This is a genomic window from Chryseobacterium sp. WG23, from assembly GCF_024586575.1.
Taxonomy (GTDB): Bacteria; Bacteroidota; Bacteroidia; order Flavobacteriales; family Weeksellaceae; genus Chryseobacterium.
This window is the reverse complement of sequence record NZ_JALCZE010000015.1, coordinates 1-115343: the sequence shown is the minus strand read 5'-3', so window position 1 is coordinate 115343 and position 115343 is coordinate 1. Positions and strand designations below refer to the sequence as shown.

105 protein-coding genes and 1 tRNA gene (1 of these 106 running past the window's edge) are annotated in these 115343 nt (G+C 36.8%); 35 read left to right on the top strand and 71 right to left on the bottom strand.

Features of this window, described 5'->3' with window-relative positions; all coding sequences use genetic code 11:
• The 8 genes from hisD to MP477_RS20690 form a co-directional block, all read right to left on the bottom strand.
• A protein-coding gene (gene hisD / locus MP477_RS20725) for a histidinol dehydrogenase (RefSeq protein ID WP_257191912.1) crosses the window boundary here: on the bottom strand, positions 1 to 51 show its start. Its footprint begins 1227 nt before the window's first position; only the first 51 of its 1278 coding nucleotides appear in the window; the start codon lies at positions 49 to 51; its stop codon lies off the left edge, out of view.
• A 9-nt stretch (positions 52 to 60) separates the two neighbouring features.
• Entirely contained in the window at positions 61 to 918 is an 858-nt protein-coding gene (gene hisG / locus MP477_RS20720) for an ATP phosphoribosyltransferase (protein ID WP_257191911.1), read from the bottom strand.
• 247 nt (positions 919 to 1165) lie between these two features.
• Positions 1166 to 2263, bottom strand: a complete 1098-nt coding sequence (locus MP477_RS20715; RefSeq protein ID WP_257191909.1) for a glycosyltransferase family 1 protein — start codon at positions 2261 to 2263, stop codon at positions 1166 to 1168.
• A gap of 88 nt (positions 2264 to 2351) precedes the next feature.
• Positions 2352 to 3128, bottom strand: a complete 777-nt coding sequence (locus MP477_RS20710) for a polysaccharide deacetylase family protein (RefSeq protein WP_257191908.1) — start codon at positions 3126 to 3128, stop codon at positions 2352 to 2354.
• A 1-nt stretch (position 3129) separates the two neighbouring features.
• Positions 3130 to 4059, bottom strand: a complete 930-nt coding sequence (locus tag MP477_RS20705) for a glycosyltransferase family 2 protein (protein ID WP_257191907.1) — start codon at positions 4057 to 4059, stop codon at positions 3130 to 3132.
• A 3-nt stretch (positions 4060 to 4062) separates the two neighbouring features.
• A complete protein-coding gene (locus MP477_RS20700; RefSeq protein ID WP_257191906.1) occupies positions 4063 to 5226 on the bottom strand; it encodes a glycosyltransferase family 87 protein in 1164 nt (387 codons plus the stop codon).
• A gap of 24 nt (positions 5227 to 5250) precedes the next feature.
• Entirely contained in the window at positions 5251 to 6063 is an 813-nt protein-coding gene (locus tag MP477_RS20695) for a 2,3,4,5-tetrahydropyridine-2,6-dicarboxylate N-succinyltransferase (RefSeq protein ID WP_257191905.1), read from the bottom strand.
• Positions 6064 to 6374: 311 nt separating this feature from the next.
• The gene (locus MP477_RS20690; RefSeq protein ID WP_257191903.1) at positions 6375 to 6947 is read right to left on the bottom strand and encodes a C40 family peptidase; all 573 of its coding nucleotides are present in this window, start codon (positions 6945 to 6947) and stop codon (positions 6375 to 6377) included.
• A 158-nt stretch (positions 6948 to 7105) separates the two neighbouring features.
• Here MP477_RS20690 and MP477_RS20685 point away from each other — a divergent pair, with 158 nt between their 5' ends.
• Positions 7106 to 7738 (top strand): hypothetical protein, encoded by a 633-nt coding sequence (locus MP477_RS20685; RefSeq protein WP_257191900.1) that lies wholly within the window; start codon positions 7106 to 7108, stop codon positions 7736 to 7738.
• 37 nt (positions 7739 to 7775) lie between these two features.
• On the opposite strand, the gene MP477_RS20680 is transcribed toward MP477_RS20685, so the two are convergent.
• Positions 7776 to 8144, bottom strand: a complete 369-nt coding sequence (locus MP477_RS20680; protein ID WP_257191899.1) for a hypothetical protein — start codon at positions 8142 to 8144, stop codon at positions 7776 to 7778.
• 387 nt (positions 8145 to 8531) lie between these two features.
• Here MP477_RS20680 and MP477_RS20675 point away from each other — a divergent pair, with 387 nt between their 5' ends.
• A complete protein-coding gene (locus tag MP477_RS20675) occupies positions 8532 to 9215 on the top strand; it encodes a hypothetical protein (RefSeq protein WP_257191897.1) in 684 nt (227 codons plus the stop codon).
• 261 nt (positions 9216 to 9476) lie between these two features.
• Positions 9477 to 9842 carry a helix-turn-helix domain-containing protein gene (locus MP477_RS20670; protein ID WP_257191896.1) on the top strand — a complete coding sequence of 122 codons (366 nt, stop codon included), beginning with the start codon at positions 9477 to 9479 and terminating at the stop codon, positions 9840 to 9842.
• Between the two features lie 122 nt (positions 9843 to 9964).
• On the opposite strand, the gene MP477_RS20665 is transcribed toward MP477_RS20670, so the two are convergent.
• Both MP477_RS20665 and MP477_RS20660 read right to left on the bottom strand, forming a co-directional pair.
• Entirely contained in the window at positions 9965 to 10336 is a 372-nt protein-coding gene (locus tag MP477_RS20665; protein WP_257191895.1) for a DoxX family protein, read from the bottom strand.
• Between the two features lie 224 nt (positions 10337 to 10560).
• Positions 10561 to 11244, bottom strand: coding sequence for a Crp/Fnr family transcriptional regulator (locus MP477_RS20660; protein ID WP_257191893.1), 684 nt, complete (start codon positions 11242 to 11244; stop codon positions 10561 to 10563).
• A gap of 135 nt (positions 11245 to 11379) precedes the next feature.
• On the opposite strand from MP477_RS20660, the gene gcvH reads away from it, so the two are divergent.
• From gcvH to MP477_RS20640, 4 genes are all read left to right on the top strand, one after another.
• Complete coding sequence (gene gcvH, locus MP477_RS20655; protein ID WP_230036549.1) at positions 11380 to 11760, top strand: glycine cleavage system protein GcvH; 381 nt, start codon at positions 11380 to 11382, stop codon at positions 11758 to 11760.
• A gap of 56 nt (positions 11761 to 11816) precedes the next feature.
• Positions 11817 to 12188, top strand: a complete 372-nt coding sequence (locus tag MP477_RS20650; protein WP_257191892.1) for a glycine cleavage system protein H — start codon at positions 11817 to 11819, stop codon at positions 12186 to 12188.
• Entirely contained in the window at positions 12185 to 12781 is a 597-nt protein-coding gene (locus MP477_RS20645; RefSeq protein ID WP_230036553.1) for a class I SAM-dependent methyltransferase, read from the top strand. The genes MP477_RS20650 and MP477_RS20645 overlap by 4 nt, the downstream gene beginning before the upstream one ends.
• Before the next feature lie 583 nt (positions 12782 to 13364).
• A complete protein-coding gene (locus MP477_RS20640) occupies positions 13365 to 13724 on the top strand; it encodes a hypothetical protein (protein WP_257191891.1) in 360 nt (119 codons plus the stop codon).
• Between the two features lie 70 nt (positions 13725 to 13794).
• On the opposite strand, the gene MP477_RS20635 is transcribed toward MP477_RS20640, so the two are convergent.
• The 6 genes from MP477_RS20635 to MP477_RS20610 form a co-directional block, all read right to left on the bottom strand.
• Positions 13795 to 14007, bottom strand: a complete 213-nt coding sequence (locus MP477_RS20635) for a hypothetical protein (RefSeq protein ID WP_257191890.1) — start codon at positions 14005 to 14007, stop codon at positions 13795 to 13797.
• A 293-nt stretch (positions 14008 to 14300) separates the two neighbouring features.
• On the bottom strand, positions 14301 to 15347 hold the full coding sequence (locus tag MP477_RS20630) for an alpha/beta hydrolase (RefSeq protein ID WP_257191889.1): 1047 nt from the start codon (positions 15345 to 15347) through the stop codon (positions 14301 to 14303).
• A 7-nt stretch (positions 15348 to 15354) separates the two neighbouring features.
• The gene (locus tag MP477_RS20625) at positions 15355 to 15960 is read right to left on the bottom strand and encodes a carboxymuconolactone decarboxylase family protein (RefSeq protein WP_257191888.1); all 606 of its coding nucleotides are present in this window, start codon (positions 15958 to 15960) and stop codon (positions 15355 to 15357) included.
• A gap of 53 nt (positions 15961 to 16013) precedes the next feature.
• Positions 16014 to 16445, bottom strand: coding sequence for a cupin domain-containing protein (locus MP477_RS20620; protein WP_230036563.1), 432 nt, complete (start codon positions 16443 to 16445; stop codon positions 16014 to 16016).
• Between the two features lie 76 nt (positions 16446 to 16521).
• A complete protein-coding gene (locus tag MP477_RS20615) occupies positions 16522 to 17118 on the bottom strand; it encodes a DapH/DapD/GlmU-related protein (RefSeq protein WP_257191887.1) in 597 nt (198 codons plus the stop codon).
• Positions 17119 to 17203: 85 nt separating this feature from the next.
• On the bottom strand, positions 17204 to 18082 hold the full coding sequence (locus MP477_RS20610; protein ID WP_257191886.1) for an AraC family transcriptional regulator: 879 nt from the start codon (positions 18080 to 18082) through the stop codon (positions 17204 to 17206).
• Between the two features lie 563 nt (positions 18083 to 18645).
• On the opposite strand from MP477_RS20610, the gene arr reads away from it, so the two are divergent.
• Positions 18646 to 19086: an NAD(+)--rifampin ADP-ribosyltransferase gene (gene arr / locus MP477_RS22880; protein WP_373567441.1), complete on the top strand. Its 441-nt coding sequence runs from the start codon at positions 18646 to 18648 to the stop codon at positions 19084 to 19086.
• A 75-nt stretch (positions 19087 to 19161) separates the two neighbouring features.
• On the opposite strand, the gene MP477_RS20600 is transcribed toward arr, so the two are convergent.
• Together MP477_RS20600 and MP477_RS20595 are read right to left on the bottom strand one after the other, a co-directional pair.
• A complete protein-coding gene (locus MP477_RS20600; protein ID WP_257191884.1) occupies positions 19162 to 20100 on the bottom strand; it encodes a glycosyltransferase family 2 protein in 939 nt (312 codons plus the stop codon).
• Between the two features lie 534 nt (positions 20101 to 20634).
• Positions 20635 to 21681 carry a low specificity L-threonine aldolase gene (locus MP477_RS20595; protein WP_257191883.1) on the bottom strand — a complete coding sequence of 349 codons (1047 nt, stop codon included), beginning with the start codon at positions 21679 to 21681 and terminating at the stop codon, positions 20635 to 20637.
• 498 nt (positions 21682 to 22179) lie between these two features.
• On the opposite strand from MP477_RS20595, the gene MP477_RS20590 reads away from it, so the two are divergent.
• From MP477_RS20590 to chrA, 9 genes are all read left to right on the top strand, one after another.
• Positions 22180 to 22371: a hypothetical protein gene (locus MP477_RS20590; RefSeq protein ID WP_257191882.1), complete on the top strand. Its 192-nt coding sequence runs from the start codon at positions 22180 to 22182 to the stop codon at positions 22369 to 22371.
• Between the two features lie 338 nt (positions 22372 to 22709).
• The gene (locus MP477_RS20585; RefSeq protein ID WP_257191881.1) at positions 22710 to 24257 is read left to right on the top strand and encodes a hypothetical protein; all 1548 of its coding nucleotides are present in this window, start codon (positions 22710 to 22712) and stop codon (positions 24255 to 24257) included.
• Between the two features lie 132 nt (positions 24258 to 24389).
• A complete protein-coding gene (locus tag MP477_RS20580) occupies positions 24390 to 24842 on the top strand; it encodes a helix-turn-helix domain-containing protein (protein ID WP_306552789.1) in 453 nt (150 codons plus the stop codon).
• Between the two features lie 30 nt (positions 24843 to 24872).
• Positions 24873 to 25181, top strand: a complete 309-nt coding sequence (locus MP477_RS20575) for a helix-turn-helix domain-containing protein (RefSeq protein ID WP_257191880.1) — start codon at positions 24873 to 24875, stop codon at positions 25179 to 25181.
• A 593-nt stretch (positions 25182 to 25774) separates the two neighbouring features.
• On the top strand, positions 25775 to 26893 hold the full coding sequence (locus MP477_RS20570; protein ID WP_257191879.1) for a M43 family zinc metalloprotease: 1119 nt from the start codon (positions 25775 to 25777) through the stop codon (positions 26891 to 26893).
• A gap of 34 nt (positions 26894 to 26927) precedes the next feature.
• Complete coding sequence (locus tag MP477_RS20565; protein WP_257191878.1) at positions 26928 to 27605, top strand: T9SS type A sorting domain-containing protein; 678 nt, start codon at positions 26928 to 26930, stop codon at positions 27603 to 27605.
• Positions 27606 to 27741: 136 nt separating this feature from the next.
• On the top strand, positions 27742 to 27999 hold the full coding sequence (locus MP477_RS20560) for a hypothetical protein (protein WP_257191877.1): 258 nt from the start codon (positions 27742 to 27744) through the stop codon (positions 27997 to 27999).
• Positions 28000 to 28263: 264 nt separating this feature from the next.
• The gene (locus MP477_RS20555; RefSeq protein WP_257191876.1) at positions 28264 to 29037 is read left to right on the top strand and encodes a LuxR C-terminal-related transcriptional regulator; all 774 of its coding nucleotides are present in this window, start codon (positions 28264 to 28266) and stop codon (positions 29035 to 29037) included.
• A gap of 399 nt (positions 29038 to 29436) precedes the next feature.
• Positions 29437 to 30777 (top strand): chromate efflux transporter, encoded by a 1341-nt coding sequence (chrA, locus tag MP477_RS20550; protein ID WP_257191875.1) that lies wholly within the window; start codon positions 29437 to 29439, stop codon positions 30775 to 30777.
• Positions 30778 to 30950: 173 nt separating this feature from the next.
• Here chrA and MP477_RS20545 read toward each other — a convergent pair whose 3' ends face one another.
• The 6 genes from MP477_RS20545 to MP477_RS20520 all read right to left on the bottom strand — a co-directional run bounded on the left by MP477_RS20545 (position 30951) and on the right by MP477_RS20520 (position 36526).
• Complete coding sequence (locus tag MP477_RS20545) at positions 30951 to 31559, bottom strand: DUF4142 domain-containing protein (protein ID WP_257191874.1); 609 nt, start codon at positions 31557 to 31559, stop codon at positions 30951 to 30953.
• Between the two features lie 703 nt (positions 31560 to 32262).
• Positions 32263 to 32592, bottom strand: a complete 330-nt coding sequence (locus MP477_RS20540) for a DUF4280 domain-containing protein (RefSeq protein WP_257191873.1) — start codon at positions 32590 to 32592, stop codon at positions 32263 to 32265.
• 4 nt (positions 32593 to 32596) lie between these two features.
• Positions 32597 to 33016, bottom strand: coding sequence for a hypothetical protein (locus MP477_RS20535; protein ID WP_257191872.1), 420 nt, complete (start codon positions 33014 to 33016; stop codon positions 32597 to 32599).
• Positions 33017 to 33140: 124 nt separating this feature from the next.
• Positions 33141 to 33707, bottom strand: a complete 567-nt coding sequence (locus MP477_RS20530; RefSeq protein WP_257191871.1) for a type VI secretion system amidase effector protein Tae4 — start codon at positions 33705 to 33707, stop codon at positions 33141 to 33143.
• Positions 33708 to 33715: 8 nt separating this feature from the next.
• A complete protein-coding gene (locus MP477_RS20525) occupies positions 33716 to 35953 on the bottom strand; it encodes a type VI secretion system Vgr family protein (RefSeq protein ID WP_257191870.1) in 2238 nt (745 codons plus the stop codon).
• Between the two features lie 499 nt (positions 35954 to 36452).
• A tRNA-Ala gene (locus MP477_RS20520) sits at positions 36453 to 36526 on the bottom strand.
• A 306-nt stretch (positions 36527 to 36832) separates the two neighbouring features.
• Between MP477_RS20520 and MP477_RS20515 the strand changes: the two genes are divergently transcribed.
• From MP477_RS20515 to MP477_RS20500, 4 genes are all read left to right on the top strand, one after another.
• Positions 36833 to 39844: an ATP-binding protein gene (locus tag MP477_RS20515; RefSeq protein ID WP_257191869.1), complete on the top strand. Its 3012-nt coding sequence runs from the start codon at positions 36833 to 36835 to the stop codon at positions 39842 to 39844.
• Positions 39837 to 40451: a response regulator transcription factor gene (locus tag MP477_RS20510; RefSeq protein WP_257191868.1), complete on the top strand. Its 615-nt coding sequence runs from the start codon at positions 39837 to 39839 to the stop codon at positions 40449 to 40451. Before MP477_RS20515 ends, MP477_RS20510 begins: the two co-directional genes overlap by 8 nt.
• A gap of 250 nt (positions 40452 to 40701) precedes the next feature.
• On the top strand, positions 40702 to 41832 hold the full coding sequence (locus MP477_RS20505; protein ID WP_257191867.1) for a hypothetical protein: 1131 nt from the start codon (positions 40702 to 40704) through the stop codon (positions 41830 to 41832).
• 175 nt (positions 41833 to 42007) lie between these two features.
• Positions 42008 to 42925 carry a hypothetical protein gene (locus MP477_RS20500; RefSeq protein WP_257191866.1) on the top strand — a complete coding sequence of 306 codons (918 nt, stop codon included), beginning with the start codon at positions 42008 to 42010 and terminating at the stop codon, positions 42923 to 42925.
• Between the two features lie 454 nt (positions 42926 to 43379).
• Here MP477_RS20500 and MP477_RS20495 read toward each other — a convergent pair whose 3' ends face one another.
• From MP477_RS20495 to MP477_RS20405, 19 genes are all read right to left on the bottom strand, one after another.
• Positions 43380 to 44330: a heavy metal-binding domain-containing protein gene (locus tag MP477_RS20495; protein ID WP_257191865.1), complete on the bottom strand. Its 951-nt coding sequence runs from the start codon at positions 44328 to 44330 to the stop codon at positions 43380 to 43382.
• A 5-nt stretch (positions 44331 to 44335) separates the two neighbouring features.
• Positions 44336 to 44554, bottom strand: a complete 219-nt coding sequence (locus MP477_RS20490) for a heavy-metal-associated domain-containing protein (RefSeq protein WP_230036613.1) — start codon at positions 44552 to 44554, stop codon at positions 44336 to 44338.
• A gap of 140 nt (positions 44555 to 44694) precedes the next feature.
• Positions 44695 to 45261 carry a DUF2652 domain-containing protein gene (locus MP477_RS20485; protein ID WP_257191864.1) on the bottom strand — a complete coding sequence of 189 codons (567 nt, stop codon included), beginning with the start codon at positions 45259 to 45261 and terminating at the stop codon, positions 44695 to 44697.
• 25 nt (positions 45262 to 45286) lie between these two features.
• On the bottom strand, positions 45287 to 46714 hold the full coding sequence (locus MP477_RS20480; RefSeq protein WP_257191863.1) for an MFS transporter: 1428 nt from the start codon (positions 46712 to 46714) through the stop codon (positions 45287 to 45289).
• Between the two features lie 22 nt (positions 46715 to 46736).
• Positions 46737 to 48086, bottom strand: a complete 1350-nt coding sequence (locus MP477_RS20475) for a TolC family protein (protein ID WP_230036619.1) — start codon at positions 48084 to 48086, stop codon at positions 46737 to 46739.
• Between the two features lie 26 nt (positions 48087 to 48112).
• Complete coding sequence (locus MP477_RS20470) at positions 48113 to 51217, bottom strand: efflux RND transporter permease subunit (RefSeq protein WP_257191862.1); 3105 nt, start codon at positions 51215 to 51217, stop codon at positions 48113 to 48115.
• A 21-nt stretch (positions 51218 to 51238) separates the two neighbouring features.
• Positions 51239 to 52309, bottom strand: coding sequence for an efflux RND transporter periplasmic adaptor subunit (locus MP477_RS20465; RefSeq protein ID WP_257191861.1), 1071 nt, complete (start codon positions 52307 to 52309; stop codon positions 51239 to 51241).
• Between the two features lie 315 nt (positions 52310 to 52624).
• Positions 52625 to 53179: an AraC family transcriptional regulator gene (locus MP477_RS20460; protein WP_257191860.1), complete on the bottom strand. Its 555-nt coding sequence runs from the start codon at positions 53177 to 53179 to the stop codon at positions 52625 to 52627.
• A gap of 139 nt (positions 53180 to 53318) precedes the next feature.
• Positions 53319 to 53735 carry an AraC family transcriptional regulator gene (locus MP477_RS20455; protein ID WP_257191859.1) on the bottom strand — a complete coding sequence of 139 codons (417 nt, stop codon included), beginning with the start codon at positions 53733 to 53735 and terminating at the stop codon, positions 53319 to 53321.
• Between the two features lie 108 nt (positions 53736 to 53843).
• The gene (locus tag MP477_RS20450; protein ID WP_257191858.1) at positions 53844 to 54092 is read right to left on the bottom strand and encodes a heavy-metal-associated domain-containing protein; all 249 of its coding nucleotides are present in this window, start codon (positions 54090 to 54092) and stop codon (positions 53844 to 53846) included.
• Positions 54093 to 54181: 89 nt separating this feature from the next.
• Positions 54182 to 56599, bottom strand: coding sequence for a heavy metal translocating P-type ATPase (locus MP477_RS20445; RefSeq protein WP_257191857.1), 2418 nt, complete (start codon positions 56597 to 56599; stop codon positions 54182 to 54184).
• Between the two features lie 89 nt (positions 56600 to 56688).
• The gene (locus MP477_RS20440; protein WP_230036632.1) at positions 56689 to 57252 is read right to left on the bottom strand and encodes an AraC family transcriptional regulator; all 564 of its coding nucleotides are present in this window, start codon (positions 57250 to 57252) and stop codon (positions 56689 to 56691) included.
• Between the two features lie 253 nt (positions 57253 to 57505).
• Positions 57506 to 58687 (bottom strand): alpha/beta hydrolase, encoded by a 1182-nt coding sequence (locus MP477_RS20435; protein WP_257191856.1) that lies wholly within the window; start codon positions 58685 to 58687, stop codon positions 57506 to 57508.
• Positions 58688 to 58691: 4 nt separating this feature from the next.
• Positions 58692 to 61352, bottom strand: coding sequence for a TonB-dependent receptor domain-containing protein (locus MP477_RS20430; protein WP_257191855.1), 2661 nt, complete (start codon positions 61350 to 61352; stop codon positions 58692 to 58694).
• A 12-nt stretch (positions 61353 to 61364) separates the two neighbouring features.
• The gene (locus MP477_RS20425; RefSeq protein WP_257191854.1) at positions 61365 to 62243 is read right to left on the bottom strand and encodes a prolyl oligopeptidase family serine peptidase; all 879 of its coding nucleotides are present in this window, start codon (positions 62241 to 62243) and stop codon (positions 61365 to 61367) included.
• Positions 62240 to 63784 (bottom strand): long-chain fatty acid--CoA ligase, encoded by a 1545-nt coding sequence (locus MP477_RS20420; RefSeq protein ID WP_257191853.1) that lies wholly within the window; start codon positions 63782 to 63784, stop codon positions 62240 to 62242. Before MP477_RS20420 ends, MP477_RS20425 begins: the two co-directional genes overlap by 4 nt.
• A 217-nt stretch (positions 63785 to 64001) precedes the next feature.
• Entirely contained in the window at positions 64002 to 64877 is an 876-nt protein-coding gene (locus MP477_RS20415; RefSeq protein ID WP_257191852.1) for a helix-turn-helix transcriptional regulator, read from the bottom strand.
• A gap of 62 nt (positions 64878 to 64939) precedes the next feature.
• The gene (locus tag MP477_RS20410) at positions 64940 to 66070 is read right to left on the bottom strand and encodes an alpha/beta hydrolase-fold protein (protein WP_257191851.1); all 1131 of its coding nucleotides are present in this window, start codon (positions 66068 to 66070) and stop codon (positions 64940 to 64942) included.
• A 167-nt stretch (positions 66071 to 66237) separates the two neighbouring features.
• Positions 66238 to 67233: an alpha/beta hydrolase gene (locus MP477_RS20405; protein ID WP_257191850.1), complete on the bottom strand. Its 996-nt coding sequence runs from the start codon at positions 67231 to 67233 to the stop codon at positions 66238 to 66240.
• A gap of 472 nt (positions 67234 to 67705) precedes the next feature.
• Between MP477_RS20405 and MP477_RS20400 the strand changes: the two genes are divergently transcribed.
• Positions 67706 to 70315 (top strand): TonB-dependent receptor, encoded by a 2610-nt coding sequence (locus MP477_RS20400; RefSeq protein ID WP_230036648.1) that lies wholly within the window; start codon positions 67706 to 67708, stop codon positions 70313 to 70315.
• 101 nt (positions 70316 to 70416) lie between these two features.
• Here MP477_RS20400 and MP477_RS20395 read toward each other — a convergent pair whose 3' ends face one another.
• From MP477_RS20395 to MP477_RS20320, 16 genes are all read right to left on the bottom strand, one after another.
• Positions 70417 to 71301 carry a hypothetical protein gene (locus MP477_RS20395; RefSeq protein WP_257191849.1) on the bottom strand — a complete coding sequence of 295 codons (885 nt, stop codon included), beginning with the start codon at positions 71299 to 71301 and terminating at the stop codon, positions 70417 to 70419.
• Positions 71302 to 71358: 57 nt separating this feature from the next.
• Complete coding sequence (locus MP477_RS20390; protein ID WP_257191848.1) at positions 71359 to 71838, bottom strand: DUF4259 domain-containing protein; 480 nt, start codon at positions 71836 to 71838, stop codon at positions 71359 to 71361.
• A 15-nt stretch (positions 71839 to 71853) separates the two neighbouring features.
• Positions 71854 to 72504, bottom strand: a complete 651-nt coding sequence (locus MP477_RS20385) for an Imm26 family immunity protein (RefSeq protein ID WP_257191847.1) — start codon at positions 72502 to 72504, stop codon at positions 71854 to 71856.
• Between the two features lie 2 nt (positions 72505 to 72506).
• Positions 72507 to 74513, bottom strand: a complete 2007-nt coding sequence (locus MP477_RS20380; protein WP_257191845.1) for a polymorphic toxin-type HINT domain-containing protein — start codon at positions 74511 to 74513, stop codon at positions 72507 to 72509.
• 16 nt (positions 74514 to 74529) lie between these two features.
• Positions 74530 to 76653 (bottom strand): type VI secretion system Vgr family protein, encoded by a 2124-nt coding sequence (locus tag MP477_RS20375; protein WP_257191844.1) that lies wholly within the window; start codon positions 76651 to 76653, stop codon positions 74530 to 74532.
• A 435-nt stretch (positions 76654 to 77088) separates the two neighbouring features.
• Complete coding sequence (locus tag MP477_RS20370) at positions 77089 to 77265, bottom strand: hypothetical protein (protein ID WP_257191843.1); 177 nt, start codon at positions 77263 to 77265, stop codon at positions 77089 to 77091.
• A 166-nt stretch (positions 77266 to 77431) separates the two neighbouring features.
• Positions 77432 to 77911 (bottom strand): MarR family winged helix-turn-helix transcriptional regulator, encoded by a 480-nt coding sequence (locus MP477_RS20365; RefSeq protein WP_257191842.1) that lies wholly within the window; start codon positions 77909 to 77911, stop codon positions 77432 to 77434.
• Positions 77908 to 78399, bottom strand: coding sequence for a GNAT family N-acetyltransferase (locus MP477_RS20360; protein WP_257191841.1), 492 nt, complete (start codon positions 78397 to 78399; stop codon positions 77908 to 77910). Before MP477_RS20360 ends, MP477_RS20365 begins: the two co-directional genes overlap by 4 nt.
• 189 nt (positions 78400 to 78588) lie before the next feature.
• Positions 78589 to 80004: a TolC family protein gene (locus MP477_RS20355; protein WP_257191840.1), complete on the bottom strand. Its 1416-nt coding sequence runs from the start codon at positions 80002 to 80004 to the stop codon at positions 78589 to 78591.
• Between the two features lie 92 nt (positions 80005 to 80096).
• A complete protein-coding gene (locus MP477_RS20350; RefSeq protein ID WP_230036670.1) occupies positions 80097 to 83243 on the bottom strand; it encodes an efflux RND transporter permease subunit in 3147 nt (1048 codons plus the stop codon).
• Entirely contained in the window at positions 83243 to 84427 is a 1185-nt protein-coding gene (locus MP477_RS20345; protein ID WP_257191839.1) for an efflux RND transporter periplasmic adaptor subunit, read from the bottom strand. The genes MP477_RS20350 and MP477_RS20345 overlap by 1 nt, the downstream gene beginning before the upstream one ends.
• Position 84428: 1 nt before the next feature.
• On the bottom strand, positions 84429 to 84884 hold the full coding sequence (locus tag MP477_RS20340; RefSeq protein ID WP_257191838.1) for a transcriptional regulator: 456 nt from the start codon (positions 84882 to 84884) through the stop codon (positions 84429 to 84431).
• Between the two features lie 116 nt (positions 84885 to 85000).
• Complete coding sequence (locus MP477_RS20335; protein WP_257191837.1) at positions 85001 to 85513, bottom strand: GNAT family N-acetyltransferase; 513 nt, start codon at positions 85511 to 85513, stop codon at positions 85001 to 85003.
• A gap of 256 nt (positions 85514 to 85769) precedes the next feature.
• Positions 85770 to 86000: a DUF2007 domain-containing protein gene (locus MP477_RS20330; protein WP_230036677.1), complete on the bottom strand. Its 231-nt coding sequence runs from the start codon at positions 85998 to 86000 to the stop codon at positions 85770 to 85772.
• A gap of 61 nt (positions 86001 to 86061) precedes the next feature.
• On the bottom strand, positions 86062 to 87387 hold the full coding sequence (gene lat, locus MP477_RS20325; protein WP_257191836.1) for an L-lysine 6-transaminase: 1326 nt from the start codon (positions 87385 to 87387) through the stop codon (positions 86062 to 86064).
• 114 nt (positions 87388 to 87501) lie between these two features.
• Positions 87502 to 89052, bottom strand: a complete 1551-nt coding sequence (locus MP477_RS20320) for an aldehyde dehydrogenase family protein (protein ID WP_230036681.1) — start codon at positions 89050 to 89052, stop codon at positions 87502 to 87504.
• A gap of 134 nt (positions 89053 to 89186) precedes the next feature.
• On the opposite strand from MP477_RS20320, the gene MP477_RS20315 reads away from it, so the two are divergent.
• Complete coding sequence (locus MP477_RS20315; RefSeq protein ID WP_230036683.1) at positions 89187 to 89384, top strand: hypothetical protein; 198 nt, start codon at positions 89187 to 89189, stop codon at positions 89382 to 89384.
• A 93-nt stretch (positions 89385 to 89477) separates the two neighbouring features.
• Here the strand turns inward: MP477_RS20315 and MP477_RS20310 are convergent, their stop codons facing one another.
• From MP477_RS20310 to MP477_RS20290, 5 genes are all read right to left on the bottom strand, one after another.
• The gene (locus MP477_RS20310; protein WP_230036685.1) at positions 89478 to 89666 is read right to left on the bottom strand and encodes an Arc family DNA binding domain-containing protein; all 189 of its coding nucleotides are present in this window, start codon (positions 89664 to 89666) and stop codon (positions 89478 to 89480) included.
• Positions 89667 to 89765: 99 nt separating this feature from the next.
• Positions 89766 to 90632 (bottom strand): SPFH domain-containing protein, encoded by an 867-nt coding sequence (locus MP477_RS20305; RefSeq protein ID WP_230036687.1) that lies wholly within the window; start codon positions 90630 to 90632, stop codon positions 89766 to 89768.
• 244 nt (positions 90633 to 90876) lie between these two features.
• Positions 90877 to 94152, bottom strand: a complete 3276-nt coding sequence (gene ccsA / locus MP477_RS20300; protein ID WP_230036689.1) for a cytochrome c biogenesis protein CcsA — start codon at positions 94150 to 94152, stop codon at positions 90877 to 90879.
• A gap of 289 nt (positions 94153 to 94441) precedes the next feature.
• Positions 94442 to 95023: a Crp/Fnr family transcriptional regulator gene (locus MP477_RS20295; protein WP_257191834.1), complete on the bottom strand. Its 582-nt coding sequence runs from the start codon at positions 95021 to 95023 to the stop codon at positions 94442 to 94444.
• Positions 95024 to 95093: 70 nt separating this feature from the next.
• A complete protein-coding gene (locus MP477_RS20290) occupies positions 95094 to 95654 on the bottom strand; it encodes a cysteine hydrolase family protein (RefSeq protein WP_257191833.1) in 561 nt (186 codons plus the stop codon).
• A 572-nt stretch (positions 95655 to 96226) separates the two neighbouring features.
• Here MP477_RS20290 and MP477_RS20285 point away from each other — a divergent pair.
• From MP477_RS20285 to MP477_RS20270, 4 genes are all read left to right on the top strand, one after another.
• Positions 96227 to 98794 carry a DNA translocase FtsK gene (locus MP477_RS20285; protein WP_257191832.1) on the top strand — a complete coding sequence of 856 codons (2568 nt, stop codon included), beginning with the start codon at positions 96227 to 96229 and terminating at the stop codon, positions 98792 to 98794.
• An 81-nt stretch (positions 98795 to 98875) separates the two neighbouring features.
• Entirely contained in the window at positions 98876 to 99337 is a 462-nt protein-coding gene (locus MP477_RS20280) for a hypothetical protein (protein ID WP_257191831.1), read from the top strand.
• A gap of 220 nt (positions 99338 to 99557) precedes the next feature.
• On the top strand, positions 99558 to 100205 hold the full coding sequence (locus tag MP477_RS20275; protein ID WP_257191830.1) for an outer membrane lipoprotein carrier protein LolA: 648 nt from the start codon (positions 99558 to 99560) through the stop codon (positions 100203 to 100205).
• Between the two features lie 109 nt (positions 100206 to 100314).
• Positions 100315 to 101772, top strand: coding sequence for an LptF/LptG family permease (locus tag MP477_RS20270; protein ID WP_257191829.1), 1458 nt, complete (start codon positions 100315 to 100317; stop codon positions 101770 to 101772).
• Positions 101773 to 102098: 326 nt separating this feature from the next.
• Here MP477_RS20270 and MP477_RS20265 read toward each other — a convergent pair whose 3' ends face one another.
• The 3 genes from MP477_RS20265 to pyrH form a co-directional block, all read right to left on the bottom strand.
• Positions 102099 to 103157: a ketoacyl-ACP synthase III gene (locus tag MP477_RS20265; protein ID WP_257191827.1), complete on the bottom strand. Its 1059-nt coding sequence runs from the start codon at positions 103155 to 103157 to the stop codon at positions 102099 to 102101.
• Positions 103158 to 103389: 232 nt separating this feature from the next.
• Positions 103390 to 103944, bottom strand: coding sequence for a ribosome recycling factor (gene frr, locus MP477_RS20260; protein ID WP_230036706.1), 555 nt, complete (start codon positions 103942 to 103944; stop codon positions 103390 to 103392).
• Between the two features lie 121 nt (positions 103945 to 104065).
• Positions 104066 to 104773, bottom strand: a complete 708-nt coding sequence (gene pyrH, locus MP477_RS20255) for a UMP kinase (protein ID WP_257191826.1) — start codon at positions 104771 to 104773, stop codon at positions 104066 to 104068.
• A 167-nt stretch (positions 104774 to 104940) separates the two neighbouring features.
• Here pyrH and porQ point away from each other — a divergent pair, with 167 nt between their 5' ends.
• From porQ to MP477_RS20230, 5 genes are all read left to right on the top strand, one after another.
• Entirely contained in the window at positions 104941 to 105933 is a 993-nt protein-coding gene (porQ, locus tag MP477_RS20250) for a type IX secretion system protein PorQ (protein WP_230036708.1), read from the top strand.
• Positions 105934 to 106005: 72 nt separating this feature from the next.
• The gene (cmk, locus tag MP477_RS20245) at positions 106006 to 106680 is read left to right on the top strand and encodes a (d)CMP kinase (protein WP_230036709.1); all 675 of its coding nucleotides are present in this window, start codon (positions 106006 to 106008) and stop codon (positions 106678 to 106680) included.
• 96 nt (positions 106681 to 106776) lie between these two features.
• Entirely contained in the window at positions 106777 to 107127 is a 351-nt protein-coding gene (locus MP477_RS20240; protein WP_047496001.1) for a YtxH domain-containing protein, read from the top strand.
• Positions 107128 to 107207: 80 nt separating this feature from the next.
• A complete protein-coding gene (locus MP477_RS20235) occupies positions 107208 to 107516 on the top strand; it encodes a phage holin family protein (RefSeq protein ID WP_047496002.1) in 309 nt (102 codons plus the stop codon).
• 3 nt (positions 107517 to 107519) lie between these two features.
• A complete protein-coding gene (locus MP477_RS20230; RefSeq protein WP_257191824.1) occupies positions 107520 to 108017 on the top strand; it encodes a phosphoribosyl-ATP pyrophosphatase in 498 nt (165 codons plus the stop codon).
• Positions 108018 to 108154: 137 nt separating this feature from the next.
• Here MP477_RS20230 and MP477_RS20225 read toward each other — a convergent pair whose 3' ends face one another.
• On the bottom strand, positions 108155 to 108880 hold the full coding sequence (locus MP477_RS20225) for an RNA methyltransferase (RefSeq protein ID WP_257191823.1): 726 nt from the start codon (positions 108878 to 108880) through the stop codon (positions 108155 to 108157).
• Here MP477_RS20225 and MP477_RS20220 point away from each other — a divergent pair.
• Positions 108866 to 111466, top strand: coding sequence for a BamA/TamA family outer membrane protein (locus MP477_RS20220; protein WP_230036715.1), 2601 nt, complete (start codon positions 108866 to 108868; stop codon positions 111464 to 111466). The two genes, MP477_RS20225 and MP477_RS20220, sit on opposite strands and share 15 nt — an antisense overlap.
• Here the strand turns inward: MP477_RS20220 and MP477_RS20215 are convergent.
• Together MP477_RS20215 and MP477_RS20210 are read right to left on the bottom strand one after the other, a co-directional pair.
• Positions 111463 to 112080, bottom strand: coding sequence for a vancomycin high temperature exclusion protein (locus MP477_RS20215; protein ID WP_230036716.1), 618 nt, complete (start codon positions 112078 to 112080; stop codon positions 111463 to 111465). The two genes, MP477_RS20220 and MP477_RS20215, sit on opposite strands and share 4 nt — an antisense overlap.
• Positions 112077 to 113201 carry a ferredoxin--NADP reductase gene (locus MP477_RS20210; protein ID WP_257191822.1) on the bottom strand — a complete coding sequence of 375 codons (1125 nt, stop codon included), beginning with the start codon at positions 113199 to 113201 and terminating at the stop codon, positions 112077 to 112079. The genes MP477_RS20215 and MP477_RS20210 overlap by 4 nt, the downstream gene beginning before the upstream one ends.
• 32 nt (positions 113202 to 113233) lie before the next feature.
• On the opposite strand from MP477_RS20210, the gene MP477_RS20205 reads away from it, so the two are divergent.
• Both MP477_RS20205 and MP477_RS20200 read left to right on the top strand, forming a co-directional pair.
• A complete protein-coding gene (locus MP477_RS20205; RefSeq protein ID WP_230036720.1) occupies positions 113234 to 113791 on the top strand; it encodes a TlpA disulfide reductase family protein in 558 nt (185 codons plus the stop codon).
• 27 nt (positions 113792 to 113818) lie between these two features.
• The gene (locus tag MP477_RS20200; RefSeq protein ID WP_230036722.1) at positions 113819 to 114790 is read left to right on the top strand and encodes an iron ABC transporter permease; all 972 of its coding nucleotides are present in this window, start codon (positions 113819 to 113821) and stop codon (positions 114788 to 114790) included.
• The last annotated feature ends 553 nt before the right edge of the window (positions 114791 to 115343 follow it).

The following is a 115343-nucleotide window of genomic DNA, read 5'->3' as shown; positions in this document are numbered from 1 at the left end:
CTGTACTAAATTTGCCCATATATTTTTCTTAGGATATCTGTATATTTTCATATATGTGTTTTAAATGACCATTTTATCGATTGGAATAATAAGTATGTCCTGGGCTCCGTTTTCTTTCAGCTCGTCAATAACATCCCAAAATCTTTCTTCATCAATCACAGAATGAATACTGCTCCATCCTTCTTCTGCCAGAGGGATTACCGTAGGGCTTTTAAGGACAGGAAGAACATCTGCTACCTTCGTTATTTTTTCATTAGGAACATTCATCAGGATATACTTCGATTTTTTCGCCTTTAAAACAGCCTTGATTCTGAATAAAAGCTTTTCGAGAATAGCTTCTTTATCCTGCGACAGTTGAGGGGTTTGGGCAAGCACTGCTTCCGATTTGAGAAGGCTGACGGTTTCTCTTAATCCATTCTTAAACAAAGTACTTCCAGAACTTACGATATCGCAGATCCCATCTGCCAGACCAATGTTAGGTGCAATTTCTACAGAACCCGAAATGATGTGTATATCTGAAGTAATTCCTTTTTTTTCTAAGAAAGTCTTTAGGGTATTGGGATAGGAGGTTGCTATTTTTCGTCCTTGAAAATAAGAGAGTTCATCGGTTTCCACCTCTTTGGGAACAGCAAGGGAAACCCTGCACTTGGAAAAGCCAAGCTGCTGGATGATCCGGATGTCTTTTCCTTTTTCTATCAAAAGATTTTCACCTACGATAGCGATATCCACTACCCCGTCTTCAAGATACTGAGGAATGTCTGAATTTCGCAGATACATGATTTCCATCGGAAAATTATCTACCGAAACTTTAAGCTGGTCTTTACCGTTGTTGACAAATATTCCGCAGTCTTTGAGAAGCTGTAAAGATTCTTCGTAGAGCCGGCCGCTTTTCTGGATTGCAATTTTTATTTTACTCATTTCGTCTTTTTTGAGTCCGAGTAAATAAAAACTGATTGATTGGAATTTCTGAGGTGAATTCAGGAAACAAAAAAACCGTCTATTTACTCAGACGGTTTTTATTATTTTTGATTTTAGCATACACATATATCAATCAATTCCGCCTAACAGAGATGATGATAATAATGATGTAATGCTAAAAAAATGGGTTTCATTGTATTGAATTGTGGTACAAATGTAGGGTTTATTTTTAAAATGCAAAGTTTTTTCAGATAATTTTTTGATAAAAATTCATCAGCTTCTCAGCAATAGGTTGGTCATTAAACTTCTGAACAAACTCGAAACTCCTTTCTGCACGACGTTTCCTTTCGGATTCATTTTCCCACAAAAATTTTATTTTAGCTCCAATGTCGAGAGCATTATTGGGATCAATATATACAGAATCGCTTCCTCCCGCTTCAGGCAAACAGCTCGTATTGCTGGTCACCGTCACTGTTTTGGAGAAAAGTGCTTCTATCACTGGGATTCCAAAGCCTTCAAAGAAACTTGGGTATACAAAAATATCGGCCATTTTATAGATCACTGCCAATTCATCCATAGAAATACCTTCCAGAAACAGGACTTGTTTTTCCATGTTGTTCTTTTTCAGGAAGCGTTCTATCTTTTGGTAATATTTGGTCTTTCTTCCCACTACTACCAGAGGAATATCTGTTCCGTGGATTCCTTTTACAATATTCAGAAGGTTTTTTCGCTCCTCTATTGTTCCCACATTCAGAACAAATCTTTCAGGAAGTTTAATTTTTTCTTTTACCTTCTGCATAAATTCCTCAGACTGCTGCTCTTTAAAAGCTTTATGACAGCCCTGGTAAATCACCTCGATTTTAGTCTCCGGAACTTTTAAATAGTGGATAATATCTCTTTTGGTCTGTTCTGAAATCGCAATAATCTTATCGGCTGCTTCAGCTGCTTTTTTAAATTTCCAGAAGTGAATTTTCCTGTCAAAAAAAGAATAATACTGAGGATACCTCATAAAGATCAGATCATGGATCGTAACCACTTTTGTGATCGGTGTTTTATCCCATTTCAAGGGCAATTCACCGGATAGGCCATGGAAAATATCAGCTCCCTGTTTCTGAGCATCTTTCCCCATTTTCAGCTGCCTTGAAAGACTTCCTTTTGAGGTTTCTATAAACCGCACATCCGGGCGATCCAGAATATCTTTTCCCCGCTCGGAGGTGTTTTTATTAAGCAATATATACTGATTATCAGGATAATATTGAGAAAGTATTCTTACAAGGTCTCTGGAATAATTACCCAAACCGGACGTATTGTGAAAAAAACGTTTTGCGTCAAAGGCAATTTTCATAGGGATCTGTTTATTTTTTTTATAAAACCACAGGCAATTGTTACTTTCGCCTGGGTTTGTTTATGATGAAACTTCGCTGATGCTAATATCATCTTTGTATCTGTTTTTGAAACTCCTGAAAGGTACCAAACTGATGGCCTTTTTCTTTAAGCCAGCCCACGAATGAATCAAACCTTTCTACCATATCTTTTCCTGAGTTTTTCACTGTAAATCCCGGCAGTTTGAATGCTTCCTCTTTAATTTCTGCAAATTCCCACGGATGAAAATAAACATTCAGATATTTGTCTTTTTTCAAGGTATCTGAAGCCAGCTTTTTATAAAACGGCAAAGGAAAATTATGAAAACTCAGCCAGAATAAAGGAACTCTGAAATTAGGTGATACTGAAGCTGGAATTTGGGTTACATTCCCCTCTTTGAAGTAGGTCCTTGATACCTTTAAATTATTATATCTTCCCGGAAGAAAAGTAGGATTAACAGATGAATTGTAAGAATATCCGGCTTTTTCAACGGCTTTTTCGTCTACGGGCATCATCCTTGGCATTCTTAATCCCGTTACTTCTATTGAGAATAATTCCTGTAGTTTTTCCCTTGATTCTTTCAGGTGTTTTTCTTCAAATTCAGAATGAAACCATGTGTGAGAAGCCAGCTCATGGCCCTCGTTCAATAATCTTTCAATAAGGTTTTTGCTGTTCTCAGCAAAAACCACAGTAGAAAAGAAAGTAGCTTTTGCCTGGTGTTTTTTAAGGATATCCAATATCCTTTCCAGTCCTGTCTGCGAAATTGAAATCTGCTTTTCAAAAGGAATTTCACCCTTATACTCTAATGGCATATCAAATTCTTCGATATCAAAACTCAATAATACCATTCTAAAAATTTTTGTTTTTAATAATATAATTAGGCCTGTCTTTCACCTGTTTAAATATTTTACCTAAGTAAATTCCCATAATTCCCATAATGATCAATTGCAGTCCTCCAAAAAAGACGATCGTCATAATCAAGGATGCCCAACCTGAAATTTCCGTTTTTGCCACAAATGAATGAATGACGTAAGTTCCGTATCCCACAATGGAAAGTGCTGAAAATAAAAAGCCTAAATAAGCCGCTATATACAGTGGTTTTACGCTAAAAGCTGTAATCCCTGTAAATGCAAAAGTGAGCATTTTTTTAAAATTGTAGCTGCTTTCTCCGGAGAGTCTGGTATCTGCTTTAAAATCAATGCCGGCCTGTTTGAAGCCCATCCAGCTGGTGAGACCTCTGAGGAATAAATCGTCTTCGGTAAAGGTACGCATTACTTCAACAGCATTGGCATCCATTAACCTGAAATCTGAACCGCCTCCTTTTGTTAAATTAACATCGGATAAGCCGGATAATATTTTATAGAAAAAGTCTGACGTTTTTCTTTTAAAAAAAGATATTTCTTTGGGATATGTTCTTACAGTAAATACAATATCATAGCCTTCTTCCCATTTTTTAATCAGTTCGGGAATCAGTTCGGGTGGGTGCTGAAGATCGCCATCCATTGAAATAACGGCATTTCCATTGGCATTATCCATCCCGGCCTTTACAGCGGGCTGATGGCCGAAGTTTCTCGAAAATTCAATATATTTCACTTCATCAAACTTCTGAGACAGTTCTTCCAATCGCTGCTGGGTATTGTCTCTGCTTCCGTCATTAACGAAAATAACTTCATAATGATAGTTTTCCAGCCCGGAAAAAACATCCCTGATTCTTTCATGGACTAAGGCAACATTACCTTCTTCATTATGGGCAGGAATGACAATTGAGATTTTCTTCATGAGTTAGTATGATAATTTGTCTGTATATTTTTTAGTCATCAGCTCCCATGTCAGCCTTAGCCATATGACCACACATGGAACAGCTTTAATGGCATACTTCAGAATAAAATTCTCTTTTACCGTTTTTGGAAACAAATCTGAAGTTGAAAAACACGTAAACAGGATCAGAAAAACCAACATGGCAATAACTACCGGACTTTTCTTTTCCTGAATCAAAAACCAGATGACAGCACCTGCCACAGCAATGATATAGGTAGGTGGTTCAGAACTGGAGCTGAACAACACTACAAACAATAATGATGATGCTAAAATAGACAGTTTAAAACCTAAATACTTGTACTGACTGATTCTCAGGTAAGGTAAAAAGAAAAGCGGAACCCCAATAGCCAGAAATATCGTATTGGGAATGGCAGCATCTCCCAGCACTCTTCTCACAAATCCCATCAGGGAAATATCCTGAAAGTTTCCAAGCTGCTGGTTTTCCATATTTTTATGTTTCAATTCTACAAACCAGTCTACATAAGACTGCAAACCGAAATGGAAAGATGAATACAACATCGGAATAGCCAGAAATGCTAAAGAAATAACAATAAAGGAAAGTATGAATTTCTTTTTATCTTTTATGAAAAAGAATGAGGAAAGCCCTACAATTCCATAGATTTTTACAAAGAAACCTATGCAGATTGATAAAGCAGACTGCACTTCTTCTTTTCTGTAAATATGAGCTGCCGAAAGAATAATCAATCCTGCCAATGCCACATTAAACTGCTGGTGGAGGCTGGAGGTGATAAACTCCTGTAAACAAAGCCATAAGAAAAAGGATTTATTTCTTTCTGAGAACGGTAATTTTTTTGCTGCCAGTAGGAAAACCAACACATTCGCTACATTCCACAGGATTAAACCCGCCCAATCCGGAAGCATTGCAAAGGGAGCAATAATGGCGCTAAAGAATACCCCATAATGATTAACATCCAGATATTCCGGGTAAGAAAGATAAAGGTTTCTCTCTTTAAGGGTGTTAAAAAAAACGTTCTTAAAAATAAGGTAGTTATTGTAAGCACGCTCTCCCCTGGAATATTTTGACAAGGCTGTAGCAATGGCAGTAATAATATAAACCCCAAATATATATTTAGGGTTTAGTATAAATGATGAAATTTTTTCCTTCAATGTGGCATTTTTTATGGTTGTAAACTATACAGCTACATTATTTTCCCTTAAAGCATCATTAAGTGAAGTCTTCTTATCTGTAGATTCTTTTCTCTGTCCAATAATAAGAGCACATGGAACCTGATATTCTCCGGCTGGATATTGTTTGGTGTAACTTCCAGGAATTACTACTGAACGTGCAGGCACTCTTCCTTTTATTTCAACAGGCTCATTTCCTGTTACATCAATAATTTTTGTAGATGCCGTCAATACAACATTAGCTCCCAGTACGGCTTCTTTTTCCACATGTACACCTTCTACAACGATACATCTTGAACCAATGAAACAATCATCTTCAATAATTACCGGAGCAGCTTGTAACGGTTCCAATACACCACCGATACCCACTCCACCACTCAAGTGTACGTTTTTACCGATCTGTGCACAGCTTCCTACTGTAGCCCAGGTATCTACCATAGTTCCTGAATCTACATAAGCCCCGATATTAACATAAGAAGGCATCAGAATTACTCCTGAAGCTACAAAAGATCCTTCTCTTGCAATGGCATGAGGTACAACTCTTACTCCTTTTTCTGCATAATTTTTCTTTAAAGGAATTTTGTCATGAAATTCAAATGGTCCTACTTCAATAGTTTCCATTTTCTGAATTGGGAAATACATTACTACTGCTTTTTTCACCCATTCGTTTACCTGCCATCCATTTTCTGTAGGTTCAGCTACACGAAGTTCTCCGGAATCAAGTAAAGAAATCACCTCTCTTATCGTTTTCTGGCTCTCTTCATTTTGTAATAAATCTCTGTTATCCCAAATGTTTTCAATTGTTTGTTGTAACGACATGTTTCTTATTTAAATTAGTTTGAAAAATTATACGGCCAAAGATACAAAAAAGTTCAGCAAAATACCTGTTAACTTTATGCTTTTGACTAAAGGCCCAGCATCCGTCCAACCCTCTTTTTATAAGTTAGATAGCCTGTCCGTTTTTGGAAATCTGGGTGGTTGTTGTTCAGTATAGATATTTGCCAGCTCCTGAGACTTTCAGAAAGAAGCTGATATCATTGTTTTTTTAAGGCTCCACGGGACACATCCAATGTGGTAAAACAATATATCGTATAAAGGCAGCAATTCCTAATGACATCAATGAGTACATATTACAGAACTCTTTGAGCATGGAGATAGGCTTTATTCCAATATTTTTCGTTCAGGGATGAAATAATCACTCCTTTTGAGGTAGAGGCATGGATAAACTTAACTTCCCCATCAGGTCCTATATCATGAACAATTCCTACGTGGGAAACCCTGCTTCCTCCTGCTGTTGCAAAAAACAACAAATCACCGGGCTTAACATCGGTAATGTCTATATTTTTCCCGGCATCGGCCTGATCTGATGATCTTCTTGGAAGGTTGAAAGAATTTTCTTCAAACACTTTTACCGTAAACCCGGAACAGTCGAATCCGGAAGATGTATTTCCTCCAAATTTATAGGGAGTTCCAATATATTTCTCTGCATCTTTCAGAATATCATTCGCCGATCTTGGGACTTTTCCGTCAAATTTAGAATCAAGTCTTCTAAGGTTTTCAGATTTTGCCACCATTTTAGATCCGGATTTTTTATGGGCAGAAACGCTTTTTGATGATCCACAGGAAACAACAATAGCAGAAGCTATCATGAGAACAGACAGCTGTTTTACTCTTAGTTTTTTTACAAATAATTCCGATCCCATACTCCTCTGATTTTTACTTAATTAACTATTTATATACAAATATACATTTTATAATTTAATTATAAAATAACTATACTACAACTATATGATAAATATATGTTAAAATTTAAATTCCCATTATTTATTCCTATATTTGGATTCAATTTGGCAATAATAATATGGCAACGTATGAAAGTCTCATCAAGATCAAAGGAACTGTGGGTGACCTGGTTTTTTATAATCTGAACGGCAAGAATGTGGTTCGGAAGAAAAGTGGTTTTAATAAAACGGCTTTTAAAAAGAAAGCGTCATATGAAAAAGTAAGACAGAACAGTTCGGAATTTGGGCACTGTTCTAAAGTCGGAAAAATCATACGGGCCGGTTTGACTGCCTATATTAAAGAAGCAGGAGATCCCCTCCTCTACCAGAAGTTTGCTAAGGTAATGACCGAAATTAAAGACCTAGACATCTTATCTGAAAGAGGTAAAAGGACTGTAAAAGAAGGATTAAAAACAGAAGAAGGAAAAGCTCTTCTCAGAGGATTTCCGTTTGGGAAAACAAAAAAATTATTAGTAAAAGTTCAGGATTACACTCTTTTTCCGGATGAAAGCTCAGCATCATATATGGCTGATATTCTGACGATCAGATTGGATTTTGAACATTACACGGCTGAATATGCTGAAGAGCATATTATTCTGGAGAATAAGCAAAAGATCAGTTTTAAAAAGCAGTTTTCAGAAGATGATTTTCTGATTTGTTTTGTGGCCCTGAAAAAAGAAGACCATACGATTACCCATATGGGATTTGTATAAATAAAAAAGTCTGCAACTTTCTGCAGACTTTCTATTTTTATTTTTTATCTCCTTTCCAGCTTCCTGATTTTGCAGGGGTGGGAAGTGAGTTGGACCAATTTCCATTTCCTTTTTTATCCGTATTTAAGGTTCCTCTGAAATCTCCTTTTGACGGAAGCCCTACTACTGCATTTAAATCTCCTGAAGTACTTAGATTACCGGAAATATTGTAATTTTCATCATTTACATCGGAATGCATGGTACCTGTCACTTTTCCGGCATTATCTACCACAATGTTCCAGACTCCCTTATCACTCCCCTCGTAGGTTCCTGACCATGTTCCTATATAATCATAGATAGTGTCATCATCAGAGCTACAACCGATAAATAAAAACGCCGTTAATAAAAGTAAAAAAAGTTTCTTCATAGTTTCAGTAGTTTTATAACCTAAAATCCTGTTATTCCCTGTTCCATTTTGTTCAAAAAGCATCCTGTGACAAAGAATAGTGTTTAATATTTATTATTTTTTGTTCGTGCAAATCTACTAATTTTTTCTTCAAATTGTCTGAATTTTAATCAGCAGACAATATGTTTATTAAAAAACAACATATTTCGGCTAAAATACAAATATTTTTCAAACAATATCACGGATCGGAATTTTTGAGTTAATCTTTCATTTATAAGTTTAATTTATCCTTAATTAATTATTATATAGCTATTAAGTTACTATATTATATATTTTTATAGAATTAATATCTTAAATTATATATATTTCCTATCTTAGTGAAAAATTAGACAGATTTAATTTAATAACATGAAAACAAAAACTATTTTTGTGGCAGTGCTTGCATTTTATGGCAGTGTAAGCGCTCAGGTAGGAATTAATACAACTACTCCTACTCAGACATTAGATGTAAATGGACAGGTAAGAGTACGAGGGTTGGCAAATCCTGATAAAAAAATTGTTTCAGCAGACGCACAGGGAGTTCTTACCTTATTATCCCCTGAAGAAATTTTTTCTCCAAAAGCTATACTCAACACTTCTACATCTCCTGCTGAGCAAAGATCCACTATCTATGAAGGACATTGTTTCCAGCCTTCAGATAATGCTTCTTCGTGTACTGTTATTGTTAACCATTACAGTTCGTGTGCCGGTTTTACCAATGCTGTGGACACTCAAATTGTAGTTGGACAGGGAATTAATACAGGAAACGGGCAGTTCTTAGGCACCTGGTCGGCCCGATTCATCGACAATAAGGGATTTTTCGGTACGGCACCTGTGGCCAACCAGATTCCTCCCGACTATCCAAGAATTTCCTATCCAGCCCCTAACATGGCCAATTATCTGGGAAGCGGATCATTCTCCGGACAATGTAACACCGACCTGGTTACTACCATCAATCAGACCACCGGGGATATAAAAATAGAATCTGTGAAACGAAGTATGTTTGCACATCTTGTCTATCTTATTTCAGTAGCGCGTTCGAAAAGTCTATAATACCTATATAATTGATTTCAATGAGGAGCCGCAATCTGTTGTGGCTCTTTTTTTAAAAGAAACATCTGTATTTGTTTTAAGTACTACAAAATCATTGCTATTTCTAAGTTTTTTAATCCGTTTACAACCATAAGACACTGCTTATTGTATGATTTGCAAATTTTAATAAAGCTTCAATCTTTTTGTACATTTGCTTTATCATAAACAGTTGCACTCAGCTTCACCTGACCTGATTTCAAATATAAACCAACAGCTATCCCAATGACCACCAGGAAAGAAAATTCAACAAATAATCACAACGAAATGTACTGGAAAAGCAATTGTGGGCTGTCCGGTACTTTAGCAATAATAGGAGGAAGATGGAAAATTAACATCCTCGCCTACCTGCTCAATCACCCCAGGCTACGGTATTCTGAACTTAAAGAAAAGCTTGTTGGAATTTCCGAACGGGTATTGAGTGCCAAATTAAAAGAGCTTGAAAATGATGTTCTGATAGAAAAGATTGAATATGAAGGATTTCCTCCTAAAGTAGAGTACATTCTAACAGAAAAAGGAAAGTCTTTAAAAGAAATCTTTGATTTGATGGACCGTTGGGGAGATCAGGCCATCGAAAAACCAGATGAATAAAAATAAGGAAGCTGTAACGGTTTGTTAATTTTAAACCACGAATACACGTATAAAATGTTCGCATATTCGTGGTGTAAACTAAAAGGTTACCTCAATTTTGAGACGCTCTTTTACAATGCTGCTTAGACCATAATTTTAAAGTTCTTATCGAGGACCAGTAAAACAACTGAAATCATACACATCAGTAAAGAGCTGTAATAATGATTGTACTCATTGTGAGCCATGTGAGCAGTGAAAGCTCCTATGGCAAAAGGAAATAAATACAGTGCTGCTATATTTCTAAACTGAGGTTTAAATAGGCCTACAACCAACATAACAACTCCCAATAATTCTAATACTCCTATAAGAATTGTCGAAGGAATATTAAATCCTAAAGATTTCATACTTTGCATCATAGAGGTCTTTTGAAAGACCTTATACAAAGAAGCATACCCAAAAACATACAGATAATAGGCATAGCCCGCCCAGTAAATAACGGTTTTTATAATTTCCATTTCTTTTTTTTACAAATTTCATAAAAAGAAATATTTTTCCTGTTTACTTACTAAATTGTAGGAAAAGGGAAATTTTGAAAAAAAGAACAGGTCTCTATAGCAAAACTGAAAAAATGGGGTGTTTTAACAGGACTTTTCACCTTGAATTCCCTAAGGTAATTTTAAATCAAATCAGAAAACACCCAAAGTCTGTGAGTGATAGTAACTAAGAAATTTGGATTAATTTACATGAAATTGGCTATCTGTGTCAACATTTTAAAATTGAGCAGCTGTATTTTCCGGCCTTCCATCAAGATAAGCTGATCTTTTTTAAAATCATGAAGTATACGTGCCAATGTTTCATTTGCTGTACCGGCCATATTGGCTAAGTCTGCTCGGGATAGTGTGATAAATACATCGTCTTCTGCTCCGTTTCCTTTATATTTATTATGTAAAATAAGGAGACTCAGAGCCACCCGCTCTCTGACAGTACGCTGTGACAATACCGTCATCAAATTGGCCATCACACTGAACTCATGGCTTAAGCTTCTTAAAAGCAATCTTGAAAATACCACGGACATATCCAGTAATTTGAGAAAGTCTTCTTTTGAAATAAATGAGATCATTGAATTCTCAAGAGTCTGTGTGGTATCTCCATAACATTCATTGCTTAAAATAGCTGAATATCCAAAAAACTCTCCTGAATTGTAAATATAAATGATCTGCTCCCTCCCCTCATTATCTACTTTATACTTTTTTACTTTCCCTTCTTTTAAATAAAAAATACCACTGGGTATTGTTCCATCGGTAAATATCGCTTCATTTTTGCGATAATTCCTGTTCTGCATTACGCCCTGAAGCAGCTCTTTATCACTCTCCGGCAATTCGTCAAAAAGGTATTGATTATTAAAGATAAATTTTGAAATCATAGGTTAGAACAAAATTAAGCAATTTTCAGCTATGCAATTTGATTTAAATCAAATTTTATCACGATCTAGGTCATCATAAGTCTCAGCTAAACGATCTACTTTTACACCGGCAATTAAATAAAAGAATTATAAAAAATGAAGATTCCTGAAAACCTCTTGTATACAGAGGACCATGAATGGGTAAGATTAGAAAATAATACGGCATACATTGGAATTACTGATTTTGCGCAACGTGAATTAGGTGATATAGTCTATATTGAAATCGAGACACTGGGAGAAAATTTAAAACAGCATGAAGTATTTGGAAGCGTGGAAGCCGTAAAGACTGTATCAGACCTTTTCCTGCCTGTGCCCGGTGAAATACTGGAGATCAATCCCAAACTGGAAGCCAACCCGGAACTTGTGAATACCGATCCCTATGGAGAAGGCTGGATGATCAAAATCAGAATCGAAAATATTTTTGATACAGAAGGTTTACTGAGAGCTAAATCATATGCATCTTTAATTGGCAGATAATCTCATAAAACTCTAATAACCAGGAAAACAACATTCATAAAATAAATTTGATTCCTATGCTTATTCCTAAGAATCTTTATTATACTAAATATCATTTATGGCTAAGAAAAATAGGATTGTATGATTTCTGCATAGGAATTACTGATTTTGCCCAGAAAGAAATTGGTGAAATCAATCTTATTGAAATCAATCTGGAGGAAAAAACAATAGGAGAAAAGGAACCATGGGGCTTTGTTTATGGAACTCACAAAACTTTTCCCCTTATTTTGCCCGGTGAGTTTACCATTACAGATGTCAATATCATGCTGAACGAAAAGCCTTCACATATTAATATAGCTCCTTATAGTTATTGGTTTTTGAGTATTTCAGCCGATATTTGCACCAGTGAATTTTTGACCCATAAAGAATATATTCAACTTATCAAATGATTTTTAATGATCTCAAATTAAATATTGATGTTAAAGACAGTACTTTTAATGAACTTTATCCAAGTCATATAAAAGAGCTGGCAAGCCGTCATTGGACACCCATTGCTGTTGCAAAGATAGCCGCCGAATATCTCGCCCAGAAGCCTGATACTAAAATACTGGATATTGGTGCCGGTGTCGGAAAGTTTTGCCTGGTGGGGGCAGCTTCTACCAAAGGGATGTTTTTCGGTGTTGAACAAAGAGCTTCCCTCACGAAGATCTCAAAAAAGATAGCTTCCCGTAATAAAATCGATAATGTAGAGTTTATTCATGCCAATATCAATGAAATTTCCTTTTTGGATTATGATGCCTTCTACTTTTTTAATTCTTTTTATGAAAATATAGATACCACATGTTTAATAGACAATACAGTGATGCCGGAGAAAGATTTATATTATGCTTATTCGGACTACGTAAAGGAACAGCTTGATAAAACTCCTGTAGGTACCCGTCTGGTTACGTATTGGAGTAAATGGGATGAGATTCCTAGCAGTTTTGATATCGTGGGTACCGACTGTAATGGATTACTGAACTTCTGGAAGAAAACAGTATAATCAATTCCGAAATGAATGGAGCCTGTCTAATGACAGCAGGTTACCCCAATTCAGAAAGTAGATGATCACTAAGATTCTCTATAGATTTTCTGATTACAACTGACAAATCAGCAATAAAGGTAATATTACCAATATGCGGTCTGGATATTATATATTTTTTTGGAGTATTACTACGATCTTTTTTGTAGTAATACTTTTTTTCTCAGAGAAGTATCTTACTTATCACGATGTTTCTTTACAAAATTGAAGGCTTTTATTGTATACCTATTCCTTTAACTGAGGAGTGGCTAATTAGGTTTGGCTTTGAAAATAATGACGGAGAAAAGTATAATCCGAATGATGAATAGGTAGAGCAATTTGAATATACATTAGATATCATAGAGCTTTCATATGCAAACCGTCTAAAGGCTGGATAATCAAGTTGGGAAATTATGATGATGAGATACGTACACCAGCTCCAAAACCTTTTCTTCGCACTTAAAGGAAAAGAGTTAACAGTAAGCAAATAGTTTTTCAAATAGTTTTTAAGGAATCCCATAATTATTTTGTATAATATTTTCCTTTCTTTGACCAAAATTATGAAATGAAAAAAATTGTCTTTATATTGGGACTTGCCTGTTATTCATGTGGAGATAAATATGAAGGTCAAATTATTTATAAGACAACAATTCCTCCATACATGATTAGTAATATTGCCAAGTCCGATATAGATATAGAAGCCGACACAGATAGACAAGCAAAAATTCAATTTGTTACGAGGGCTACAATTTATAATAATGTTTCCCCTTACATTCAATCGGAATTTATTACCGGATCCTTGCTAAAAAACAAGAGAGGTATAAGTTATTTACTAGATCAGAATACAATTGACAGCATAAATATATCAATTAAAAGAATTACAGCACATAGAAACGGCTATTTCAATCCGTATAAACAAAAGTAAGCCCCAATTAGACTGCCCACAAAAAGTTAAACACTTTTTAAGGGCAGTCTACAAAGAGAAGGCATAAATTTTAAATTCTTGAATGTTTAAGTGTAAATTTTTTGAACCTACTACCATACATCAATTTGAGACGATCACAACATTCATCAAATAACTCGTGATCTTCATCCCATTCATCTTCCGGGTTCAATTGTAAAAATCCATAGATTTTCCCGTCCACATCTAAAACATCTAAATAATGTTTCGTTTCCTTTCCATTTTTAATGGTTCTATAAATTATCATTTGTTAAATTTCCCACTGTTATAAGGTACTATCTCTAATATAGTGATTTAGATCAGAAAAACAAATAGTTATATAGAATATTTTTATATTTTTTTGGAGGGCAGCGGATTTTCTTTCTTAATCACCTCTTGCATCTTATCCACTTCCTTTATACATATGATATTTTAATGCTAACTTTTCATCGTCAGCCATGAGGTTGCTAAAATACTTGATGATGTAACTGGCAGTTTCTTTGTCCATACTTAGTAAATATAGTCAATGCAGAACCTTTTACAAATATTTTTGCCATTGATCTATTTTAAATTCGTTGTAAAGAAACTTTCCAATTTATCAAATGGAATCACATCCACTTTATCATACAAATCTACGTGAACTGCATTTGGAATGATCATTAATTCTTTAGGTTCATTTGCAGATTTAAATATATCTTCACTGAAATATCTGGAATGAGCCTTTTCACCGGCAATCATAAGAATAGATCTTGGCGAAATTTCTTTCACGTAAGTCAATATCGGCATATTCATAAACGACAACGGATTAGTTACCAACCATGCTCCGTTTGAGTTCACAGAATTTACATGAAAGCCTCGTAGTGTTCTGTAATAGTCAAAATATTCTTTTACAAATTGTGGTTCATCACCTTTCAGGGATTCCGGCAGATTTCTTGGTCCATTGGCAGGCTTTCCGTTTTCAGCGTCTTTCCAACGTTGCTGCCCCAAATCTTCCAATGTTTTAGTGCGTTGTTCTGATGTTACAGAGTCGCTGTATCCTTTCGACATCAGTCTTGTCATATCATACAGACTTGTTGTGGCAACGGCTTTCACTCGTTTATCAATTGCAGTGGCGTTTAATGCAAATCCTCCAAAACCACAAATCCCAATAATCCCAATTTTATTCCTGTCAATGTTTTTCTGTAACCCTAAAAAGTCAACTGCAGCACTGAAATCCTCCGTATTAATTTCCGGTGAAGCTACATTTCTGGGTTCGCCGCCACTTTCGCCAGTATAAGATGGATCAAATGCCACAACGGCAAAACCACGTTCAGCCATCTGGTTGGCATATAATCCTGATGATTGCTGCTTTACGGCGCCAAATGGTCCGCTAATAGCCAATGCTGCTAATTTTTCATTTCCTGCCCTTTTTGGCAGATATAAATCACCACTCAATGTAATGCCACAACGGTTTTTGAAAGTTATTTTTTGACGGGTTACCTTATCGCTTAATTTAAATGTATAATGTTCTTTTGATGTATTCATTTCTGAAGGTATTGATTTTTTCTGGGCCAAAATATGGGTGAACAAAAGCACGGCAGCTATCGATAATAATTTTATGGTATTCATTTATTCATTATTTGTTGATTATAGTCTCTACAACTGTTGCTAAAACAATAAGTTGATCATCAGTAATTCCGGTATTCCTGCCCATAGCGATGTGAGATTTCAATTGCGGTTCTAATCCTTTCATTGAAGATAAAGCTGCAATGGTAATGAGTTCTCTTTGCTGATGAGTAAGAACATCACTTGCAAAAATATCGGCAAATAAATGTTCTTTTAAAAATGCGTCCATTCTTGGTGCAAATTCTCCAAATCCCGGAGCAGGCTTTATTTGTGGCGTATTACTTAAAACTTCCAATACTTTTCTTCCCTGTTCATATTTATCAGGTGGATTATTTTCGGTAATAATTTTTTCACCTTCACTATCTGCTATTCCTTTGGCTTTTCGATCTTCAACAACCGTTTTAAATGCATTAATTGCATTAAGACTTCGTGGAAAACCACAGTACGCATACAATTGTACCAGTTCCTCTTTTATTTCATTAATGGTTAATCCATTATCCAGTCCTTCATTTAATTGGATTTGAAGATCTTCCAGGTTTCCTATTGCCGTTAATGCAGAGATTTTCACCAAACTCTGCTGCCGGCTATCCAGTCCTTTTTTAATTTGTGCGTTCATAATTGTTGCGCTTAAAATGATTACAAAAAAAGTGGGTATATACTTCCAATTCTTCATCCTTTTTTAATCTGCTTATTAGCCTCACTGTATTCTTCATCAGTTACAGGTTCAAGCCAGACATTTTCATTCGTTATCGGATTACATGTAACACCGAGATGGGAAAACCAGCTTTTTGCCGTTGCTCCGTGCCAATGCTCCACATCAGGTGCAATTTCTACAATATCTCCTGACTTCAGATGTATGGCACGCTTTCCTTTTTCCTGATACAATCCTTCACCGCCTACGACAATTAAAATCTGTCCTCCAGTGTGCTTATGCCAGTTGTTTCTACAGCCGGGTTCAAAGGTTACGTTTGAAAGGGGCACATTTAAATCCTTCTCTGTAGTAAGCATTGCCAGGTAAGATTTACCTGTAAAATATGGTGCATATTCAGTATTTTCTTCACCCGTAGGAAAATCGCTTATTTTGGGAATTTCTGTTTTCATATTTTTTTATTTTTATTATTGACGGTGTATAAACCGAAAATATGGGTTACCAATTGCCTGACGCTTAATTTTTGATTTAGGAGTAAATATCTTTAAGAAATTTTGCAGGTATTCCACCGACAATGCTATTGTCGGGAACATTTTTAGACACCACCGCTCCGGCTGCTACAACTGCATTCTCACCAATTGTCACACCAGGTAAAATGGTCGCGTTGGCACCGATCCATGCATTTTTTTTGATAAGGATAGGTTTGCCAATCAGTCCTTTTCTATCTTGAGGGTTTAACGGATGGTTTTCGGTAATAAGGCTGACTTTTGGACCAATTAAGACATCATCCTCAATCGTAATTCCACCTAATGCTAAAAAAGTACAGTCAAAATTAATAAAGACATTTTTTCCAATGCTGATGTGCTTGCCGTAATTGATGTAAATTGGTGTGAATACGGCAACATCCTGAATTTCTTTATCTAAAATCCTGCTTAATAGTTGCATAATTTCCTCCGGATCCGAAGAAGCATTCATCTGTATAAGTAATGCTTTCACAGCAAATGCTTCCTCTCTTAGTCTGGCTATTTGTAAATCATTGGGAAATATCGTTTCACCAGCTAAAAGCCGTTCAAAAATATCTTTCTGAACAGAAGTAGAATCGGGGATGTTATTTAAATCTGACATTGTATTTGGATTTGATTACCAAGTACAAAGTTAATACCTCCTTTGAGCAGAGTGGTAATGATTATCAAACCAAAGATTAAGAAAATCAAACTTCCGACAAACGAAAAGCAGTCGGATTAGTTCCTGTAAATTTTTTAAAGAAATTATTGAAGTAGGTTGGATAGTCGAATCCCAGGGCGTAAGCGATTTCTGAAATACTCCAGTCGGTGTGTAGCAAAAGGGTCTTGGCTTCCATAATAATTCGCTCAGTAATGTGCGATGTTGTAGATTTTCCTGTGACTTCTTTTACAACCCGGTTCAGATAATTGGTGTGTACATTGAGATGTTGGGCGTAATGCTGTGCAGTTCGTAGCTGAAGTGGGTTTTGGATAGTTTCAATAGGAAACTGCCTTTCCAATAATTCCATGAAAACGGAAGTCAATCTTGAAGATGCATTCTTATTCTGTTCGTAATTTTCAGAAGGCTCCATCTTCAGAGATTCGTGGATGATGAGACTGATGTAATTGCGAATCAACTCATCTTTAAATACATAATCACTCTCCTGCTCTGTTATCATTTTCTGAAATAAGGTATTGAGAAAAAATCTTTGTTCCTCAGTAATTTTCAAAACGGGTGTTCCGCCAATTTTAAAAAATGAGGACTGCTGTAAACTTTCCGAACGCTCAGAGTTTTTAAAAAATTCTTCAGAGAAAAGAATAGTGTAGCCGGCATAAGTTGTTGAAATGGTTTCCCACGAATAAGGAATATGCGGGTTTCCAAAGAAAAGGATTGTTCCTTCCTGCTCATACGTTTTGTCAGTGTAATGAATTTTGCTTCTGCCGGTCGTCAGGCAAATTTTATAAAAATCTTTTCTACTGTAAGTCCTGGTCTCAGCACCATCTTCTTCTATTTGAAATGCTTTAAAGCCTTGCAGTTTAAGCTCATTATTAAATCTGGAAACTTCTCTTGTCACCTTTTCTTTCATAATGCAAAGTTAAGAAATTCAAATACGTAACATTTACTTTTTTATTTGCCATATTTATATAATTTTGCTTGGGAAAGCGTTCTCATTTCAGTAAGGGTCAAGTGAGCAATCCATCCCTTAAGCAACTACAATATCTCTCGGTAAGCACTTGATACTCTGAGCGAATATCTCAGGGGAAAATAGTAGAATTGCAGATATTCGATGAGGTTATATGCGCAAAACATGATTTTTACGTTCTTTAAAAAAATAATTATCGAAAAATGGAATTCAACCCCAACAATCCCGTTATACAGCTTTGTATGCAAGGTATACAGCTGGAAGAAACTGAAAATCCGGAAGAAGCAGGTAAATTATTTCTACAGGCCTGGGACAAGGCAACAAACGATTTTGAAAAGTTCCTTGCAGCCTGGTTTATTGGGCGGTGCCAGGTAAAGGTTCCTGACCAATTAAGCTGGTACGAAACGGCACTGGAGTTTGCTTTAAAAGCTGATAATGATGCAGTGAAAGGAGCTTTTATTGCTCTTTATTCAAAGATAGCTCAATGTTATGAAGAACTTGGCGATATTGATAAAGCAAAAAAGTATCATGAATTAGCATTATCATCTGTAAACCAGCCTTCAGATAAGGGACCCTTTTACCATGGTACACGAGCAGATCTGGAAGTAGGTGATCTATTGACAGCTGGACGTACTTCCAACTATCAGTCGGAGCTCGTAATGAATCACATCTACTTTACAGCACTGGTTAACGGAGCAGGATTAGCTGCAGCTTTAGCCAGGGGCAACGGGGCTGAACGGGTTTATATTGTTGAGCCCAATGGCAGTTTTGAGGATGATCCCAATGTCACTAATAAAAAGTTTCCCGGCAATCCTACACGTTCCTACCGTACCAGCGAGCCGCTGAAGATCATCGGAGAAATAAAAGATTGGCAAAGACAGACACCTGAGCAATTACAGCAGTGGCAGGAAAAATTAGCGAAGAATAAAGGAGAGATCATTAATTAAATTATTACCATTTGCAGAAAAGGGGAATCCTTTGTTAAAATAGTTCAGTCTTGTAACAACGAGCCGTTAGATATTTTACAATAAGCTAGACCTGAAGTTAATATTATAAAGACCTGAACGTATGCTTGGATAATCTGTAAAAAAATACCGGATTATCATTCCCCATTTTTGCAGCAGAGGTGCTTTTGCAATTTCGAAACTTCTAAGCATTCTTTTAGCATGAATTCTTATATCTTCTGAAACCTCTTTTTCACTTTGCATCCAATTGTTAACCTCTTTCCAGAGTATCGCTTTTGATATTGCCGGATTTATTTCCCGGTTGTCTACTTTTGTTATTCTGTTACTTTCATGCACTCCCCTTATAGCCACAGCCTGATCTATAATCCCGGGATACAGATCGAGATAAAACGATAAGCGGAAAAGGAATTCAGTATCTTCATGAAGCTGTAAGCCCGGCCTGAAAAAAGACCCCATTTTTAACAGGGCTTCTTTTCGCAGGGTAAGCGTGTCAATACTGAAAAGACCAAAGGTTCCAAGCATATGAAGCTGACCTTTAAAAACATCCTTCGGTTCATATTTTTTATAAACTGTTGTAAGCCTTTCACCAAATAACCTGTAATACTGTTTTTTTGCTTTTTCAGAATAATAATGTACACCAAGCGCACCATACACTCCCTCAGTTTTCTTATTTTTAAAAAGCTCTTTTTCAGCATCAAATCGATTCGGTAGAAAGTAGTCGTCAGCATCCAGGAAAGCAATAAAATCGCCCGTTGATTTTTCAATCCCCAGATTTCTGCTGGTTCCGGCACCATGATTTCTCTGATCCGCATGTTGAAAAAATTTTACTCTTTCATATTTTTCAGCTAGTCCAATGCAAATTTTAAGTGCATTATCAGGTGATCCATCTTCAATAAGGATAACCTCATAAACTTCTTTAAATTGCAATGCAGAATGTACTGCATTTGCAACATATTTTTCTGCATTATAAACAGGAATAATAACGGAAATTTTCATGCGATTAATTATAATTTGTGTTTTTGTATTTTGTTTTTAAGCTTGTTTAAACTAATTAAAAACTGAGTCACAAAAGCTGAGTGTTCAAGAAACTTTGTGGCTTTTGACTATGTCAAATCTTCAGTTTGTGGTTAAAATAAAAAGTCTAAACAAGTTCTTTATAAACCCGCTATTTCTATAGATCCGAAATCCATATATGTCCCGAAACAGCCGCGGGTGTAGCTTTCGATCAACAAGAAACAATAATGTTATCTTTATTGTGTACACTTTAATGTTATCCTGATGCTGTGGTAATACATCAATTAGAAAACATATCAGGTGTCTCCTAAAAGTCGTTATATCAAGTGTCGGAAGAGCCAATTTTTGAAGATATTTCTGTTTTTATTCTATATTAAATTCAAAAGAATAATCTTAGAAATACGGTAAGTGGCTTGACCTCAGAAGACAGAAAGGATACCTATCTGTCATCCAAAAGTCCGTTTAAAATATCAGATGAAATAGAAAATAAAGCAGTTCATTATTAATAGTATTATTTTAGCTGGTCCTACCGGTATTGTACAATTTTAATCTGCTTTCCAATATATCTAAATGAGAATCTGTAAAATCAAGATGGGTAACAAAGCGTACCAGGTTTTTCCCAAAAGGAGAACATAATATATTCTTTTCCTTCATTCCGGCTACAAAACTTACTGCCTCTCTATCTTCGGGGAGCTCTCCTATTACAATATTCGTTTCAACGGGATATAAGCGTATAATCTCTGTATAGGCAAGTAATAAGTTGCCTACTTTTTTTGCTCTTAAATGGTCATTTTTAAGCAGGGAAACATGATGGTCAAGAGCGTAAATACCTGCTGCTGCCAATCCTCCAGCCTGTCTCCATCCTCCTCCCATTGCTTTTCTGGCTCTTCTTGCCTGTTTAATGAATTCTAAAGAACCAATAAGTACAGATCCTACAGGGCATCCCAGTCCTTTTGACAGGCAAATGGATATGCTGTCAAACACCTCACCGTACTCCTTAGGAGTCTCTGAAGTTTCAGTTAAAGCATTAAATAATCTGGCTCCGTCTAAATGTAAAATAAGTCCATGGTCAGTACATATTTTTTTTATTTTTTTTATCTCATCAAAATTATAAATACTTCCGCCTCCTTTGTTTGTAGTGTTTTCTAATACCACAAGCTTTGTTACAGGCTGATGAATATCATTAGGATTATTGATAGCATCTTTAACCAGAGCTGCACTTAATTTTCCATAATCTCCAGCCAGTGGCCGCACAGAGGAAAAAGCATTCATGGCAATTCCTCCTCCCTCATAAAGATAAACATGGGAAAGCTGGTCACAGATCACTTCATCCCCGGGTTTTGTGTGAACTTTAATTGCCAGTTGATTGGTCATAGTTCCGGTAGGACAAAAAAGAGCAGCTTCCATACCGAACATTGCTGCCACTTTTTCTTCAAGTTTATTCACCGTAGGATCTTCGTTGTACACATCATCGCCTAATACGGCATCATTCATCACACTTCTCATTTCCGGTGTTGGTAAGGTTAAGGTGTCGCTTCTTAAGTCTATTACTTCATTTTCCATATTGTAAAAAAAAAAAATTAAATAGTTGGATTGATTATTTTCATTGGAATGGACTAATCTTCAGCAGTAATCCGTTTTTTATGAACACTAAGCATAATTGTATAATGAACACTGTCAGAGTTTTTATGGGTTAGTTATATAAAATTTCAGATACTCAATCATCACCTTACCATCATTAGGTTTTTCAAAGGAGATAATCTTATTACTTATTATAGATCCGAAGAATTGTTATTTCAGCTTTTTGCAACAGAACTATTTCGGATTACTCGATTTGTATTTTTCCAAGGCAATAATACAAACAAAATTATTCTGTACGATCATAATAGCAAGCAGATAGGGTTAAAATGATAGATATCTACTATATGTTTTCATTTCCTGGCCTACTAACTTTGCACTTAAGATAATACCGGTATCCATCGGTTGAAAAAAAACACAATAACCTATCATTCTAAACAAGCCCTGAGCTAGTTCAAGATTTGTAATCATATAAATGGAAAAATGAAAAAAATATTAATTCTTACAAGTGCAATATTATATACCCTACATGCATTCGGACAGGTTGACATCAGTTCCTGTACTCCACATCCATCGAGTATTCTCACGGTAAAGGCCACCAATTTAAAGGACCAGTACAAAGGAATCCTTTTAAGTTCAACGACAACGAACCCGATCAATAACATATTAACCTAGCAATAGAATTGATAGCTACATAAATAATATGAAAGTAAATCAAGGTAATGCAACAACTCCTTAATATCTGATTCATCTACTAATCTACAGGTAATTTCTACGAAAAAACAATTAATCCAAAGAAATGCTATTGTTGGCCACATTTATCAATTTTCAACATATACCTACTTCCTCTGAAATATGCAAGTACCTTAATTAACTATATACAAGCTTTATTGAAGATATATTGCTTTACAATAATAATAATAATAATAATAATAATAATAATAAACATTATATACTTCCCTTTATTAACGATGAAAGGGAATATATAGATTTAATAACTAATTATACAAATTATGAAAAAGTCTTTTAACCTTTTAGCCATTTTCGCCCTCAGTCCATTGGTTTTCTCGCAAGTTGGGATAAACACTCAAAAACCTGAAGCAACTTTAGATGTAAGAGCAAAAAATCACACCGGAACCACTCCAGGTGATGTTACTGCAACAGATGGAGTATTAGTTCCCCGAGTATCTTCGTTATCAACAAATGGTACTGTAAATGGGCAGTTAGTATATTTGGTAGCAAATAATGGTAGTTTTACAAAAGGATTCCATTATTGGGATGGTATTTCCTGGGTATCAGTAGGTGGCGGAGGTAACGGTGATGGTGATGCCTGGGGAGTGACAGGAGAAGATCAAATTTCAAATGTTGGACGAACCGGAAGTGTGGCAATTGGTAACAATACCCCCGATCCCTATGCGAAATTAGATGTGTCTTCCAATAACCAAGGTATACTAGTACCCCGTATTAATCTAACTTCCAGTACACTTGACTTAAATTCCGATGGTGACGGAAACGTAGCCAATCAGCCTACAGGACTACTTATTTTTAATAGTGGGACTACTTTTGTAAAGGGATATTATTTCTGGAATGGAACCGAATGGAGAAGCATAAACAACTCCGTTGTTACAGCACCTTCCATTACGAGTTTAGGATGTGAAAATGCAATTTTAGATCCTAATATGTACCAAGCCGGCGTTGCGTATAACGGATATTTAAAAATCCCTTATACCGGAGGCAATGGAGCTGCCTATACTGAAGGCTCTACAATTACGGTTAACGGGCTGCAGTTTAAATTAAAACCGGGAACACTTGCCTATGGCTCAGGAGAATTTGTTTTTTCTGTTACAGGAACTCCGACTTTATCTTCTCCAGTAGCTACATCAATTCCTATTCAAGGTTCCGCAGGTAATAATTTAATACCATTTCTTACTCCAGCTTTAAATTGTACAGCTACTGTTGGAAATAACACTTCAACGGCAGCTGATATTAAAGTTGCAGCTGTTATGGATTATATGAAATTTGTAACCGACCCTGACACGAATGTTAAAGGCTTTGTTGTAGAAGCTAAGACGCCGGATGGGTTATATACTGTGAGAGTATTCATGAGACATTCACTACAAACTTCAGCTGCAACTATTAGCAACAATACAACTTCTACTAGTAGTACTAGTGAGAATAATGTCCAATTGCGAAATAATTCAACAATCACTAAAACAATTATGTGGAATTATACTACATTCTGGAGTAATTCAACTTCACAAGTACCATTCACTGACGCCGGAGGAGGTCTGCGAGTACCGCCTGCACAACCGGGTGGAGGTCAGGGAAATACATGGTCAACTATGTCTGCATCAAATGCAGGTGCATGGGGTAACCCAGGTATTTATAACGCAAGTAATAATGGACCAGAATATAGATACTATTCATGGATTGATAACACTGGATCTTCAAAAGTAGCCTATATTGCAACAATAATGTCCGGAAAGAGCCCATTTACATCACCAACAGAGCCTACTACACAGAAAGTATTCATCAGAATAGAACAAATTACCGGTGGATAAAGTAACAACATTTGGGATGGCAGGCAGGATATATTATCCTAGCTTAATTTAGTATTAGTCCTAAAATGATAAAAAACACAATCTATATATTTATTTGATTACAGGTCTATATAGACTTGTAATCAAATAAAAATGACAAGACCATACAGAAAATCAAGATTCATGGATTTTAAAAATATACATATAGGTCAGATTATTAAAAAAAGAGTATTGGAATCTGAAATTGATATTGTTCGTATCTGTAATTTTCTTAAATGTTCAGATGAAGAAATCGATACCATGTATACATTAAAAAGTCTTGATTCTGAACTCCTGTTAAGATGGAGTAAACTTTTGGAATATGATTTTTTCAGGATCTACAATCAGCATTTGATTTTATACGCTCCGCAAATATCAAGAAATCAATCTCAGGTAAAAAAAGAATCTGAATTGCCGAAATTCAGAAAAAATATTTATACCAAAGAAATTATTGATTTCATTGTGAACCTTATAGAAAGCGGAGAAAAAACCAGAGCGCAGGTTATTGAAGAATATAGAATTCCGAAAACCACATTATACAAGTGGCTTGAAAAATACAAATCATAAGAATATATCATCATACAATACAAAAAAATCATGGAAAGTATAGGACCCGATTATGTGAAGATTTTTTCAGATATCATTTCGAAAAAATTTCCGGAAAAAATTTCTGATTGCAGGCATTATCTGAGAAAGGAAAAACTATCTTCATTAGAAGTTATCACCCTTAACCGTATTATATTTCATGATGGCAATATACATAATGAATACAAATCCTATGATTATGAAAGCATTGCCAAAATATTGGAATATCAAAGAAAAAATAAGATGACTAACATAGCCACTGCATCAGCATTTAAACTCAGTCGGAATACTTTGGCGGCCTGGAAAAAGATGCATCAATAAAAGCAGTAAAGGAATTTACAAATAGCAGATTATTCATCAGTATGAAATATAACCTTACTGAAAATAAGATACATGGCTATGCTATTCAAACTTAATCTACAATTAAAATTATAAAACACCGCATCGGTATATTTTTTATTCATTCTATCATAGTGTTGTGACCTAATTTCTTTATATCATATTGTTTGGGATACCGATGCTTTGTTTTATTTAAGGCAATACTATAAGACGAAAGGTGTACATATAATAGAAAACCATAAAAAAAACACTTACAAAAAAGCAGCAATGAACTAACATGAAAAATAAATTATTATCAGGATTCATCATTGGTTTGATACTTACTGTAGTTTTATTCCTTATTGCATTTATCTCTAAACTGTAACAGGGATAATCCCATATGATGAATAACTTTTTCAGGAAAAGACCTCTTATCCTGTGGCTACTGGATTTTCATTGAATAGAATCATTCCCAAATTGAGATTTCAAAATTTCTAAAAATTAAAGACAGCAGTCTTTTTTATTACTTGGTATCAGGCCTTCACGCAAAAAAGGTTTCGGACATATCTATTTTCTTATTATTTAAAAAAATCACAATGAAAAAAATTTTAACTATTATTTTATCATTAGGCACGATAATGATATTTGGGCAGGAATCTTGCGCCTTTGACCGGGTTCAGCAGGAACTGGAAAGGAAAGATCCGGAAGTCCGGAAATCAAGAGAAGAGGCAGAAGCCCGTCTCTTGAAGATGAATGCAAAGGAATATCTTAATAAAATTGGGGCCACCTCTAAAAACGGGCTGTATACCGGACAGGTCTATGAAATTCCTGTTGTGATACATGTTATAGAGTCCTCTGATCCATCCAACGCTTCTCTCGTACGGACTGATGCACAGATTCAGGAATGGATAGACAACTGCAACAAGATATTTGCAACAACCTATGCTAATGGCTATTATCCGGAAGGCCAGGGAAATGATGGCGGAAATGTCATCCCTTTTAAACTGGTGCTCGCCAAAAGAACCCCACAATGTAGCACCACTAACGGAATCATAAGGTATAACGGAAGTAGCCTACCCGGATATGATGCCTCTGGTATGAGAGAATCAGGGGCCAACGGGCCTAATCAAAATGAAGTAAAAAGTATAGCCCCACACTGGCCTGAAAACTCTTATTTTAATATGTATCTGGTTATTGGCTTTGATGGAAACAAATGGTCTGACGGGGTTATGGGCTGGGCTGGCGCTCCTTCAAATCCCAATAGTGCCTATAATACTTTTATGAAAGTAAGTGCTATTACCATTAGCAATCAATCTGTTTTAGCACACGAAGTCGGGCATGCACTTGGCTTGGATCATGTTTTTTCCGGAACTTCTACCATTTCGTCTTCCCCACAGGCTTCAGATTGTCCTGATAATTCAAACTGTACGACCAGCAATGACAAAATATGTGATACGGAGCCTACCGCTAATCTTTTATACGTTTCGCCATTTCCTTCCAACACAAACATTAATCCATGTACAGGATCACCTTATCAGGGGATCCAGTATAATGTCATGAATTATACGGCCAGACCAAGGAAAATTTACTGCGGGGCAGAGAGAACGTGGTGTTGCTATGTTCATGCAGCGCCGGTCAAACTTAACCAGATCTTTAGGAGCAACTGCTCTCGATCCTGCTTCTCCTACACCCATATTAATTGCTACTGCCTGTAAACCTACTGGTATAACTAATCCAGCAAATCAATCAATGGGCCCAACCCGGGTTCAGCTCGGCACCATAGATAATGTATCTGATGCATTTTGGACGTATTCCAATGGACATTATTATGCGGATTACAGCCTGCAAAACTGCTTTACAAAAGATGTTTTTACAGATATCAGCGTTAATTTCAATGAGCTAAAGGTGAGTTTTGGCGGCTCTCCACAATATATAAAGGCCTGGATTGATTATAATAATAACGGCATTTTTGAAGATTCAGAATTGATTGGTGCTTCACCTAACAGGATCAATCCCAGCCAGTCACCTTATGTGATTAATTTTACACCTCCTGCTTCAGCAGTAAAAGACACGTATCTGAGGATGAGAGTGATCGCGGACAGGAATCAGAAAACTCCCTGCGAAAACTTAACGAATGGTCAAACGGAAGATTATTCAGTACGAATTCCGGGGGTTACTTTAAATACTATTGAGACGAACAAAGTAACAAATGCCGTTCATTATTCGTCAGATAATAATTCATTGATTCTTGTCAATAGTGGATCTAAAAAATTTGGCAGCTACGAAATTTATGATATCAGTGGAAAAATGATTCAAAAAGGAAAGTCTGAAACCAGCGAAATTACATTGAACTTCTATCATAAAGGAACTTATGTTTTAACATTTATAAAAAACGGTCAGAAAGTTTCTAAAAAGTTCATCCAATAAATCGGGCAGCAAACAGAACGGAAAAAAAAGACCTGTTCCTGCTCAGTAGAAAAACATATGATTATATATATTTTATCAGATTAAGGGACTTCAGAATCTGCATAATAAAAAGACTTTGTAACTCATAAATCTAAGTATGAAAAATAAAAAATTTTATTTCAATAAAAAGTATCATTTCTATGATAAGGATCAGAATATTCTGCTGCGGGAAGACCAGCTGATTGGGAAAAAAATGAATGACCTGGATTTCTTTTTCACCGATTATCAAGTACAAAGAATACATACCCAAGAGTGTATTTTTGTTTTGAAAAAATCGTTTTTCGGACTATTTAAATTGAGACTGTATTTATATCTTGATGAAGATACAGTGCATGATTATGATATTAAACCATAGTATGGTTTAATGATCAGTAAACACTTACACTATCTTAAACAAATTTTTTTATAGTTATAATATCAAACATAACTTTTGATAGGCTCCCATGCCTCTGTAACCTATAAATCTTTTATTATTCACAAAAATATACATCAAGAAACTGTATGCAGCAAAAAAATTATTGACTAAATTAAGTGACTACTGGTATAATTTTCGCAATAAAAAAGTATCCTTATATTAATTTTAATTAGGAAGAATATTATGGGAAAAAAAATTAACCCGATGGATGAAAAGCAGTTTAATGATTATTTTTATAAAAGAGATAGTCAACTGCCTGTGAACTATTTCGTTTTTTTCGAGGATTCAATTGAAAACGCTAAAAAGTTTTCTATAGGATCCTTCTTTTGGTTTATTATCAATGGGACCAATATGGAAATAGAGCGAACAAGTGAAAATATTGAACAGTTTACTCCTTTTAGGAAGGAAGACTGGATGGGCTCAAATCCTGAATTTTTTATTAATCTATTTCATCCGCAAGACAGACAATACGTTATGGCTGCACTTGTATTTGCTATCAATGCTCATATGCAGTTTCTAAGAGAGGGAAAAACCGATGTCTTATTCAATCATTACGGCAGAATGATTACCCGGGATGGAAATTATCGCTGGGTATTAATTCAATCTCCGACTCAAATTATTAATAATTTCGAAATACAAGCGTCTATATTATTTATTTACGATCTTTCCCATTTCATTATTCAAAACCTGCCCCTGCTTTCCATAATAGACTTTAGTGATAATGAAGTTCAGTATTTTAAGCATGTTGATCAGCAATTACATCAGATAGACACAGAAAAGCCAAATATAACAAATCGTGAGAAAGACATCTTAAAGCTTATGGCCCAAGGCCTCAATAGCCCCGAAATTGCAGAAAAACTTTTTATCTCTTATAATACGGTGGAGAATCATAAAAGTAACCTTAGAAAAAAAACAAATACTAAAACTTCGGCAGAACTTATTGCCTATACTATGAATCACAGCTTACTTATCCTTTAAATAAAGAGAATATCGATAGAGGACAGCTTAAAAAAATCATGATATGTAATGAAAGATCAGCTTCCTGTGAATTGAAAGATTTGCATTTTAAAATAAATATCATGATGCCTTTTTCTGACATTCTCAACAAAGGCTTCTGAAATTATAACTCTGTACAATGTTACTTATGAAATTGGTTTTTCAAGGCTTTATTTATATCAAATTGGATGTCACTACATTCAGTGCAATATGATTAAATCAGGGCCTTAAAAACCATGCTCAAAACCTTCTGTAATTCACCTAAAATGCTTATATTTGAGTTTATCTTTTCTGATATTTCCAATCAGGATTTGCCTTATACATTATGTAAGGGATCATCGATTTTCGAATCATTCAGTATGTTCCCCAAATATAAAATAAATGCAACAAATTATAAACGAAAAAAAAGTCTCAAAACCCTCTTTTTCAGAAGCTGTACAGTTTTGGTTCATCCTGGGGTGGATCAGTTTTGGAGGAACCACCGGTCATATTACGATTATGCATTCCTTTTTAGTTGATAAGAAAAAATGGATCAGTACCAGCAAATTTTATCATGCCCTCAACGCCTGTATGGTCTTACCCGGCCCGGAAGCTCATCAGCTGGCTATTTATATTGGCTGGAAGCTCCATGGTATAAAAGGCGGCATAATAGCTGGTTTATTCTTTATCTTACCCTCAATATGTATTTTACTGGGACTGAGTTTAATATATGCACTCTACGGAAATACACCGCTGTTAACATCTGTATTTAATGGATTAAAACCCGCCGTTCTGGCTATAATTTTATTTGCAACATGGAAAGTAAGTCAAAAATCCCTCCTTACTCCCCTGCATTTTTTCGCCGCATCGATGGCTTTTTTATTGTCGTATTTTATTCATATTTCAATGCCCTATATCTTATTTGGCATTATCATCTTAGGAATTACTGTCAACCTGATTTTTCCCAAACTTTTAATTCCTAAAGCAAGAAATAAAGAAAACAAGAATCTTATTCATGAAGATGTATACTTTGTGAATTCCAATCAAAGCAGTTCTGAAACATCGGTAAAAAAAATCGTGTTACAACTGCTGGTATTTGTAACCTTGTGGTTAGCTCCGTTTTTATATGTATCTAATTTCTTAATTGATCCGGTATTTTGGCAGAGCTCATCCCTATTATTTACCAAAGCTGCTTTCTTAACAATTGGCGGTTCCTACACCGTTATCCCCTATGCTGCCAACCTGGTAACCAATAAATTGATGTGGCTGAGTAAGGCACAGATGATAGATGGTTTTGCTCTCGCGGAAACTACACCAGGTCCCTTGGTTATTGTACTGTCCTATATTGGTTTCATGGCCGGATACAACCATTTTGAGGGTTCTTTGGTAATGGGCTCTATCGGATTGCTTATCGCTTCTTATTTTACGTTTTTACCCAACTTTATCCTGATTTTTATGGGAGCTCCTTTGATCGAAAAAACGCAGAAAAACAAAATGATACAGAGCGTGTTATCATTAATAACGGCAGCAGTGGTGGGTGTTATTGTCAACCTGGCATTTTATCTGGGTGAGGAAATTTTATTCAACGGTCAGGTAATTTCTATAGCAGCTATAAACTGGTTTTCACTGCTCTGGGTAATTATTTCAGTGGTCCTGCTTTACCGGTATAAACTTCATATGATCTATCTTATTCTGATCAGTTTATTGTTTGGTGTATTGAAATACCTTTTGCATTTCGCATAAATATAATAACCGTATTAATTACGAAATTATGGTCAGGTAAGACCAATTACTAAAGAAACCATAGGCTTTATTGTACCAGTGACCGCTCACAAAAGATAGTAGGCCTACTCCAGACTCTGTTACCGTAATAAAAGATTTACCTTATCACCCAGAATTCAACATAGGCCTACATATTATTTAACAGTACTTTTCGCCTTTTCAGACTCCGTTAAGTGGTGTTCTAACGTTGGAAGGGTTTTGGTAGCAAAAGATTTTAATGATGTTTCCTTACCCTCGGCGCCTTCTTTTTTAAATTCTTCAATATCTTTTTTGTGATCGGTAACCATCAGATCAGTATACATACGGTCAAAGTCCACCCCTTTTTTTGCTTTCAGGTCGTCATATTTTTTTTGCTTTTCAGCATCCAAACCCGTTGGCAGTGTATAACCTGCTGTTGATGCCCATTTTTTGAGCTCATCATTGGCCTTAGTATGATCCTTGACCATCATCTCACCCAGAGTTTTTACCGCAGCACCGGAAGCATTGGTTGCTGCCAGTTGTCCCATCATCACTTCCATCAGCCCTCCTTTTGCAGCAGCATCAGCAAATTTTTTATCCTGATCACTCAGAGAATCCGCAGACGGGGAATTAGTGGTTTTTGCAGAGTCGTTAACGGCCATTGGAGAATCGGAAGGAGCAGATACTGACATGCTGTCTGCAGGCTGACTTACCGTTGTTGTTTCATTTTTTTTGCAGGCTATAAAAGCAAAGACTGCAAAAATTGTTAAAGCAGAATTTTTCATATTAATAAATTTTAAATGGTGATCATTAAATCAATTACAATTTTAATACTAATACAACACAGATTAACTTTAAAAGACTTATAACTTAATTACAGCCTGAAAATTCCTTATTCCAACTTCATTAATGGCTATAAATAAGACTGTGTAACACACAAGTAATCTAGGTTGTATCTGCTAAATAAGAGTTACAAAAATAATTTTTAACCCATTAAGAAATTATGATCTCAATCATATACGCCTGATGCTATAGGCGGCGTTATTTCGTGACAGTTTATTTTTCGCAGATATTAACTGGGATTAGGTGCAAAAGTTGGGGAGGGTAACATCAACTACATCAATACAGCTTCTTTTTGACACAAAGTTCTATTTTTATTATGCTTGATTTTAAGTGAGTCAAGAATGAATCGATTAGAAATCGATTTTGATGAAGCTAACTTTTTATATCGCTTATTCAATGACAAAGTCGCTTTTCTTTGCTTTCTTAAAATAGAACATCCGAATTAATATTCCTTTGCGTAAATAAATGTTATTTCCATCCTATTTTCAAGTCAAAATATAAAACCACATATTTTATTTAAGGCAGCATAGATTTCTTAATATCATTCAAACAAGAGGTTTTAGATTTATTAAAAAAAATGATTATCAGTCAGTTACTTGAAACGAAAGGCAGATTGGGTTTTATCACTAAGAATCAGCTTGTATTTTACTCCTCAACAAAGCTTTGGGCTGACTTTACAACTGTTATTTTACCACCAATAGAACAATGACATGTTGAGCTAGCTAGCAGCTCTTTTTTGCCTTCAATTTCAAAATCAGAAGTATTCCCCCACTTAACAGGTGATGGAGAACAGGAAGACCTTAAAACACTGCACATTCCAAAAGGTTTAATGTTGGTGTCAGGTTGCTTATCTTCCTCTGTAGCCTGTAATTTTCCATCAATACTCATAAAAGATTGACTGGTTACTGTGATAGGTGTCATAGCTGTTCCTTTGTCACATTTTAGCTGGGTGGTATCTGTGATGTGTTGGGGCATATTGTCATTTTTTTGAAGTTTTCTTTTTTGATGTCACTCCAATAAGTTTTCTGATATAGCTGCCTAATTCTTTGGATTCATAGAAGTCAAAACAATTGTAAAATATTATATTCTTGTCCCCTGTTTCAAAATGCAAATTGTTTTTCATTGAATGGTATTGACCAGTTTCATTAATAGTGTAATCTATTATTTTGCTTTTCAAATCATCATCTTCCAAAAAATTTCCATTTATAGAAAACTGAACTCCTGAAGCATCTTTATATGTGTTATAAAAATTTGAATCAATTTTTTGATAGTTATAACTCAAGCATTTATCAAATGCATACTTCTTCACTTCCATTAGTTTATTCTGTCCTAAGACTTCTATATTAGAAAGAATTAAGAAGGCAAATACATATTTAAAAATTTTTATTTTAATTCCCATAGCTTTATCTCGTCTGTTTGTATAACAATATTCGCCTTTTTAACAGGGTGATATTGTTCATATTTCATTTTAAAATAATAGTATTGACTATTGGGGTTATTGTGCTGAGGGTCTCCTGGATATATCAGGTTATTTCCATCCCAAGTGTAAAATGCCCAGAAGCATTTCCCCATCCTGAAACCTTAAACATAACAATTCCTTTCATTTTATGGAGCTTATCCCATCTTTCTTTAGATAAACCTTCTTTTACCTCTCCCAATCCTGCTTTTTTTAATGTCTCATCAAATTCAGGTTTACCCAAGTGTTCTTCCAAATATTTACCCAATTCCTTAACTCTGTACCAGTAATTTAACTTATCATCACCTTTATGAACTCCTCCTTTTGCTCCTTTTGCCTTATATTTAGAATTATCAAAAGGTAGTTTGAATCCACTGTAATTTAATCCTTTGCTCATTCTGAAAGCACAAGTGTTTTCCCAATCCTCAGCTGATTTATTATAGTATCCAATCAAGCTATTACCAATCTCATTATACAATGTAATTACATCTACAGAGCTATTAGGGTAATTTTTAATCATATCTCTCCAGCTTGGTCTTAAAACCTGAATGGGTTTTGTCTGTTGATTCCCACTTGTTGCAACGATACCTCTCCGTTGTTCAAGTAATGTTGGTATAAAATTATTAATTTTCATAATAAATACTATGTGTTTTCTGTTTCTTCTGTCATAAGGTTAAGGGTATAAGTCCTTAAAGGTTCTTTAAAGATTACAATTCCATCTCTGTCAACTGTTCCTGATAAAGTTAATTCATTTAGTCCATCTGCTAAAGGTTCTCCATCATCAGATTTTATAGTAACATCAATACTTTCTCCCTCTTCGTAGTTTCTTGTTTGAACAATAAGATTCATGTCTACAAAAAATTTGGAATCATCCATCAGAGAAGTATTTTCCTCTTCATAAGCCCAGTACATTGATGCTATTTGCTTCTCCCTTGTATACTCGAACTCTCCATTTTGAGGAAGCTTATTCATTTGAGGAGCTTTATATTCAATCTTGTCTTTAGCAGTCAGTAATGAGTTTGCACCATACACATGCATTCTGTCTTTTGCTCCAAACTCTGTCTGTCCATCTGTATAACCTATGAATTTTTCTTTACCATAAAGGTCTAGGTGTGCTTTTGCTGATATTTCAGTATTGGTTCCAGCATTGATAATAGTTTTCTTACCACTGTCTTGGCTTATCTCTTGTTTGGCAATAATCTTGATATTCTGCCCCACATTGGTATCCATATTCTTTCCTGCTTTGGTCTCGATATTCTCTTCAATATCAAATTTCAGATTTTTAGATTTAATGGTAATAGTTTCAGGGGCTGTAATGTTTATGTTGCTTCCCTCTGTATCAAACTTCAGCTCATTGCCACTCTTGTCTGTCAATAAAATACTCTCATCCTCTGTAAACACTAATCTGTGCCCACTTCTGGTTTGTAAGGATTTTACACGGTTATCCATACCACCTCCCAAGCCTACACCTCCATGAAACATTCCTCCCATTGCAAAAGGAAAATCAGGATTATGATATTCAAAATTAACCATTACTTGGTCTCCAATTTCTGGAACAGCTACAAAGCCTCTATTCTGGGTTATGGCATCTGTTCCCCCAGCATCGGGACTCATCATCCTTATGAAATGAGTAGTATCATTTAGTTGCCAGTCAAACTGCACTTGTATTCTGCCTTGATTTAAAGGGTCGATATTGGAAACCACAGTGGCTACCTGTGGTTCTGCTTTAGGCATAATAAAATCAGGTTTAGGCATAAAGCCTGTTCCCTCAGCTATAGCTTCAAAACTTCCTGTATAATAACCTCTGGCATCAACTTCGTGACTCACCTCTGTTATCATCAAAGTTGTAAAGTGTGAAGTCTCATTACTATCCTGTTTTCTCATGTCTATATCTGCCACACAACCTATGGATAAGAAAGGAACTGTTGTACTTCCTGAAACAGTAAAAACCTCTACTGCTTTACTTCCTCTTGCACTTTTTTGGGAATCATCCACATCCAGAAACATATTGGCATTAATAGGGGTGGGAGTCAATGAACGGGTTTTAAAAATATTGTTATTCAGTTCATAGGCTTTTGCTGACAGGTCTCCTAAATGCTTAATCTCATTGTTAGAGCCATTCATTTTAGCATGACTACTGCTGTTATAACCAAAATATTCGGGTTTTGTGTGAACTGCTTTTAACTCTACCTGTACATCTGTAACATTACTTCCATAAACGAGATTGATAGGCTTTTCATAAGGAGGAAGCTTTCCAAAGTGTAAAACATACCCATCATAATAAAACTGTTCTCCATAAGCTGCTGCAATTCTAGCAAGGTAATTATAATGTGTTTCACAATATTGTGCACTGTAATTGATGTAACTTTTATTTTGGGGTTCTATTCTGAAATCAAATTTACTCGGTCCTATTGCTTCCTTGATAATTCTATCTGCAATGATAGCAGTATTTACAGAATGATTACCTCCGAAACTCTGAGTATGAGGGGCTGAATCCATCAGAATAGTTGGGCTATATCCTTTCAGAGCAATATTACCAAGGCTCATTTGTTCCTGACTAAATGCAACCTTTGTAATTACACCTACAAATGTTCTTTCAGGAGTTTCATCTTCGTAGTCTTTGTATTTGAAAGTTATCGTAATTCGTTTACCTAAAAATTGTTGAGCTTCTTCAAGATTATGGTTCTGTATTTCACCCAAAGAATCATGAGCTAAAGTCAGTTCAAAATAGTGGTGTGTTCTAGCACTTTGCTGTAAACGAAAGTGTTTAAAATGACTGATAGATTTTCCCTCAACCACAATATCAAGCTTAACCACACGGTTAATGCCTGCTATATGGTTCTCTGAAATCTTTTCAGAATTGGAAATATTCTTTCTCATTAATACTGTGATATTTGTGTTTATATCACCAAATATAGACAAATGAATAATACCACATATACAAATTTTGAGAAACTTTAAAAGTGTAGTAAAACTACGATTGAGTTCTAATTGTTAAGATGCCTAAAATCAGATTAAGAGAACTTTGGTTTTATCCAGAATGTGAAGCCTCGTTTTAATACCTTAACCAACTTTTATATATATAGTTTAACTACCTATATGAACAACAAGCCCCTCCCCTTGCTTCGGTTTTGGTATTGCCCCATTTTTTGAGATCAGGCTTATCTCTATTTATCTGGAAAAAGATAAAATATTTTTAGTTTGGGGATTTTTCAAGATATATAGCAGTCAATTTTAAACCTAAAAATTTACTAATTGAGGTACTGAGATAAGAAATCATTATCTTTGTTATATAAGAAATGTAGGGAAGATGTGGGACAAAAAAGTCTAATAAAAACAAAAACCCACTGGTTATCAGTAGGTTTATATTTAGCCTTTGTGGAGAATACGGGATTCGAACCCGTGACCTTTTGACTGCCAGTCAAACGCGCTAGCCAACTGCGCCAATCCCCCTTTTTTGAAGCGGTACAAAAGTAAGTATTTAAATGATATCTGCAAATATTTTCAGGAATATTTTTACAAACTTTTCTTTTATACAAATTATGCTTCTGTCTATAATCCAAAATGTAAACGATCCACCGAATTACAATTGGATCAAGTACCGGGAACAAAAACCCTGCATCATCTACTTCATCAGGCTTAAAATAATAGAACAGCTATTATTTTTCGTTCATTTTTATCAAGGATGAAGAAAAAACCTTTTATTTTTGTTTATTACATATTTGGTAATAAATTTGTGAAAAAATTAAACAAAATTTTGTGAAAAAATATACTTCTGCTGTTCTTCTCTTTATTTTTTCTATTATTTACACCCAGCACTATACTATTCAGTTATATAATACAGACAACGGTCTTCCACAAAACAGCGTAAAAGATATTATAAAAGACAAATACGGCTTTATATGGCTGACCACTGAAAACGGAATTGTAAGGTATGATGGAATGAAATTTTTGGTTTATAAAAATCTTCCATTAAACAGCCAGCGGTTTATGTACTTCTATGGCCATCCCGAAAAAGACAGCATTTATACTACAGCAGATTATGGAAGAACCGTTCTTATACACCAAAAGTCTCCTGTAGTAACAAACCTATTAAAAAAAAAATCAAATTTTATATTTAAGGACCATATCAATTACTTTTTGTACGGATCCAATTACAGCTATACTACATCACCAGGCATGAGCCTTTATTTTCAGCTTAAAGAAGGTACTTATTTTATAAAAGAAAGCTCCCTGAAATATGTGGATGCCGTTTCCCAAAAAGAAGAGCATCTAAACATCAAAACATTCTACAAGAACACCGCCCAAATCTTTTTACTCAACACATTAGTATTCTTTATTGATCACCGTTCAAAAAATATTCAGAAAATTGAAAAGGGAAAAGTTGTCGATTATTATAATGAACCTTTACTGACAGATAGTAATACTAAAATTTACTGGAGCCGGATTAATAACCAGGTTTTTATAGTTAATAAGAACAGCATATACAGGTGTCTTTATGAGCAAAATAAATTCAATATATCAAAAATTGCACAGCTCGACCATATTGCGGAGAATATAATTAGCATATATTATGACAAATCTTACCAAAAACTTTATCTCGGAAGCAGCACCAATGGACTGCAGGTCATCAGTTTTTCAGATTTCAGTACCCTTCAGAGGCATTCATCAAAGCCGGAATCTGTTTTTTACGCCACTCTCCCCTACACTGAGTCTTCAGTAATCACAACCTTCGGGGAGAGCTATAACCATAACGGACTGGTAGAGGATAAAAGTTTTAAAAACATCACATCTTTCTTTATGGCTTATGATGAGAAGGAAAATCTTATTGCACGTAGGGCAAATGACCTTGTGATATACCCGAAGAAAACATCTTACACAGAAACTATTACAAAGAAAAATTTCTCTGTAATAGACTTTTTTTTTGACGCCAACAGATATTACGCACTGGAGATACAGCAGAAAAAAGATGGAACTACCGAATACAGCGGAAACCTTATGATTTATAAAGACCTGTCTTTCAAATCGGTAGAAAAAAAGTTTTTTTTTAATAATCAGCCTTCCAAATTCCTGAAGTTTGATGAGGATCACCTGTTGGTAGGAACTATAAAAGGTTTATACAAAGTATCATTGAAGACCAATAGAATACTCAATTTAAATCCTGGTAATGAATTATCCATCCGCAGTATTATCAAATCAAAAGATGGTAATTTCTGGATAACCACTTTAGGTAAAGGCCTCTATCTGCTGAAAAACAATCGCCTGATCAAAATGCCTTATGATGGCAACAACAATATTTCTTCTTCCCATACTATTTTGGAAGATTCGTACGGGTTTTTCTGGATTCCTACCAATAACGGGCTTTACAGGGTTCGGGAAAGCCAGCTGCTTCAGTATGTTCAGAACAGGCAGTTCAGGGTTAACTATTACCGGTTTTCAAAAGATTCAGGTTTCAAAACCAATGAATTCAATGGCGGCAGTAATATCTGTGGCAGCAGGCTAAAAAATGGAGAATTTGTACTTCCGTCCTTAGATGGCCTGGTTTTTTTTGATCCGGCGAAAGTAAGAAGTTATTATCCTGAGAATATTTACATAGAAAGAGCTATTATTGATAATAAAGAAAAGTACTTCGACAAAGTGCTGCGTCTAAAACCGGAATCTAACCGTATTGATATTTTCATTGATATACCTTATTATTCAAACCCGGACAACCTGGTTATAGAAGCTAAGCTAAGCGGCATGTCTAATGACAGCTGGGAACCTATAGGAAAGGACGGAAAATTTTCATTCTCAAATCTTACCTACGGAAACCATACTTTTGTAGTGAGAATACTGGTTTCTGATGATGGAAAATACATTTATAAAAAAATAAAAATCATCATTCCACCTTATTTTTACCAGACGGTGTGGTTTAAACTATTTATTTTCTCCATCATACTGTTCTTATTATACATGGTGGTAAGATGGAGATTACGTTTTCTGAAAAAGAAAAACCATGAACTGGAAGAAATTGTCAATTCCCGCACAAAGAGCCTTTCTGATACTGTTGAAAAGCTTAAGATTACAAAAATAAAGCTTCATAAAGAAATTGAACAGCAAAAAAAGCTGATCGGAACTATTACCCACGATATTACAACACCGGTAAAATTTATTGCACTCACAGCAAAAGAGGCCCTGAATCAAAATGAATTTAGCGGGCAGCAAAGTGAAAAAATTCTGAATTCTATTTACAAGTCCTCGGATCAATTATATAATTTTACCATTACCTTAAAAGAATATGCGGATATTTATACCCATCACCGGTCCAACAAAACAAAACTCTATTCCCTGTATAAGCTGATAGATGAAAAAAAGGTACTTTTCAATGCTATAGCAGAAAACAATAACACCGTAATTATAAATAATGTAGATAAGGCATTGTCTGTATGGATCAGCAAAAACATATTATCTGCAATTTTTCACAATCTTCTGGACAATTCTGTAAAATTTACAAAAAATGGCACCATCACAATAGACAGCAGTGTGGAAGGCGATACGGTGATTCTATTGATAACAGATACCGGTATTGGAATGGATGAAAAGAAAATAGAATATTATACAAAACTTCAGGATAATATTGAAAATGAAAAATTATTGCTTCAAAAGTACGGAATGGGACTTCACCTTGTCCTGCAGCTGCTTCAAATGATCGAAGGAAAAATTGCCTTCAAAAAAAATAAATTAAAAGGAACTTCATTTAAACTGATTTTAACAAATAAAAAAGATGACTAAGAATATTCTTATTGCTGATGATCACGACATTGTTTTGGTAGGAACAAGCCTGATTTTAGAGTCAAGAATCCAGGGTGTTGTGATAGACCAGGCTGAAGATTATCCGGAAGCCCTGGAAAAAATTTCCGGGAAGAAATATGATCTTGTTATTTTGGATATCAATATGCCGGAAAGCAAAAACAAAAAAATGATCTCCGAAATTAAAACACTGGATCCCGCCATAAAAATCCTGATATTCTCTGCCTATGAAGAAGAGGTAGCCGTACAGTATATAAAAGCGGGCGCCAACGGATACATCAGTAAATTAAGCAAATCTGAGGAAATCTCAGATGCCGTAAATAAAATATTTTCTGAGGGGTTTTATTATCCCCCATCTATTGTACAGCAATTGCTTCAGCAGTCTCCACTGGATTCTATAAAAAAATTATCTGTAAGAGAATACGAAATCTTTATTTTAATGGTGCAGGGTAACGGCAATTTAGAGATCTCAAATAAGATGAGCATCCAGATGCCTACTATCAGTACTTATAAAAAAAGAATTCATAACAAACTTAAAACGAAAAATTTAGCGGACCTCATTAGATTATATCAAACCTATATAACCTGATTTCCCATAATCCTATACGTAGAAAATTTTCTACAATACTCTTTATTTTATTCTACGAAACACATTGTTTTTTGTAGAAGCATTTCTATACTTTTGCGTTATGAATGCATTTTATTTAAAAATAACATAATAAAATTTACAATATAACAACAAATACTTAACCTGAAATTAATAAATCAGGGGCGATATTATTCATATATTATGCTATACATAGCTTGTATTCAGGGAATTAAAATTTAAAACTAAAAAAATGATCAAGAAAATTACAAAATTAGGACAAATATTAGGAGTACTAGCCTCCTCCTTTGTCTTTTCGCAGGCAAGCAATATAGGGATAAATACTCCCAATCCCGGATCCACAATAGATATTAATGGATCCATAGCGGCGAATTACACTGCAATAAATACAGCATCATACAATTTGAATTCAGCTGATTTTCATGTCTCTTACAATGGCACTGCTAACGCTGTATTCAACCTTCCGGCAGCCATCAATGGCGTTGGAAATTTTAAGGGGCGAATGTATACTATTAAGAATAATACAAACTTTACCGTTACACTCAATTCCGCAGCACCGGAAACAATTAATGGAAATACCAGCATTGTAGTCCCTGCCAACCAAAGCATCCAGCTGATCAATACAGGACTTACCGGGACCAATTCTACCTGGGAAATTGTATCAGCGAGTTCTTCGGCAGGTAATTATACCGCCAGTAACGGTCTATCCATATCGGGCACGGATGTTAAATTAGGAGGTACATTATCTCAGCCAACAAATATTGCTACTGCAGGAAACAATCTAAGTATCAACGGAACCGGAAAGATTTTGGTAGGAACCAATACAGTTCCTGCAGGATCCGCCAATTCTAAAATCGTCATAGACAACGGTACTGATAACGGTGCATTACAGATTAAAGACGGTACCCAGCAGCTGGGTTATGTACTGACCAGTGACGCCAATGGTTTAGCCACCTGGTCATCAACGGTCACCACAGCATTTGCCAACAACTGGACAAAGTATACAGGAACATTAACTAATCCCTTTACCGGAAATGCAGGTGGGGATAACCTACCGACAGGAATATCCGTGAACATACCAGCCAAAGGATGGTATTTTTTCCGTTCCGGAATTACGATCACCTCTAGTTGTAATGATTACTGGTTTTATATTGGTGGTATAGGAGAAGTATGGAAAGCCTATTGTGGAACTGCCAGCCCTGATCCTATTAATTTTGTACCAAGAGACCAGACCAGAGTATTGTATTTTGCAGCTCCCGGAATTTATCCTGTTGTTGCTCATAAAACCAATTTCGTAGTTCCGACTGGGTTTAACGGTGGTAATCCTGTTTTCTACCTTGATTTTGTGAAATTCCAAAATTAAGAAAAAACATACAAGATGATTCTAAACACATAAATCTGAAAAACCGAGCTGCTTCAAGTCCCTCATCCCTGTGGCAGTTCATTAAACATGCTTTCTCTGTAGCGGATACAGATGCCGGCTATTAACAACAAGTGAAATTTCTTTACCCGCTAATTATCCATTAATCTTATCAAATATGAGAAAAAAAATGTTTTTACTGCCGTTACTGGCAGTTCTAAGCTATACTGTGATGTATTCTCAAACCGGTAATATAGGTATTAATACCAGCGATCCGGGCAGTAAACTAACCGTCAATGGCTCATTTGCTGCCACCTACAAAACTACAGCAACAAGTGGTCCTGTTGATGCCAATGATTATTATATAGCCTACAGCGGGAACAGTAATGGTACCTTAACTCTGCCTGCTGCTGTAACCGGATCCGGTAACTTTATCGGAAGAACCTACCATTTCAAAAATACAGGAACAGCAACATTATCTATTGCCGCCAGCGGAACAGAGCTGATTGACAATCAAAGCGGTGCAGGAGTAGCTTCTATAAGTGTTCCTCCGGGTTACTATGCCCTTTTCATAAGCAAGGGAACGGTTACCAATACGACATGGGAACTTATTTTACTATCAAGCTCCAATAGTCTGCCCGCAGCAGCATCCACTTATGCTTTTTCCACTATAAGTACTACAACCAGACAGTCTCTTCCTGCTACAGTAAGCGGACCTTATATCAACGCCGAAATCAACTATCCTGAAGGAACAGTCATCAATACAGGAAATGTAATGAATACGGCCAATGGAAGGTTTACTGCCGCTACCAGTGGATATTATATGTTTTACGGTTCTACCCAGTTTGATAATGGTGCGATTGTCGGTGCTCCCAATTTTGCATGGGCTATATTATATCTTGTAAAAAACTTCAGCACCACTCCCAATAATATATTGGTTCAGTCTTATCAATCGAGTCCAGGTATATTGGCAGGGACCAATGTTTCGTGCATTTACCTATCTGAATGCCGGAGAAACCGTAAGCATGGCTTCAGCAGCAGCCGTAACCAGCGGAACTACTTATCAGGTGGTCGTAAGCTCGTTCTATGGCTATAAAATTGCCAATTAACTGCGAACTATTTAAAAATTAGTTAATCCTCCTGCCCTATCATTTATAATATATCACAGATGATGAGAGAGAAAAATTGTTCCCAAACAAAACAGGAGGATTGACGCAGTTGGCTACTTCTTCAAATGTCAAAAAAGCTGATTAATCCGCAAAATTCATGTTTTGTGCGATTTTTTTGATGACACTACTTACTTCGCCAGAAGCCTGGTGGCCAACTTGCCGCGGAAACACATGGTCAGTTTATCCGAAATCTACACAATGGCTGCATTACGTCAAAAGAAGGATTTTTTTCATCAAAAACCAGCCTTAAAAAAACAAAAAGCACCGGTATTTCTATCGGTGCCTGACTTTATTTGTAAATGTACTTTTGATAGGGAATTCTTCAGTAAGAAGAAAAAATCATGTTATGATCACCAATTTCTCTACTGATTTTAAAACAATCTAATGTTGATGTACGTGCGTCTGTTCTCCATTTTCGTCTTTCTTTCCTTTGGTTACATCAACGGTAAAATCTGCGGTATGCACTTTCCCATCTATTTTAAACTGTACCCACATTCTGTAAACTCCCGCATTTTCGATATGTGTTTGTGCAAAAATTGGAAAACGGTTGTCTGTTACAGGATGAATATGCAGAAATTCTTTATCTGCCTTGCCTATCATTACTATATGGGCAGATGCTCCTAAATATTGCTGCAAATCCTTTTCGATTAATTTCTTTCCATCTTTTTCGATGGAGATTTCCAGGTGTTGTGTTTTATTGGTTTTAAAATCACTTCCATTGATAAGGGTAACGGTATATCCATCAACTTTTGAGATATACTTGGTTGAAATATCATTATTAACCGGACTGCTTTTTCCCTGTACTTCAATTTCCTGTTTGTTCAAGGTCTGTTCGCCACCACTCGGTTTAAAATCAGAAAACAGAAGATACTTTCCACCATTCGGGAATGTTTCGGTAATCGCATACGCACCGTCAGTCTGCTCTTCCGGATGGATGTGGCGGAACCAGCTTAAATCTTCACTAACTACCATTAAATGCAGTTTCATCTCGTGTGAAATATCCAGGGCTACATTTTTTTCGTTTTGCTTTACAGCAAGTGTCAATTGAGTTGGTTTTCCTGCTTCCACATTTTGTGGCGAAGTAGTTAATTGCACCTCATACGCAACTGCATTTTCAGTATTAACTGCTTTCAAATCCATTCCACATTTAGGGCATTTATCCCCGTGTTTTCCGGTTACTTCCGGGTGCATAGGGCAAGCGTAAACACTTTCTTTGTCTGTATGCTCGTGAGTTGTCATATCTTTATTTTTTTTATTTTCTACATTGTTACAGGCCGATAAAGTGACTAAGCAAACCGTTACGCCCAACAATGTATTGATGACCTTTTTCATCTTAATTATTTTATAGTTTCAATTTTGAAACCTGCCTTTTGAACTGCTTCTATCACTTTTTGCTCAGTAATTCCTTCAGATTTCAAAGTTAGGATCTTCTCTCTATTGGCAGTGTCCACTTCCCATTGCCCGATACCTTCGGCATCATTTAGAAAAGGGGTTACTTTTGCTACGCAGCTGCTGCAATTGATGTTTGTTTTGAACTGAAAATTCGTATTTTCCATTTTTATTTATTTTAAATTATTTATTGATACAAAGTTGAGCCAAATAACACGATTTCTATTGCGGTTTTTGGGTTTTGATTTGTAAGATTTACTGATTGCAGATTTTGTACTGCTAACGATATTGAAGGCCTGGTTTCAGATTACAGGTAATGGATATATCCAATTTTAGCCAGGTAAATACAGTTGTCGCAGTTATCATATTCAATAATAGACTGAGCAGGCTGTTCGAAATTAGCTTTTAAAAAGGCTTCGGAGAACAAAGCATACGGTGGAAACTTTGCCATGTGGTTTTTGAGCATTTGATGAGCTTCTACAACGGTAGCTCCGTAAAGTTTTTTAAACTTGCCAATTGTATATTGGGTAAAAGAGCCATAGTGCACAATAATTTTCAATGATAAAGAAATTTCCATAGTAAGCTCCAATGATAACCTGCCTAGCTCTTTTTTGAAATTCTTGTACATTACTACAATCTGAGCTAGCGTATCGTCAAACGAGGGTATTTTGCGGTATTTATAAAACAATACCGCATCTCCCTCGATCTCAGAAACTTTAAATGAAAGATTATTGCTGCCAATGATTGATTTCAGAAGATTTTCAGTGATATATTTTCCGATAAACATATTGGTATTGATAACAAAATCTGTAAAGCCGGATATATCCGGGATCATTATTATTCCTGTTTCATTTTGGGTAATACGTTCTTCCATAATCAAGTTCAACAAATGTAACTGGTTAATTTTTGAGTTTCTTAACAGAAAATGCAGCAATAATTGCAGCAATTACACATATAACAGCAGCCGAGAAAAATGCTGTTTGAAAACCTGCATTCAGCGCTGCCATATCTGGAGCTCCTGTTGTTTTAACAGCATTGGTTTTTGCAGCAGAAATAGCAACAATAATCGCCAGACCCAAAGCCGAACCTACTTGATAACTCGTATTGACCAATCCTGAAGCAAGCCCTGTTTCTTCAGGTTTTGCACCAGACATAGAAGCAATAGTACCCGGAATATAAGCTAACGACATACCTAATGCTCCCAACAAAGATGCAGGTAATACATTAACCAGGAACGTTCCATCAGCAGGAATGGTGCTAAACAGGAGAAGTGATGCGGCAAGTACAACAAGCCCAGCTATAAGATTTGTTTTGAAACCCAATTTAGCTACCAATTTGCCCGTAACACCTACCATCAAAAACATGATAGCAATCGTCATAGGCAGTAATGCCAACCCACTGTTGAAGGCAGAATAATTTAACATCTGCTGTAGGTACAGATTGAGGAAAAACCATAAAGGTATCCACGCTGCAGCCAACAAAGCCATGACCAGATTACCAGATGAAAGATTGGGCACTTTGAAAATACTTAGCGGAACCAGGGGCTCCTTTTTCTGCTTTTGGATGACAAAGAAGATAGTGAACAATACTAAAGACAGGGCTAACAGTCCAATGGTTTGAAGCGATTTCCATCCTGCACCTTCAGCCGACACAATACCATATACTGCGAATACCAGTGCAGCAGTTGCCAAAATGGCCCCTGTAACATCCACTTTTCCTTTTTGGGTACTGCCTTTAAACAACAGGCTTCGGCTATACAACAGCACAGCAAGTCCTATAGGAATATTGATCAGAAATACCCAGTGCCAGGAAAGCCATTCGGTAATAGCTCCACCAAGGAAAACACCTGCAGAGCCACCTGCTGCTGCAGAAGCACCCCAAAAACCTAATGCTTTATTGAGTTCTTTCGGGTCGGTAAATTTGGACAGCACTAAAGTAAGCGCTGCCGGGGCAATCAATGCAGAACCCAGGCCCTGTAAAGCCCTTCCGGCATTAAGTGCTGCTTCTGACCAAGCTACACCTGCCAGCAGTGATGCGGCAGAAAGGATGACAAAACCCCACATAAAAACCTTGCGGGCGCCAAACAAATCCGACAAGCGGCCACCAAGTAGTAAAAAGCCGCCAAACGCAATAACATAAGCGTTAAAAATCCATTGCAAGCCACTTTGCGAATACCCCAGGTCTGCCTTTATTGCCGGCAAAGCTACCCCAATAATAGAGGTATCCATAATTACTATAAATTGTGCAGTACAAAGTAAGAAAAGTGCCGACCAGCGTTTGCTGTATGCGGCAGGTTTATTTATTGATTGTTCCATGTTTTTTTTCATTTTTTAAAATATTGATGAATAGTTACAGGCTTAATAGTCCCAGTGCATTTTGCAGCTCTATGTGAAGCGTTCGCAGGTTATATACAGCATTCAGATAGTTGATCTTTGCTTGTGTCAATGCCAATTCGGCATCCGTCAATTCAAGTCTTGAGCCTAAGCCGTTTTTAAAGCGGTCTTCCATCATGCGGTGATTTAGCTCTGCCGATTGCACCGTTGTTTCTTGTATATCCATTTGTGTATTCGCTTCTTTCCATTTGCTTATAATGGTTGCTAGTTCTGTTTTAACCTTATCTTTTATATCGTTTAACCGTATATCTTCTTGCTGGCCTTTAATTTTTTCCTGGCTGATCTGAGATCTGGTACGGTAACCGTTAAAAATAGGTACAGTCACTTGTAAGCCCAGAAAAGAAGTTCTTGGTAAAGAATATTCCCCAAATCTCATATCATCTGCCTGTGCCTGTACCTGATATTGCCCAATTAGAGAAAGCTGTGGCAACAACATAGCTTGCGTAGCTTTTAATTTTTTTTGTTGCAGATCAATAGATAACTTTTGAATATTCAGGTCTTTTCGATTGGCTACTGCAATTTTGAATGCTTCATCAATTTGATAAAACTCGCTCTTGTCCGCTTCAATACCCAATTCAAGGACATCGGTCAGTTCTAATTCGGATGCGTCATCCAGTCCGATTAACCTTTTTAATTCAATGCCTGAAACCTCAGCGTTATTTTTTAAATATGAAATAGAGGATTTCAAATTTTCTACAGCAATAAAGCTTCTTAACGTATCAGATTTCAAGCCTTTTCCTTGCACCAATAAGGCCCGCGAATCTTGCAGTGCTTTGAAATTGCGTTGCAAACTTTGGTCAAGTAATCCCAATTGATTATTCATCATCAATATATCCAAATAACGGGTTGAAACCTGAAGGGCAACTTTACTTTTCAGGTCACCCGTCTTTTCATTTTCTATTTTTTCATTAATTTTTGAGGCCTTTGTTAAATGATGTAAAGCAGGTGTAAAAACAGGTTGATAGACTGATATCAATCCGTTATAAATATTTTTCCCGCCAACGGCGATGTCCTGTACCGGCTTACTGGTACCTGCGAACGAACCAGGCATAAATATAACCTGCCTGTCAAAATAATAGGAATAGCCAAAGTTTGCCGAAATAGCAGGCTGTAAGGCGCCTTTTGTTTCACGGGTTTTTTCTTTAGCATTAATTTCTTCTAAAACCTGTACCTGTAAAGCCTTATTTCCCTGCTTTGCCATTTCCAGAGCATCGGTAAGAGACATCGTTCTCTTCTGTGCATACAGTATATTTACGCTGCTTATCAATAGCAGTATTGTACCTATATATGAGATATTTTTTTTCATTTTTTTACTTATTTTGAGATTTGGAATCATAACACTTCAGCTGATCTTCTTTCTTCTTCGGTATCTTCTTCTACAACTACTTTCTCCACTTTTTTGCTTGATAAGTAAGAATATACAGCCGGGATGATAAACAAGGTTAGTATTCCAGAGAATGCTAATCCTCCTACAATCACAATACCTAATGACTGACGGCTGTTAAGCGTAAGCGCAATGGGCAATGCTCCGAATATCATCGCCAGTGACGTCATTAAAATAGGACGGAAACGCTGCTCGGCGGCCTGTATAGCTGCTTCCCGTTTTGAAAGTCCTGTGTTTTTAAGATGGTTGGCAAATTCAACAATCAGAATTCCGTTTTTGGTAATTAATCCTATCAGGGTAATTATTCCAATTTGGCTGAATACATTTAAACTCTGACCAAACCATGAGAGGCTGAGAATAGCTCCGGTTATAGCCATTGGTACGGTAAGCATAATGGTAAGCGGATCACGTAAGTTTCCAAACTGAGCGGCCAAAATCATATAGATAAGTATCAATGCTAAAATAAGCGTAAAGGTGATGTTGCCCTGGCTCTCTGTATAATCCCTCGATTGGCCAGCTAAGGATGCTTTGAAAGTTTCTCCCAAAACTTCTTTCTTTATTCTTTCGATTTCCTGTATTCCTTCAGCAAGGCTCACTCCCGGTGCCATTGCAGCTGATACGGTAGCAGAAGTATATTGATCGTACCGGTAAATGGCAGCAGGACTTACAGCTTCTTCTGTGGTGATCAGGTTGCTCAATGGGATCATTTCGCCTGTTGCCGAACGGACGTAGATTGCACTCAGGTCACTTTTATCATTTCTATGTGCTTTATCTAATTGTCCAATCACTTCATATTGACGGTCGTCCCGCAAGAAATATCCATAACGCTGCCCGGAGAAGGAGAGTTGCAAAGTATGCGCTACTTCTTCCATAGATACACCCATTAAGGCAGCTTTCTGACGATCTATATTTATTTTTACTTCCGGTTTATTAATCTTTAAATCGGCATCTATAAACATCAGTTTTTTACTTTGACGTGCCGCTGCCAGGAATTTTGGAAGCACTGCCGTCAGACTGTCGAGGTTTTGCGATTGCAATACAAACTGTATCGGCATACCCCCACCATATCGGCTCCCGATAGTTGGCGGCAGATAAGGGAATAAAAGAAACCCTCTGAATTGCCCTGATGCAGCTCCATACTGATTGTACAGGTCCTGGACACTGTGCTTTCTTTCTTTAGGATCTTTGAGATAGATACTTTGTACCGCCACATTCACAGGTGCAGGCGCGGGGATGAAGGAAATTGCGACCATCGAATAGGTTTGATACAGCCCGTTGGTAGAGTCGTTCACATATTTACCAACTTCAGTCATGTGCTTTTTCATGTAGTCGAAAGAAACACCTTCCGGGGCAACGGCTATGAGGTTCATGTTTGAGCGGTCTTCGACAGGCGCCAGTTCTGAAGGAAGCTCTTTGCCTACAAAATAAATGAGTGCAGTGGTCCCTATTAAGAATATCCAGGCCAACCACCTGGCTTTCATAAACGTGGTAAGCAAACGGGCATATCCATTATTTAAACGCACAAAAAAGGGTTCAGTAACCTGATAAAACCAACTTGGCTTTACTTTTTTCTTTAAAAAATAAGCACTCAACATTGGTGTCAGTGTCAATGCCACAAAAGCTGAAATCATTACCGAGCCTGATACTACAATGGCAAACTCTTTGAAAAGCTGCCCACTTATTCCACCCATGAAAACAATCGGAAGAAAAACGGCTGCCAACGTAATGGTGGTGGAAACAACTGCAAAATAAATTTCTTTCGATCCTTTAAATGCAGCCTGTATGGGCGTCATACCTTCTTCTATCTTTTTATAAATATTTTCAAGTACAACGATGGCATCATCTACCACCAATCCAATCGCAAGCACTAATCCCAACAGCGTTAAAATATTGATGGAAAAACCCGCTACATACATAATAAAAAATGCGGAAATAATGGATACCGGAATAGCTAATACCGGAATGATGGTTGACCGCCAATCCCTAAGGAATAGAAAGATAATCAATACCACCAGTCCGAAAGCGATAAACAGGGTTTCTTCTACCTCTTTGATAGACTCCCGTACAGAACTGGTATAGTCGAAGCCAACTATCAAACGGTATTCAGACGGAACTTCTTTACGCAGCTGTTCCAACCGCTTATAAAACTCATCCACCACTTCGATGGCATTTGCACCACGCTGTATCTGGATGGCCACCCCAATGCCAATACGGTTTAGGTTTCCTGTTTCGTTAATGATGGCGGTGCGCTCGTTTTCTTCCCCCAATTCGGCAGAGCCAATGTCTTTGAGGCGAATTACCGTACTGCCCACCTGCCTGATGAGCATTTCTTCAAAATCTTTTACCGAAGTAAGTCGGCCCATCGTACGGATGCTCAGTTCACTGTTGCTTCCCTCTATCCGGCCAGCAGGTAAATCAATGTTCTCCCTCATCAAAGCTTTGCGAATATCTGCAGGTGTAAGTTGGTAAGAGGCAAGTTTTGCGGGGTCAAAGCGAAGACGCATGGCGTATTTGTGTTCGCCCACAATGGCTACATTACTGATTCCCGGAATAGACTGCATTTTATCTTTGATGACCGTAGAAGCAAGGTGGCTTACTTCTTTTATATCTTTGGTGTCACTTTCCACCTCAAGAAATGCTACCAGATTGTCTGGCGAAGACGCCTTTTGTACAATGGGCGGATCTACATCGGTAGGGAGTTGCTTACGGGATTTGGCAACTTTGTCTCTCACATCATTCAGTGCATCTTCAAGATCCACTTCACGGTTAAATTCTACCGAAATAATACTTACCTGTTCCCTGGATTCAGAAGAAATGGTACGTATTCCATTGGCTTCTGCAATAGATTCTTCCATTGGCCGGGTAAGCTTCGATGCAATTACATCCGGGCTTGCACCGGGATAGAAGGTAATAACGGAAATTACGGGCGGTTCTGTTAACGGAAATTCGCGAACCCCTAACTGTTTCCATCCCACTATTCCCAAAATAATGAGCAGGAGTGAAAACACACCGGCCAAAACCGGTTTTTTTATACTTAAAGATGATATACTCATAATGCTAAAATTTGAAATAAATTATTTGGACAAAATGGCTTTTACGGGAGTTCCATCTCCTAAGCGTAGCATATTTGAAACAATGATACTATCACCAGCTGCAATACCAGAGGTAATAACTGCATCGGTTTCTGTCCTGTTGCTTATGGTTACTTCGGTGGGTTTTGCCACGTCATTTTTAATGATAAAAACAGTATACCCTTTTGCACCAGGTGCAAGTGCTTCAGTGGGAACCAAAATCCCTTTTGCGCCTTTCTCAGTAGCAAGGAAATAAACTTTTGCTGAAAGTCCTGCCCGAAAATGCCCGTGAGCATTATTGGCTGTGGCCTGTACCTGCAGACTCCTGCCTTGTGCATCAAGATTTGGTTCAGTAGCACTGATGGTTGCTACATACTCCTGGTCTGACAGCTCCGAAGTAAATCTGACTTTATTCCCAGTCTGGATCAAAGGCAGGTATTTTTCCGGAACTGAAAAATTAATTTTGATACTGCCTTGATCCTGCAGCTTTACGAGTTCAGCACCAGGCGTAACATAAGCACCCAGAAATACCTTTGAAATACCTATTTTCCCTGAAAATGGCGCACGTATTACTGTTTTGGCGAGTTCAACACGAAGCAAATCCTGTTGCGCCACTAAGGAGCGGAAACGCATCAATGCGTCATCGTATTCCTGCTGTCTTACGGTTTCGGTTTTCAAGAGATTGCTCATCCGTTCTTTGTTGAGTTTTGCCAATTCCAATTCAGCACCAATTTGTTTTAAACGGGATTTGATATCGGCATCATTCAGTGTATAAAGTACGGCACCCTGGCTAACGTAGCCGCCATCTTTAAAGGCTACTTTAGTTATCTTTTGGGGGATTTCACTAACGATGGAAACCTCCCTGTAAGGCAGCATCGTCCCCACTACAGCTTCTTCGTGATTGAGCAGCTTTTCCTGTGCTACAATAATGTCTACCGGCAATTTGGCGGCATCTGCGTTTGCTGTTGTCTTTTCTGTCGAAACCTTTTCCGACTTGTTCTCACAGGCAATCAGTAAAATGCCCAATAACGGAATTAAAATCCCTACCTTTTGTATTTTAGATTTGTATAACATGGTCTTGTGTTTAATGATGTAACAGACGATTAAAACTTAAGAGCAAAGGTACAGGCCGTGGCTGCCGCAGTTTTCAGACTATTACAGGTAAGAGTTGTAAGATTTACGCTTTGCTATTTCCGGCTTTAAATGGTTACGGGTTCAGGAATGATAAAAGATCACCATACATTCGTGTTGGCAATTATGATGTTTGGGGCTACTCTATTAAAAACAGAAAACCCTGCTCATATAACGAACGGGTTCTGCAAGATAATTTTATTTAAATAGCTTTATAAAATTTGTCTAATGACAATGAATAAGAGGTATTATGAATAATTAATTATGTTCGCCATCATATCTTATTTTTTTATAGTGGCTGGAAGTAAAGCCTGTATATTTTTTTAACTGATTGGACAGGTAGGCCGGGCTGCCATAGCCCAAAGCGTAAGCAATATCTGACAGCGACTGATCTGTATAGACTAAAAGCTCTTCTACTTTTTCTATCTTCTTTGAAATGATAAATTTTTCGAGGGTATACCCTTCCAAAGATGAAAATAAGGCACTCAGCGAATCATACTCTTTATGCAATTCGTTACTGATAAATGCCGAAAATTTAACGGCAGCACCAGTGTCCAGTTGTTTCTGTATGCCATTTTCAACAGCACTTTTAATCAACTCTATAATCTTTTGATCTTTGCTGTATAACAGATCGAATCCGTTCTTTTGGAGCATAACTCTGATAACTTCTTCTTCCATGGTAATTTCATCCGTTTCTTTTAGAATTACCTCACCTAACCGAATATCAGAAATTTCCACACCAAGCTTTGGGAATTCTTCAGAAAGTACATAAATACACCTGTCGCATACCATGCCTTTAATTAATAATTTCATAGATTTAAAAAGATATTTAGTATTCCTGACGTTAAGGAATCAAAAGTCTGTTTTTAGCGGTAATAAAATGTTATGATATGCCGTATTTGATTTACGAAACCTGCCAAACAGTTGATCATGGATGATACAAAAATGATCATCAATTTCCGTTCTGTTCAGTTTGCTGTTTCCTGATAATTTCCAGCTTATTTTTTCTTATTTGTTTGAAATAGGTGGATGTAAACCCCGTGTTGTATTTTAGTATATCAGACAGCGAAGAAGGATTATTATATCCCAATGCACCTGCAATCTGCTTCAATGACTGTTCTGTATAGACCAGCAGTTCTTTTACTTTTTCTACTACCCGCATTACATAAACTCTTTCGAGTGTGATTCCATATTCAGATAAAAACAGGTTATCAAATATGTTGTAATCTACTTTCAATTCGCTGGCAATCTGTTTAGCAAAAACTAAAGTCCTACCTGTATCCAATCGGGTCTGAATAATATGGTCCGCAATGTTTTTAACTTTGCTAAATAGTTCTAAACGGTCATTGGATGATTTTTTTGATAACATAACTTCCGCTTTAAGTATTGACGTTAAATTCTAAAGCAATATAAGTCTGTATTTAAAATTTCAGGGACCAATGTATGATGCATCATCCCTGAAATCAACTTAAAACTCCTAGTTAGAGCAGCAACTGGGTGAAGAACCTGACTCTTTTTCGCTGTCATAGCCCTCTACTTTGTAACCTGCTCTTTTAATAGTTTCCACCAGTTCTTCTTTTATTTCCTCGCTTTCAACAGAAGCGGATAATTTTGTGGATTCCAGCTTTTCAACTTTTACGCCATCTATATTTTTAATTGCGTCACTTACCCTTGTCTGGCAATGTGCACTCTGCATACCGGGTATGTTCAATTCTACATTTTTCATTTTAAATAAATTTTTGTATTACAAATTTCCTTATTGTTCTGCTTTTATTTTTTACGCTATTCCCTTTTTGATTTGTGATATTTACTGGTTTATTTCATCCATTTCAATCTTAAACTGTTACTTACTACACTTACGCTACTCAAGGCCATTGCAGCTCCAGCTATCATTGGGTTTAACAGAAAGCCGTTGATCGGAAACAATATTCCGGCAGCTAAGGGAATACCAATCAGGTTGTAGATAAACGCCCAAAAGAGGTTTTGCTGAATGGTGGCCACAGTTTGTTTAGACAGGCGTATGGCCTGAGGTATTTTGGTAAGGTCTGACGAAATAATCGTCATCTTGGCTACATCCATGGCAATGTCACTCCCTTTACCCATGGCAATACTTACATCGGCTGTTGCCAATGCGGTACTGTCATTAATTCCGTCACCCACCATTGCTACTATTTTGCCTTGCTGCTGTAATTTTTTTACAAAATCGGCTTTATGCTGCGGCAATACTTCGGCTTGATAATGTTTAATTCCTGTTTGTTCAGCAATCGCTTCTGCTGTTGCTTCATTGTCGCCAGTAAGCATATACAATTCAATTCCCATTTCCTGCATTTCTTTAATTGCCTGAACGGATGTCTCTTTAATTCTATCGGAAATAGCGATAACAGAAAGTGCGTGCGTGCTGTTTCCAAACCAAATTACCGTTTTGGATTGTTTTCCCCATTCATCAGCCTGCTGTTGTAATTGGTCAGCAATACTAATGTTGTTTTCTGTGAGTAGTTTTTTATTACCTACAAAATATGTTTCACCATTGAAATCTGCTTTAGCCCCTTTACCTGTAATACTATCGAACATTGATAGTGTTGTGGTATCAACTCCTTCCAAATGTTTCACCACGGCTTCCGCCAATGGGTGCTCTGATTGTTTTTCAATGCTCAGTAAAATATTTTTTGTTGTATCATTATTGTTCAGCCATTCAATGCCTGTTACCTGCGGTCTTCCTTCTGTTATTGTTCCTGTTTTGTCTAAAACAATAGCATTCACTTTTTTAGCTAATTCCAGGCTTTCGGCATCTTTTATTAAAATACCGTTTTCAGCCCCTTTACCGACGCCTACCATTATAGCCGTAGGAGTAGCTAATCCCAATGCACAGGGACATGCAATAACCAATACCGTTACGGCTGCCAGCAACCCCTGTACTACACCGTTATCACCCCCTAAAATAAACCACAAAATAAATGTGAGAATAGCAATGCTGATCACCACCGGAACGAAGATGCCTGCAATTTTATCAACCAATTTTTGAACGGGAGCTTTACTACCTTGTGCATCTTGCACCATTTTAATGATTTGGGCCAGCATGGTTTCTTTGCCAACTTTCACCGCCTTGAACCGAAAGCTTCCTTTCTGGTTTATTGTTCCGGCAAAAACTTTTTCACCGTCTTGTTTCAGTACAGGTACAGGCTCTCCGCTCAGCATACTCTCATCTACATACGAATTACCAGAAGTAACCATTCCATCCACTGCAATTTTTTCGCCTGGCTTTACCAATAGTACATCACCTTCATGTACGTCTTCAATGGCAGTTAGTTTTTCGGTTCCGTCCTGTGTTATTACCATCACAGTTTTTGGTTGCAGGCCCATCAGTTTTTTAATGGCAGTAGAGGTGTTTCCTTTGGCTTTTTCTTCTAATAATTTTCCTAAAAGAATAAAGGCAATAACAACTGCAGCAGCTTCAAAATATACATGTGCATGTAAACCTCTCTGATGCCAGAAATCCATAAAAAGCATATTAAATACACTAAAAATGTAAGCAATACCTGTACTCAATGCTACTAAAGTATCCATATTGGCAGAACGGTGTCTGGCCTGTTTCCATGCATTGATAAAAAAATCTTTACCCAGCCAAAGGACCACAGGAGTGGAAAAGAGCCACATAATTTCGTTACCGTAAGGCATATCCATAAAAAACATACCAATTGTTACTACAGGTATGGAGAGGATAACAGCCCAAATAGTTTTGTATTTTAATTTTTTGAATTTCTCTGCGTGGATGGTCTCCAGGGATTCCTGCTGCTTTGTTTCTTCAACGATAAGCAAGTCATAACCAACACCTTGCACCGCTTTTTGCAGTTTGGAAGCATCCGTCATATTGGGAAGATACTCTACGGTAAGATTTCCGGTTGCATAGTTGACAGAAGCGCCGATCACACCTGGCTCGTACTTTACGATACTTTCTGCACTTCCGGCACAAGAAGCACAAGTCATTCCCAAAACCGGAAAAGTGTTTTTTACCGTTGGAACACCATAACCCAAGTTTTTAATAGCTGTAACGGCTTTACCAACTGTTTCATTATCTGTAACAGTAATGCCCGCTCTGCGGTTATTTATTTCCACTTTGTGACTTTCTACACCATTTACCTGTGCTAATCCTTTTTCAACAATTAACGCACAATGTTCACTTTCTACGTCTTCTAATGGAATGTAAACCGTTTCTCTATTGTTATTTGTAGCCATAATTTCGATTGATTTATTTACAATACAAAATTGGCGACAATATGGAGAACAGTTATTGTGGAATTATAGAATTGATTTGTAATATTTACTTACACCTTGTCCAACGGTTTTCTCTTTTCTTCCTTGATTTGTTTGAAATAGCTGGGGGTAAGTCCGGTTACTTTTTTGAACTGGTTGCTTAAATAGGCCACACTAGAATAGTTTAACCGGTATGCAATTTCGCTTAAAGACAGCTCATCATAAACCAGAAGTTCTTTTACTTTTTCAACCTTTTGAGCAATAAAATATTTTTCTATTGTAGTACTTTCGACCTCTGAAAACAGATTGGAAAGGTAATTGTAGTCATGGTTTAGTTTTTTACTTAATATATCAGATAGATTGGCTTTTGTATCATTATCTTTATAATGTACCAGATCAATAATTACATTCTTTATTTGCTCTATTATCCTACCTTTTTTATCATCGATCACTTGAAAACCTAAAGGTACCAAAGCACTTTCCAAAGCATCTTTTTCACTGGAAGACAGCTCTTTTTCAAGAGTAACTTCACCCAGTTTAATATTTTCCAACTTTAATCCAAGTTTCTTCATTTCATTCTGCACGACTATAATACAACGGTTGCAGACCATATTTTTGATAAATAGTATGTTCATATTTATTCTCTGTTCATGTATAAAATAAATTCACAATAAATCTAATAAACAAATCTACGATTAAAATAAAGAGCTTTTGGCGTTCATTAATTAATTTATATACGGTATTCCTGTTAAGATCAACAGGCACATTAAAAATGCTTGAAAAACTATTAAATCCTGTAATTTTCAGGAATTACAGGATTTTTTCATTACATGGAAATCATCCATTTCCAACACCCAAATAAACTTCTAATGAAATAGCATAATCTCATCAGTTTTCCAGGTGATTCTTCTTTAAAAACTCCCCTATTTTATTCCATTCAATCTGTCCGGCAATAGCATTGGAATTGGCGTCAAAAACGTGTTCACCGTAAGGAATTTCAACATAGGAAACAGGAAGTTTCAGATCTTCTGCTTTTTTCACAAATTTTCTTGTCGCTTCTACATTGACGACATGATCGATCTCACCGGCAATAATAAATGTGGGTGAAATCCCTTCGGAAAGCTGGTCTATTAAGTTCAGCTGGGCATACCGCTGTGGAAATTCAGTGGGTGATCCTCCAAGGTATTTTCTGGCTGCATCTTTCAGGTCGATATTTTTTTTCTCATCTATTTTCTGCCAGAGTTCCGATAGGCTAACTGGTGGATAAATAGCAATAACAGCCGCCGGAAGCGGAGGCTGAGGTGAATCATAAGATTGAGCAAAACCTTTCCTTACTCCTAAATCTGCCTGCATTACCAAAGCTGCTCCCGCAGAACCGCCTACCAAAACTATTTTGTTCGGATCAACATTGAATTTTTTTGAATTTTTCATAACAAACCCCATCGAAGTCACGACTGAATTAACCGCAGATTCCCAATTGTGCCGATCGTTCTTTCCTAAAGGATAATCTATGGAGAAAACCGTGTATCCATGGTCCTTAAACCAATTGGCAGCATACCCGACCTGGGTTCTGTTTCCTTCGATAAAAGCACCACCATGCACCAGAATAACCGGAATGGCAGGTGTAGAAGATTTTGTGTCAGGGCGGAAAACATCTATATGCTGTTCTTCATTATAAATACTAAGATAAGAATAAGTTTCCGTAGGTTTTACCGGTTCTTCAGAACTTTTCAATCCCTGAGAAAATGAAACCTGGGTATTGTATTTTTTAGCCGTAGAAAACATAACTAGGGTGAAGTAAATCTGAGCCGCAAAAAACAGCACTGAAAGAACCAGATTAATTTTCAATAAGTTCCGCCAGTATTTTCCATATCTATAGAAAAGAAAACAGATACACAGAAGTACCAGACTCAAAATAACAAACTGTGAATTGAACTGTATGGTGAACGAACTGCTATACCCGCTCAGAAGCATGGGTGCCTTCAGGTACACCGAAATCATGGGAATAACCAACAATAACAGAATGATGAAGAGTAAAACTGCAAAGAATATATTTAAAAACTTTTTCATTGTATTAAAATTTATAGGTTACTGTAAGATATCCGGAAGTCGGTGGAATTGCAATCGTGAAATAAGGAGTATTGCCGGCAACTGCAGAAGCATATTCAGCCTGGGTGAAGTTTTCAAAGCCGGCAAGCTGCTGCTGAAGAGTTCCCGGCCTCTGGTAGCTCATCACGCCATATTTGTTAAATACATTGTTCACATTAACCAGCATGCTGAGATGCTCATTTACGTTATATCCTATTCCCAGATCAAACTGTGAAAATCCCGGTAATTTATAGACATTGGTATTACTACCCTCTCTTTTTCCCATATAATTCCAGGTTACAAATCCAAATGCTTTACCAATTTTCAAATTAGGACTTATATTGGCCATAATTTTTGGAGTATACGCAATTGTAGTTCCTGAATATGAAAATACAGTATCATCTGATGGGCCGGGTGCACTTCCTAAATTCCATAAATATCCTTGCTTCACTTTCGGATCCTGTACTGTAAGCACCGCCCTGATACTGAAATTGTCGGATGGTCTGATATTGGTTTCCAGTTCAACTCCAAATGTTTCATTTTTATTGTATAATGATGGAGTTGTATAGAACCCGCCTTTTCCGTCATCGGCCATAAAGCTGTAAGGCACATTGCTCAGCAAACTGTAAAATGGAGTTATAAAAGCATCAAAATAGGTTGTTTTAGTCTTAAATCCCATTTCCACCTGTTGTGTTTTTCTTGATTGCGGATCAAGTAAGCCTATGGTTTCCGGTCTGTTGGCCGCAAAGAACATATCGAGATCCGGAGACTTGCTGCCTTTAGAATATCTTGCATATACGGCAACATTATTATTGAATTTATAGTTCAGTGCTGCTGAATAGGAAAAGTTTTCCAGCTGTCTGCTGTAGGCAACATTGGTAAGCTTTGTCAGGGCGTTATTATTGTATACGGTATAAATGTTGCCATCCGTACCTCCGTTTTTGTCCGAAAACAGATACGTCCGGGTGTTATCCCCTTTGATCCATACCTTTTCATACCGTACTCCCCAATCCAATGTCAGGTGATCTGTAATATCCCAGGTATGCCCGAAAAATACAGCTCCCTGCTGCTGTTTAGCTTTGAGTTCCAACAAATCTCCCGTGCTCCCGGCCGCCTGTGCAAAACCTTCATTATTCGTCAGTTGATAAACACCGGGGTTTGTAAAATCTAACGTGGTAACTCCCGTTAAACTTAAGGTTATCATTCTTGGTCGATTCTCTAAAGTCGTAAGTCCTATTCCATTGATTCCGGAAAAACGCCATACATCCGAGTAACCATAATAGCCGCCAAATGAGAAATTCATGGTATTCCATTTTTTATTGATGGTCAGCTGATTCATAGATTCCTTTACCTTATTTTCATAAAAATTAAGCGATGACATTACAAATGAATTATTCTGAATAGACTGACCCGGCAATTGATTCTTCGTGATCTGGTAAACAGGTAATCCTCCAGCTCCCAGCGTAGAATTAACACTGGCAAGCTCCTGTCCTGTGAGGGCATCTTTAAAAGAATAGGTTCCCACTCCCAGTCCGCCGACCAAAAAATACGAGGTCATATCATCCAGCGATGTAAGAAAAGAATTCCCTACGCTGTTCTGTACCACTTCATTATCAGAATACTTGCCTGCCAAGAACAATTTCCAGTCATTTCCCAGGTTATGATCCCAGTTTAATCCTACAGACCTGTATTTGCTGCTGACCAGGCGGCCCGAATTATAATCTATATTCCCTCCATGAATAAAATCCGGAGAATTATACTGTAACTTCGGAATCAGCAGGGATGAACTGCTGCTGAACCCTTCTGCCGGCTCAGGGCTCGTATAATTTCTTGTAGGAACCAATTGTGCATAGCCATTTTTGTCGTCAAGATACTTTACAAATACTTTCAAACTTCCTTTATTGTATTTTTTTACAATATTCGCCTTTACCTGCCCCCCATTATTAAATGGATATCCGGCATATCTGGCACCCAAATCATACCGGTAAAATCCACCAATATTAAAGAACCAGTTCTTTCCCAAAGGTCCTCCAAAGTTGACATCAAGTCTATGATACCCTGAATTATCTGCTCCCTGAACACCATATTTGGCACGGATTTCTCCTCCAAATTTACTTCCGCCCGTTTTTGATATATAATTGAAAATTCCACCTGGCGCATTGGCAGCAGTAATAGAAGCAGGGCCTCCTCTCACGGCATCAATCTGAGAAATAGTGGCATCAGCTCTTAGAAAAAAGTCCGGTCCATAATTATAATAGGTGGTATTGGTTACCGGCAAACCATCTTCCTGCATAGATATATATTCATAAGCAAACGTACCATCTGAGGAGCCCGCGCTGATCCCTCTTGAACTTACATTGTTTCTGATCTCTCCCAATGACGAATTAACATATACTCCGGGAACATTTTTCAGCAGATCTGCAGCACTCACCGGAACCTGTTTATCAATGACATCACTTTTCAAAACAGAGATCGCAATGGGGGCATTCATTCTTGTTCTTTTATCAAATACCCCAGTCATGATCACCTCATCAATATCTTTTGTTTTTAGGGTATCAGCTTCTTTTTTCTGGGCCATCATACTAGAAGATGCTGTCAGAAAAAGTATGGCTACCGTAATTTTTGTATGTAAAAATTGAGTCTTCATATACTTTAATCGTTAATTTGTGCCATTTTTTTTAAGCCATTCAGCCACGTTGGCGAATACAATCTGCTCATTTTCCGGTAATTTTGTAATAAGATGGCCAGCTCCGGGAACGACTACCATTTTATACTGAACGCCTTTTGCTTTAAGCGCATTTTCCAGGATATAACCTTGCTGGATGGGAACTACCTCATCTTTATCCCCATGAATGATCAATGTGGGAATCTGGTTTATAAATTTTACAGGGCTTGTTTGAGTATAAGCATCCGGGATAGCATCACCAGGATTCCAGACCACCTTATTTCCAGACATTTTATCCAGAACCCCCAAAAGGTTAGCGGCTTTCACGTACTGTAACGTCTGAACATCTGTAAAATCTACCGGACCACACATCTCTATGATGGTTTTGATCTGAGTATTTTTGGTGTAGGCATACATCAGGGAAACATGGGCACCGGAGCTTCCTCCGGAAATTGAAAACCCGTTTTTCCTGGTATTCCATTCCCGGGCATGTGAAGAAAGGAATTTTACAGCATGGTCAATATCATCCAGAATTTCAGGAAGATGTGTGTCTGTAAGATTGACGTACCGATAATTGATATTGGCAACAGCGATCCCCTGTGAAAGAAGATATTCTACAAATTTAACATCGTCTTTTCGGTCACCCATTGTCCAGGCACCACCGTGGATGCTAATGAGAAATGCTGTGTTAGGGCTTCTATCGGCAGGAAGATAAACATCCATTATGTTCTTTTCGTGTGTTCCATATTGTATGTCGGTAAGCTTTTCTTCTTTTTGGTTTACAGAAGCAGTTTTGGCACTTTTTACGTTTTGTGTTGAGCAGCTTACTGTCAATAATCCAATGGACAGAGCAGCGATTTTAAAATAATTCATTTCAGTTGTTTTTTTAAATTCTTTTTAAGTATTTTTCCTGTGCCACTTAATGGCATTTCGTCTATAAATTCTATAATTCTCGGGTATTTATACTTGGCAATCCTTTCTCTTATCCATAGCCTGATATCTTCTTCTGAAGCGTTGCTTTCTTTTGTTTTCACCACAAAAGCTTTAATTTCTTCACCCAGTTTTTCATCATCAATACCGATAATGGCGACCATAGAAATATCAGGATTTCTCATCATCACTTCCTCCACTTCACGGGGATAAACATTCATTCCTCCCCGGATAATCATTTCCTTTTTACGGTCAACAATGAAGAAAAAGCCGTCTTCATCCTTTACAGCAATATCTCCGGAAAACATCCATCCGTTTTTCAGAACTTCGTCAGTTTCTTCACGTCTTTTATAATAGGCTTTCATCACGTTGGGACCACGATAGATCAACTCTCCTTTTTCCCCAACCGGAAGTTCATTGCACTGGTCATCTACAATCTTTACCTCAACTCCCCAAATAGGAGTTCCGATAGAACCGGGTTTTCTTCCCACAGTCAGCTGGTTGAATGTCACCACAGGAGAACCTTCGGACATTCCATAGCCTTCAATAATGGGAACTCCGAAACGGGTTTCAAATTCATCAATAATTTTTACAGGAAGAGAAGCTCCCCCGGAAATGCAGATTCTCAGTTTTTTAATACTATTGGTATTCTCTTCAGTATTCTCTTCATTCAGAAGCGCCCAATACATGGAAGGCACGCCCGCAAAAATTCCGATATCAAAGCGGGTAATGAGCTGGTAAACTGTCTGGGCATTAAATTTTGGAAGCAGAATAAGATGAAGTGACTTCCGGATTCCTGCAAGCATCATCACCGTTAAGCCAAAGATGTGAAATAATGGCAAAACAACAAGCTGCGTTTCAAATTCAGCCGCCGCAACTATGGTGGTACTGGCTTCTGCATTGGTAAAAAGGTTAATATGTGAAAGCTCTGCTCCTTTGGGCTTTCCTGTAGTTCCCGAAGTATAAATGATAACTGCTGTATCTTCTGCTGAGGTAATGTAAGATTCAAAATAGGTTTCTTCATCTTTAATGAAATCATCAAAATTCCCGATATCTCCTGCCAAATGCCCTATGCTGATAAAATCTTTGCAAGTTTCGCATTGGCCAAAGCCTTCTTTTCCGAATTTCCCTACAGGCATTTCCGGAGTTCCGGCAAAACACAAAAACAGTTTACTGTCGGAATCGGAAAGTTGATAAGCAATCTCTTCAGGTTTAAGAAAAATACTAAAGGGTACAACTGTTGCTCCGGTTTTTAATATGGCAAAAAAAATAATCGGAAATTGAGGAATATTGGGGCAAAGCAAAGCGATCTTGTCACCATAACCTATTCCTGCTTTTGTAAATGCATTGGCTGCCTGGCAGACTTTCTCATGAAAGATTCTATAATTGATGGTAGTTTCTCCAAGGCTTAGGGCTGGTCTTTTGGGGTTACTTCTTGCACTTTCTTCCACTAAAATTGATAAGTTCAGCATAGTTTTGTTCATATTAAGTTAATGTTGATATGAAAAGGGCCTTAGCTAAAGGATATTTCATATGAACTAATCTTAACTCCAAATTAATGATATGCTGAACACGTGGTGATACGAAAAGGAAATTCTGTGATACGGAAAAGAAATTTTTTCGAAGTGTATAAAAATACAACCTCTTGTAAACGCCGAAATAGACAACATTTACAACATCCATCCGGAAAGTGTTTAAGTTTTACTGACGTTCTTCGGAAGGAAGTTTTCCGAAATGACGGAGATAAAGCTGAGAAAAATGCCCACGATTATTATACCCAATAAAATCACTGATCTCTCCTACCGACTTTTCGGTTTCCAGAAGCATAGATCGGGCTGTTTCCATTCTGGTTTTAATGATGTATTGATGGATAGGCAGCTGGGTATAATCTTTAAATCCTTTTTTAAGATCACTGCTGTTGAGCCCGCAGTAACGGCTGATTTCCCTGATGGCCAGACTTTGGAATGCATTGGTGTCCACAAAATCTTTCGCGAGCTTTATTTTGTCTTCAAATGCTTTTTTGTGTTCAAAAGTCTTCTCATCAGAAAGAAGATAATGAATCCAGTAGCTTAAGAATTCCAGCATTCTGCTTTCAAGAATAATGCTGCAGGATGCATCATCAAACGGAGTATCGAAAATAGTTTTCAGTTTTTCCTGGCTCAGATAATTGCGTTGTGCATTTTCCAGCTTTTCTTTCAACAGTCCGTTATCTTTTGAAAAAAGGTTTTTCGGAACAAAAATTCTCACGCCATCAATATCGGTGGTATTATGTTCAAACTTTTTTTCATCATTAATAAAATTGCTGCTGATTTTCCCTTCTTTGTTGATCCGGAAATCCATCATTCCGTTGTCGCCGACTTTATGTGGAGAGTGGAAAATAGTTTCTTCATGAAAATTCCATTTCCCCCGGAAAAAGTGAAAATTTCTCTTGCTGAAAAGAATGAGCTTCCCGCTTCCCAAATCCTCGGGCATCTCCAGAACAGTAGAGTTCAGGAAATCTTTGTCACAAAATCTGTAATCCTGAATCAGACCTTGTTTAAAACCATCCGGCTCCAGGTAAGGAAGGAGTAATTCCATAAAACGGTAAGTTATTGGACTGTAAGTTAATAAAATTATAAAACATGACAAATATCATGTATTTATCTGAAGATATGTTGTGAGAATTGATAGAGTGACCTCCTCCAGGTAAGCCATTCATGACGGGTTTCCGGAGAGTTATATTGGACATAAGGATAATTATTTTTATTTAAATAAGTTGTTAATATCTGATTAAATTTAAAAAAGATCGCATCTTCTTTTCCCCCGATTCCAATAAAGAAATAAGGCTTTTTCTTAGATGTTAACAAATTTCTGATAGGGAGTTCTTTAAAAGGTTCGGTTTCGGTTCCTTCGTAAATTACAGGACTAAAAGCCCCGATTGCCGAGAATAACTCCGGATGGGAAACCCCAATCAGCATAGCCTGATAACTGCCACGGGAAAGTCCCGCAATAGCTTTCTTACCAGAAGTTTTATATTTTTTTTCAATATAGGGAATTAGCTCCTTGGTAAGTATTTTGTCAAGATTTTTAGAAGAAAGTACCGTTCTGGGATAGTTGTCCGGCATTTTTTCCTGTTCGGGATTCAATGCAACTCCATAATCCATTACCACTATCATTTTCTTAGCCTTTTTTTCTGCGAAAAGATTATCGAGGATATGAAGGATATAGCCTTGTTTTTCCCAGCCTGTAACATCTTCTCCGGTACCGTGGTACAGATATAAAACGGGGAGTTTTTCAGATCCGTAATTGGGAGGAAGATATACTTTAAAGTTCCGTGTGCCATGGGTTATTTCTGAATTCAGACTGTCGTTAACAATTTTTCCGTGCTTTACATTTTTCTCCAGGAAAAAATCTTCTCCGGAAGGGACTTCAATTCCACTGGTAGGCTGGCTGTATCCAAAATACAGCTGCGTATTGGGATCATTTGTACGCTGGCCATCTACGTTGAACCAGTAATAATGAAATCCTATTTCCATGGGGGTAGTAGAGATGTTCCAAAATCCATTTTTATCTTTGGAAGCAGAGGATTTTATACTTTTCATTCCGTCGCCGCCATCTAAAATTACTGATTTTGCATCAGGAAAATAGACCTGAAATTCTGCTTTTCTCTCTGCGTCCATTTTCGGGAATTCTTTTCCCGGTAAAACTGTTGAAGAAGTTTTATACGTTTGGGAAAACGCAATGGAAGAAAATAAGACGAGAAATAAAGATATTTTTTGTGAGTACTGCATTATTTTAATTTTAAAATGTAAGAAATTCGCAGTCAGAGATTACAATATGGTACTGCGTTATTTAAATCAATAGTAAGGAAAATATTTTTCTTTATCAAAATCTATGGAATATTGTTTTTTCTTCTGCTGTCAAAAATTACAGACTTCCTGCCCTGTTTTTATGCTGATTATTTAAGAAACTGCTTCATCATTCTTACCGTGATCTCCATACTTTCCGGGAGTTGCATTCCGTGGGCATAGCCTGCAAAAACATGTAGTTCTGTAAAAATACCTGCTTTTATCAGACGGTCAGCATAAGCCAATCCGCTATCCCGCAAGGGATCTGTTCCGGCAACAAAAATGACAGTTGGCGGAAGGTTGGAAAGATCTTTATCATTTCCGGGCAGCACATATTTTTCTTTTGAATTGCCGTTTTTTCCTATATAGAAATCTTTTAAAACCGGAAAGTCATCACTTTTAAGACCCCGGATTCTTTTAAATTCAATAACTGATGGATAATCCATCCTGAAATCTCCAGGCGGAATTTCCAGAACCTGTAAACTTATTTTTGGGCCTTTCTTATCTCTTGTGTATTGTGCCAGGCCTCCGGATATACCAGCTCCTGCACTGGAACCTCCTACAGCGATCAGTTTTGGATTTCCACCTATATTTCCTGCATTTTTATGGGCCCACAATAACGAGGCATAGGCATCTTGGAGGGCTGCCGGAAAAGGATTTTCCGGAGCGAAACGGTAATCTATATTGATAACCACAGCATTTCCTTTCAATGCATAATCTGCACACCTCTGGTGATCCCATTTGGGAGTTCCATATACAAAACCACCCCCATGAAACCAAAGAAATATGGGAAGATTTTTCGAATTTTTGGGTTTATAAACCGTTACCGGGATTTCGGGGTCTTTTGCGTTCAGTCCCGGAATTTTAGACCGTGCCACTTCAATACTGTCTTTGTTTTTCAGTTCCGGCCAAGGCATTTCTGCCTGAATTTTGCGATCTCTTTTCACTTCTTCAAACGTCATATCCTGAATAGGAGTATTATTCATTACCTGGAACTGGGGCAGTAATCTTTTTTCTGCTTCCCGGGCAGTGAGCGGATGATATTGTTGCGCCAATGATAAGCCCGGGAGCAGGAAAGCCATTAAGAGTAACAGGGAGTTTTTCATAATCATAGCAATAGAGGATTGTATTCTTTCAAAAGTAACATTATGCTAACCATCGGATGACACGAAAAGGAAATTTTGTGATACGGAAAAGAAATTTTTATGACCATAAAACACTACTATAAAGCATGGATAAATGGCTTGGACCAAGCTTAATCTTTCTCAGCATTATATTAGATTATGGGTGAATATAATCTCTTTTCAACAGATCATGCATTGAAATATCATTTTCATAGATTAAAGATCAGATGATTAAAATTTTTTAATAATAAATATAATAATACTTAATAAATTACAGACTTTCACCCTAACAACCTGTAAATGAAATTAATGAAGCTGTTTTATTTATTCGCAAAAAACAGCCATAATCCCCATATTACCTTCTTTATGAAATCACGTAATAAAGATTTAATACTCTATTAAAAAATAAATATCCATATTTGCAGCCTTAAACTCAAAAACGCTAGTTTATTTCATGAGCATTATTTTTAAAAAGCGACTACTTATAGCGCTTGTATTACCAACGGCCGGCATATATTATGCACAGAGTACGAAGGATTCTTTAGAAAAATCTAAATCTATTGATGAGGTGATGTTAGTGGGAAGAAATCTTTCCCAGACAGCCAAAGAAAGAAAAACCCCTGTTGCAGTTTCTACCATTAAGGCAGCTGAAATTCAGGAAAAATTAGGAAACAGGGAATTTCCCGAAATTATGAAGTCTACCCCATCCGTGTACGTTACTAAAGTAGGCGGCGGATTTGGAGACAGCAGAATTAACATGAGGGGTTTTGATGGTGCCAACATTGCGGTGATCATCAACGGACAGCCTGTTAATGATATGCAGGGAGGTACTGTATATTGGTCCAACTGGACCGGATTGGCAGATATTGCAAGCAATATTCAGATTCAGAGAGGGTTGGGAGCTTCTAAATTTGTAGTTCCGTCTGTAGGGGGAACGATAAATATTGTAACCAAAGCTACTGATTCTGAGCAAAAAGCAATGATAAAGGCAGAAGCAGGTAATGACAACTACTCCAGAGTATCAGCCATGTATTCTTCCGGGTTAAAAAATAAGTGGGGAACAACTGTTCTACTCTCCCGTTGGCAAGGTGACGGTTATATCAACGGAACCAAAGGAGAAGGCTATTCATGGTTTTTCTCTACAGGATTTAAGCCTAATGAAAAGCATGCATTCAACTTGATTGCTACAGGTGCACCACAGGTACACGACACAAGAAGATCTTCTGCAACCGGAGCGAATGTAGCCACTTTACGACAGTTTGAAACCTATGGAAGAAGATATAATCCACAAACAGGAATGCTGAATGGTTCTTCATTCAACTTGGCGCCCAACTTCTATCACAAACCTATTGCATCACTTAACTGGGACTGGAATATTAATGATGCCCTGAAGCTTTCTACAGTTGTTTATGGTTCCTGGGGACGTGGTGGCGGTGGTACCGGGCTTAATGGTTCTATTAAAAATGCTAATGGGCAAACTATGAATTTCATGAATTATGGCCAGGGCGGAGACGGCACTATCAACTGGGATATGATTTACCGTTACAACAGAGGGGGTATGGTCACTGATTATAATGGAAACTCCTTCCAGAAACCAACCTTTACTGCTCCTGCAGGATCTCCGGCTGATTATAATGGACAATATGTAGCTACTTTAAACGGGACTTCCGGTATTGTTAGAAAGCAGAGCATTAATTCTCATGACTGGTATGGAGCCATCGCAGATCTTAATTACAAAAAGAATAACTGGACCTTTAACGGAGGGATTGACCTTAAAACTTACAAAGGAGCGCTTTATGATATCGTTACCGATATGCTGGGCTCTGATGCATTATATATTCCTAATACGGTGAATGCTCCAAAAGGATCTTATGTAGACCAAACCGTAAAACCGGAACCTCTTACCAAGCTTAATAATGCTCAGAAAGTATCTATATACAACGAAGGGTTGGTAAAATGGGCAGGTTTATATGGAATGGTTGAGTACAGTTCAGAAAAGCTAAGTGCATCTGTTCAGGCTTCAGTTTCTGAACAATATTACAAGAGAATAGACTATATGCTGTATACTCCCGGAAATCAGGAAACCAAGTGGTATCATAAAACGGGATATATTGTAAAAGGAGGTGCCAACTATAATATAGACCAGCATCATAATGTATTTTTCAATACGGGAGTTATTTCGAGACAACCGCTATTCAATGCTTTATTCCCATCAAACCAAAACATATACAACGATGCGAAGAATGAAAGAATCTTTTCTGTAGAATTGGGATATGGGTTCAAATCCCGTTATGTGGATGTTAATATTAACGCTTACAGAACACAGTGGGATGACAGATTCATCTCAAGAACATTTAATGCCGGTGCCGCTGATGTTGCCAATTTCTCTCAGTTAAAACTTGGAAATGCTTATTTCTACAATGCCCTGAATGTTGGACAAGTACACCAGGGAGTTGAACTGGAAGCGAAAGCAAGACCTCTTTCTAACCTTAGGCTTAGAGGGATGCTATCGTTAGGTAACTGGAAGTACAAAGGGAATGCAAATTTCAACATCATGGATGTTCAGAGCAACCAGGAAGTCACTGGAGCAACAGGAATCATCAACATCAAAGATCTGAAGGTAGGAGATGCTGCCCAAACAACAGCAAGCATCGGGGCTGATTATAATATTACCAAAGCTTTCAGCATTGATGCTAACTGGGAATATTATGACAAGCTATATGCACAATTCAATCCTATCAACTTCCTTACTGAAGCAGCAAGAGAAAAAGGGATTGTAAAATTACCAAGCTATCATTTATTTGATGTAGGGGCTACTTATAAATTCATCATTGATCAGAAAAAATCATTGACATTAAGAGCTAATGTATACAACTTATTCAATAAGTACTATATTTCTGAGCTAAGCTCCAATATTTTTGCAGGTGATAAAATTGCCAATGGTCCGGATGCCGGAAAAACATACCAGGAAGCTGGAAGGGTTTATCAGGGCGTAGCTGACGGCAATACAGGATTCCTTGGATTTGGAAGAACCTGGTCTGTTGCAGCAACTTTCAGATTCTAATTATACCATCTGAATATAAATCAATTGAACCCGTCACTTTTGGCGGGTTCTTTTCTTTTAAAAGATGTTGTTATCTTCTCTTCATCCCATAATCAATATCATTAATTCTCAATCGATTTAATCTTTAAATCCATATCAATCCTATAGGCAAGATGTTCATGCATTTTTTCTATGAAATGAAGCTCGGCATTCATAATCTTACCGGTTGATTTTTCAAAATTATATTTTGTTTTGACACTGAATTCAAACTGATCAATAGTGAATTCCTTCTCATTTTCGTAAAGCTTTTTGATATGACTTTTAATGAGTTCAGCACGGTTGTTCAGTACGGAATGAAATTCTACAAAAAGAGTATTGTTTTCTTCTTCAAGCTTCACCAGTTTTAGCTGATAGCTATACTCTCCTCCCTGCATCAATCTGGAACGAACACTCAACGGACTGGATAAAAAACTGTAGTACTCATTAGGTGGAAATATCAGACTATAAACTTCCGGTAACAGAAGAATATACTGTAGGTTTTTCTTCAGTTCTCCCTCAAAGCTTTTCAATCCTTTTTCATAATTGGCAACCAATTTAATCTGATCTTTTTCTTCCGGAAAAACAGTAACCATTTTATTTTCTTTCCATTCTTCCCAGCTCTTCCACAGCTCCTCTGTATTCTCAACAGAAAGTATCTTTCCGTTTGCATTTCGTTTGATATAAAGATTACGTGAAATATCAGCAAGGGCAAGACTTTGTTGTAAAAAGGATTTCATTGTATGATCTTCCGTATTTCCTGTAATTTCAAGAAGATTTATCCTATTGTAAATAAGATCTGATTCTTTCTGCTGGTCAAGAAGAAGTTCAGATGAGGTTTTTAAAGAAATTGGGGAATTTTCCTTACCCATCAGAAAGATATTCTCCACATTCAGGGTATATTCCTGCGAGAATTTTTCAAGTTGAAGAAGAGGAATATTTTCCCCAAAAAAAAAATTTGAAATACTCATTACTTTATTTTGACTCCTGTACAGTTTAAATGATCTCTTCTAAAGATATTTTATTTATTATGAAAAATTGGTTTTTATATATTTCGTCCACTCTTCCTCAATTTCCGGATCATTATTTTCTTCATCAACAAAATTATAGTTGCTATAAAAATTATCGAGCTTCATAATTAAAGAAACCTGATAATTAAACCATTGGTGATATTCATCAGATTCTTTCCATAATTCTCTTACTTCTGAATGCTCTTTAAAGAAAAGGATCTTTTTGGCGGCTTTTATAACCATTTGAGCTAATAGAATCGTATCTACGGATTCCAACTGTGGCAAAATGTAGTCTGTGGAAATCAGTTTCAAACGACCACTCAGTGCTTCAAGTATTGCTAACGTAATAAAGCTCTCTTCATCATCTATAAAATCATCTTCATCCAAAATTTTGGTGAGATAAGGAATCACTAATTCTTTATCCGGAGATTCCTCCAGTTCAGCAAACCAATCTGCAGCAGTATCATTTTCAAAGTTCTTGTATCCCCAAGCCCCCATAATTATATTTTAAAATTAATGTTTATAGAATCTGGCTAAATCAAATCCCATTTCCTTAGATAATTCATAATAGCTTTTATCTGGATCTAAATTTAAATCTGAATAAATTTGTTTTCTTTCATCGGGATGATATAAAAGATCTAAATCTGTAAGGCTTTCATCATAATAATCTCCGTCTATTAAATCCTCTCTTCCTTGTAACCCTAAACTAGCATCTAAAATCACAACAGGGTATTCCGGAGCAGGAAGAACTCCAGGATATTGAATCGGATCCTTAATAGCTGTTTTGAAATAAAGTTCTCCCCTCATTAACCGAACTTCATTATATGCATTTCCTACAACTTCCGGAAATTCTATATTCTTAACATCAACTTTATGATGTCCAGCTACTTCCCATTTTAAACTATTTGCTTTTGAATCTATTTTAAATACAAAAACTCTAGGAATTAATACTTCCATACTATCTGGAAGATTGGGAGAATCATATATACCTTTGTAAATTTCTATTAGATGGCATCCTGCATAAGTTGTAAAATAGTTTTCATCGTTTGCCTTTGATTTTTTTAGCTGGCTGTCTACATCAAATAAGACCCTACCAAAAATAAAAAGATTTTTGTTTTCTAATTTTAAATTGAAAATATCTCCAACCTCTAATTTTTTTATCATTTTTATGGACATTTTATAAGTTTACTAAAATAATTAAATTTCCTTTTGCTTAACGCATTAATCTTATTTCTAATTTCCGCTCCTGCTTTTAAAGTTTTAGTTCCATTTTGCATTATATGATATTGTTCACGAGCTGCTGTTTGAAATGCATTCCAAGTTCCAGACTCTAATGTTCTACTAACATATCTTCTAGGATCGAGTCCTTTCTCTAAGACATGCTGAGTAAATCTTTTCCCATCTTCTTGTATTGTTTTTCCAACATAAACATATTGTTTTGTTTTCTTATCCCAAATCCCATAAATTTCTGATGGCTTAGGAGTGAGATCATGAAAAACTGAATTTGGATAAGACTTTCCATTATGCACCAGAATATCAAGTGAAGACACAAAATAATTATGTACTTCGTCAACTTCAAGATTATAGGTTTTGAAATTTCCAACAATTTTTTCGGTCTTTTCTACAATAATAGATTTTCCGGTGGCATCCATCAACAGATTTCCGCTTTCAATATCTTCTGCATTAATCCAGTCAGAATGCGTTACCGACCAGAACCTGTGGGCTGATGTACTTTCAATGATTTCATCCCCAATATATAGCCTGCAAAGACTTTCAGTATGATTTACATACACTCCGGTAACCTGTTTTAAGACTTCCGTATGTTTATCCTGATCAAAAGCTGTAACATAATCTCCTACTGAAATTGTTTCAATAGCTGCATAACCACTATTTTCATCAATTTTCACTAAAGTTCCGGCAGGAAAACAATGTTTAAGTTTCGCGAGGTCATCCCAAGTTTTTGCTACAAGCTCAGCGGCTTCATCAGCCATTTTACTTAAGCATTTTCCACTGTTATGCACCAGAACCCCTGAATTCCCTACAAAATAATTATGCCAGTGGTCTACCTCAAAATTATAGACTTTCTGAGGGGTATAATTGAATTCTGTTTTTTGTATAATACCTTCTTGCTGGTCACGCAAAAGAATTTTATCTCCTTCTTTCAATTCTGAAGCATCCGTCCATTCACCATTGGTATAAAAAGGGTGTGTAGCCGTTGTTTCAATGACTTCAGCTTCTGTATAAATACTAATCGTATGGTCACTTTCATTGGTGATTAAATCAATCACCGGCTGAAGGGCTACGGTATCTGTATCTTCATCATAAGCCCAGACCAGATCTCCGATGCGGATGTCTTCAATATTTTTAATTCCATGTTCAGTATGAACAGGTGTTCCAGCCGGAAAACAGGCAAAAACACAGGTTTTAAGAAGCTTTTTAGCGATATCGTCTACACTTTTCTTTAAGGCTTCTTTACTCAGTTTTTTCAACGCAGCTTTTCCCATCTGCTGAAGAGCTTCTTTAGAGATAGCTTTTGCACCAGCTTTTATGGCACCTTTCACACCGGCTTTTGCACCCTGCATGGCTACTGTTCCGGTTCCAAAAGAAACCACTCCTACCGCAATAGAAGCCACATCCCAGATTAAAAATCCGGCATTCATGGCTGCTCCCCAGCCATCACCGGTCTGTATATCATTGATAAGATCACGGCCGCTTCCCCAAACTGGGATCATCCCTTCCACAAGACCTGCTTCTCCCACACTGTCTCCATGTCCGCTGTCATCTAGTTCACGCTGTGCCTGATCCTGCATATCTTTTACTTCCTGAGCGGCATCGTCCGGAAGAGGAACCTGTCCGCTCGTCATAAATTCTATCTTTCCACCCACAGGACATTGACAGGTACTTTTTCCTATCAAAGATCTGATTCCGTTGATTTTTACCTGCCAGGTATCCTGCCAGGTCATAGGAACAGTTGCGGGAGTACAGGGACCACCACTGATTTTGCATACCTTAAAGGATGGAATATTAATCAGAGGAGCAGCATCTTGATTGGTGGCCACCAAACAACCATGGATCTTCACCTTTGTATTGAACGTAGGTTTAAAGAAATCCGGGGCAGCTCCCTGATCACACATCATCAGGGCATTGAGGGTTATGTATTCTAACTCATCCATGATTTCTGTTTTAGAATTACATAATATTGGTATCTCCGGAAGACATCACAGCGCTTGGCCCTCCGGTAATTGTAAGTGGAGAATCTGTGCTAATATTCATCGCTCCTCCTTTACTTGAAAGTCCGAGTGCACCGGTAAGTGCAGTAATATCAATGATTCCTTTTCCTGCTGATGCCGTAATTCCTGCTTCAGATATGGTAATAGAATTATCTCCTACCTTCAGAGTGATACTTGTTTTTCCGTCAAGAGTAATATTTCCTCCAGCATCCATTTTTAATAAGGATTGTGGTGGAGCATCTTTCTTACCCCCAACGTTGATTACATTGGTACTTCCTGCATTTACGGTATGATTGCTATTGGCGTTGGTGGTTGCATTTCCGGTTCCGTCAAAATTCATATTGGCACCACCCTGATCTTTAAGATTCATGGATCCGGCACCATTATCATATTTCAATTCTGCACCGCTTCGGCCACTGAAACTCATGATATTATTTCCGGTACCGCCACCAGCTCCTATTCCGCCATGGAACATTCCCCCCATGACAAAAGGGCGGTCCGGATGAAGATGTACAAAGTTAACAATCACCTGATCCCCAACTTCGGGAATAGACATAAATCCGCGGTTCTTACCTACTTTTTCACTGCTTCCGGCATCTGGTGTCATTACACGGATAAATTCAGTGGTATCCTGTCCACTCTGCCAATCAAGCTGAACCTGTACACGGCCCTGATTTTCAGGATCGGTGTTGGAAATTACTTTTCCAAACTGGGGTTCTGCCACCGGAACTGTAAATTCCGGTCTTGGAATAAATCCGGTATCAGCAGCTATTGCCTGAAAAGATCCATCATAATATCCACGGGCATCTACTTCATGAGTTACCTCTATCAGCATAAGCTTGGTAAAATATCCGGTATCGTTAGTATCTGACTTACGCATTTCTATATCTGCAATACAGCCTGGATAAAGGAATGGTACGGTTGTATTCCCTGAAGTAACAAAAACTTCTGAAGCCTTACTTCCCGCAGCACCTTTCTGTGAGGCATCAATATCCATAAAGGAAACAGCCTTGATAGGTGCAACACGTAAAGACGGCGTCTGAAAAGTCTTTTCTGAAATTTCATAGGCACGCTTGGCGATCTCTGAGGTATGGTTAATTTTTGAACTTCCACCTTTGAATTTTTCATTTTTGCTGCTGTTGTATCCATAAAATGATGGATTCACATGCTGAGCTTTCATTTTAATTTTAACGTCAGTGAGATTACTGCCATAAGTCAGCATCACAGGTTTTTCCTGTGGAGGCAGCTGTCCGAAATGCAGCACTTCCCCGTCATAAAAGAATTGCTCCCCATAAGCTTCTGCTATTCTCGCCAGATAATTATAATGGGTTTCTTCGTATTGACAACTGTAAGAGACATTTCCCTGACGGGCGTCTACCCTGAAATCATATTTTCCCTGCCCCAATCCTTCTTTAATAACTTCATTAGCGATGCTGTTCAAACTCATAGGCTGTGCTCCTCCAAAACTTTGAATATGAGGGGCTGCATCTAACAAGATTGTTGGACTGAACCCTGATAAAACAAGGTTCCCAAGACTTCCTTTTTCCTGGCTGAATCCGACTTCTGTGATGACTCCGACAAAATTTCGTTCTGCACCACCTTCCACATCTTTATACTTGAATACTACTGTAATCCTTTTTCCAAGAAAATTCTGTACTTCTTCAAGATTATGATTTTCTGCACTTCCTAAGGTATCATGCGCCAGAATGAGTTCAAACTCATGATGTTTGGTAGTGCTTTGGGTGAGTTTAAAGTGTTTGAAATATTTTATCGGCTTGCCTTCCACATGAATATCAAGTTTTACTACGCGGTTAATGCCTGCAATGGCGCTTTCCGGAATACTGTCTGCATTAAATATTCTTGATGTAGGCTGCTTTGCCCATAATTTTCCTTTAGTAATGGAAGGTTCATTCGGCAGCAAAGGCTGATTCAGGAATTGTTTTCCTGTATTCACTGCATTATTCACTTTTGAAGTAACTTTCTTTACTTCTTTGATTTTTTTATTTTCCTGGATTTTGTTTACAAAACCTGTCTTGTCTGAATCTATTTCCGGTTTGGGAAGATTATTCTGTTCCTGAAACATGACGTCAATTTTTTTTTGGTGTATGACTTAATTAGATATTCAACCTTTACAGGTGAGACCCTTTAACTTAAAGAACCAATCGGCAGCTTGCAACGGCCTCTTGAACAAGCTTTTTTATGATTGATCTGAGATAGTTGCAGTCGGAATTTTCAGAAATGCAATTCCACTTTAAGTACCAGACAGTACTTTTTACAGGATTGATTATTGTATTTTTTCATAAGTTTTTTCGGTGATTTTGGTAATGCAATATATAACCTTAAATATTCACGTCAAAATGAACTATCTATTATTTCAAAAATTGTAGTAGAACTACGACAATGAATTTTAAAAAACCTTTCTACCGGAGCTTTTCGTGTCACTGCTAAATAAAACATCCATGTTATGATCAGATAATCAGTAACATGGACGTTAATTTACAAATACTATGATTTGTTTTTATTTCAAAACTTTTTCATAGCAGTTAAATATTCCTTTTCGGAAGCGAACTGTTCCTACAAGGTCGTATACTTTTTTAGTATAAACAGCATTCGCAGTATCATTCATGGAAAAAGCATCAAACCGAATCGATGGATATTGATTTCGCCTGGCAAATTCTTCGGCATACCGAATCATTTTACTTGATATTCCTGATCCCATTGATCAATACCGTGATCAGCATATGTGCTTTTACTTCTTCAAGCGCCTGAGCAGCCTGAAGTACATCACCATGAACAGCTTTCCTAATCATTATAATTATTTAATTATTTACTACATCTTTTTTCTATCCAATAACAGATATTTACTTTGAATTCTTAAGCTGCATTGCCCGTTGATAAAAAGACTGATTGGCAATTTTTTTTTCAGCTTCATCAATCGCTTTCAGGAGATTATTTTCATTATCTGCAATTTCACTCAATACAGTAGCCACCAGTTCCCATACCGGTTTCATTTTTTCAACCAGCTCAGTACCTTTGGGAGTCAACAGAAATAACCTTTTACGTTCATCACTCTTATCTTTTTTCCATGCTAAGAGTTTAAGCTTTTCAAGTTCTTTGAGCAGCGTTATGGTAGAAGGATGGGTATACCCAATTTCATTCGCAATTTCCACCACACTTGCAGTTTCTTTTTTGTATATGGTAAAGATGACCGGAAACCATTTGAGTTCAAAATCTATCCCAAATGCTTTGTAGATCATAGCTCCATCTTTTCTTAACTGTTCGCTCAGGCGGTGTAACCGGGTTGAAATAGCAAGAATCCCTGCTTCGTTGATAACGTTCATAGAGTCCTATTTAAATGATAAAAAACATCATCGGAACCCATCAATGGAAATTGAGCCGGAAGTTCTTCTTTCTCAATCTTTTCAAAATCATTCCGTTCATAGAACCGCTGGGCAGCCTTCAATACCGTGATGGTTCCCAAATATAAATCATCTATTCCATTTTCATGACAGAAAGAGAGTAAAACTTCCAATAATTCCTGTGCAATATTCAGTTCTTTTCCCCGGAATTCTTTTTTTACAAACATTTTCCGGATCGCTCCTGCCCTTTCATCAAATTTGACCAAAGCAATGGTTCCCACCAGTTCCCCATCTATAAAAGCTCCCCAAAAGTTTCCTCCAGCTTCGGTATAAAAGCTTTCAATCTCAAAAAGGTCCGGCTGGTCATGGATTGTCAGCGGAACGTTAAACTCTTTTTGCTGAATCGTAAGAATGAGGTCTATAGCCTGATCTGAGTATGAATTGCCTATAGGCTTTATCAGTGGTTTCATCGTATTCTTTTATTTAAACAATCATTTTAATATTGTGTGATATTCACAAAAACGAAACTACGTAGTTTACTACGTATATACAAACATAATTTTATTTTTATAATGATTTTAACAGTTCTTAAAAAAAAGGAACAAAAAAACGTATGCCAGTGATGACATACGTTTATATAGGTAAGCGTAAAATATCTTTTATTTCCAGCCTCCGCCTAAAGCCTGATAAAGCTCTACACCGGCTTTCATTTTATTGTATCGTGCATTGGAGATATTAAGCTCCGCATTTAATGAATTCACACTTGCATTTAAAACTTCGAGATAGTTGGCCATACCGTAGTTTACCAATTCCTGGGAATAGTCAACTGATTTTTTGTAGGCATCCAATTCTTTTTGTTTCAATTCAATAAAAGAATCCTGTACAGAATATACTCTGATGGCATCGGATACTTCTTTTCCAGCGGTAAGCACTGTTTTCCTAAAATTTAAATAAGCTGTTTCCTGATTGGCAAGGCTCACATCATAGTTCGTCTTGATCTGTCTCTTATTTAAAATAGGCTGAGCCAACCCTGTCACTACATTGGCAAACAATGAGTTGACACTGAATAAGTGGTCGATATCTACAGACTGAAGTCCTCCGCTTCCGGTGATTTTTAAAGTAGGATAAAACTGGGCTTTAGCTGAATTGGTTAATTCAAAAGCATTCATCAGGCTATATTCTGCTCTCATGACATCCGGACGGTTAGCCAGTAGCTGAGTAGGATATCCTAATTTTAAGTCAATAGGCAGATTCTGGTTTTCCAGCGTAGACCTTTCAATAGTGTGGGAAGGTTCCCCCATCAGAAGACTCATTGTATTTTCAAGTGACTGTATCTGTGTATCAATATCAATCAATAGAGATCTTGCATTAAAAACAAGGGCTTCACTTTGCTGTACCGCCACTTCTGTAACGGTTCCTGAAATTTTCAAAGCTTTTGTTGTTTCTAAATTCTTCTCACGTACTGCAATGGTTTCCGTAATGATCTTTTTCTGAGCATCGAAAGTCAACAGCTGGTAGTAGGCAGAAGCAATAGAAGCAACAAGGCTGCTTTTTACCGCTTTATGTGCAGCAACTGTGCCTAAATAGGTGGCCAGCTGTGCTTTTTCCTGCGCTTTCAACTTACCCCATATATCCGCTTCCCAGCCAATACTTGCTGTAATATCAAACTGATTCACATAGCTTCGGTTTCCAATGATCTGTCCAAACTGAGTGTTGATAGACTGAGTCTGGAAAGTATAGTTAGGGCCAATAGAAACGGTAGGCTGATAAGCTGCTTTACTTTGTTTCAGATAAGCTTCCGCAGAACTGATGCTTTGTAAAGCAATTCTGATATCCAGGTTATTTTCTAAAGCTTTTGAAATATGGCCTTGAAGTACAGGGTCTGTAAAGATTTCTTTCCATGAAATATCTGCAATATTGGTACTGTCAGTAGGAAGCATATCTGTACGGAAAAGCTTTTCGTCTACAACGTTTTTCGGCCTTTCATACTCTTTTCTGGCCATACAGGATGTAATGGCTCCCAGTATGAAAACTGAAAAAGTGATTCCTTTTATGATGTTTAATAAACTCTTCATTATTTAAAATTAGAAGTTAGAATCCAGAAATGAGAAGTTAGTTTTTAACCGGATAGCCAGTGTCTAACTTCTCTTTTCCAAATCATTATTTTTTATTCTGCTAAATTGATATCTTCTTTTTTGAGAGGTTTAATTTTTTCCTGCAGTGTTTCAAAGATCACATACAGAACAGGAATTACAAATAATCCTAAAATTGTTCCTATCAATAGTCCAATAGCGGCTCCTGTTGCAATTGATCTGTTACCCACTGCTCCAATTCCACTTGCTAAAACTAACGGCAATAAACCGAAGATAAATGCGAAAGATGTCATTAGAATGGGTCTTACTCTGGCTTTAGCTGCATTGATGGCTGACATTACAATCGTTTCACCATGATGCCTTCTCTGAACAGCAAATTCCACAATAAGGATCGCATTCTTAGCTAATAAACCAACAAGCATGATCAGGGCAATCTGGAAATAAATATTATTTTCCAAGCCCATAATCTTCTGTCCGAAGTAAGCTCCCATCACCCCAAGAGGAAGAGAAATAATAACGATCAGAGGAAGGATATAGCTTTCATACTGTGCAGAAAGGATAAAGTAAACGAAAATCAAGCTAAGCCCAAAAATAAGAAGCGTCTGAGATCCTGAATTCAATTCTTCTCTGGTCAATCCAGTAAATTCTACTGCATAGTTTTGATTCAGGGTTTCATTGGCCACCTGCTGTACAGCGGTAATGGCATCCCCGGAACTGTATCCTTCAGAGTTTGCTCCCGTTACCTTCACTGAGGTAAACAGGTTATAACGGCTTACAGATTGTGGCCCGTATGCTTTAGTAAGAGTTACAAACTGGGAGATCGGAGACATTACTCCTGAACCTGTTTTTACATACAGCTCGTTCAGGTTATCAATACTTTTTCTATTATCCGGAAGGGCCTGCACCATTACTCTGAACTGTTTTCCGTATTTGGTAAAGTCAGCAGTATAGACTCCCCCTATATATCCTTGCATGGTAGCAAGGATATCACTTACGGAAACCCCAAGTTGTTTTGCTAACGGAACATTGATATCCATTTGATACTGAGGATATTTTGTATTGAATGAAGTCTGAGCAAATTGAATTTCCGGTCTCTGCATCAGTTTTCCGATAAATTCATTGGTTTTATCATCCAGATCAGCATATTCTCCACCTGATTTGTCCAGCAATACCATTTCAAAACCTGCACTGTTACCAAATCCCGGTACACTTGGCGGCTGAAAGAATACAACTTTGGCATCAGGAACAGATCCTACAATTCCAAATAGTTTTTTGGTAATATCTTCAGAAGTCTGTCCGTCTTTTTTTCTTTCTTCGAATGGTTTTAGCTTAACAAAGGCAAGACCATTGTTACTTCCGTTTCCGGATAAGAATCCTCGCCCTGTAGAAATTGTTACATTCTGTACTCCCGGAACTTTCAATGCTTTGGCCTGAAGTGTTTTCAGGGTGTTGTAAGTTCTTTCCATAGAAGCTCCCGGAGGAAGCTGGACATCTGTAAAGATAATCCCTCTGTCTTCTGTAGGTACAAACCCTTTCTTCATACTGCTGCTTGCCCAGAATAAGATACCTCCTGTAACGGCAAAAATAATCAGGGTTACCCATTTATGTCTTAATAGAAACACAAATCCTCTTCCGTAACGTTCAGTAGTTGTTTTAAAAGCAATATTGAATTTATAGAAAAACTTCTGTAACAGATTTAAGTTCTTATACTCCTTATGATGCTCTTCGTGAGGTTTTAAGAATAATGAACATAAAACCGGGCTTAACGTTAATGCATTAACAGCAGAAATGATAATCGCTATAATAAGCGTAATACCAAACTGTTGATAGAATACTCCTGTAGGACCCGTAATAAACGTTACCGGAATAAATACCGCAGCCATTACCAAAGTAATAGAAATAATAGCCCCTGTAATCTCATCCATCGCTTCTACCGTCGCCTTTTTCGCATCAGAAATACCATGTTCCATCTTCGCATGTACGGCTTCAACGACCACAATGGCATCATCGACGACAATACCAATCGCGAGAACTAAGGCGAATAATGTTAACAGGTTTAATGAATATCCAAATAGATTCAGGAAGAAAAATGCCCCTACAATAGATACCGGAACCGCGATGGCCGGAATCAGCGTAGATCTGAAATCCTGAAGGAAAATATATACTACAATAAATACCAGGATGAAAGCTTCAATCAGGGTATGTACTACCTTTTCAATAGAAGCCTCAAGAAATTCATTGGTATCAAAGTTGAAGGTATATTTAATTCCCTTTGGGAAAGTACTTTCTGCTGACTTCAGATATGTTTTGATATTTTTAATAATTTCCTGGGCATTGGAACCTGGCGTCTGGAAGATCCCCATACTGATGGAAGGTGAATTCCCATTCTCCCCGATTCCTGTGTAAGACTGGCCTGCCAGCTCTACTTTAGCAACATCTTTTAGCATCAGGTTTTGTCCGTTTGCAAGAGATTTTATGATGATATTATCATACTGTTCTTTATCGTTGAATTTACCTACATACTTAATGATATATTCAAAAGAGCTGCCGCTGTTCTGGCCAATGGAACCCGCTGCCGCTTCTCTACTCTGCTCATTGATAGCATTGGTAACATCTGTAGGTGTTACACTGTAGGCAGCCATTTTTGCCGGATCCAACCAGATTCTCATCGAGTAGTTTTTACCCCCGAAAACGTTGGCATCTCCTACACCATTAACCCTTTTTAAGTTGGGAATAATGTTGATATTCATGAAGTTCTGAAGGTATACGTCATCCAGATCCTTATTTTCGGAATAGAAAGACATATACATCAGTGCACTGGTTTGCTGCTTTTGCGTTACAACCCCTGAACGTGTCACTTCAGAAGGTAATAAAGGCGTCGCTCTGGCCACACGATTCTGTACGTTTACTGCGGCAATATCCGGGTCTATTCCTTGTTTGAAGAAAACCTGGATCTGGGCAGAACCGTCGTTTCCAGCACTGGAAGTGATATAATCCATACCTTCCACCCCATTGATCTGTTCTTCCAGAGGTACCACTACACTTTTCATTACCGTCTCAGCATTGGCTCCGGTATAGTTGGCGGAAACACTCACTGTAGGCGGCGCAATATCCGGATACTGTGTAACCGGTAACGAGACAAGCCCTAAAATACCGAGAATCACAATCAAAATTGAGATTACGGTAGATAAAACCGGTCTGTTAATAAAGTTTTTTATCATTAGAATTTCGGTTTTATTGATTGAACAAGACTATCCATTTTGATTGGTTTCGGCTTCACGGCAGTTCCCGGTTTCAGACCTCCGATTCCTGCTGCTACAACAGTTTCCCCTTTATTTACCCCCGATTTTATAAGAGCCATATTGTCGATTCTGTCAATAACATTAATCACAACATTTTTAGCGGTATCTTTTTCTACTTTATATACGTAAACAATACCTTGCTGTTCATAGGTAGCACTTTCAGGAACCACCAATACGTTATCATAACGTTGTGGGAACCTAATGGTTCCACTGTTACCATTACTTAAAAGCTTTTGGGCATTAGAAAAAGCTACCCTGAATTGAATAGTTCCTGTTGTAGGATCAATCTGACCGGTAATGGCTTCAATTTTTCCTTTTTCAGGATAAAGACTGCCATTGGCTAGCTGAAGCTCAACCATCGGAAGGTTTTTTATTTTCTCAGGCATTGATGCACCCGGAGATTTTTCAAGGAAATCAAAGTACGCTTTCTCATTCATTGAAAAGTAGGCAAAAATCTGTGATGTATCAGAAATAGTGGTCAGGGGAATCTGGTCAGAAGGTCCTACCAAACTACCTACTTTCAGTGGAAGTTTACCGATAACCCCTGAAATAGGTGCACGGATGATAGAATAATCGATGTTGGCCTCTACTCCTTTGTAATTAGCCACAGCCTGTCTTTTTGCCGCATTGGCCTGCTGCAGTTGTGCCTGAGCCTGGGCCAGATTGGCCTGAGCCGTCTGTAGCTGGATGTTACTGATGATATTTTTCTGAACCAGAGGCTTTAGCTTGTTGACTTCAAGCTGAGCCGCATTTACTGAAGCCTGAGCTGCGGCAATAGTAGATTCTGCGGCACCAATTCCTGCTTTGGATGCTGCTGCATTTTCAGTAAGGATATTGGTTTCCAGACGAAATAAAGGCTGTCCTTTAGTAACATATTGTCCTTCATCTACCAATAGCTGGGTGATATAACCCTGTATTTTTGCACGTACATCATTGTTTACCCTACCCTGAATGGTAGCCGGAAACGTCTGATAACCCACTATATTTTTTGCCTCCACAGAAATAACAGGATAGGGCTTGGCACCATCCTGTTTAGGAGCTTCTTTTTTGCAGGCGGTTAGTGAAAACGCTGCAATGGAAAGTATAACTAGCTTATTATTCATTTTAAAGTTTATTAAGAGATTCCTGAATATTTTCTATATTTTTATTTAGTAGCGCTTTGTAAGCTTCTATTCTTTTGTTGTAGTCATTGTCTTTATTTTTTTTAAAATTGTTTAAATCATCTAATAACCTCAATTCGTCCTTCATCTTTTGGACAACTTGTTCGAATCGGATTTTCTTATATTCATCATTGGTGAAAAAATACCTTTTCCTCTCATCCATTTTGTTGTGGTCTACGATAAGCTGCATATTGAGAAGCAATGAAATACTTGTGGACACGGAGCTTTTACTCGCAGAAAGCACTTCAACAAACTCGTCAAAAGTAATTCCTACTTTCTCACAATCGAAAAGAAGGTAGGAATAGATTTTTGAGGCTAATGGGGGTATGTTGAAAAGAAAGCCATAAAACTTTACGGCATCCTGAAATATTCTTTCATCAATTTCTATACTTTTGTGCATATTATAAAAATGTAAACAAAAGTAGAAATTAGTTCAGAACTAAACGAACAAAGATGATAGAGATTATAAATACAGTTTCTTTTAAAAATTCAATGAAAGTGGATTTAACTTTTGGCTTAAATTATAATCTTCTCAAAAGCTTTTCTCATTCCGTCTTTCAAAAGAACCTCTCCACAATAGGAATATCCTTTACTTTCCAGAATTTTCAGCATGGCAATATTATCGTAATTCGTGTCTACTTTTACACTCTGAATTCCATGAGATCTTGTAAAATCTTCGATATGGTCGAAAAGCTTTTTCACCATTCCCTGGCCTGCAAATTTTTCATCTACTGCAATTCTGTGTACGACTACAAACTCTCCATCACTCAGCCATGCCCCTTCAATGGTACTGTAAGCAGGCTCATCATTTAAAATCAAAGCAGCGAAAACAGCAATTTCTCCATCTACTGTAAGAACATATCCAAAACCTTTTGCAATATCGCTTTCTACCGTTCCCAGATTAGGATATCCGTTTTGCCATTGTGTACTGCCATCCAGCCTTCTTCTTTCTATAGACTGCTGGATGATTCCCCAAATAATTTCTCTTTCTTCAATTTCCGCTTTTCTCAGTGTAATTTCTGGATTCATTGTTCTTTGATTTTGATTAAAGGATTAGGGCAATCAGAAGTTCTGTCGTATTATTTACTCCTATCTTTCCGGAGGATGGCAAAACCAGATGACTATAAATAATGTATACTAATAAAGCCTGTTTTTCAGAAGCCTGACACTTACATCCTTTAGTATTCTTGTTTATTTTAATAATGAGTTGCTAATTAAAAAACCGAAAACTAATTAAAATTAATTTTCGGTTCGAAGTAGTAAAATTTAAAATTATGAAATTGTTTTATTGATTTTCACTTTGTTGAAGGTAAGCATCTACAATTTCAAATGCTCTTTTTTCATCTTCCAGATCTACCATTACTTTTAACGACGTAGCCGTGGGAGTTGTGGTAAATGTAAGATAATTATTTTCAACCGTGTTTGTAATTTGTCCATCATCCAATTTAGACTTAACCAACTGAATTTCTGAAGGGTTATCACTTTCAAAAACCGATACTCTCGTACTTCTTTCCATATTCTATATTGTTTGAGTATCTAAATATACAATGATTTTTTGAAAATTACAAATCCTGGTTTTAAATTTTGTTAATATTGTTTTCTATTTTATCTAACGCCAGCTGAATTTCTTCTTTGGTAACATTAAGGTGAGGTCTGAAACGTAAAGACTGGTCTCCACATGGAAGAATGATCAGTCCGTCATTGAAGAGTTCATTCATCATTTTATTTCTGTCTCCCGCTGATGGAAGATCAATGGCGCACATCAATCCTCTTCCTCTTGCATTGGAAATTTTCTCAGGATATTTCTCAGCAAGAGCTTTCAGGCTATCCAGCAAAAAGTCTCCTACCACTCTGGCATTTTCAACAAGATTTTCTTTTTCAATAACCTCCATTACCAATTGGAAACGAAGCATATCGATAAAGTTTCCTCCGAAAGTAGAGTTGATTCTTGAGCTTTCTCTGAATACATTATCAGGAACTTCATCAAATTTCTCTTTATTGGCCAAAACTCCGCAAACCTGTGCTTTTTTACCGAAAGAAATGATATCCGGTTTTGCAGTAAAGTGCTGAAAAGCCCACATTTTTCCCGTAATGGCAATACCGGTCTGAACTTCATCAAAGATAAGTAAGATTTCATTTTGATCACAAAGCTGTCTTAACCCTAATAAGAATTCATCTCTGAAATGGTTATCACCTCCTTCTGCCTGGATTGGTTCTATAATGATACAAGCCACTTTATCCGGATTCATCAAAATAGCTTCTTCAATCTGTAATAAAGCAAGCTTTTCATTTTTGATGGTTTCTTCCAGATTTTCTTCCGTAATCGGGAATGATAATTTCGGATTTAAGATTCTTGGCCAGTCAAATAAAGGAAAATATTGGTATTTTCTGGGATCTGAAGTGTTGGTTAAGCTTAACGTATAACCGCTTCTTCCGTGGAAAGCCTGTCTGAAATGGATACAGATTCCGGCTTCAGTCTGAAGTCCTTTTGCAAAGTTTTTACGGGTCTTCCAGTCGAAACAGGCCTTTAAAGCATTTTCAACCCCTAAAGTTCCGCCTTCGATAAAGAAAGCATATTGTAATTCTTCAGGAATAACTACTCTTTCAAACACTTCTAAGAAATGAGCATATTCTTCTGAGTAAACATCTGCTAAAGTTGGTTTGTTGACAGCCATTCTGCCTAACCATTCTGATCTTTCTACAAGATACGGGTGATTGTATCCAACAGAAGCTGAGGCAAACATAGAGAACATATCCAGATATTCCCTGTCTGTAAGTTTATCGTAAAGCCATGATCCGTGAGATTTTTCAATGTCCATCACGAAGTCAAACCCATCTGCCAAAACGTGCTTTCCTACTGTTTCTTTTACTTTATTTGCTTTTATATCTAATATTTGTTCCATAATAAAATTGATGTGTGATTTAATAAGTGAATGATTAAAAACTCACAGGAATGAGCTCTTAATCATTCAGGTTATTAATTTTTGTTTTTGTTTTTTGCGCTTTAAGTAAAGCTTTTATAAATCAAATTTAATACCTTGTGCTAAAGGAAGTTGCGCGGTATAATTTATAGTATTGGTTTGTCTTCTCATATAGTACTTCCAAGCATCAGATCCTGATTCTCTTCCTCCTCCGGTTTCTTTTTCTCCACCGAAAGCACCTCCGATTTCAGCACCTGAAGTTCCAATATTAACGTTGGCAATACCACAGTCTGAACCTGCATAAGAAAGGAATAATTCTGCTTCTCTCAGGTTTTGGGTCATAATTGCAGAAGATAATCCCTGAGGAACATCATTTTGAATAGCAATTGCTTCTTCCAGGGTTTTGTATTTAATCAAATATAAAATCGGGGCAAAAGTTTCATGCTGCACGATCTCATAAGAATTTTTCACTTCGGCAACGCAAGGTTTTACGTAGCATCCTGATTCGTATTCTTTCCCGGTTAATACACCGCCTTCAACAACAAATTTACCGCCTTCTTTTTTACACTTTTTGATAGCTTCTTCATATTGATTCACTGCATCAGTATCAATTAAAGGACCTACATGGTTTTTCTCATCCAACGGGTTTCCGATCTTCAACTGGCCATAAGCTTTTGTCAATCTTGTTTTCACTTCATTATACACACTCTCGTGGATGATCAGTCTTCTCGTGGAAGTACATCTCTGACCAGCTGTTCCTACGGCTCCGAAAACCGCTCCGATGATAGACATATCTATATCTGCTTCTTTCGTAATGATAATTGCATTGTTACCTCCTAATTCAAGGATAGATTTCCCGAATCTTTCTGCTACTTTAGAAGAAACCATTCTTCCTACTCTTGTAGAACCTGTGAAAGATACTAAAGCTACTCTTTTATCATCTACCAGCTTCTGTCCGATTTCATGGTCTGATACCAACACACTTGAAACTCCTTCAGGAAGATTATTTTCCTTTACAACTTCATTCATGATATTCTGACATGCAATTGCACACAGTGGTGTTTTTTCTGATGGCTTCCAGATGGTAACGTTACCACAGATCCATGCTAATGCAGTATTCCATGACCATACAGCCACGGGAAAGTTGAATGCTGTGATGATTCCAACCACACCTAGCGGATGGTATTGCTCGTACATTCTGTGTCCCGGTCTTTCTGAGTGCATCGTGTATCCCTGAAGCTGTCTGGAAAGCCCCACAGCAAAATCACAGATATCAATCATTTCCTGTACTTCTCCAAGACCTTCCTGCAATGATTTACCCATTTCATAGGAAACCAGTTTTCCAAGATCATCTTTATATTCTCTCAACTTCAGACCCAGCTGTCTTACAATTTCTCCTCTTTTGGGAGCAGGGATCATTCTGAATTCCTGAAATGCCTTTTGAGCAGTCTCAATTACTTTGTCATAATCACTTTCTCCGGAAGTCTTTACTTTAGCGATTAATTTACCGTCTACAGGAGAGATACTTTCTATCGTCTTTCCTGAAGCGAAATATTTTCCGCCCACTGAAGTCCCTTTATTTTCTTCTTTAATACCAAGGTTTCTGAGTGTTGTTTCGATTCCGAAATCCTTTACTTTTTTTGACATAAAATCTTACTTTTCGTTCTCTCTAAAGATAAAAATATTATGCGAACCTCAAAACTTTAATTTTTAAGCTGTTTTTTATTTGGACTAATTATAAACATATGTATCTTTGTAGGGTAAAATTTTGACATTCAGAAATGGAGAATAATACATCAAAAGAAGATTTTTCAAAACAAAAAGATAATTCAAAGTGGAAGCAGTGGATTAAGCGTTTTGGTGTCGGGGGAATTATATTTTTTACCGTAAAGGGGATCATTACCTCGACTTTAATTTATTTTCTTGGAAAGAATTTCTGGAATATCATTACCAAATATTTTTCAACGATATTCGGGTAAGACAACAGACAATGATATAAAAAGAAAGCTGAGAAAAAATTCTCAGCTTTCTTTTTATAATTAAGGTAATTGAATAGTTATTCTAAACGTAAACTACTCTTTCTTCTTCCTCCCCGAATCAACCAGGTTCTGATGCAGCAAGTATTCAATCTGTCCGTTTACACTTCTGAATTCATCATTTGCCCATTTTTCCAGGAGTTTATAAGTAGACTCATCTATCCTTATGACAAAGGATTTTTTACCTTTGCTTTCGGAAGAATTTTGTACTTTTTCTGATTTCATTTTTCTTGTTTTTAACGCAAGATGCGTGAAGATTTATTTTCCAGATTCATTGTTTACAGGCGGATAACAACTTCCCAATCCCTGGAAATTATTCATATTTTAGTTATATAATGTTCCTGCATTTAATATAGGGGTTGCTGCTTTTTCACCACATAAAACCACCATTAAATTGCTTACCATTGCTGCCTTTCTTTCGTCATCAAGTTCAACGATATTGCCTTCGGAAAGCTTTTTCAAGGCAAGATCAACCATTCCTACAGCTCCTTCTACAATTTTGGTTCTCGCTGCAACAATGGCAGTAGCCTGCTGTCTTTGAAGCATCGCTCCTGCTATTTCTGATGCATAGGCCAAATGGGAGATCCTTGCTTCCTGGATAACAATTCCGGCTTTTGAAAGACGGTCTGTGAGCTCCTGTTCCAAAATAGAATTGATTTTTTCTCCACCTTCTCTCAACGTAATGGGTGCATGGTCATCCTCCAGATTATCATAAGGAAAACTCATGGCCAAATGTCGCACTGCTGCTTCACTCTGCATTTTTACAAAATCTGAATACCGTTCAACATCAAAAGCTGCTTTATAAGTATCTCCCACTTTCCATACGATTACTACTGCAATTTCAATTGGGTTTCCCATTTTATCATTCACTTTCAAGGTCTGTCCCTGTAAATTCTCGGAACGCAAAGACATTTTCTGTGACGAATACAGAGGATTGATAAAGAATAACCCGTTCTCTTTTACCGAGCCTACATATTTTCCAAAGAAGTTTAATACTCTTGAGTGATTAGGCTGAATAATCATTAATCCTTTCAGGAAGAAGCATGAAAGTAAAAAGCAAAGCATTGCAATAATCACATAGGCAATACTCTGATCAACTCCGGAAATAAAGAAATAAACCGAAGCAGCAAATAAAGCCAGACAGATTACTAAGGTAATATAACCCGACATGGGTTTTAATGTTTTTTCCATAACTGAATTTTTAATTTGATATTATTTTGATATCATAAAGATAGCATTAATTTTTGAATGCCAGATCTAAATAATAAGTTTTTTTTGTGGGGTATGGAATAAGCAATAGCAGGATTGCTATGTAGGTCTGGCTATCTCAGAAGGTTCTCTACGTAACCGTACCGCGCATCATCCGGTACCCGTACCGCACAAAAAAATCCCGGAAAATAAATTCCAGGATTTTGATTGTATAGGTCTGCCGCTTTTACTTCTTCGTTAATTTTTTAAACTTGAAATAAGAAACTGCTGATAAAGTAATCATTGTTGCAATTCCGATGTATACCCAGGCCGGTACCGGTACCGGGTCTCCTGCTGCATAAGAGTGAAGTCCGCTTAAGTAGTAATTTACCCCAAAATAAGTCATTACCATTGAGCAGAACGCAAACATTGTTGCTACGTGGAACGCCCATCTGCTTCTCAATCCAGGCACTAATCTCATGTGCAGTACAAAAGCGTACACCATAATCGAGATGAAAGCCCATGTTTCTTTCGGGTCCCAGCTCCAGTATCTACCCCACGATTCGTTGGCCCAGATTCCTCCTAAGAAGTTTCCAACCGTTAAAGCGAAAAGACCAATGGTAAGAGACATTTCAGAAACCACTACCAATTCTTTCAATGTGGTATCGTGATGAATTTTATAGGTCTCTTTGTTTGAAATAATATAAAATACCAGAGAGATCACGGCAATGATCATCGATAGGGCAAAGAAACCATAGCTGGAGGTAATAATCGCTACGTGAACAATTAACCAGTAAGATTTCAGTACAGGAACCAATGGTGTAATCTGCGGATCAAGCGCTGAGCCTCCATGCGCAAATCCCATCATAATTACCGCTACCATAAATCCGGCTGCAGGAATCAATGCATTGGAATTTCTGTAAAGAACAAGCCCTGCTGTAATTCCTACCCAGGAAATAAAGATAATAGCTTCATATCCGTTACTCCAAGGGGCATGACCTGAAATATACCATCTTGCAACAAGGCCTAAGAAGTGGCATAAATACCCTATTAAACCTATCGCAATAATGACCTTGATTATTTTATTTAGTAGTTTGCTTGACTTGAATAATTCAACAAAACCTAAGATCAAAAGAAGTCCTCCTATGATGGTGTAGAATATTAATAATTTGAAATTAATATCTGCTTTATTCATGAAAACTTCAAGATCTACTTTAGATTGGGCAGGAACAACGCTTTTACCCCATTTCTGCTGATATTCTGAAAGTTTAGCAAGTTCCGAATCTGCTTTACTCCAGTTTCCTGATTTCTGAGCGGTAAGAACTTCTGCAAAATAAGGCCCCATTACCTGCTGAGATTCCATATCCGGTTCAAATTTCTGGTCAAGCCATGAATGCCATGTATGGTTAGCATCATTTTTTACCGGTACAATTCTCATAAACTGACCACTGAAAAACTCGTTAAAAATCTGAACTCTTTCGTTTACAGCAATTACTTCTTTATCATAATTGGTCTGATCTGCCGGCTTTTTACGGAAAGCAGTGTTATAATCATGCTCAAGGATGTATGTTAAATTACCGTTAGCATCTGCAGGGAAAAGATTCATTAAAGAAGTATAACCGTCATCATCAGCCTTTGTCTTATTCTTTAATTCGTCTCCTCCTTTCGGCCCCACTTTAATCATTGGAACCATTGTCCAGCTTGGGGTATCTGTATTTACGGATAAGAACCACTGGTTAGCAGTAAGGTATTTCCCGTCAGTTCCTTTGAATTTATCTTTCTTGTATAGTTTTCTTAAAACATCCAATGCTTCTGTATTGATAGGAACAATTCTTCCTTCAAAACTTTGCACCAGGAGGTATCCGAATTTATCAGCATGCTCCTCACTGATTCTGTTTCTTGCAATGATTTCATCCGGAGAGATAGATCTCATCTTACTCATTGGCGCTGCCAGAGAATTCTGCTTTGGAGCAGCACCATCAAGCGGTTGGGCAGATGGAGCCGGAGCATGAGTATGCCCGTCACCTTCTACATGTACATGCTCTCTGCTTCCGTCGGTAGTTCCATGTGTTTCAATTTTCTGGGCATTACCCCCTATACTTAAAAACAGTAAAAGAACAGCTGCTGTCTTTGCTTTTTTCTTGCTGGCGTCAGCCAACATTTTATTTAATTTCCAGAAGTGAGTTCCTTTCCAGAAGAAGATCACAAACATTCCTAAGAATAATAATCCGTATCCTATGTATGAAATCAATGTTCCCCAGAAATCATGGTTTACAGAAAGCACGGTCCCCATTCTGTCCGGATCAAAGCTCGATTGGAAGAGACGGTATCCTTTATGGTTAAGAACGTGGTTCATATAGATTTTATAAGGAGTTTCTTTACCTTCATCAACAATTTTCACATGGCTTTCGTAAGCACTTGGAGAAGAACTTCCAGGATAAGTTTCCATTACGAAATCTTCTAACTTCAGGGCAAAAGGGGTATTGTAAACCTTAGGCCCGAATCCAACCATGATATTTAACCCATCCATAGTCACCTGTTTATAGGCATTTGGATTTCCTCTTTCCACAGAAAGATCAACCAGACGTTTTGTTTTTGGACCCTGCAGTTCTATCTGAAGCATGTCTGGAACGTTAGCATCCTTCTTTCTATCTCCTTCAATAGCGATCAATCTTCCTTTTTTCAGTCCTTCAGGAACTACAAGTTTTAATTCATTGATCGTATATAAACTTCTCAATGCCAACGGTTGGAATTCATCCTTTACTGTACTTCCGGTAGCCTGAGTGGCCATCGTCATATAGCTTGCATCAACAGGAGTTTTGATGAATAATTTTCCTCCTTCATTTTTAAATTCTACAGCTCCTTCAATAGCTCTGTTGAATGTTACCAAAGTTCCGTTAATTGATTTGGTTTCTCCCGGTTTGATGTAAACATTCTGTCTTCCGGTACTTCCTGTAGACACCAGGTGAAGGTATTCTGCACCGTTGGGTTCAGCAACCAGGCTGTCTTTTTTTCTCTGAATATATTCCTTGGCAAAAATCTTTACTTCTTTTCCGTGGAAATCATAGGTGGCATTCAGATCTTTGTGGAGTGGAGACATCAGGTAAGGAATATCTTTATAATTAAGGACATCACCTTTTTCCTCAATCTGAATCTTAAGGAAGTTTTTATCCGTTACGATTTCGTTGGATGTTTCTCCTTCTCTAATGTGCATGGTTCCCTCGAAACTGATGTATCTTGTGATGGCACCACCGATAAAAATGAATATAAAAGCCAGGTGAAAAACAAGAACCGGCCATTTCTCTTTTTTCCAAAGTCTATATCTGCCGATATTTCCTATGAAGTTGAGAATAAGCAGGACCATGATCAGTTCAAACCATTTGGCCTCATAAATTAATGCTTTTGCTGTAGGCGTTCCATAGTCGTTTTCCAGGAACGTTGCATAAGCCATTGCAAATGCATACACCAGTAACAAAACAGCCATTGTCCTGGTTGAGATAAGAATATCTTGGAGCTTCTTCATGATTTAATTATACTTGACATGCAAAAATAAGCATGATAAACTACAAAGAGATTAAAAAAAACTGTTTTTTGTCATTTTAAAGCCCGTTTCGCTTATTTTGAATCATTCTTAATAACTTAAAAAACACTAAGGAAAAAACAATTTTTAAAACCAGGCAAATCAGGATTCATTATACCTATAGCCGTGATTGAAATCTTCTATTCAAAAACAACTCAACAAAACACAAACAACTGATTTAAAGTTATTTAAATTAAAATCGGTTTTATAAGAAATTGGATGGACAAAGAATTTATTTTCCAAGAGATATCTTTTTCCTGATTTTGCTCAAGAATTCATGGGTAATCCCCAAATAGGAAGCAATTTGTTGCTGGGTAAGCTTTTGTTCAAGTTCCGGGTATTTTTGCAAAAATTCCACATATCTTTTATCAGCTGTTTTACCTGTCAAAGAAAGAATTCTTCTCTGTAATCCCACTGATGACTGCTGGTTCATCATTCTAAAAAGCTTTTCTACCTGGGGCATTGTTTCATACAGAAGTTCTTTATTCTTTTTGGAGATCATAAGAACCTCGCTATCCTCAAGAGCTTCTATATTCAGAATACTGGGAACATGATTAATCAGACTGTCGATGTCCGTTATCCACCAACCTTTGACAGCAAAATAGAGTGTCTGTTCAAAACCGTTTTCATTGAGATAATATACTTTACAGCATCCACTGACAACAAACCCTTCAAAAGAACAGTAATCCCCTTCTTTAAGAATCACTTCCTTCTTTTTAAAGACTTTATATTCAAATGGAGAAGCAAACCGAGTGAATTCCTCTTCGGATAAGTCTATATACCTGTTGATGTTTTGATAAAGTAAGTCAAGCATTATTCTGTTTAAGCAAAATAAAGATACCAATTATTGTTGATACCTTTATTCATTACCCATTGTTCATTACTTATTTTCCATGTAAGAAATCATCTGTACTGACAATTCTGGCATAAAGATTTCCTAATGCGGAGATCCCGGCTAAAAATGACCTTTGTACTTCTGCCGCTTTTATGACCTGCCCGTTCAATTCCCGGTCTAGTGTTGCAGTAGCATCTCCAATAATGGTATTGGTAAAGCCAAAGTCAAATGCAGCTCTTGTGGTTGATTCTACACATACATCAGTCATCATACCTGTAATCACCAGATTTTTGATTTTTTTCAACTGAAGATACTGCAGCAGATCAGTTTCCCTGAAGCTGTTCGGAAAATGTTTTACAATAACTTTCTCATCAGATTTCGGGCTCACCCATGAACTGATCTCCATTCCGGGAGTATCCGGAAGAAAAAAGGTGGCTCCTTCATTGGCGGAGATATGCATAATATGGACCACAGGAAGATTGTTTTTCCTAAAATAATTCAAAATATCTTTAGCGTTTCTCCCAGCTTTTTCAGCGCCTTCCAGTGTCATCTTCCCTCCAGGAAAATAGTCGTTTTGTACGTCAATAATTAATAGTGCAGTGTTTTCCATTTTTCTTTTTTGTTGCGCGTTTATACATACGAATGAAATTAAAACCAAACATAAAGTCAGAATACTTTTAAAAGTGTCTTTCATTATTTTTCTGTTATAAAATTAACAGGACAAAATTATGACGGAAAGAGTTCCTGACATTTGAACTAGTTCAAAAAATGATGTTCATAAAAAACAGGTTTTAAATAGGTGAGTTCCGGGAAAATGGTAACAGATGATCAGACAAACACACAAAGCGTCCTTTCAAAAAAATAAGAACATCGTCATCTTATATGGCTACAATAAATCAAAACAATCCATAATTAGATTAATTTCCATTATTATGTTTTTTTATTTTAAACTAAATAAAACAAAAAAAATATTATTATTTTATATACTCTTCATCAGATAAAGAATATTTTAAATCAAATTATTTAAAATTTTAGAGTTAAAATAATAACAATACCAACCATTTGAAATGAAAAATAATTATATCTTTTATTTTTGGAATTGTTATTGTTGAAATTAAAATGATTTTTTTTACAAAAAAGGTTTTAATGTTGGAAAAACATTAAATTTGCGATATTGATATTATGGACAAAAAGACACAAAAAAAACAGACTGAATCGCCGGAAGCAGGCCGAATTTTATCTAAGCCGCGTATATTCTTTGGGCTTACTTTTATCCTTTTCTCTATTGTTCTAGCATTCTCATTCATTTCCTATTTAATGAACTGGAAAGCAGACCAAAGCCAGGCAGGAACCATGCTTGATAAGGGTATAAAATCTTCAAACATTTTTGGGAAATTAGGAGACTGGTTTGGAAATTTTTTCATATTTGAAAGTATTGGTATTGCCTCATTTATTATTGCATTTTTATTCCTAGTGGTAGGAACAATGATTCTTAAAAAGAAAATGTTCAAGCCATGGAAAACCATTGGCCATTCCCTGTTTTTTATTTGCTGGCTTCCTATTTTTATGGGAGCACTTACCAAAGGACAAGGAGTTTTAGGAGGAGTCTATGGTTACCAGATCATGGATTATCTTAATTCCATCATCGGAGCTGTAGGGTTGTGGACGGTATTGGCTGCAAGCATCCTTTTATATTTTATCCTGGAATTCAATCTTCGTCCAAGCTCTATCAAAGCCAAGCTGAATAAGATCAATGAAAATACCATTGGAAAGGTAAAAGCTATGATGCCGGATTCCAATGAAGATTTTGAAGCAGATGAGGAAATGAAGGAAGAGGCTGAAGAAGCGGCATCTCATGTTACAGTAAGTGACCTTAGCCAGCAGCCCCCTGCCAATCCTATCAATAAAATAAAAGAACAGGAACCTGTACCTATTTCAAAACCGGTTCAGGAAGTTCCTCTTACTACCGATATAGAAACTATTGTTACTCCGAATCATACTTCTTTTGAAAATGGTCAAAAAGACATCACACAACCGGTGAACTTAAACCTTAATCCAAAACCGGCTGTTCCGATGTCTACGCCTGAGGAAGCTTTTGATATCAGACCCTCTACTCCATCTTCTGTCTCTACTTCCGCACCTGTTCAGGAAGACATTAAATTTAAAGTAGAAATCGCCCCTGTAATTGATATACTGGATGATTCGGATAAAAAGTCTCAGGAACTGGTAGAAAGGCATGGCTTGTATGATCATAAATTAGATCTTGCTAATTTCCAGATGCCTCCGGTAGATTTATTAAAAGATTACGGGAATGAAGAAATTTCTATCAATAAAGAAGAGCTTGAAGAAAATAAAAATAAAATTGTTGGTCTTTTAAAGAACTTTAATGTAGGTATTGCCGAGATCAAGGCGACCATCGGGCCAACGGTTACTTTATACGAAATTGTTCCGGAAGCCGGCATCAGGGTGGCAGCCATTAAAAAACTGCAGGATGATATTGCTTTGAATCTTTCAGCTTTAGGGATCAGGATTATTGCGCCAATGCCGGGAAAAGGAACTATCGGTATTGAAGTACCAAGAAAGAATCCTACCATGGTTTCTATGCGCTCTGTTATTGCTTCTCAAAAATTCCAAAATACAGATATGGATCTTCCGGTAGTTTTCGGAAAAACAATTTCCAACGAAGTTTTCATGGCTGACCTTGCAAAGATGCCTCACTTATTGATGGCCGGAGCAACGGGACAGGGTAAATCTGTAGGAATTAATGCTATTCTTACTTCTCTTCTTTATAAAAAGCACCCGAGTGAACTGAAATTTGTAATGGTGGATCCTAAAAAAGTGGAGCTTTCATTATACTCAAAAATAGAAAGACATTATCTGGCTAAACTTCCGGATGTGGATGAAGCTATTATCACAGACACCAATAAAGTAATCAATACCCTCAACTCTCTTTGTGTGGAGATGGATACAAGGTATGACCTTCTTAAAAATGCGTTCTGTAAAAACCTAAAAGAATACAACAAGAAGTTTGCAGAAAGAAAATTAAATCCTGAAAACGGACACCGTTTTTTACCCTATATCGTTCTGGTAGTAGATGAGTTTGCCGATTTGATCATGACCGCAGGAAAAGAGGTAGAATTACCTATTGCCAGACTGGCACAGCTTGCAAGAGCCGTAGGTATCCACCTTATTGTGGCAACACAAAGGCCTTCTGTAAATGTAATTACCGGTATGATTAAAGCCAACTTCCCTGCAAGAGCAGCATTCAGAGTGATCTCCAGTGTGGATTCAAGAACTATTCTTGATTCTCCGGGTGCAGATCAGCTGATTGGTAAAGGTGATATGCTTTATTTCAACGGTAATGAAATTTTAAGACTTCAGTGTGCTTTCGTGGATACTCCGGAGGTTGAAAGGCTTGCAGAATATATTGGGGAACAAAAAGGATATGCCTCGGCATTCTTACTTCCGGAATATGTTTCTGAAGATTCTACAAGTTCTGTAGGGGCTTTTGATCCTAATGAAAAAGATGCATTATTTGAAGATGCCGCAAGAATTATCGTATCTACCCAGCAAGGCTCCACTTCTATGCTTCAGCGTCAGTTGAAACTGGGCTATAACAGAGCGGGAAGAATTATGGACCAACTGGAAGCAAGTGGTATTGTAGGAGGCTTTAACGGAGCTAAAGCAAGAGAGGTGATCATCAGTGATCTTCATTCTTTAGAACAGTTTTTGGAAGATTTAAGAAGCTAATTCATCATACAAAGTAATTAATCCTGGGTATGCAACAACATAACCCAGGAAATATAAACAATATTCAATTCAGCTAATATCATGAAAATTACAATAAAACAAACCTTTAAACTGGGGATTTTTGCATCTGTACTTACATTATCTTCTTGCGCATTAAGATCTGTTCCCAGTGACTATTCTTCTGTAAAACTGGATGTCATAGACAATAATACTCTGGGAAATGGCAAAGTACTCATTTATAACGGTGCTGGAGTTCTCCACAAAATGGATAATACAGCAAGATTAAATATTGGACTTGATGGTAAATCTCTGGGACAGATCAGACCTAAAGAATATGTTATTGTTAATCTAGAAAATGGAAAACATGAATTCACTGCTCTTCATATAGATATGGTGAATATGAGAAGTAAACATCCGGTTGAAATTAATGCAGGCACTAAAGTTATTAAAATTGAGCCTACCATCACTTCTAATAAATTAACAGTAACCAATATTCTTCCTGAAAACTTTGATACATATATTGAAAGACCCGAGACAAGATAATTTACAAAACATTATCATTATCGACACGCTTTATTCAAGGGAACAGGTCCTTAAAAATTAAAAAGGGTAAAAAAAACAATTTATATTTTTTTACTTGAGTATTAAAAATAGTGAACTTTTTTTGGAACAGTTTTTGGAAGATTTGCGTAATTAAGGGGAAAAAAGCGAATGGCTTTACCCTTAAGAGTTAGAAAATGTCTAAAGATTATTAAATAAAAAAATGAAAAATATTATTTCAAAAGTTATATTAGGAAGTTTTGTTGTAGGTGCAGTTGGTATGACCAGTGCTCAGAAAATAGATGCTAAAGCCAAAAAGATATTGGATGATATTACAGCCAATTACAAATCTAAAAAGAATTCTTACTTCAAATTTTCTTTTGGAAGCGGTCTTAATGATCAGGTAACTAAAACAGAACCTGGAATTTATTATTCGGCAGGAGATAAATACAAGTTGAAAATCATGGATACTGAACAGATCTTTGATGGAAGCAAAATTTACAATATCAGTATTGACGATATGGAAGTAACCATTGCAAAACCTAATGGAAACAGCACCCTCTTCTCCCCTATCAATTATCTTAGTACGTATAGAAATGACTATAATGTAACCTATAACGGAAAGAAAATGGTCAACGGTGTGAATGCTGATTTTATCAAACTAACTCCCGTAAAATCAAACGGAATAAAGTATGTATATCTTTTTGTAGATTCTGTAAAAAAACAAATGGTAAAGCTTGAACAGCACGGAAACAATAAGGATGTTGCTGTAATTGCGATCAAAGAATATAAAGAAAATCAGGATCTGGATCCGAATATGTTTGTTTTTGATAAGAATAAATTCAAAAACTACGTAATCACTGAACTTTAAAAAGCAAGAAAACAGGGCTGTAAATACGCAATTCTGTTTTTAAGTTAAAAAAATAACAAAATATAAGAGCCGCAAGTAAAATTTGCGGCTTTTTGATTAATTTTGGCGCATGTTAAAAATACTAGACCGATATATCATAAAAACCTTCTTTGGACCGTTTTTCTTTATATTCAGCGTATTGTTTTTCATCTTTATTGTAAACATTATCTGGGTTCAACTAGGGCAATTTATGGGAAAAGGATTAAGCTACTGGCAGATCCTTAAACTTCTTTTTTATCTTGGAGTAAGCGTTATCAGTATGGTGCTTCCTCTTACTATCCTGCTGGCCAGTATTATGTCCTTTGGAGAATTTGGTGAAAGATATGAGCTGGCAGCAATGAAGGCCGCAGGAATTTCTCTGACGAGAGTTATGATGCCTCTCCTGGGGGTGGCCACCATATTGGCGGTTATGCTTTTCTTCTTTTCAAATAATATCATTCCCGATTTCCAGAAGAAGGCGAAAAACATGCTTTTCAACATTGCACAGACTAAACCGGCGCTTAACTTCACTCCCGGACAGTTTATCGATCAGATTCCCGGCTATATGGTGAAATTTGATAAAATTTATGGAGAAAACGGTGAAAATATTGAAGGCGTTTTTGTTCACAGAAAAGCAAACACCTACGAAAACCAACAGTCTATTGTTGCTGAAAAAGGAAAATTTGTTCCGGCAGCCAACAGGAACTTTTTAAAACTGGTGCTGCATAACGGATATGTATTTGAGGACAATTTTGCCGGAAAGGGAGAAAATGTAAGAATGAAGCAACCCGATCAGGCTATTAAATTTGATACACTGACCTCTCACTTTGATATCAGTGAAATTATCAACCAGGCTATCGAAAAAGAACAGATTACAGATGACTACCGTTTCCAAACCTACGGACAGCTGAATGCAACCATTGCTAAAAGTAAAAAAGAAAATAAACTGTTTTTCGATAATATCGGAGCTGATGTCCTGGGGCAGACCAATTCTGTAGTTGCCTACATGGATAGAGGCAACATTCATAAGGCAACTCCCAAACCACAGGTAAAACTGGACACTGTAAAAAGTGACAAAAAGCTGGAAATCCTCTATAACTCTTACAACAGACTGGATAACCTGAAAACTTCTCTGGAAAGCAAAAAAAGTGAGTTCAGTACGAATGTAAAATATTTCAGTAAGGTGGTTATTTACCAGCAAAGAATAGTCTCTTATTCTGTAACCTGTATTATCTTTTTCCTGATTGGAGCCAGTTTGGGATCTATCATCCGGAAAGGAGGTATGGGGCTTCCCGTTATCATAGCTATTGTTATTTTTATCATTTTTTATGTAATGAATGTAGGAGTGGAAAATTTATCCTGGAGCGGAAAAATGAATCCGTATCTGGCAGCATGGCTCCCTAATTTCATTCTTCTTCCTTTTGGAATCTGGATGACGTATAAAGCACTTACAGATTCACAGCTATTCGATGCAGAGAAATATAAGGCATTATTTAAGCCTATTACTAAGAGGTTCTCAAAAAATAAAGAGCATCAAAGATATCAATAGATACCTGAAATTGAATATTCAACACAGTACAGACCCGGAAATTCCGGGTCTTTTTTATTTCTGAAAATAGAATGTTGAAGTTTTCTACTTTTTAAAGTATAAAATGATATGGCTCAATAACAGCCTGTTTAAGTGATGTGATCTTCTACGGTACACACTATTTTGCTACCGGAAGCTTTTCTCCTGAAAATAAATCAAATCCCTCCTCATCAATGATCAATCTCTAAAAAAATACAGGGCCGGAAGGAGAAATCAAACAACAGATATAAACAAAAGAGGCTTCCGACCGCGGAAACCTCTTTTTGTATGTCAAACATTGATGCCAGTTAAAACTTGTACACAAATGCGTTAATATTCATTCCTGCTCCTACAGAAGCAAACAGGACGATATCATTTTTCTTGATCTCATGTTGCTCCAATTCACCGTTAAGAATCATCGTAAGCAAAGTTGGAATAGTTGCCACACTGCTGTTTCCTAACTTATGAATTACCATAGGCATGATATTCTCGGGAAGCGGAGTATTATACAGCTGGTAAAACCTGTTAACAATAGCTTCATCCATTTTTTCGTTAGCCTGATGAATAATAATCTTATCGAGCTGATCAATGGTATATCCGCTATTATCAAGACATTTCTTCATAGCATCAGGAACATTTACAAGCGCAAATTCATAGATTTTCCGCCCATCCATTTTGATGTATTTTGTATCCGGACATTTTTCATTATTGTAAGATTTTCCAAAATACAGATAGTCTTTTTCTGTCAATGTATAGGAAGCAGAAAGGTGAGATTTTATTCCGGAGTCATCATTACTCTTTTCTAAAATAGCGGCTCCGGCTCCGTCAGCATAAATCATACTGTCCCTGTCATGGATATCCACTACACGGGAAAGGGTTTCAGCCCCAATTACCAGACAGCGCTTTGCAATTCCTGCTTTGATAAAAGCATTAGCCTGTATCATACCTTCAATCCAGCCGGGGCATCCGAAGAGAACATCATAAGCAACGCAAAAGTTGTTTTTGATTCCTAATAAATGCTTCACCCTTGCTGCAAGACTGGGAACCGTATCAGACTGAACTGTCCCGAAGCGTACATCCCCAAAATTATGGGCAAAGATAATATAGTCTAAAGTTTCAGGATCTATTCCTGCATTTTCAATGGCAGCCTGAGCTGCAATAAGTCCCAAATCTGAAGTAACCTGTGTGCTGCTTGCATACCTCCTCTCTTCAATGCCCGTAATTTTTTTTAATTTATCCGTAATCGATGCATTGTTTTCTTTTAATAACACTCCTTCTTTATTGAGAAAAATATGCTTATCAAAAAATAGATTGGTTATCGTTTCAGATGGAATGTAGTTCCCTACACCAATAATTCTCGTCATCACTATAATGTTTTGTTTCCTGTCTTTATTTAAGGTGTTTCAGGAATAATTTTATAAATATAATGATTTAACGCTAATATCTATCAAAATATTATAGTAAGGAAGCGTATTACTTCAAAATTTTATATAATTAAATACATAAAGTTCATCAAAATTAAAATTAAAGTTCTGATATACAGAAAATAAAAGAGGTTTCCTACCGGAAACCTCTTATTAATATTTAAAAAACTAAAAATTATACTTTCATAATTTCTGCTTCTTTTGTCTTAAGATGATCATCGCAAAGCTTTACATATTTGTCTGTGAATCCCTGAATTTCTTCTTCTACTCCTTTTACAACATCTTCAGAAACACCCTCTAACTTTTTAAGTTCCTTCAAGCCATCCTGTCTTGCATTTCTTATCGTTACTTTAGTGTTTTCAGCTTCTACTTTAGCCTGTTTTGCCAGTTCTTTTCTTCTCTCTTCCGTTAAAGGCGGAACATTAAGGATAATATTCTCACCATTGTTAGAAGGCGCAAAACCTAAATTAGAATTAATAATAGCTTTTTCAATGGCATTGATTGCCGTTCTGTCCCAAGGCTGGATAGAGATGGTCATCGCATCCGGCACAGAAACATTAGCTACCTGGTTAATCGGAGTGGGAGCACCATAATATTCAACCATTACATCCTGAACCATTGCCGTAGAAGCACGTCCTGCTCTGATTCTTTGAAATGCATGATCCAGGTGCTTTACAGCTGCGTCCATATCCTGCTTTACAGATTCTAATATAAGATCTAATTCTTCCATTATTATATTATAGTTTGATAAATTGCACATTAATTGTTCTAATTGATAATTAATAATTGATGGGTAATAAGTAATGAAGAATTTTAAATTTCCTTATCTCCTACTTATTATGGTTACCAGATTACAAATTAACTAAAGTACCAACATTTTCTCCTTCAACAATTTTTTCTAAATTACCATCTTTGTTCATATCGAATACAATAATAGGTAATTTATTTTCATGACTCAAAGTAAAAGCTGTCATGTCCATTACTTTAAGATTTTTTTCAAATACTTCATCAAAAGATAGCGAGTTGTATTTTACGGCGTCCACATTCTTTTCAGGATCACTATCATAGATTCCGTCTACTCTTGTTCCCTTTAAAATAACATCAGCACCAATTTCGATAGCTCTCAAAGTAGCTGCTGTATCTGTTGTAAAATAAGGATTTCCTGTTCCAGCTCCAAAGATGACCACTCTTCCTTTCTCAAGGTGTCTTACGGCTCTTCTTTTGATAAAAGGCTCAGCTACTTTATCCATTTCGATAGCAGACTGAAGTCTTGTTTTAATTCCTGCATCTTCCAATGCTCCCTGCAATGCCATACCGTTAATTACTGTTGCCAGCATTCCCATATAGTCACCCTGTACTCTATCCATTCCTTTTGCTGCTCCTGCAACCCCTCGGAAAATGTTTCCTCCTCCAATGACAATCGCCACTTCACAACCTTTTTCCACTACTTTTTTTATTTCTGCAGCATATTCCTGCAGTCTTTCAGTGTCAATACCGTATTGTCTGTTACCCATTAAAGCCTCTCCACTTAGTTTCAGAAGGATTCTTTTATATTTCATTTTTTATTTTTAATAACGATTTACCGGAGCTGATTTCTCCAAAATTTGATTTTGCAAATATAATCATTATAGATATTGATAAAAGAAAAATATTTAATTAGAAATAATGTCAGAAATATTTTGAAAAGTACGAAAAAGGATTATTTTTGCATTAATTATAAATTGAATTGAAGAAAATTATCATTTTTTCATTATTTCTATCAGGAATTGTTTCTTATGCACAAACAGGAACAAATGTTTATCCGTTCTTAAATATACCTGTATCTGCAAGACAAGCCGCCTTAGGTGGTGATGCAATTTCGATAAGAGATTATGATGTTTCCTTTGCTATTGCAAACCCAGCCCTGTTAAATAAAGACTCTGACAAACAGCTTTCCGTTAATGCCACCGCTTATCTGGCTGACTCGAAATACGGAACCATAGCGTATGCCAAAGATTTTGATAATGGTCATATGGCCACTATCAACGCCAGATATATGAGCTATGGAAGTATTCCAAGGACTGATGAAAGTGGTTTTGAAAACGGAGAGTTCAAAGCTTCAGATGTTGCCATTGGAGCAGGCTATGCGTACCAGTTTGAAGAAGACTGGACAATAGGGGGAGGAATTAATTTTGTTACTTCAAAAATTGATAATTATACTTCTTCTGCCATTTCAGGAACGGCAGGAGTTACCTATCACAACAAAAAGAACAAAGAAGTTCTTTCCCTTGTACTCAGAAATTTTGGGTTCCAGCTAAAATCCTTCAATGGAGTAAAGGAAAACCTTCCTTTCAGAGTAGATTTGGGATATACCAAAATATTAAAAAACTTCCCTCTTGCGGTTACCATTACGGCTCATGATCTTCAGCAGTTTGATATTTCTTCAGAGTTTAATACTGACGGACAAAAAGTGAATGCCGGCAGAAAGATTGCAGATCACTTCTCGCTGGGAGCAGAATTATTCCCGGAAAAGAACTTTAACATAAGACTGGGATATAACGTGAAAAGAGGAAATGAACTCGCTGTAGCAGATCAGAGAAACTTTTCAGGGCTTTCTGCAGGATTTGGAGTTAAAGTATCAAGATTCCGTATAGATTATGCTCATGTAAGATACCACAACTCTTCCAACGTCAATCAGATAGGAATATCAATGGACCTTTCCAGCCATAGAGGGGAATAAAAAAAATAGTAATCCTTCTTAAAATTTCTTATTATTTCTTGATTTTCTAAAAAAAATCTTGAAATTTGCAGTATGAAAAAACCTGTAATAGCGATCGATGGGTACTCGTCTACCGGAAAAAGCTCTATCTCTAAAGTCATTGCTGATCAATTGGGACTTATTCATATGGATACCGGTGCACTTTACAGAGGCGTTACCTGGTATGCATTGCAGCACTGTTTGGATGAAGACGGCAACATTGACCTGAATGTATTATTCTCTTCTTTAGATCAAATAGAGCTCGAATTTAAAAACAACGAAGGAACATTGGTTCTTTTCCTTAATCATACAGATATCTCTAAAGAAATCCGTATGAATGAAGTTTCAGACCATGTAAGTGTGGTAGCCAAGCAAAAAGAAGTAAGAGACTTTTTACTTCAGGCTCAGCGTTCTTTGGCAGAAAAAGGAGGCGTTATTATGGATGGACGTGACATTGGGACAGTAGTTCTGCCAAAAGCGGACTATAAATTCTTTCTTACTGCCAGTATTGATGAAAGAACAAACAGAAGATTTCTTGAATTAAAAGGACTCGGAATTGAAGCCGATAAAAAGCAGGTAAAACAAAATCTTATTGAAAGAGACAAAATAGACAGTGAGCGCGAAATAGCTCCTCTGAAGCAGGCTGACGATGCAATTGTTATTGATAATTCCACACTGAGCAAAGAGGAAACAATACAGCTTATGCTTTCTTATATTCAAAAGATTTAACAATTTTTAATAGGCTTACAACCTCCTTTGGTACACAAATTGTAAGTTTTATTACTGTAAAAACTAATCTATTATTAACTATTAAAAAACTTATAAATGTCTAGAAAAGAAAAAAATACAGCAGGTATATTAGCGGGACTTCTTGCAGGTGCTGCTGCAGGTGTAATCTTAGGGATGCTTTACGCACCGGAAGAAGGAAAAGAAACCAGAAAGAAAATCAAGAATAAGGCTAATGATTTAAAAGATCAGGCTAAAAATAAATATGGAGAAGTTTCTGAAAAAGTAAAAGACCAGTATGGTAATATCTCTTCCACTTTCAAAGAAACAGCGAATAATGTAGCGCACACCATGAAAGATGGATATGATAAGTATAAGGATCAGATTGTTTCTAAAACTGCAGACGTAGTGAAAGATGTAGAAGCAGAATTGAATGACCTAAAAAAATAAGTAATTTATCTTTTTTAAGTAAATTACAGAAAGGAACTTTTGTACAAAAGTTCCTTTTTTTGTAACTTTAAAAAAAAACAATGATAGAGACTATTAAAGAATACGCCTCGAAGAGAATTGATCTTCTGAAAATAGAAGCTACTGAAAAGTCTTCTCTCTCTGCCGGGCTCATTACCTACTTTGTAGTACTGCTTGTTGCTTTTGCTTTTTTTATTATTCTTTTCAATTTTGGAATTGCATTTCTCATTGGCAAAGCACTGGATAATTATTCCTATGGATTCTTAATTGTTGCTGCATTTTATGCCTTAGTAATGGCTTTTGTCATTGCTTTTAAAAATAAGATTGTCAATACTGTTGCAGATCAGGTTATTAAATTTTTAAATCATTAAACTATGGGCAGAAAATACGAAAGCATAGAAGAATTAAGAAGAAAGAAAAAACTGCTTAAGAGTGAAATCGATGATCTTGAGAACCTTCTTACCTTTAAGAACACAAAAGAAAGCTTAAGTGCCTTTACCAATGGGTTAACAGATCAGTATCTTCAGGAAAAGGTAAATGAAGACGGAGATGAAAAAGTAGTCCTGAGAAAAGATGTAATCGCAAGACAGCTCACCTCAGAAGTGAAAGATCTTCTCATCAGTAAAAATACAGCTGTAGGTATTGCCAGTTCTGCATTTAATGGAAATATTGCAGATGGCCTTATAAAACTGGGCATTACTGCCATAGTAGGAAACTATGCCAAAAAGAATATGAAAAGTACCAACTGGAAGAATAAACTTGTAGGTGTTACTTTAATATACCTTGCCCCTATTGCCTTAAAATTCGTCAGAAAAAAACTGGAAGTTTACCAGAAAAATAAAAGTGTTTCAAGCTTGGAACAGCTGATATAGTAAGATATAGATGCCAGATATCAGATATCGAACTTTATACATTAGATCAGTTTGTTAAATTAAAATAGTAGCTATTTATAATTTAAGAACTTACTGTCTAAGTTCCCTGTCTGATATCTGATATTTTTATATGATACCTATTTTGAAAAAAGCTGTCCTAAAATAATTCCCGCCGCCATTGATACATTCAGGCTTTCTGTAGACTGGGAACTTCCAAATCTTGGGATAGTAACACACTTCTGAAGAAGTTTTTCCGTTTCCGGCCTCATGCCGTTTCCTTCATTTCCTAAAATCAGATTTATCTTTTCCGGTTTTTCAAAACTATAAATACTTTCACCATCCATATCCGTTCCGATATTTACATTATCCGTTTTTGAAAGATAGTCCACAAGATCTGTATATACTATATTTACCCTGGTAAAAGATCCCATACTGGCCTGGATTACTTTTGGATTATAGAAATCAACAGTATCTTCGCTGCAGATGATCTGTTCTATTCCAAACCAGTCTGCAAGACGGATAATAGTGCCCAGATTTCCGGGATCCTGAATACCATCCAAAACAAGCTGAATATTTTTATCTTCCATTCTTTCTTCTTCGGCAAGATAACATACTGCCACAGAATCTTTCGGAGTTTTAAGGAAACTAATTTTTTTTAGCTCATTTTCAGAGATATGGGAAACAGGAATATCGGTACGGTCCAATTTTTGCGGATCGGTTGAAAATATTTCTTTAACTTTAATATTAGAATTAGAAAGTTCACAAATGATTTTATTACCTTCAACCAAAAACAAATTGTATTTTTGTCTGAACTTCTTTTTATCTAAAGACTGTAAAATTTTTATTGTATGAGCTGTAAGCATTATAAGAATTCTCCTCAAAAGTATTATAAAATTATATCATTTGCAACATTTGTTGGTCTCCTTTATGCTTGTAGTACGACAAAAAAGGTTCCGAATGGTGAATATCTCCTTACCAGAAACAGCTTTAAATTTGAGGATAAGAAAGAATTCTTTGATGAAGAACTGAAAGATTACGTTCAGCAGAAACCTAACAAAAAACAGCTGCTTTTCATGCCTTTAACGCTGGCTTTCTACAATATGGCCAGTCCCAAATATGATACGATACTTAATGAATACATGACCTATCCCCGGGAGATGAGAAATCAAAAACTAAGGGATTCTTTATTCATCAAGTACAATATGCAAAGCAGTGTAGGAAAAAGTCTTTTTTTTGACCGTGTATTGCACAACTGGGGAACACCACCGGTAATCTTAGACCAGACAAAAAGTGAGAAAAGTGCTGAATCTATCAAAAAAAGACTTATCTACAGAGGTTTTTGGGACGCAGATGTAAAATTTAAACAAGATCTGGACTCTTCTGCTAAAAAAGCAGCTGTCAATTATTTCATCAGACATAATGACCCCACTTATATTAAAGATTATTATTATAATATTCCGGATCAGGGTATAAAAAATATCTATTCTCATCTTAAAGACAAAACGCTTATAAGAGCAGGGCAAGTTCTTGATCAGACTGTTCTTGAAAAAGAAGTAACGAGAATTACAGATCTGATGAAAGATTTTGGATATTATAAATTCAATAGTTCCAATGATGAAGTTTATTTTATAGCAGATTCTATTAAGAGTAAGAAACAGGTTCCTCTGACCCTGGAAATCCATAAAGATTCTCTGGACCGTCCCTATAAAGTAGCTACTTTCGGAAATATAGATGTCGCTATTGTTGATGAACCCGGAGATTTTCCAAAAAATACAGTTAAAGACAGCTTAAGAAGGGTACGATTCCATAAAATGAATGAGAAATATAAAACATCCTCATTATGGAGAGCTGTTATTGTAGACAGCAAACAGCCTTATGACCAAAAGAAACTGGATGTCACCAAAAGGAACTTCATGGCCATGAACAATTTTAGTATTGTAAAAGCCCGGGATTCCCTAAGAAGAGGTGGGATAACTTCACCTAATGACAGCATTGTAGATGTTTTGTATGTATTGAAACCACTTCCAAAATATGATCTTAAAGTAGGAACTGATGTGAACTATTCCCAGCTATTAAATTTGGGGATCTCGCCCTCAATAGACCTTACGACCCGTAATGTTTTCAGGGGTGCAGAAAATATATCCACCAGTATTTCCGGAACTTTCGGATCTATCAGAAGTACACAGGATATTGATAAAAGAAGCACAGCATACGAAATCTCTGCCCAGGCTTCCCTTAATTTCCCAAGGCTCTTACTTCCGTTCAATTATTATAAGTTTATCCCCAAACGCTATACTCCTACCTCCTCTATTTTGTTGGGAGCATCTATACAGAACAATATCGGACTGGGAAGACTGAATTTCAATACAGGGCTCAACTATCAGGCTAATGTGAATGATCAGATTTATCATAAGCTGACTTTATTTAATACCCAAATCAGTTTAACAAAAAACAAAGATGCTTATTACAGCTATTTTGTTAATGATGAAAGGGTAAAAGACGATATTTTCGGCAGCTATTTTGCGTACAGACCCCAGATTGGAATCGATTATAAGAATAACAAGCTTAGTATTGATGACGTTTCAAAACTTCTTCTGCAGGATCAGGAATACCGTGGTGATCTGGATCAAAAAGGAACAGATCTTTTAACAGCCTTTAGAGGAACATTGGTCAATAAAGACAGACAGACCCAGGATGTGCTGATTTCTTCTATGATCTATAATTTTGTATATAGTGAAATTGGTAAGAAAGATTATCCTAATGCCTTTTATTTCAACGGTAAAGTAGAGCTTGCAGGTAATATTCTAAGTTTATTCAACAAAAAAGATAATGATGGCGGAGTTGTTACCTCACCTCAAAAAACCATATTTGGAATTCCTTATGCTCAATTTATAAAATTTGATATCGACGCAAGGAAATATTTCAAATTCAATGGAAATCAGACACTAGTCCTCCGTCAGTTTATTGGAGTGGGTGTTCCTTACGGGAACTCTCAGGATATGCCTATTATTAAGTCTTATTTCAATGGAGGGTCCAACGATATCAGGGCCTGGGTGGCATTTGGAGGATTAGGTCCGGCAGATTCTCAGGTTGATGAAAGAGTACGTACCTATATGACCAATAATGTAAAACTTACCACAAACATTGAATACAGAATACCTTTCAACAGTATGTATGAAGGAGCCTTATTTACAGATATTGGAAATACCTGGAGTCTGCGTGATCATAATGACGGATATAATGATGAATTTAAACTGAATAAATTCCTGGGACAAATGGGTATTGGTAGTGGATTTGGACTGAGAATAAATATTGCCTACATCACAGCAAGAATTGACCTTGCTTATAAGATTTACGACCCTAATAAAGCGGAAGGAGACCGATGGAGAATCAAAAACATCCAACCTTTTAAACCGACTCTTAATATTGCGTTTGGATATCCTTTCTAATCCGGAGAAACGCCTAAAATAAAGTAAATTACAGCAATCACACGGGCGAGGATTTCCCTCGCCTGATTTCTGTAAAAACTTTCAGGTTTGGTTACATCTTGTGCATCAAAACCCAGCGCATTCATATCATTATTTCTTGCGAAAAATAAGGCACGAAGATTATGAAATCCCTGCGAAACGATAATTACATTTTTCTTCTTGTAAATATCTTTACACCGTAATATACTTTTATATGTATTGAAGCCTTTCGGATCTTCTACAATAATATCTCCCGGAACACCTTCCTGATTCACCAGATAGTTTTTCATAGCAGCAGGTTCATTATACCCTTTGCTTTTTTCCCCACTTACAATAATCTTTTTGATTTTCCCATGGTGATAAAGAAGTGCTGCGGCATCCATTCTTTTGGTAAAATAGGGGTTAGACAACCCGGATCTCATTTTGGGGGATGTCCCCAAAACCAGAGCAATTTCCCTTGGAGGGATCTTGGATATTTTGGTATAGGTACGGCCATTCGTAAGCCCGAAAACCCAGACATTACAGAAACATATCAGTAAAATTCCTAATTCCACTGATATGACACCGAGACCAAATATGTTTTTAAAAATTCTCAACTAAGATCAAAGTTAAGCTTTATTTTTTTACTTTTCACAATAGACATGCAAGCCAATATATGCCCCTGCTCTTCCTCTTTTTCAGTTAGATACTCATTTTCAAGAAGTTCCACCTCTCCTTCTTCCAAAGAACATTCACAGCTTCCACAGATTCCCGATTTACACGAGTAAGGAACAGGAAATTTCTGAATCAGAAGCTGTTGCAGAATTTTATCTCTGTTATCGGGAAGTATTGTTGTATATTTTTTACCCATCATCGTAAACTCCACTTCAATATTTTCAATAAGCGGAAATTCCTTTTCTACAGGGTAAATATCATCATTATATTCCTCAAAAAGCTCAAAATGAATATTCTTTTTTGGAATTCCATGACGATAGCAGGCATTAGCCAACGTTTTTATCATTTCTCCTTTCCCACAGATCAGCACTTCATCTACAGCATCCCATATGGTAGATTCTTCATCAGTATCATCCAGATGCAGGATCTGGTTGATGATCAAATTCAGTTTTTTCTCATCCAGCCTGCCATAGAAAAAGCGGTCAGCTGTTTTTTCCTGTGAGAAAAAATAGAAAATCTGAAGTCTGTCTCCACAGGTTCTTGCAAGATGATCCAGCTGATCTCTGAAAATCAGATCCTCAGAACTCTTATTTCCAAAAAACAAAAAAAGTCTCGTCCTCGGTTCATTATGAAGGATATTTTTAAAATGACTTAAAACGGGAGTAATTCCTATACCTCCAGCAAAAGCCACAATAGTCCGGAATTCACTTGGCTTAGACCCTAATGTAAATCTTCCGGCAGGCTCACCTACCAACAACTGATCTCCTTCATTGTAATTCTGAAATAGCTGCGAAGTAGCTCCTTTAGGGGAATTAATCTTTATTCCCAGACAAATTTTCCCTTCATACGGAGCCGAAGTCATTGAATAATCATTAATTACTTCTTCACCATGAGACTGAAACTTTACACTCACATACTGCCCTGCTTCAAACTTGAAATTATCCCTTAAATTCTCAGGAATTTCAAACTCCAGAGAAAAAGTATTTTTGGTCAGTTCTTCCTTTTTCGCTACTTTTAACCGATGAAACTGTATCAGTTTCCCTTTATAGATTTGTTGTTCCATACTTCAATTCAAAAATAGATAAAAAATAATTTATGAAGAAGATAATTTTATCCACGCTTATTATTACCGCTCTTTTCAGCTGTAAAAAAGAAAGCCAGAAAACAGAGAATACCGCTACAGATTCACTTTCAGTAACAAAAAATACGGCTGCTGAAACAACTGCCTATGTTCCAAAAGAACTTTCTCCGGAAAATGTGGGTCAACATTTAGCCAAAAATAATGATACTTTATATGTGACGAATTTTTTTGCTACATGGTGTGGACCGTGTATGAAAGAAATTCCTAGTTTTAAAAATAAAATGGAGGAATTGAAAGGGAAACCTGTAAAATTCACGTTTGTCAATCTCGATGAAAAATCAGATTGGGATGGTGCTGTGAAAAATTTTGTTGTAGAAAACAATCTGAGCGGCAGCGTTATTCTTTTGGATGGACAAAAATTAGATCCAACCTTCTTCTCCGGTAACTTCAAACAATGGGATGGTGGCTCTATTCCATTTACCTTCATGAGAAAGGGTGATAAAACAGATGAGTATTTAGGAATGATGACAGAAGATGTACTGAATTCAAAAATCGATTCTTTTTTAAAGTAAAAAATATACAGAAATTCTTTCTGAATAATGTCAAAAAGGTTTAGAATCCTGTGTTTATTATTAGTAGTAGCTATTATTATAGCTGCTGGCATTAATCTGAACACAGGATTTTTAAGTTTAGAGCTGCAGGATTTTTTTCAGGATTCTGCCCATAGCCAGATTGCCGAAATCCGTATCAATCGTGTATTTGTGATGCTTCTTGCAGGAATCTCAATTCCTACTTCCGGTTTTCTGATGCAGGAATATTTTCAAAACCCATTAGCCGGTCCGGATATATTGGGGATTACTTCGGTAGCCAGTTTATCTGTAGCTTTTTACATTTTTTTTTCACAAGATATCCTTCTTCCTGAATTTCTTCAGAACAGTTTTTTGAGCTTATCCGCTATAGGAGGAAGTTTAGTGCTGATGTTGATATTATTATCGATGTCTAATAAATTCCAGGATAAATCTTACCTTATAATTTTTGGATTCCTTATCTCTGCTTTTGCAGGAGCTATTGTTTCCCTGCTTCAGTTCTATGCCGAAAACCAAAGTCTTAAAAATTATATTCTATGGTCTTTTGGAGCTAATAATATGGTAAGCAGAAATCAGATTTATATTCTATCAATTCTTGTGTTAATAGGGTTATTTTTCTGTTTTAAAACTATAAAACCCCTGATCGGAAATTCTTTAGGAACATCGTACGCACAGAGCCTGGGTGTAAATTTAAAACGTCTGAAGCTATTAATTATTATAGCATCTTCTCTCCTTTCCGCCTCTATTACAGCGTTTTTAGGACCTATCCTGTTTATTGGAATTATTGTTCCACATTTCTGCAGGCTGGTCTATAACCCGTCCAAACTATGGCAGCAATGGATCCTGAATATGTTTTTAGGAATGCTAATCATGATGTTTTTCTCCATTATTGCAGAAAAAACACAGATTCCATTGAACGTAATAAGCTCCGTTTTCGGTATTCCAGTGATATTGATGATGCTTTTAAAGCAAAATAAAATCTGATTTGGGTTGGTAAACGCTAAGACGCAAAGAAATTTTCAAATGAATATGTTCTTAAGACGCAAGGATTTTATCTCCGATAAAATTGAATCCAACATTGCTAAAATGGTAGTTTTCATATACTAATCAAGACCAAAAGTATTTTCCTGAAAATCTTTGATTTTCTTGCGCCTTAAAATATACGCAATTCAGGAGCTCCCCTTGCGCCTTTGCGTTTACCCAACATTAAATTCCTTGAATCTAATAAGCTCCGTTTTCAATATTCCAGTGATCCTGATGATGCTTTTAAAGCAAAATAAAACTTAATTGTGGTTGGTAAACGCTAAGACGCAAAGAAATTTTCAAATGAATATGTTCTTAAGACGCAAGGATTTTATCTCCGATAAAATTGAATCCAACATTGCTAAAATGGTAGTTTTTATATACTAATCAAGACCAAAAGTATTTTCCTGAAAATCTTTGATTTTCTTGCGCCTTAAAATATACGCAATTCAGGAGCTCCCCTTGCGCCTTTGCGTTTACCCAACATTAAATTCCTTGAATCTAATAAGCTCCG

Excerpts from the sequence above, each read along its gene's own strand:
- MP477_RS20485 (WP_257191864.1), bottom strand. The coding sequence starts at position 45,261 with ATGGAAGAACGTATTACCCAAAATGAAACAGGAATAATAATGATCCCG.
- MP477_RS20680 (WP_257191899.1), bottom strand. The coding sequence starts at position 8,144 with ATGAAGAAACTTTTTTTACTTTTATTAACGGCGTTTTTATTTATCGGT.
- MP477_RS20530 (WP_257191871.1), bottom strand. The coding sequence starts at position 33,707 with ATGAAAATTAATAATTTTATACCAACATTACTTGAACAACGGAGAGGT.
- MP477_RS20640 (WP_257191891.1), top strand. The coding sequence starts at position 13,365 with ATGAAAAAAATTGTCTTTATATTGGGACTTGCCTGTTATTCATGTGGA.
- MP477_RS20490 (WP_230036613.1), bottom strand. The coding sequence starts at position 44,554 with ATGGAAAATACGAATTTTCAGTTCAAAACAAACATCAATTGCAGCAGC.
- ccsA (WP_230036689.1), bottom strand. The coding sequence starts at position 94,152 with ATGAAGAAGCTCCAAGATATTCTTATCTCAACCAGGACAATGGCTGTT.
- MP477_RS20365 (WP_257191842.1), bottom strand. The coding sequence starts at position 77,911 with ATGAACGTTATCAACGAAGCAGGGATTCTTGCTATTTCAACCCGGTTA.
- MP477_RS20320 (WP_230036681.1), bottom strand. The coding sequence starts at position 89,052 with ATGTCAAAAAAAGTAAAGGATTTCGGAATCGAAACAACACTCAGAAAC.
- MP477_RS20510 (WP_257191868.1), top strand. The coding sequence starts at position 39,837 with ATGACTAAGAATATTCTTATTGCTGATGATCACGACATTGTTTTGGTA.
- MP477_RS20295 (WP_257191834.1), bottom strand. The coding sequence starts at position 95,023 with ATGCTTGACTTACTTTATCAAAACATCAACAGGTATATAGACTTATCC.
- MP477_RS20715 (WP_257191909.1), bottom strand. The coding sequence starts at position 2,263 with ATGAAAATTGCCTTTGACGCAAAACGTTTTTTTCACAATACGTCCGGT.
- MP477_RS20230 (WP_257191824.1), top strand. The coding sequence starts at position 107,520 with ATGGGCAGAAAATACGAAAGCATAGAAGAATTAAGAAGAAAGAAAAAA.
- MP477_RS20340 (WP_257191838.1), bottom strand. The coding sequence starts at position 84,884 with ATGCACAAAAGTATAGAAATTGATGAAAGAATATTTCAGGATGCCGTA.
- MP477_RS20225 (WP_257191823.1), bottom strand. The coding sequence starts at position 108,880 with ATGCTTACAGCTCATACAATAAAAATTTTACAGTCTTTAGATAAAAAG.
- MP477_RS20665 (WP_257191895.1), bottom strand. The coding sequence starts at position 10,336 with ATGGAAATTATAAAAACCGTTATTTACTGGGCGGGCTATGCCTATTAT.
- MP477_RS20200 (WP_230036722.1), top strand. The coding sequence starts at position 113,819 with ATGTCAAAAAGGTTTAGAATCCTGTGTTTATTATTAGTAGTAGCTATT.
- MP477_RS20555 (WP_257191876.1), top strand. The coding sequence starts at position 28,264 with ATGGATGAAAAGCAGTTTAATGATTATTTTTATAAAAGAGATAGTCAA.
- MP477_RS20475 (WP_230036619.1), bottom strand. The coding sequence starts at position 48,086 with ATGAAAAAAAATATCTCATATATAGGTACAATACTGCTATTGATAAGC.
- MP477_RS20360 (WP_257191841.1), bottom strand. The coding sequence starts at position 78,399 with ATGAAACCACTGATAAAGCCTATAGGCAATTCATACTCAGATCAGGCT.
- MP477_RS20350 (WP_230036670.1), bottom strand. The coding sequence starts at position 83,243 with ATGATAAAAAACTTTATTAACAGACCGGTTTTATCTACCGTAATCTCA.
- MP477_RS20685 (WP_257191900.1), top strand. The coding sequence starts at position 7,106 with ATGGCAACGTATGAAAGTCTCATCAAGATCAAAGGAACTGTGGGTGAC.
- gcvH (WP_230036549.1), top strand. The coding sequence starts at position 11,380 with ATGAAGATTCCTGAAAACCTCTTGTATACAGAGGACCATGAATGGGTA.
- MP477_RS20390 (WP_257191848.1), bottom strand. The coding sequence starts at position 71,838 with ATGGGGGCTTGGGGATACAAGAACTTTGAAAATGATACTGCTGCAGAT.
- MP477_RS20435 (WP_257191856.1), bottom strand. The coding sequence starts at position 58,687 with ATGAAAAAGTTTTTAAATATATTCTTTGCAGTTTTACTCTTCATCATT.
- MP477_RS20705 (WP_257191907.1), bottom strand. The coding sequence starts at position 4,059 with ATGAAGAAAATCTCAATTGTCATTCCTGCCCATAATGAAGAAGGTAAT.
- MP477_RS20405 (WP_257191850.1), bottom strand. The coding sequence starts at position 67,233 with ATGAAAAACTCCCTGTTACTCTTAATGGCTTTCCTGCTCCCGGGCTTA.
- MP477_RS20650 (WP_257191892.1), top strand. The coding sequence starts at position 11,817 with ATGCTTATTCCTAAGAATCTTTATTATACTAAATATCATTTATGGCTA.
- MP477_RS20615 (WP_257191887.1), bottom strand. The coding sequence starts at position 17,118 with ATGTCAGATTTAAATAACATCCCCGATTCTACTTCTGTTCAGAAAGAT.
- MP477_RS20570 (WP_257191879.1), top strand. The coding sequence starts at position 25,775 with ATGAAAAAAATTTTAACTATTATTTTATCATTAGGCACGATAATGATA.
- MP477_RS20495 (WP_257191865.1), bottom strand. The coding sequence starts at position 44,330 with ATGAAAAAGGTCATCAATACATTGTTGGGCGTAACGGTTTGCTTAGTC.
- MP477_RS20270 (WP_257191829.1), top strand. The coding sequence starts at position 100,315 with ATGTTAAAAATACTAGACCGATATATCATAAAAACCTTCTTTGGACCG.
- MP477_RS20535 (WP_257191872.1), bottom strand. The coding sequence starts at position 33,016 with ATGGGAATTAAAATAAAAATTTTTAAATATGTATTTGCCTTCTTAATT.
- MP477_RS20660 (WP_257191893.1), bottom strand. The coding sequence starts at position 11,244 with ATGATTTCAAAATTTATCTTTAATAATCAATACCTTTTTGACGAATTG.
- MP477_RS20380 (WP_257191845.1), bottom strand. The coding sequence starts at position 74,513 with ATGGATGAGTTAGAATACATAACCCTCAATGCCCTGATGATGTGTGAT.
- MP477_RS20440 (WP_230036632.1), bottom strand. The coding sequence starts at position 57,252 with ATGAACATACTATTTATCAAAAATATGGTCTGCAACCGTTGTATTATA.
- MP477_RS20425 (WP_257191854.1), bottom strand. The coding sequence starts at position 62,243 with ATGAATTATTTTAAAATCGCTGCTCTGTCCATTGGATTATTGACAGTA.
- MP477_RS20500 (WP_257191866.1), top strand. The coding sequence starts at position 42,008 with ATGAGAAAAAAAATGTTTTTACTGCCGTTACTGGCAGTTCTAAGCTAT.
- MP477_RS20695 (WP_257191905.1), bottom strand. The coding sequence starts at position 6,063 with ATGTCGTTACAACAAACAATTGAAAACATTTGGGATAACAGAGATTTA.
- MP477_RS20540 (WP_257191873.1), bottom strand. The coding sequence starts at position 32,592 with ATGCCCCAACACATCACAGATACCACCCAGCTAAAATGTGACAAAGGA.
- MP477_RS20595 (WP_257191883.1), bottom strand. The coding sequence starts at position 21,681 with ATGGAAAATGAAGTAATAGACTTAAGAAGCGACACCTTAACCTTACCA.
- MP477_RS20635 (WP_257191890.1), bottom strand. The coding sequence starts at position 14,007 with ATGATAATTTATAGAACCATTAAAAATGGAAAGGAAACGAAACATTAT.
- MP477_RS20480 (WP_257191863.1), bottom strand. The coding sequence starts at position 46,714 with ATGAAAAAAAACATGGAACAATCAATAAATAAACCTGCCGCATACAGC.
- MP477_RS20565 (WP_257191878.1), top strand. The coding sequence starts at position 26,928 with ATGGGCCCAACCCGGGTTCAGCTCGGCACCATAGATAATGTATCTGAT.
- MP477_RS20415 (WP_257191852.1), bottom strand. The coding sequence starts at position 64,877 with ATGGAATTACTCCTTCCTTACCTGGAGCCGGATGGTTTTAAACAAGGT.
- MP477_RS20585 (WP_257191881.1), top strand. The coding sequence starts at position 22,710 with ATGAAAAAGTCTTTTAACCTTTTAGCCATTTTCGCCCTCAGTCCATTG.
- MP477_RS20620 (WP_230036563.1), bottom strand. The coding sequence starts at position 16,445 with ATGAAAACAGAAATTCCCAAAATAAGCGATTTTCCTACGGGTGAAGAA.
- MP477_RS20590 (WP_257191882.1), top strand. The coding sequence starts at position 22,180 with ATGAAAAAAATATTAATTCTTACAAGTGCAATATTATATACCCTACAT.
- MP477_RS20690 (WP_257191903.1), bottom strand. The coding sequence starts at position 6,947 with ATGGGATCGGAATTATTTGTAAAAAAACTAAGAGTAAAACAGCTGTCT.
- MP477_RS20375 (WP_257191844.1), bottom strand. The coding sequence starts at position 76,653 with ATGTTTCAGGAACAGAATAATCTTCCCAAACCGGAAATAGATTCAGAC.
- MP477_RS20580 (WP_306552789.1), top strand. The coding sequence starts at position 24,390 with ATGACAAGACCATACAGAAAATCAAGATTCATGGATTTTAAAAATATA.
- MP477_RS20710 (WP_257191908.1), bottom strand. The coding sequence starts at position 3,128 with ATGGTATTATTGAGTTTTGATATCGAAGAATTTGATATGCCATTAGAG.
- MP477_RS20610 (WP_257191886.1), bottom strand. The coding sequence starts at position 18,082 with ATGAAAGAAAAGGTGACAAGAGAAGTTTCCAGATTTAATAATGAGCTT.
- MP477_RS20410 (WP_257191851.1), bottom strand. The coding sequence starts at position 66,070 with ATGCAGTACTCACAAAAAATATCTTTATTTCTCGTCTTATTTTCTTCC.
- MP477_RS20505 (WP_257191867.1), top strand. The coding sequence starts at position 40,702 with ATGATCAAGAAAATTACAAAATTAGGACAAATATTAGGAGTACTAGCC.
- MP477_RS20400 (WP_230036648.1), top strand. The coding sequence starts at position 67,706 with ATGAGCATTATTTTTAAAAAGCGACTACTTATAGCGCTTGTATTACCA.
- MP477_RS20575 (WP_257191880.1), top strand. The coding sequence starts at position 24,873 with ATGGAAAGTATAGGACCCGATTATGTGAAGATTTTTTCAGATATCATT.
- MP477_RS20285 (WP_257191832.1), top strand. The coding sequence starts at position 96,227 with ATGGACAAAAAGACACAAAAAAAACAGACTGAATCGCCGGAAGCAGGC.
- MP477_RS20460 (WP_257191860.1), bottom strand. The coding sequence starts at position 53,179 with ATGAAATTATTAATTAAAGGCATGGTATGCGACAGGTGTATTTATGTA.
- MP477_RS20310 (WP_230036685.1), bottom strand. The coding sequence starts at position 89,666 with ATGAAATCAGAAAAAGTACAAAATTCTTCCGAAAGCAAAGGTAAAAAA.
- MP477_RS20330 (WP_230036677.1), bottom strand. The coding sequence starts at position 86,000 with ATGGAAAGAAGTACGAGAGTATCGGTTTTTGAAAGTGATAACCCTTCA.
- MP477_RS20315 (WP_230036683.1), top strand. The coding sequence starts at position 89,187 with ATGGAGAATAATACATCAAAAGAAGATTTTTCAAAACAAAAAGATAAT.
- MP477_RS20630 (WP_257191889.1), bottom strand. The coding sequence starts at position 15,347 with ATGAATACCATAAAATTATTATCGATAGCTGCCGTGCTTTTGTTCACC.
- MP477_RS20305 (WP_230036687.1), bottom strand. The coding sequence starts at position 90,632 with ATGGAAAAAACATTAAAACCCATGTCGGGTTATATTACCTTAGTAATC.
- MP477_RS20240 (WP_047496001.1), top strand. The coding sequence starts at position 106,777 with ATGTCTAGAAAAGAAAAAAATACAGCAGGTATATTAGCGGGACTTCTT.
- MP477_RS20675 (WP_257191897.1), top strand. The coding sequence starts at position 8,532 with ATGAAAACAAAAACTATTTTTGTGGCAGTGCTTGCATTTTATGGCAGT.
- lat (WP_257191836.1), bottom strand. The coding sequence starts at position 87,387 with ATGGAACAAATATTAGATATAAAAGCAAATAAAGTAAAAGAAACAGTA.
- hisG (WP_257191911.1), bottom strand. The coding sequence starts at position 918 with ATGAGTAAAATAAAAATTGCAATCCAGAAAAGCGGCCGGCTCTACGAA.
- MP477_RS20275 (WP_257191830.1), top strand. The coding sequence starts at position 99,558 with ATGAAAAATATTATTTCAAAAGTTATATTAGGAAGTTTTGTTGTAGGT.
- MP477_RS20205 (WP_230036720.1), top strand. The coding sequence starts at position 113,234 with ATGAAGAAGATAATTTTATCCACGCTTATTATTACCGCTCTTTTCAGC.
- frr (WP_230036706.1), bottom strand. The coding sequence starts at position 103,944 with ATGGAAGAATTAGATCTTATATTAGAATCTGTAAAGCAGGATATGGAC.
- MP477_RS20335 (WP_257191837.1), bottom strand. The coding sequence starts at position 85,513 with ATGAATCCAGAAATTACACTGAGAAAAGCGGAAATTGAAGAAAGAGAA.
- MP477_RS20290 (WP_257191833.1), bottom strand. The coding sequence starts at position 95,654 with ATGGAAAACACTGCACTATTAATTATTGACGTACAAAACGACTATTTT.
- MP477_RS20210 (WP_257191822.1), bottom strand. The coding sequence starts at position 113,201 with ATGGAACAACAAATCTATAAAGGGAAACTGATACAGTTTCATCGGTTA.
- chrA (WP_257191875.1), top strand. The coding sequence starts at position 29,437 with ATGCAACAAATTATAAACGAAAAAAAAGTCTCAAAACCCTCTTTTTCA.
- MP477_RS20445 (WP_257191857.1), bottom strand. The coding sequence starts at position 56,599 with ATGGCTACAAATAACAATAGAGAAACGGTTTACATTCCATTAGAAGAC.
- MP477_RS20545 (WP_257191874.1), bottom strand. The coding sequence starts at position 31,559 with ATGAAAAATTCTGCTTTAACAATTTTTGCAGTCTTTGCTTTTATAGCC.
- MP477_RS20670 (WP_257191896.1), top strand. The coding sequence starts at position 9,477 with ATGACCACCAGGAAAGAAAATTCAACAAATAATCACAACGAAATGTAC.
- MP477_RS20645 (WP_230036553.1), top strand. The coding sequence starts at position 12,185 with ATGATTTTTAATGATCTCAAATTAAATATTGATGTTAAAGACAGTACT.
- MP477_RS20235 (WP_047496002.1), top strand. The coding sequence starts at position 107,208 with ATGATAGAGACTATTAAAGAATACGCCTCGAAGAGAATTGATCTTCTG.
- MP477_RS20345 (WP_257191839.1), bottom strand. The coding sequence starts at position 84,427 with ATGAATAATAAGCTAGTTATACTTTCCATTGCAGCGTTTTCACTAACC.
- MP477_RS20625 (WP_257191888.1), bottom strand. The coding sequence starts at position 15,960 with ATGAACGCACAAATTAAAAAAGGACTGGATAGCCGGCAGCAGAGTTTG.
- MP477_RS20465 (WP_257191861.1), bottom strand. The coding sequence starts at position 52,309 with ATGTTATACAAATCTAAAATACAAAAGGTAGGGATTTTAATTCCGTTA.
- MP477_RS20220 (WP_230036715.1), top strand. The coding sequence starts at position 108,866 with ATGAGCTGTAAGCATTATAAGAATTCTCCTCAAAAGTATTATAAAATT.
- MP477_RS20560 (WP_257191877.1), top strand. The coding sequence starts at position 27,742 with ATGAAAAATAAAAAATTTTATTTCAATAAAAAGTATCATTTCTATGAT.
- MP477_RS20525 (WP_257191870.1), bottom strand. The coding sequence starts at position 35,953 with ATGAGAAAGAATATTTCCAATTCTGAAAAGATTTCAGAGAACCATATA.
- MP477_RS20430 (WP_257191855.1), bottom strand. The coding sequence starts at position 61,352 with ATGAAGACTCAATTTTTACATACAAAAATTACGGTAGCCATACTTTTT.
- MP477_RS20470 (WP_257191862.1), bottom strand. The coding sequence starts at position 51,217 with ATGAGTATATCATCTTTAAGTATAAAAAAACCGGTTTTGGCCGGTGTG.
- MP477_RS20370 (WP_257191843.1), bottom strand. The coding sequence starts at position 77,265 with ATGATTCGGTATGCCGAAGAATTTGCCAGGCGAAATCAATATCCATCG.
- MP477_RS20280 (WP_257191831.1), top strand. The coding sequence starts at position 98,876 with ATGAAAATTACAATAAAACAAACCTTTAAACTGGGGATTTTTGCATCT.
- cmk (WP_230036709.1), top strand. The coding sequence starts at position 106,006 with ATGAAAAAACCTGTAATAGCGATCGATGGGTACTCGTCTACCGGAAAA.
- MP477_RS20355 (WP_257191840.1), bottom strand. The coding sequence starts at position 80,004 with ATGAAGAGTTTATTAAACATCATAAAAGGAATCACTTTTTCAGTTTTC.
- MP477_RS20420 (WP_257191853.1), bottom strand. The coding sequence starts at position 63,784 with ATGAACAAAACTATGCTGAACTTATCAATTTTAGTGGAAGAAAGTGCA.
- MP477_RS20600 (WP_257191884.1), bottom strand. The coding sequence starts at position 20,100 with ATGAAAATTTCCGTTATTATTCCTGTTTATAATGCAGAAAAATATGTT.
- MP477_RS20450 (WP_257191858.1), bottom strand. The coding sequence starts at position 54,092 with ATGAAAAATGTAGAATTGAACATACCCGGTATGCAGAGTGCACATTGC.
- MP477_RS20455 (WP_257191859.1), bottom strand. The coding sequence starts at position 53,735 with ATGTTATCAAAAAAATCATCCAATGACCGTTTAGAACTATTTAGCAAA.
- pyrH (WP_257191826.1), bottom strand. The coding sequence starts at position 104,773 with ATGAAATATAAAAGAATCCTTCTGAAACTAAGTGGAGAGGCTTTAATG.
- MP477_RS20385 (WP_257191847.1), bottom strand. The coding sequence starts at position 72,504 with ATGATAAAAAAATTAGAGGTTGGAGATATTTTCAATTTAAAATTAGAA.
- MP477_RS20395 (WP_257191849.1), bottom strand. The coding sequence starts at position 71,301 with ATGAGTATTTCAAATTTTTTTTTTGGGGAAAATATTCCTCTTCTTCAA.